Genomic DNA, 114,268 nt, shown 5'->3' on the forward strand with positions numbered 1-114,268 from the left:
TGTGTAATGCGGAGACGTTAACAAGCCAGTGAGCGATCAGTTTGACGCGAAAGCGTTCCTAAAAACCGTAACCAGTCAACCCGGCGTTTATCGTATGTATGATGCCGGTGGTACGGTTATCTATGTGGGTAAAGCGAAAGACCTGAAAAAACGGCTTTCCAGCTATTTCCGCAGCAACCTGGCTTCGCGTAAGACCGAAGCGCTGGTTGCGCTCATTCAGCAAATCGATGTGACGGTGACGCACACCGAAACGGAAGCGTTGCTGCTCGAGCACAACTATATCAAGCTGTATCAGCCGCGTTACAACGTGCTGTTACGTGATGACAAATCCTATCCCTTTATTTTTCTCAGCGCGGATACGCATCCCCGGCTGGCTATGCACCGTGGCGCGAAACATACCCGAGGCGAATACTTTGGCCCGTTTCCCAACGGCTATGCCGTCCGTGAAACGCTGGCGCTGTTACAGAAAATTTTCCCGATCCGTCAGTGTGAAAACAGCGTTTATCGCAATCGCTCGCGCCCTTGTCTGCAATACCAGATCGGCCGTTGCCTGGGGCCCTGCGTCGAAGGCCTGGTGAGTGAAGAAGAGTATGCGCAGCAGGTTGACTATGTTCGGTTGTTTTTATCCGGTAAAGATGACCAGGTCTTAACTCAACTGATCGCGCGGATGGAGAAAGCCAGTCAAAATCTGGCGTTCGAAGAGGCTGCGCGTATACGCGATCAGATCCAGGCCGTGCGCCGGGTGACGGAGAAACAGTTCGTTTCCAACGCGGGGGACGATCTGGACGTGATCGGCGTTGCGTTTGATGCCGGGATGGCCTGTGTCCATGTGCTCTTTATCCGCCAGGGGAAAGTGCTGGGCAGCCGTAGTTATTTCCCGAAAGTGCCGGGAGGGACTGAACTGGGCGAAGTGGTAGAAACCTTCGTCGGGCAATTCTACCTCCAGGGCAGCCAGATGCGCACGTTGCCTGGCGAGATTCTGCTGGATTTCAATCTGCACGACAAAACGCTGCTGGCCGATTCGCTTTCTGAACTGGCAGGGCGTCGTATTAATGTGCAGACCAAACCCCGCGGCGATCGCGCACGTTATTTGAAACTGGCGCGGACCAATGCCGCCACGGCGCTGACCACGAAACTCTCTCAGCAGTCGACCATTACCCAACGGTTGACGGCGCTGGCAACCGTGCTGAAGCTGCCAGCTGTAAAACGGATGGAATGTTTTGACATCAGCCACACGATGGGCGAACAGACGGTGGCATCGTGCGTGGTCTTTGATGCGAACGGGCCTCTGCGTGCGGAATACCGTCGCTACAATATCACCGGTATCACGCCGGGCGATGACTATGCGGCAATGAATCAGGTACTGCGTCGCCGTTATGGTAAAGCCATCGAAGAAAGTAAGATTCCGGATGTGATCCTGATCGACGGCGGAAAAGGGCAACTGGGGCAGGCGAAGGCCGTTTTCGCCGAGCTGGATGTCCCCTGGGATAAAAACCACCCTCTGCTGTTAGGTGTTGCAAAAGGCGCTGACCGTAAAGCCGGTCTGGAAACGCTGTTCTTTGAACCGGAAGGTGAGGGATTTAGCTTGCCGCCGGATTCGCCGGCATTGCATGTGATTCAGCATATCCGCGATGAGTCCCACGATCATGCCATTGGCGGCCACCGTAAAAAACGGGCGAAAGTGAAAAACACCAGTACGCTGGAGACCATCGAAGGCGTTGGACCGAAACGTCGCCAAATGTTGTTGAAATATATGGGTGGTATGCAAGGATTACGTAACGCCAGCGTTGAAGAAATTGCAAAAGTGCCGGGTATTTCGCAAGGACTGGCAGAAAAGATCTTCTGGTCGTTGAAACATTGAGTCCGCTGTAGCAACATAGGGGTAAATTCTCTGACAACAGATAGTTACCCGTCACTATGCAATTTAATATTCCAACGTTGCTTACGCTGTTTCGCGTCATACTTATCCCATTCTTTGTCGTGGTGTTTTATCTGCCATTCACCTGGGCGCCGTTCGTTGCTGCGCTGATCTTCTGTATCGCTGCGGTGACCGACTGGTTTGACGGTTTTCTGGCGCGTCGCTGGAACCAGAGTACGCGTTTTGGTGCGTTTCTCGACCCGGTTGCGGATAAAGTGCTGGTGGCAATTGCGATGGTACTGGTGACCGAGCACTATCACAGTTGGTGGGTGACGCTGCCCGCGGCCACGATGATTGCACGTGAAATCATCATTTCCGCGCTGCGTGAATGGATGGCGGAACTGGGTAAGCGCAGCAGCGTGGCGGTCTCCTGGATCGGCAAAGTCAAAACCACCTCGCAAATGGCAGCGCTGGCCTGGCTGCTGTGGCGTCCGAATATCTGGGTGGAGTACGCGGGGATTGCACTGTTCTTCGTCGCTGCGGTCCTGACGCTGTGGTCAATGTTCCAGTATTTGAACGCCGCGCGTGGGGATTTGCTTGATCAGTGATCGTTTCGCCGTAAATTTCAGCAAACGATCCTAAGTGGCGAAAAATATCGTTGACTCATTGCGTCAGGTAAGTAGAATGCAACGCATCGAACGGCAGCACAGATTGCCAGACGATAGTAAAATCAAGTGATTAACGATTTACTTGATGATGCGGGAATAGCTCAGTTGGTAGAGCACGACCTTGCCAAGGTCGGGGTCGCGAGTTCGAGTCTCGTTTCCCGCTCCAGATTAAGACATCGGCAGTTGCGGGTGTCAGTCGCAAGACAAGATTTAAGGCGCGTTAGCAAAGCGGTTATGTAGCGGATTGCAAATCCGTCTAGTCCGGTTCGACTCCGGAACGCGCCTCCACTTTCTTCCCGAGCCCGGATGGTGGAATCGGTAGACACAAGGGATTTAAAATCCCTCGGCGTTCGCGCTGTGCGGGTTCAAGTCCCGCTCCGGGTACCATGGGAAAAGCAGAATAATCAAAGCAATAAGCAGTGTCGTGAAACCACCTACGGGTGGTTTTTTTGTGTCTGAAATTTGCCTCCAGATTGTCTGGTAACCGTCTGTGGGCGTCATTTCATGGACGAGAGTTCATGGTGTATTGTGCTGAAACCGAACGCGTTTTCTGTATACTGATCTCCAGTCTGGCGATTCGCAGTGAGGCGACATCATGTTAAGCATTGAAGCTAAGCGCAAAAGAGACGCACTTTTCAGGAATTACGCAAGCAATGTAGATTTCGTGCTTAACACGCCTCTTCATGAGCAAAGAAGAGTATGGGAAGAAGGGGCAATGAATGTTCCGTTACCCGAAAATGTCAGCACAGAAGAAATTGATGAAGAGGGTATTTCAGCGGAGTGGGTGCGACATTCGCAGGCCGAAAAGCGGAAAGTTATTCTGTACCTTCATGGCGGAGGTAACAGTCAGGGATCAAGCATCACACACCGGAAACTGGTTGGACATATTGTCCATTGTGCAAACGTGAATGCCCTCACGCTCAACTATTCATTAGCTCCTGAAAATCCCTTTCCCGCCGGTTTGATGGATGCCAAATATGCGTGGCAGTGGCTATTAGCGCAGGGGTATCGGCCTGATGAGATCATTCTTGGCGGTGACTCAAGCGGTGGAGGGCTGGTTTTATCTCTGCTCCTGCTACTCAAAAGTGAAAATTTTCCGTTGCCGCATTCCGGTTTCTTATTATCTCCGATGCTTGATTACACCTTATCGGGCGACAGCATCTCTTCCTGTGCAGATAAGGACCCGCTGATCGTTATTGAGGATTTGCGGCAAACCGTCGCATACTATTGTTCTGATGCCGAAACCTCAAATCCGCTGGTTTCTCCTCTTTTTGGCGATCTGACCGGACTTCCCCCTCTCCTGGTACAGACAGGAAGCGATGAATTACTTCTCGATGACGCGATCCGCCTGACGAAACTAGCCACAGAGGCCGGTGTTAACGTTCAAATTGAAGTGTGGAAAGGTATGTGGCACGTATTCCAGTCATCCGCAGACAAGATACCGGAAGCAAATCGCGCAATACGCCGAATTGCTTCCTTTATTCATTCGCAGCCGCTTGAGGCGTTGTAGAGGGGACTTCAAACAAAGCGCGTCAATATAATACGCAACAGAGATATATTGGGTCTGTAAAAAACCAGGAATAATCCAGTCCCTATTTAACAAGTCAATGATAAAAATAGAATGATATTTTCACAAATAAATAGCTCTATACATTTGGCATTTTTCTGGCTATATTTAATACGGGTGATTTCTATTCTTCATCTTTCAGTAGATGAAATCATCTGATGTTACGAGAGTATTTTATCATTTAACATGAAGGCCATTATTCTGAAACGTACAGTTTTGGTGGCTTTCTGTGCATCTAATTTTAGATTCTACCGGCTTTTATATGACGCCTGAAAAGTAATATTTCTTTTAAAAACAAAGAGAATTCTTATCAGGAGTATTGGTTTTTAATAAATCGGAATAATGGGAATTGGATGCTAATTATCTTAATTAGCAAGGTTATACGCTGTTATTAAGAACCTGGTATTGATGAAATATATCGTAGTGAGGAGATAGTGTTATTGTTTTATTTAAAATCATTAGCCGGGAAATTTTCTTTCTGGGGAAAAACGTTATCGCAGCGACACTGGCAATGAAAATGCTTATCAGGAGGACAGACAAATGATTCAAGGGATATTGAAAAAGATATTATTAGCAGCTTCAGGTTGTACCGTTATAGTTGCTTTTCCTGTCTACACGGAAGAATTAGTCAGCCGGAATTACACCACCGGCATAAACCAGATTGCTTCGGGTGATCATACCGTAACGGCGGGTGATGTGTTGCTGGATGCCAGCGGATATACCGGAATGTTTTATTACCAGCGTTCAATACTTAATACGACTAATGGCAGGATGAATATTGACATTGCTCAGGGCAAGACATTGAGCATTATAGGGTTTAATAATAATCCCGTTGATAACAGTTCTGCGGTTTATGCCTGGAAAAGAGGAACACTTAGCGGAACGATGACCTTTACCGGAGGCAATGTTGTTGTCAGCAATGTTGTTAAAGACAGCTATTCCGATATCTATGGCCTCTTCGCCGGGCCTGGAGGGGTACTAAATTTTGAGAGCGATGGTGAAAATAAAATCAATCTCTCTGTGCTCGTGCCTCTGGCCGATGAGGTTTCTACGCACCGCCATGGTATTGGTCTTTATGGGGGAGAGTTGAATTTTGACGGAGGGCTGTTTTACATCAATGTTGATGGCGATCCGGGGAGTTACTCGATTGACAGACGCATCGGGATATTAATAGCCGGGGGCAGTTCAGTGAACGTCAGGGCGGATAACATTCTGATTGATACAAATGAATCTGCAATCATGGTCGGGAGAGATGCAGGATCGGCTAATTACCCGATGGCCAATAATGTCGTCAACAGCGCGAATCTGGAAGCAAATTTCATCCATCTGAAAAGCAGCCAGGGTATTTTATCCAGAGTGAGTAGCGATTACCTCACCCGCTCGCGTTTCACCTTCACCGGCACTACGCTCATTGAAGCCATTGTCCATGGAGATATAGACAATCTTTTTGGTGACAATGTTGGGGGGGACATTCTTTCTGCTAACTCGACAGATTTTGTCTTTAACAGCGACACGACCCTGATTGGTGAAAACCTGACGCCACTCGGTACGCGTGGTGAATATGAACACGAATATCTTGGATGGTTAGATGGGCACTGGCTTAGAGGCGTCGCGCTGATGGATACCTCATCATTAATCGCCAATGCGGATTTCAAACTCCAGAGCAACGGGGGATATTACAACACGGGACTCTACCTGTGGGAAAGTCAGGCCCTCTTCAAAGGGAGAACGTCTATTTCCGTATTAAACGGCGTGGATACAACTCGGGGTGTCTATCTTTATGGCAGTCCCGAAGAAACGACTTATGCTGAATTTCAGGATGACCTGACGGTTTCCACTTCAGGTTCTCAGGCGGAGTATATTTCCGGGATTGAAGTTCTTGCCGGAGGCAAAGCGGACATTCAGAAAGGGTTATTTATCAATGATAATCCTGCGATAACCTGGTCGCTGTTCTCATCAGGCGATGGAAGCCTGATTGATGTGAACACATCAGAAACCGGAACCGTTCAGATTGACGGCGATATTGGGGCGACAAACGGCGGTACGCTGAATATGACCCTCAATAATGCCAACTCCTGGTTAACCGCGGCCAGTTATACCGCAACAACAACGTCGACCAGCCAGGGTGTCGTAGACATGAATATCACTAACGGCGCGGTATGGAACATGACTGGCAATTCGCATGTCACTAACCTGTCGCTGTCGGGCGGGCGAGTGAATATGCTGGCGCCGGGCAATACTGGCGCGTTTAAGTCTTTGACTGTGGAAGGCGATTATACCGGCGGTGGCACCCTGATGATGAACACGGTACTCGGAGGGGATAACTCCGCAACGGACAAACTCATCGTAGAGGGAAATACCTCCGGCCACACGTTGGTGGCAATCAATAATATTGGTGGCATGGGCGCGCAGACGGTCGAAGGGATTGAAATTGTCAATGTTGCAGGAAACTCCAGTGGGACTTTCGAGAAAGAGAGTCGCATTGTTGCCGGTGCGTATGATTACAATGTGATCCGGCGCGGCAGCAACTGGTATTTAAGCAGCACTGGGGGGCTGAGTGACCCCGTTGACCCGGGCGTGCCAGCTTCGCCAGAAATCCCGCAGGCACCGGTTCACCCTGGTGGTCCTTCACAGATTCGCCCGGAATTTGGCAGTTATCTGGCTAATAACCTGGCTGCCAATACCCTGTTCATTTCGCGGCTTCACGATCGTCTTGGCGAAACGCAGTATACCGATGCGCTAACTGGTGAGAGTAAAACTACCAGCATGTGGATACGCAACGTGGGAAGTCATACGCGCTTTAACGACGATAGCGAACAGTTAAAAACCCAGAGCAATAGTTATGTGCTGCAACTTGGCGGCGATCTGGCGCAGTGGAGTTCAGATGGTCTGGACCGCTGGCATCTTGGGCTAATGGCGGGTTATGCCAACAGCCGTAGCCGCACCACATCAGCGTTAAATAACCATCATTCCCGTGGTTCGGTCGACGGTTACAGTGTGGGTCTGTATGGTACCTGGTATGCCAACGAACCTGATCAATCCGGAAGCTATGTGGACACCTGGATGCTCTATAACTGGTTTGATAACACCGTCAATGGTCAGTATCAGGCAAGTGAAACGTATAAATCCAAAGGCATCACGGCTGCGGTTGAGGCGGGTTACAGCCTGAAGGTTGCAGAAAGTCAGCAATTGACCTACTGGATCCAGCCCAAAGCTCAGATCGTCTGGATGGATGTGCAGGCGGACGATCATCGGGAACGTAATGGCACGCCGGTGAAGGCGGATAGCACTGGTAATCTGATGACCAGTCTGGGTGTCAGAGCATACGTCAATCGTAAACCCACCGTCGAAGAGGACAAGATGGCAGGCATCCAGCCATTTGTTGAAGCGAACTGGATCCACAACTCACACAGCCCGCGAGTGACCATGGGTGAGATGCCAAATGACGTCCAGGGAGTAAAAGATTTGGCAGAACTGAAAATTGGTGTGGAAGGACAACTCTCCTCTCGCTTGACGGTCTGGGGAAATATCTCCGGGCAAGTGGGGAGCGACCACTACAGCAATGCCCAGGGCATGGTGGGTGTGAAATACAACTGGTAAGCATGGGACTGGATATTCCATGAGAAGGGTGAGGGGCAGGGTAAAATCTGCTCCTTTTTTATTCGGGCCTGAGTCGAGTCTGTTCCAGCTAATTACAAAAGATGGGTCGTCTGTCTTCGTTTCAGAGGGTATCTTGAGAGAATCGATGTTTATCTCCCTCCATGACCATGAGAAAACGACCATGAAAAAAGACGTTCATCAGGTGAAGCAGTACCGTCGTGTGATACCTGATGTTGAAATACTGTCGTTATATTCAGCGCGCGCGTTCCCTCGTCACTCTCATGATCAATTCGGCATTGGGGTTTTCATCCAGGGAAGCCATCGCTCATGGAGTAATATCGGCAATGTAAATGCGGTAACAGGGGATATCATCATGGTCAATCCCGGCGAAATTCACGACGGGATCCCCGCTACGGGTCCGCGGGGCTGGCACATGTTGTACATCAATCCTGACGTCTTTATAAAAGAATGGAATACCGACATACCCACAGGTGATTTAACCCTGAAGCCTGTGGCTAGCGATCCTACTCTTGGTCTGATGATTAGGCAGTATCTTCATCAGCTGGCTGCCGATGATCCTGATGCTATGGCGATTGAAGAGATGATCATGCGTTGCCTTATGCAGGCTGGACGGCACCACACCCTTTCTGCCGCACCGCGTATTCTGCCTTCTCCGACAGTACGACGGGTAAAAGAGTTCATTGATGATGCCCCGGAGGAGAACATGACATTGACAAGATTAGCCAGTCTGTGTGACATCTCCCGATTCCAGCTCATTCGCCGTTTTTCCAGGGAGGTGGGGATGACGCCGCATGCTTATCTTTTACAGTCCAGAGTTCGGCTGGCAAAAAAACTCTTGGCACAGGGCAAGAGAACGGTTGATGTTGCATTAATGGCTGGTTTTTCCGATCAAAGCCATCTGACTCATGCATTTCAGAAACAGACAGGCATCACGCCGGGGCAATATCGTTCCGCGATGGTGGATTAACCGTCTGCAATTTTCTACAAGATCTGCAGGGGTATCCTGATAAACACTGCCTCTCCTGTTTTGTGTTTACCAGAGATAACGCCATGCTAATCAGTATCGAATTCTTATTAACCTCTTTGATTGTGATTATTTCGCCGGGAACCGGTGCTATCTACACCATCGCGATGGGGCTGTCGCGGGGGACAGCGATGAGTTTGCTGGCTGCCGTGGGATGTACATTGGGGATTGTTCCGCATATGTTGGCCGCCATCACGGGATTAGCCGCCATTTTCTACTCCAGTGAAATGGCGTTTACCGTCATCAAATATGCCGGGGTCGTGTGGCTGTTATATATGGCGTGGAATATCATAAAAGAGAAATCAACATTACAACCGGATGATTGCGACATTTCTCAGTCAAGGGTAAAAGTGATCCTGCACGCGATATTTATCAATCTGTTAAATCCCAAGTTGTCACTGTTCTTTTTGGCCTTCCTTCCTCAATTCATTCAAACCACATCAACCGCACCGGCAACCGATATGTTAATACTGAGTCTGATCTTCATGTTAATGACGCTGCTCGTGTTCATGTTGTATGGTGTTTTTTCATCCTTTATGCGCACGAAGGTATTAAACCACCCGATGATTTTGTCGGGACTACGGATCCTGTTTTCATGTGGTTTTGTGAGTCTGGCGGTGAATTTATTGTTAACCCAGCGTGGGTAGCGCGAGTCAGGTCTATGGCATACTATGTCTGTGGGAAGGTTATTCCTGAGAATTGCTCTTGCGGTGAGTTTATTCATTACGCCGCAAGAACGCTCTGTAATAGGATGGGATATTATCGGCAAGCAATGGCGTCAAGTTGAAACAACATTCCTGATGTGCCTCCGCGATGAGCAAATTCAGTCTGAATGGATTTTCTGGCCGGAAATTGGCCATCAAAGCGCTGCTTCATGACGTTCTCCATCACCGGAATATCCCACACGTCGCGGAACAGCGCATCAATTTTCACGACTGACTGCAGCGTCAGGCCGATAGTGCTTAGCCTTTCACTCAGATTATCAAACGCGCCATTGATTTGTGCCTCAATGGGTTGTCCGATATTTCCAACACAGTAACTCACAAAGATAAAACCGCCAGCCTCAACCATTCCGGCAAGCGCCCAGTCTTCATTTATTTCATGCCTTGTAATCGTCGTCATAATGTAAGTCATTATCCTTTGGTTTTACATGGGGTCGTTTCTGTCACCATACTAGCCTCAGACATTCTCATGATAAAGGGATATTTCAAAGATGAGAAATAAAAAAGGTCAAATGTCCTTAAAGATTTTTTTATCATTTTTTATAAATACTCCGACGTGGTTAATGCGTTTCTCCAGAGGGGAGGCTTCTCGATCCAGGTAAGAAAATAACATTATTTTTAGTAAGTAACATTCGGTGTAAAGAATGAGTAACGTATTTAAACTTCTTATGGTCAGTGAGAAACTCAGGCTGCTTATCCCGGCGTCATTGCATGAGACGGGTGATCTCAGGACTGCATCACTCATCAATATTCCTTTAATATGATTTTATTGTGTGCTGACAGTTTAATGTTTTTGTTTTATCTTATTGTAAATCATACGGTTACAAACATGATTTTTACTTGAGATGTCTGATGTTCTTCATTTAAGGTCGTTTAAGGCTATTTAAAATGACAGTTTAAGATATTTACAGCAATAATCAATATCATAAAGACGGTAGTTGTCTTTATTGTGGTTTTGTTTGAATTTTTCAATTAATTTTCAGGAATGTATCGCCAGGCGAAAGGAATCGACTCTGTGGAAACGGTAAAAATATAATGTTGTAATAGATGAATTTAGCATGCAATTTCAAATCCTGGAAATATCGCTGTTACAAGTGGAGTTAACGAATAATGCATATATTTTCACATGATCAGTACTTTATTGCTGGTCTGCAGCAAATACTGTTCTTTACTGGTCTTGATAAATCACCTGAGATTGTTGTTTTTGATCCAGGAGGTGGTACTGTTTATATTACAAACAGTATTGAATGTCTGCGTGCGGATACAATGGATACGTTAACGCATTTTACACAACTACGATGCTATTCATTGACCCGAAATGCGCCTTTAACGGAGTACTTTTACGTACTGGATCAGCTAAAGCAGAATAAGCGGATCCCTCTGCATACCCGATCATTGTCGAACAGGGAACGGATAATCATTGAATATTATCTGGCGGGACTCGGAAAGCGTGCCATTGCACGAAACATGCTGCTCAGCGAGGGAGCTATCAGCAATAGTCAGTTAAGAGCGTTGCGGAAAATGAATATGAAGAATATTGCATTGTTTCTTCAGGTTATGCGCAACTGGTGCGTCTTCAGAGCCAAATATTCCTGTGAACGCAGTATCACATTTTTGCCATAGGCTTTAAGAATTATCGATTATTCCATTGGGCAACATGTCCAGGGGACGACACGGTGATGAAGAACCATTTTAGGGGGATAACGGGAATTATCCAAAGGACATCGCGATGATATTGTACTTAATTAATGGAACAGTAGAGTTCAATCCGCAGACCAGAAGCCTGAAAAATCAATCAACTGGAGAGGTTGTTTATTTACAGCAACCCGCCACGGCATGTTTCCTTTATCTTATTTTGAATCAGGGTAGGGTCATCGCGCAAAAAGAACTGGTAAACGAAGGCTGGAAAGCGCGTGATGTTGTGACCCTGCCCAATACGTTTTATCAGACTATTTTAACATTACGTAAGACACTGGAAGAGATAGGATTACCAAGACATATGGTAAAAACTATTTCCCGTCAAGGACTAACATTATCATCAGATATTGTGATTGAACCGTTTCCTCTTCAGAATCTTGCTATTTCAGAAAATTCATCAATCAAAACGCTAACCAGTGAAAAAGAATGCACCGCAAGCATTCTACCGAACAAATCCCGCGGGCTACGCATTGGAATATCCTTTTTCTTTATTGTGACGATAATAAACTGCATGTTTATGTATCAGAATCGATTGAAAATGCCATTTCAGAATTTTGTGGCCCTGCACATGGATAAGAAAAATGATAATCGCTGCCATGTCTATTATGAAGTGACGCAGTCGGTCACTGATAATTACGCTGCGCTGATAAAAAAATATCCGAACTTTTGCCAGGACAACAATTATATCTTTCTCTCTGACTACGCCAACACCGGACGTGCTGTGGCTTTTGTGTGCAACAAAGATGTTCGATCTGACACTGAGGCATTTTGTTCATCTCATTTTTTCTGGAATTTACACCAATGAGTAAAAATACGGTTGTATTACTCCTGATTTGGTTGTTCAGCACATCGGTGATTTCCGGTGTTTACCTGTTATATCTGCTATTCAAACCGTCATACCTGGATTGTATTGGTGATGCTGACTGGAATGTTGGTGATGCCCGTTTCGTTGGCGTGGTTTCCTATCAGATGCACAAGCGAGAAGGGCTGGCCGTCATTACGGGTAAAGTGGATGGCGAGACAAAGATTAATGTCAATCGGCTGGTCTATTTTAACTATACCCAGCAGTTCAGAACGCGGATTTTACATACAGTACGCATTGTCAAAACCTTTTCCGATACCGTGACGGATGAAAAACTCGAAAAGATATTATCTCCATTCTTTTTGAAGAAAGGTGGTGAATTGACCCTGACCGTGGATGAGTATCAATCTGCGTATGTCTTTTCAAACGCCAATGTGCCGTATCTGTTTTGCAGAAAGAAATGATGAGGAGAATGGGTACCCTATGTGAGGTGTCCCACGCGGCAATCAGTATCCGTTTCCTCGTTCGCCATGTAAGATAGCCGCTGGCGAGAGTGTTTACCGAGGACAAGTATGATGAAAACGGGACCGTTGAACGAAAGTGAACTGGAGTGGCTGGATGATGTGCTGACCAAGTACAACACCGAACATGCCATTCTTGACGTGGCAGAACTGGATGGACTGCTGACGGCTGTACTCAGTTCACCACGTGAAATTGAGCCAGAGCAGTGGCTGGTTGCCGTATGGGGTGGGGCGCAATATGTGCCGCGCTGGTCCTCTGAAAAAGAGATGACGCGTTTTATGAATCTCGCTTTCCAGCATATGGCGGACACCGCTGACCGGTTGAATGATTTCCCGGAACAGTTTGAACCGCTGTTTGGTCTGCGCGAAATTGAAGGGCGCGAGATTACCATTGTGGAAGAGTGGTGCTTCGGCTACATGCGCGGCGTTGCGCTTTCCGACTGGTCCGCGCTACCGGATACACTGAAACCCGCTCTTGACGCCATTGCGTTGCACGGTGCAGAAGAGAATTTCGAGGTGGTTGAGAAACTCACCCCGGAAGCGTTTGAAGAAAGCGTTGAGGCGATCCGCCTGGCAGCGTTGGATCTCCATGCATACTGGATGGCGCACCCGCAGGAAACGCCAGTGCAGGTGCCAGTGAAAGTGGAAGTGAAAGTCGGCCGCAACGATCCATGCCCGTGTGGAAGCGGTAAAAAATACAAGCAGTGCTGTCTGCACTGAAAAGAAAGGGGCTGACGCCCCTTTTCTTTATCCCACTTCGGGCAGCAGTCCGGCGGCAATCAGAAATTGTACGCCGATCACCACAATGCCACAGGTAAACACTAGTGCCAGCGCGGGGCGTCCGCCCAGTACGCGATAGCCCGCCTGCGGATTCTGTTTACGACTCTGCCATGCCAGCAGTGAAGGGATGATCAGCGCCAGCACTGCCAGCGCGACGCCGGCGTAGCCCAGCGCCATCACAAAACCACGTGGATAGAAGAGGGCGAAAGCCAGCGGTGGCAGAAAGGTGATTGCACCCGTTTGCAACCGGCCAGCGGCTGTATTGCGGCGCTGAAACAGATCGGCCAGATAATCGAACAGCCCCAGAGCGACGCCGAGGAAAGAGGTTGCCAGCGCTAAGTCAGCAAAAAGGTGCACCGCCAGCTCAACGTGCGGCGAGGCAACGACCTCCCGTAACGCCTGCAACAAACCATTCAACCCGGCATGATTTGCCAGCAGTCCCATAAACGTTGTGGAGTTGATGCTACCGAGCGTCGCCAGTTGCCAGAAAATATAGGCCACTAACGGAATCGCGCTGCCGATAATAAATACCCACCGCAGTTTGCGGATGTTGCCTTCCATGTAACTCACGATGCTGGGGACGCTGCCGTGAAAGCCGAAAGAGGTGAAAATGACCGGGATAGCCGAAAGCGCCAGCCCCTGCTCAAGCGGCAGGGTCAGAAGATTGACTTTATGAATGTGCGGCATCAGCAGCGCCAGCATCACGACCAGGAAAATAATCTTGGCGCTAAAGAGAAAGCGGTTAAACAAATCGACCAGCGAGGTGCCCACGCAGACGACGCCACCGGCAACAAAGGTGAACAGTAATACGCCAGCGGTGGGGGACATTTCGCTTCCGGTCCAGTCGCTGATACTGGAGGCGAGTAACTCACCCGCGCCGCTGATATAGGCAGCGGTCAGCGCATACATCAGGAACATCATACTGAAGCCGGTTATCCACTGACCATAGCGTCCCAGATAGCGCTTAGCCAGCGTCCCTAAACCGGTGTCAGCCGGGACGTGCTGATACACTTCAAGCAGCAACAGCGCGGTGTAGCACATCAATGCCCACAACCCAATCAATAACGCTAAAGTGACACCAAAACCGACCCCGGCGGCCGCCAAAGGCATCGCCAGCATCCCTGCGCCAATCGTAGTGCCTGCCACGATGAAAACACTTCCCAGAGTTCTATTCTTCACGCTTTACACTGTCCCAGAGAAAAACAACGGTTAGATCTGCGGCGCAGGGTAAGGCAAAACGCTATTTTCGTCAAATGACCGTTACATCGACTGTATAAAAATATTTACACCCTAAATGAGCGCAACCTGCGTTGGCGCAAAGCAGCGGATGCCGTTTCGCCGTAGGCTACGCACTTTATTGAGGAGGAATGATGGATTCTGTTCACGGTCACGAAGTGTTGAATATGATGATTGAGTCAGGCGAGAACTATTCTACGGCTAGCCTCGAAGCTGCGATTAAGGCGCGGTTTGGCGAAGCGGCGCGTTTTCATACTTGCTCAGCGTCGGGCATGACGGCGGGAGAACTGGTGGCGTTTCTGGCGGCGAAAGGGAAATTTATCGCTCAGGATGACGGTTTCTCTACGCACGAAAGCAAGATATGCCGTCATTAAGAAAACGGTGAGGAATTTCCTCACCGTTTTATGATTAATTTGCGGTATCGAGCGTCGACAGCTCTTTATCGATAAAATACAAACCTTCGCCGCTTTTTCCTGCCAGCGTTAATTTATCAATCACCGATTTAAACAATTTCTCTTCTTCATGCTGTTCGGCAACATACCATTGCAGGAAATTAAAGGTCGGATAATCCTGACTAGTCATTGCGGCATGCGCCAGTTCGTTAATTTTCTGGGTGATCAACTGTTCGTGTTCGTAAGTCACACGGAATAACTCATCCAGCGATGCATATTCAGCAAAAGGCGATGAGACGGTATTAATGCGCGGCAGGCTGCCGGTATCGGTCAGATAGTCAAACAGACGCTGCATGTGCGTCATCTCTTCCTGCGCGTGGCGACGCAGGAACGCGGCGGCACCTTCAAAGCTGTGGTAGCTACACCAGGCGCTCATCTGCTGATAGAGCAGGGAGGAATATAATTCCAGGTTCATTTGCTCATTCAGTTTGTCGATCATTTCTGTTTTCAGCATGACTTCGCTCCACAAAATTCATAAATATGTTGATGTGGCGTCACTATAATTTGTTATTTAAATATTTGCAAAAGGTAAAATAATAAATTTAATTATTAAAAATACGAATGGGAATAAAACGCATTTGCGCTATAAAATAATTAGCGCGGGATAAATCAGGCCAGTTAATACTGGCCCGTAAATTAATAATAATGAGGTGCTGCTTGCGATATGGCGATGCCCTGACATTGCCAGGAGAGTGTAATTTTCGTGTTCATACACAGGGAGCCTGCATAAACACTGCAGGTGCTGACGGGTTGACCGAATGGCAGGGCGCTGGCATAGCCTAGTTGCTGACACGCGCGTGTGGCGGTGCCCTGGGCGATATAGTCGTCGGTATAGGCGTTTTGCAGCATCGCCTGATCGTAACTCAATCGCACAACGCCGGTTGTCGCGCTGGCATCACTCACCTGTGCCTGTCTGTTGATCGCGCATCCCGTCAGGAGTATCAGTGAGAGGGCAATAAAAAGAGTCTTCATGGTATCGCTCTGAATGTTCGGTGATACGCTATCCTAATTCACACATCAGCGTTTCAATGGCCTGAATAACTTATAGATCAGCAATGACTAATTCACACGACGGCGGTCATTTTGCGGTCACCTTAAGAAAATGTGAAGCTATCCCTCATTTTTAAAACCATCTTTCATAAAATTTGAAAGTATGTTTGCTAAGTAGTACTGTGCGGTATCGTGATGACTCAAGGCGGGACTTCCCGCATCGCATTCAGGAGAAGACAGAATGAAAATTGCACTGATGATGGAAAACAGCCAGGCGGGTAAAAACGCCATCATTCACCGCGAGCTCAAAGCGGTGGCGGATGAAAAGGGTTTTCCGGTATTCAACGTCGGGATGAACGACGAGAATGACCACCACCTGACCTATATCCATCTTGGCATCATGGCGAGCATTCTGCTGAATTCAAAAGCGGTTGATTTTGTGGTGACCGGCTGTGGTACAGGCCAGGGCGCGTTGATGTCACTGAATATTCATCCGGGCGTGGTGTGTGGCTACTGCATTGATCCGGCGGATGCCTTCCTGTTCGCGCAGATTAACAACGGTAATGCGCTGTCTCTGCCGTTTGCGAAAGGGTTTGGCTGGGGGGCAGAACTGAACGTGCGCTTTATCTTCGAGAAAGCCTTTACGGGGCGCAATGGCGAAGGTTACCCGCCAGAGCGTAAAGAACCGCAGGTGCGTAACGCCGGGATCCTTAACCAGGTCAAAGCGGCGGTCGTTAAAGACAACTATCTTGATACGCTGCGTGCAATCGATCCGGAACTGGTGAAGACGGCAGTTTCTGGTCAGCGTTTCCAGCAATGCTTCTTTGAAAATGGCCAGAGCAAAGAGATTGAAGCGTTCGTTCGCGAAATCCTCGGCTAATTTTTGCTGACAAGCCGGAGGGCGTAATGCGCATCCGGCTTTCCACTTTACTTCCTGGCAGACACCGCGCTGCCCGCCTCTTTCACCAGTCGTAACGTCTCCACCATGCCAGTCAGGCAGATAAGCGCGATGACCACAAAAACCAGACGAAAGCTGATGTCGCTAAACTGAATCCCGAGGTACAGCACCAGCAAAATAAGCCAGACAGGCGTGCTGAAGGTGATCTGGGTGGCAGAAGAGATACCTCGTTTGCTTTCTGTGGTTCGAGTTTCTTGCATCGTGCACTTGCCATTCAAAAAAAACGATAAAAATTCACCAGAACTGATATTGATGTAAGTAATTGATTTATTGGTGAAACAGTCGTAAATGCAAAGAATGTGTTAAGTATAAAACGTGATGCAAATCACAAAGTAGTTGATTTTTGTGATGACGGTCATACTATATGCGCATAGACGATAACACCTGCATAACAAAATAGTTGGAGTCATGGCATGAAACTGCGCAAAATCCTGAAAAGCATGTTTGAAAATTATTGCAAAACGTTTAAAGACGTACCGCCGGGCGATATGTTCCGCTGATAAAAAACCTGCTTCGGCAGGTTTTTTTATACCCGTCGTCCGCGGCGTCAGGTGTGGCTATCGTTTCGGCCTCTGAATCGGTACTATGACGGTCTTTCATCACTAACAGGAACGCCTGCTATGTCCCAACCGCTGAATGCCGATCAGGAACTGGTCTCTGACGTTGTCGCCTGCCAGCTCGTCATCAAACAAATTCTCGATGTTCTCGACGTGATTGCTCCCGTTGAAGTTCGCGAAAAAATGACCAGCCAGCTGAAAAACATTGATTTTTCAACGCATCCCGCAGCTGCCGATCCCGTCACGCGGCGCGCTATCCAGAAAGCGATCGCACTGATTGAACTGAAATTCACGCCGCAGGGCGAAGCGCACTAAAATAAGCCATTGTTTTATATTATAGAAATACTTTTTGCAATGCCTCCCAAAGTGGAGGCATCAGGCTGAAAAGGCTTTGCGAATTGGCCTGCCGGGGAGTGAAATGCAGGCCAATAGCGTGGTCAATTAATGCTGTTGATAATTGACGACGTTGAGCACGTGCTGATCGGTCTGCTCAGGGCACAGTCCCGCGCGTTTGGCGCTACGCACTTCCTCAAGAATCGTTTGTAACAACAGCCCATCTTGCTGCTGTTCTTTTTCCAGAGCGTGGAGAAAATTCAGGGTAGGCGCATCGTTCAGGGCTTCCGCTTCGTTGGTGAGCTGCGAAAGCGTGCTGGCGCGCTGCTCATAATCTTCCATTGTTTTCTGAAACAGTTCTTCCAGCGAATGTAAGTCTTCGCCTGGTACATCAATGGCCTTAACGACCGGATTCGCCCCGGCATTTTTCATGAAGTTAAAGACGCGCATCATTTGGGTGACATTACTCTGGGCTTGAGTACGTAAGAAAGTCGCAGTACCCATTAGACGGTGTTCAGAACACCACTCACTCAGATGGAGGTAGAGATTGGAAGCATAAAACTCAAGATTCATTTGATTATTGAGTTTGTTTACCATTCCAACTGCAGCCATATCAATATCCTTATTTCCTGATAGAAGGGATGTGCAGCGCTAATCTGCACAACTTACTGTTAGCAGAATACGTCCATTCTGCCAGTCCATTATGTGATCGAAGAGTCAATTCCATCGCGAATCGAAAATAAGCATACCTGCATCAACGGAATAAGAAAATCCTTAAGTGGCATTGTTTATGATTTTTTACACATTACTGAAGTTAATACGTCAACCCGTATTTGGTAAACATAATGTGAAATTATATATCTGATTGATTTTGTTGAATCTTGAATGGTTTTGTGATTTTGAAATGATGTTTTAAGTCACAAAAGTGGATAGTTTAGCGTGGTAATATCAGAATATTGATAATCTTTACCGTCCCTGCCGCGATAATAATCCTGTGAAACCGTTCTGGCAGAAATAATGCCAGTTTGTCTCTTACTAAAAATCAGGGCAGCGACATCTTGTTCAATTATAACCGAATGATTAATCCGTCATTTTCGGTGTTATCAGCCTGTAATAAATGAGGAAAGGTGAATGAAAAGAGTGGCCGTCTTGCTGGCATCGGGTTTCGAGGAAGCGGAAGCGATCGTTACTATTGATATCTTGCGTCGTCTGAATATTGACGTCGATACCCTGGCCTGCGCGGAATCTCGCGCCGTCGTGAGCTACCACAATGTCCCAATGGTCACCGATTACACGCTGGCGGGGCAACAGGAGCGCCTGTATGACGCGGTGGTGCTGCCGGGCGGCCCACAAGGGAGCGTAAACCTGGCGGCGAATCCACAGGTTATTGAGTTTGTCTCGCGTCATGATGCCGCCGGAAAATTAATTTGTCCCATTTGTTCAGCGGCCGCTCGTGTATTAGGCGGCAACGGCTTACTGAAGGGGCGCCGTTATGTCTGCTCAGGCGATCTCTATAAAACGGTGACTGATGGCGTTTATGTTGATGCGCCGGTTGTGGAGGATGGGCATCTCCTGAGTAGTAAAGGATTAGGCCATATTTTTGATTTTGCCCTGACGCTGTCAGCCCGTTTGTTAGGCGATGACCAACCCGTTCGTGAACATGCTGAACATATCTATTATCCGTGGTAATTCGTTTGTACCCGAATACAGGGGTATTCGGGTACAAGGATTTGTGAGCTGACCTTATGGATTAATGTGCTACGCCATTTTTTATTTGTCTGACAATTACCCCATTTCTTATGTCATTTTCCGCTGAATTTATGTACGCAATTACTGTAATTCTGCGGTGTGATGCCGCTCTCCTATGGAGAATCAATTTCCCGCTACAACTATTCCAGCACTGGCACTTATCTTGAGTTCTTTTGGTAATGCCTTGTTTTTCGTCTGAATTACATAAAGTCGTTGAATATTACCCTACATAAAATGACGCTAAAGCTGGAGTTAACCATGCACAAATTCACTAAAGCGCTGGCAGCCATCGGTCTGGCTGCCGTTATGTCACAATCCGCTATGGCAGAATCGATGAAACTGGGTTTTCTGGTGAAACAACCGGAAGAACCCTGGTTCCAGACGGAGTGGAAATTTGCCGATAAAGCCGGGAAAGATTTGGGCTTTGAAGTGATTAAAATTGCGGTGCCGGACGGCGAGAAGACGCTGAATGCGATCGACAGCCTGGCGGCGAGCGGGGCGAAGGGGTTTGTTATTTGTACCCCGGATCCAAAACTGGGTTCCGCTATTGTCGCGAAGGCGCGCGGCTACGACATGAAAGTGATCGCCGTGGACGATCAGTTCGTCAATGCCAAAGGCAAACCGATGGATACCGTCCCGTTGGTGATGATGGCGGCAACCAAAATCGGCGAGCGTCAGGGCCAGGAACTGTATAAAGAGATGCAGAAACGGGGTTGGGACGTCAAAGACACCGCGGTTATGGCGATTACGGCCAACGAACTGGATACCGCACGTCGTCGTACCGGCGGTTCGATGGAAGCGCTGAAAGCCGCCGGTTTCCCGGAAAAACAGATTTACCAGGTTCCTACCAAATCTAACGATATCCCCGGCGCATTTGATGCTGCCAACTCCATGCTGGTTCAGCACCCTGAAGTTAAACACTGGTTGATTGTCGGCATGAACGATAACACGGTACTCGGCGGCGTGCGCGCCACTGAAGGCCAGGGCTTTAAGGCGGCGGACGTGATCGGCATTGGTATTAATGGCGTTGACGCAGTGAGCGAACTGTCGAAAGGGCAGGCGACCGGCTTCTACGGCTCACTGCTGCCAAGCCCGGACGTTCACGGTTATAAATCCAGCGAAATGCTCTACAACTGGGTGACTAAAGGCGCAGAACCACCGGCATTCACCGAAGTGACTGACGTGGTGCTGATCACCCGTGACAACTTCAAAGAAGAGCTGGCGAAAAAAGGGTTAGGCGGTAAGTAAGAAGACAGCAAGTGAAAAGCCGGATGGCATCGCTCATGTCGCCATCCGGCAACCGGTTAGAACGATACTGACTCACGGAGACGTTATGCAACAGTCTACCCCGTATCTCTCATTTCGCGGCATTGGTAAAACCTTCCCCGGCGTTAAAGCGCTTACGGATATCAGTTTTGACTGTTACGCCGGTCAGGTGCATGCGCTGATGGGTGAAAATGGTGCCGGGAAATCAACGCTTTTAAAAATTCTCAGCGGTAACTATGCGCCAACCACGGGCTCTTTGGCGATTCGCGAGCAGGAAATGCGCTTCGCGGATACTACCGCCGCGCTGAATGCCGGCGTTGCCATTATTTACCAGGAATTACATCTCGTGCCGGAGATGACCGTTGCCGAGAATATCTATCTCGGGCAACTGCCACACAAAGGCGGCATTGTGAACCGCACTCTGCTTAATTATGAAGCGGGTTTACAACTTAAACATCTGGGGATGGATATCGATCCTGCGACCCCTCTGAAATATCTCTCCATCGGCCAGTGGCAGATGGTGGAAATTGCCAAAGCACTGGCGCGCAACGCCAAGATTATTGCCTTCGATGAACCGACCAGTTCGCTCTCTGCAAGGGAGATCGAAAACCTGTTCCGGGTGATCCGCGAACTGCGTAAAGAAGGGCGCGTCATTCTGTATGTTTCGCACCGCATGGAAGAGATTTTCGCGCTCAGTGATGCGATTACCGTGTTTAAAGATGGCCGTTACGTGAAAACCTTTACCGACATGCAGCAGGTCAACCACGATGCGCTGGTGCAGGCGATGGTTGGGCGCGATCTGGGCGATATTTACGGCTGGCAGCCACGTCCCTATGGCGCAGAACGCCTGCGCTTGCATGCCGTAAAAGCGCAGGGCGTACGCACACCCATCAGCCTTACGGTACGCAGCGGCGAAATCGTTGGGCTGTTTGGGCTGGTAGGCGCGGGCCGCAGTGAGTTAATGAAAGGCTTATTTGGCGGCACCCGTATCAGCGAAGGGCAGGTGTACATCGACGAAAAACCGATTGATATCCGCAAGCCGGCGAATGCTATCGCGGCAGGCATGATGCTGTGCCCGGAAGACCGGAAAGCGGAGGGGATCATCCCGGTGCATTCGGTACGTGACAACATCAACATCAGTGCCCGGCGTAAGCATGTGCTGGGGGGATGTGTGATCAACAACGGATGGGAAGAAACCAATGCTGACCAACACATTCGCTCGCTGAATATCAAAACCCCCAGTGCCGAACAGTTAATTATGAATCTCTCCGGTGGTAACCAGCAAAAGGCGATTCTCGGTCGCTGGCTATCGGAAGAGATGAAAGTGATTTTGCTCGACGAACCGACACGCGGCATTGATGTTGGCGCGAAGCACGAAATTTATAACGTTATTTATGCCCTGGCCGCACGCGGCGTTGCCGTGCTGTTCGCCTCCAGTGACCTGCCGGAAGTCCTCGGCGTGGCTGACCGCATTGTGGTGATGCGGGAAGGAGAGATCGCCGGGGAATTACTTCACGAACAGGCGGATGAGCGCCAGGCGCTAAGCCTTGCGATGCCTAAAGTTAGCCAGGCTGTCGCCTGAGAAAGGAGAGAATGATGTCTTCCGTAACAACTTCCGGATCGGGCGCACCAAAGTCGCCATCACCCTTTAGCCTGGGACGTATCTGGGACCAGTATGGCATGCTGGTGGTCTTCGCCGTCCTGTTCCTCGCCTGCGCTATTTTTGTGCCGAACTTCGCAACATTCATCAACATGAAAGGGCTGGGGCTGGCGATCTCCATGTCGGGCATGGTGGCCTGCGGCATGTTGTTCTGCCTGGCATCAGGAGATTTTGACCTGTCCGTGGCGTCGGTGATTGCCTGTGCCGGGGTGACCACGGCGGTGGTCATCAACATGACCGAAAGCCTGTGGATTGGCGTGGGGGCGGGTCTGTTGCTGGGGGTGCTGTGCGGGCTGGTTAACGGCTTCGTGATTGCACAACTCAAGATCAACGCGCTGATCACCACGCTGGCAACGATGCAAATCGTCCGTGGTCTGGCATACATCATTTCCGACGGTAAAGCGGTGGGGATTGAAGACGAGCGCTTCTTTACCCTCGGCTACGCCAACTGGTTCGGCTTACCGGCGCCGATCTGGCTCACGGTAGGCTGCCTGATTATCTTTGGCTTGTTGTTGAACAAAACCACCTTCGGGCGCAACACGCTGGCGATTGGGGGCAACGAAGAGGCGGCGCGTCTGGCCGGGGTGCCGGTGGTGCGTACCAAAATCATTATTTTCGTGCTCTCCGGTCTGGTCTCTGCGGCGGCCGGGATTATCCTCGCCTCGCGTATGACAAGTGGACAGCCGATGACCTCCATTGGCTATGAACTGATCGTCATCTCCGCCTGCGTGTTAGGCGGCGTTTCCCTGAAGGGCGGCATCGGAAAAATCTCATATGTGGTGGCGGGTGTCCTGATCCTGGGGACCGTGGAGAATGCGATGAACCTGCTGAACATTTCGCCCTTCGCCCAGTACGTCGTACGCGGCTTGATCCTGCTGGCAGCAGTGATCTTCGACCGTTACAAACAAAAAGCCAAGCGTACGGTCTGATAAAAAAGTCTAACTTTTTAGTCTAGTTCCTCTCCTTTGCCAGCCGCTACACCCGGCTGGCAATTGTCTTTGCAAATGGCGAGCATCGTCACACTGTCTATACTTACGGTTGCTTATGAGGCGCGATTCGCGCGGCTCAGATATAACAATAAGGAGGAGTACCGGGTGGCAGAACCGTTAACCGTAACCCCTGAACAGTCCGTGCACTATGCTTATTTTTTTGATCTCGATGGAACCCTTGCGGAGTTAAAGCCGCATCCAGACCAGGTGGTGATTCCTCCCACGATCCTTCAGATGCTCCACCACCTTGCAGAACGCAACGCAGGGGCTTTGGCATTGATTTCAGGGCGCTCAATGGTTGAACTTGACGCGTTGGCTCACCCCTGGCGCTTTCCGCTGGCAGGGGTGCATGGGGCTGAACGCCGTGACATCAATGGGAAAATGCATATTGTGCATCTCCCTTCGGCAATAGAACGCGATATTAGCGTGCAGTTACATACGGCGCTGGCGAAACTGCCGGGGACCGAGATGGAAACCAAAGGGATGGCGTTTGCGCTGCACTATCGACAGGCGCCAGAACATGAAGCTGCGCTGCAGGCGCTGGCGCTGCGTATTACGCAAACCTGGCCGCAGCTTGCGCTCCAGCAAGGGAAGTGCGTTGTCGAAATTAAGCCGAAAGGCACCAATAAAGGTGAAGCGATAGCCGCGTTTATGCGTGAAGCGCCGTTTGCCGGGCGGGTCCCTGTTTTTCTGGGTGACGATCTGACCGATGAGACCGGGTTTCGCGTGGTGAACGAGGCGGGTGGCATTTCAGTGAAGGTGGGAGAGGGGGAGACGCAGGCGCAATGGCGATTAGCCGGGGTGCCAGACGTCTGGCGCTGGCTGGAGTCTGTTTACACTGCACAACAAGAAACAACCATGAATGACAGGAGAGATGGCCATGAGTCGTTTAGTCGTAGTATCTAATCGAATTGCGCCCCCCGATAACAAAACCAGTGCAGGCGGCCTGGCCGTTGGTGTGCTGGGCGCGCTGAAAGCGGCGGGGGGACTGTGGTTCGGTTGGAGTGGCGAGCTGGGTAACGAGGATCAGCCATTAAAAAAGGTCACCCGGGGCAATATCACCTGGGCGTCGTTTAACCTGAGCGAAAAAGACCACGAGGAGTATTACAACCAGTTCTCTAATGCCGTGTTGTGGCCCGCCTTTCACTACCGTTTAGATCTGGTGAATTTTCAGCGCACCGCCTGGGAAGGCTATCTGCGGGTGAACGCGCTGCTGGCAGATAAGCTGCTGCCGTTACTGAAAAAAGATGACATCCTCTGGATTCATGATTATCACCTTTTGCCGTTCGCCAGCGAACTGCGTAAACGTGGCGTGAATAATCGTATTGGTTTCTTCTTACACATTCCTTTCCCAACGCCGGAAATCTTTAACGCGTTGCCGTCATCGGAAGAGTTGCTTGAGCAGTTATGCGATTTTGACCTGCTGGGATTCCAGACGGAAAACGACAGGCTGGCCTTCCTTGACTGTCTCTCCAGCCTGACGAGAGTCACGACTCACGATACGCACAGCCACACGGCCTGGGGAAAATCGTTCAGCACCGAGGTGTATCCCATCGGAATCGAGCCGCAGGAGATTGCCCAGCAGGCTTCTGGTCCACTGCCGCCAAAACTGGCGCAGCTGAAAGCGGAGTTGAAGAATCTAAAGAATATCTTTTCCGTTGAGCGACTGGATTACTCAAAAGGGTTGCCAGAGCGTTTTCAGGCCTACGAGGCGTTGCTGGAGAAATACCCTCAGCATCACGGAAAAATCCGTTATACGCAGATTGCGCCCACTTCACGTGGCGATGTGCAGGCGTATCAGGATATCCGTCACCAGCTTGAGACAGAAGCCGGGCGCATTAACGGTAAATACGGGCAACTGGGCTGGACGCCACTGTTCTATCTCAACCAACATTTCGACCGCAAATTACTGATGAAAGTGTTTCGCTATTCAGATGTAGGGCTGGTCACGCCGCTGCGAGATGGTATGAATCTGGTGGCGAAGGAATTCGTTGCTGCCCAGGATCCCGCCAATCCAGGCGTTCTGGTGTTGTCTCAGTTCGCCGGTGCGGCAAATGAGCTGACCTCAGCGCTGATCGTTAATCCTTACGATCGCGATGAAGTCGCGGCGGCGCTGGATCGTGCACTCACGATGCCGCTTTCCGAGCGTATTTCGCGGCATGCTGAGATGCTGGAAGTGATTGTCAAAAACGACATCAACCACTGGCAGGAGCAGTTTATCTGCGATCTAAAGACGATCACCCCGCGCAGCGCTGAAACTCTTCAGCAACGGAAAGTCGCGACGTTTCCAAAGCTTGCCTGAGCGAGGTTTTTAGGGATCAATCTCCTTCAAGCGGGACCAGCAGGACGTCCACCAGGCTTGAACTCACCACACTTTTCGCCGAGCAGGAGGCTCGCGAAAAGAAGCTATGGTTGTGGTTGCCACAGATGACCAGATCCACGTCGTGTTTGCGGCACACGTCCAGAATATGCTCGCTTAACTCGCCGTAGGTAATGAACGTCTGCGCGATCGGATAGCCCGCCTCTTTCCCCAGTTTTTCAAGAAAATCAGTGGTCTCCTCATGCATTACCGCGCGTAAATCCTCCAGCATGGGGGCGGCAAATTGATTGTATAACTCGGGGTCGGAGGCGAGGGTGATGAGGCTGATTCGTGCGTTGACGGGACGGGCAATGGAGACGGCTTTCGCCAGGAGTTGTTGGCTTTCCGGGGTGACTGCCACGGCGACAAGAATGTGGGTGTAGCTCATAACTCGCTCCTTATTGCAAGAATATGAGGTGGTTCTTCAGCATTACTCCGATTTGCTGACAACTGCAATGCCTCTATATGACAATAATGTGAACGCTATCATAATTATTCATTAATATTCCTTATAGGTGGAACTCAGGAATAACTAAAAAAGTTAACCAAATCGATTGACTTAAATTAAATCAGCGAGTCAATCAAAATTTGGTTTAACAAATTCATGTTCGTGATTAATCGCAATCTAATCATAAGCTCTGCGTATTCATAAAAAATAAGTAACAATTAACATATTGTTTCACAAGCATAAAAATAATTTTGCTTGCGCAGGCAGATAAATGCATTTCAATTATTTTACTTACGTGATATTAACGCTGGTTGCGTAAAATCTTTCGCCGCCCCTGACGCTTGATTTAATACCCGTGAGAATAAAATGGTGTTTTGCTGATTAATTTCCCAGCAAAATAAAAGCCCAACTGATGGATTTATGTTAACGATTAAGTTAATTTATGTGACGTGCATCACATATTTTCCAAATTCGCAGCGTGGGTTTGTTGTATGTCTCGGGTGTGACGAGTACAGTTGCGTCGAATTAGGAAAAATCTTAGGCATTTGTAAGAATTCATGTGCTCGCGTTACAACCAGGCAAGATGCCAGCGTGACGCGCGCATTGATGTTTTAAGCGCCTGAGTCGAAGGTATGTGTTTGACCTATTTGCTTTTTTTACCGGGAATTCCCGGCGACATCACGGGGTGCGGTTTTTCCGCATAAAAATAAAAGTTGGTTATTCTGGATGGGAATAATGCATACATCCGAGTTGCTGAAACACATTTATGACATCAATTTGTCATATTTACTCCTTGCACAGCGTCTAATCGTTCAGGACAAAGCGTCCGCCATGTTTCGTCTCGGAATCAATGAGGAAATGGCGACCTCTCTGGGGGCGCTGACCCTTCCGCAAATGGTAAAACTGGCAGAAACGAATCAGCTTGTGTGTCATTTCCGTTTCGACAGTCATCAAACCATTACGCGTCTGACTCAGGATTCCAGAGTAGACGATCTCCAGCAAATTCACACCGGTATCATGCTGTCCACGCGTCTGTTAAGTGATGTCAATCAGGCTGATGAAACCGCGCGTAAGAAAAGGGCCTGATGATGAGTGAAAAAAGCATTGTTCAGGAAGCTCGTGATATCCAGTTAGCGATGGAATTGATCACACTGGGTGCCCGTTTGCAAATGCTGGAAAGCGAAACGCAGTTAAGCCGCGGTCGCCTCATCAAGCTGTACAAAGAACTTCGCGGCAGTCCCCCTCCAAAAGGCATGCTGCCGTTTTCCACTGACTGGTTTATGACCTGGGAGCAAAATATACATGCTTCCATGTTCTGTAATGCCTGGCAGTTCTTACTTAAAACGGGCCTGTGTAGCGGTGTTGATGCCGTCATTAAGGCGTATCGACTGTACCTGGAACAGTGTCCGCAGGGTGAAGATGGGCCGCTGTTGGCGTTGACTCGCGCGTGGACGCTGGTGCGTTTTGTCGAAAGCGGCTTGCTTCAGTTATCAAGCTGTAACTGCTGTGGTGGTAATTTCATTACCCACGCTCACCAACCTGCGGGCAGTTTTGCCTGCAGTTTATGCCAGCCGCCTTCCCGTGCGGTAAAAAGACGTAAACTTTCCCAGGATGCTGCCGATATTATTCCACAACTGCTGGATGAACAGATCGAACAGGCTGTTTAACCGATACGGTGTGGACGAAACACTCCAGCAGCGGTAAGTCATTACCGCTGCTTTTTTTTTGCCTCGCCAACGCGTTAACGCCCCGACTGCGCATCCTGTCATAGTCAACAGCAGAAGGATGATGTCGTGCTTATCTTATTAGGTTACCTGGTGGTTATTGGTACAGTTTTCGGCGGTTACATGATGACTGGTGGAAACCTGGGGGCACTCTATCAACCGGCTGAATTTGTCATCATCGGTGGCGCGGGAATAGGGGCATTTATCGTGGGTAACAACGGTAAAGCCATCAAGGGGACACTGAAAGCGCTGCCGTTACTGTTTCGTCGTTCGAAATACACCAAAGCGATGTATATGGATCTGCTGGCACTGCTCTATCGCCTGATGGCTAAGTCTCGCCAGCAGGGGATGTTCTCGCTTGAACGAGACATTGAGAACCCGAAAGAGAGCGAAATTTTTGCCAGCTATCCCCGTATTCTGGCCGACTCGGTGATGCTGGAATTCATCGTCGATTACCTGCGCCTGATCATCAGCGGCAACATGAATACCTTCGAGATCGAAGCGCTGATGGACGAAGAGATTGAAACGCACGAAAGTGAATCGGAAGTCCCGGCCAACAGCCTGGCACTGATGGGGGATTCACTGCCGGCGTTTGGTATCGTTGCGGCGGTGATGGGGGTTGTACACGCCCTCGCGTCAGCGGATCGACCGGCTGCAGAACTGGGCTCACTGATTGCCCATGCGATGGTCGGTACATTCCTCGGTATTCTGCTGGCCTACGGTTTTATTTCACCGCTTGCCAGCGTCCTGCGTCAGAAGAGTGCGGAAACCAGCAAAATGATGCAGTGCGTGAAAATCACGTTGCTGTCAAATCTGAACGGTTACGCCCCGCCGATCGCCGTCGAGTTTGGGCGTAAAACGTTGTATTCCAGCGAGCGCCCGTCATTCATTGAACTGGAAGAACATGTTCGCGCCGTGAAAAACCCGAACCAACAGCAGCAGACGACGACTGAGGGCGCATGAAGAATCGGTCTCATCCTATCGTCGTGGTTAAGCGGCGCAAACATAAGGGGCATGGCGGCGGCGCACACGGATCGTGGAAGATTGCTTACGCTGACTTTATGACCGCCATGATGGCCTTTTTTCTGGTGATGTGGCTCATTTCCATCTCCAGCCCTAAAGAACTGATTCAGATTGCCGAATACTTCCGTACCCCGCTGGCGACGGCGGTGACGGGAGGGAATCGCATTTCCAATAGCCAGAGCGCGATTCCTGGCGGTGGCGATGACTTTACCCAGCAACAGGGTGAAGTGAATAAGCAGCCGAACCTCGATGAACTGAAAAAACGTATGGAACAAAATCGCCTGAGCAAACTGCGTGGCGACCTCGATCAGCTCATCGAATCGGATCCCAAACTGCGGGCGCTGCGTCCGCATCTGAAGATTGACCTGGTGCAGGAAGGGCTGCGTATTCAGATTATCGACAGCCAGAATCGCCCGATGTTTAAAACCGGTAGCGCTGAGGTTGAGCCTTATATGCGTGACATCCTGCGGGCAATCGCTCCGGTGCTGAACGGTATTCCCAACCGTATCAGCCTGTCCGGGCATACGGATGATTTCCCTTACGCGAACGGTGAGAAAGGCTATAGCAACTGGGAGCTCTCTGCCGATCGCGCCAATGCTTCGCGGCGTGAACTGGTACAGGGCGGTCTGGATGACGGAAAAGTATTACGGGTGGTCGGCATGGCCGCCACGATGCGTATGAGCGATCGCGGTCCGGATGACGCCATCAACCGCCGAATCAGTCTGTTGGTGCTGAACAAACAGTCCGAACAGGCCATTTTGCATGAAAACGCTGAAAGCCAGAACGAGCCGGTAAGTGTATTACAACAGCCTGAGGCCAGTCCGCAGGTAAGCGTTCCCACATCGCCACCAGCCAATCCGAGGTGATAGCGTGAGCATGGATATAAGCGATTTTTATCAGACTTTTTTTGATGAAGCTGACGAGTTGTTGGCTGATATGGAGCAACATCTGCTCGATCTGGCGCCCGAAGCGCCGGATGCCGAGCAACTGAATGCCATATTTCGTGCAGCGCACTCCATCAAAGGGGGCGCCGGCACGTTCGGCTTTACCGTTTTGCAGGAAACCACGCATCTGATGGAGAACCTGCTGGATGATGCGCGTCGCGGTGAGATGCAGCTCAATACCGCCATTATCAACCTGTTTTTGGAAACGAAAGATATTATGCAGGAACAGCTCGATGCCTATAAAAGTTCGCAGGAGCCGGATGCCGCCAGTTTCGAATACATCTGCACGGCATTACGCCAGTTAGCGCTGGAAGCAAAAGGTGAAACCGCGCCAGCGGTGGTGGCGAATGCCCGACTGAGCGTGGTCGACAACACGACACCTGACGACGTGGTCGTGGCAGAAGAAGCGAAATTACGCATCTTTCTCTCGCGCCTGAAGGCCAGTGAAGTGGCCCTGCTGGAAGAAGAGCTGGGCAATCTGTCCACCCTGTCTGATGTCGTCAAGGGCGAAGACAGCCTGGCGGCCACGCTTGATGGCGACATTGCAGAGGATGACGTCATTGCCGTGCTGTGCTTTGTGATTGAAGCCGACCAGATTGCCTTTGAGAAAGTGGTGACAGCGACGGCACCCGCGGTCCAGCCGGAAGTGGCTGAAGTGGTTGCGGTCGAACAGCCTGTCGTCGCCGTCCCAGCGGTGAAAGCGGTTGCCAGAGAAGCGCAAACCGGACGCGTAGAGCGGGAAAAACCGGCACGCGCCAGTGAATCCACCAGCATTCGCGTGGCGGTGGAGAAGGTTGATCAGCTGATCAACCTGGTCGGTGAGCTGGTGATTACCCAGTCAATGCTGGCCCAGCGTTCGAACGAACTCGACCCGGTCAATCATGGCGATCTCATCACCAGCATGGGGCAGTTACAACGTAACGCCCGCGATCTGCAGGAATCGGTGATGTCGATTCGTATGATGCCCATGGAATACGTGTTCAGCCGCTTCCCGCGTCTGGTACGCGACCTGGCGGGCAAGCTTGGTAAACAGGTTGAACTGACGCTGGTCGGCAGCTCGACGGAACTCGACAAGAGCCTGATTGAACGCATTATCGACCCGCTAACGCACCTGGTGCGTAACAGCCTCGACCACGGAATCGAACTGCCGGAAAAACGCATGGAATCCGGTAAGAATGTGGTGGGCAATCTGATTTTGTCGGCGGAACATCAGGGCGGCAACATCTGCATCGAAGTGACCGATGACGGGGCTGGACTGAACCGCGAGCGCATTCTGGCGAAGGCGATCTCCCAGGGGATGGCGGTCAATGAAAACATGACCGATGACGAAGTGGGGATGCTGATTTTTGCCCCAGGCTTCTCGACGGCCGAGCAGGTGACCGACGTTTCCGGACGCGGCGTGGGTATGGATGTGGTGAAACGGAATATCCAGGAGATGGGTGGCCACGTTGAAATCCAGTCGAAGCAAGGGACCGGCACCACCATTCGTATTTTGCTGCCGCTGACGCTGGCGATCCTCGACGGCATGTCCGTGCGCGTCGCCGACGAAGTCTTCATTCTGCCGCTGAATGCGGTGATGGAATCCCTGCAACCACGTGACGATGATCTGCATCCGCTGGCAGGGGGCGAGCGTGTGCTGGAAGTACGCGGCGAATATCTGCCGCTGGTTGAGTTGTGGAAAGTCTTTGAAGTGGAAGGGGCGAAAACCGAAGCCACCCAGGGCATCGTGGTGATCCTGCAAAGCGGCGGTCGCCGTTACGCGCTGTTGGTCGATCAGTTGATCGGTCAGCACCAGGTGGTGGTTAAAAACCTGGAGAGTAATTATCGCAAAGTGCCGGGTATTTCAGCCGCCACTATTCTTGGCGATGGCAGCGTCGCGCTGATTGTGGATGTCTCCGCCCTGCAGGGTTTAAATCGCGAACAACGTATGGCGATCACCGCCGCCTGATTGAGTAAGAAAGGGTAAAATATGACCGGTATGACTAATGTAAGCAAACTGGCCGGCGAGCCGTCAGGTCAGGAATTCCTGGTGTTTACGCTGGGAGATGAAGAGTACGGTATCGACATCCTGAAAGTGCAGGAGATCCGTGGTTACGATCAGGTCACGCGCATTGCCAACACGCCTGCCTTCATCAAAGGGGTGACCAACCTGCGCGGCGTGATTGTGCCGATTGTCGATCTGCGCGTGAAGTTCTGCCAGGGTGATGTTGATTACAACGATAACACCGTGGTGATTGTGCTGAATCTGGGACAGCGTGTGGTGGGGATCGTTGTCGATGGCGTGTCTGATGTGCTGTCGCTGACCGCAGAGCAAATCCGTCCGGCACCGGAATTTGCCGTAACGCTGTCAACGGAATACCTGACCGGACTCGGTGCGCTGGGCGACCGGATGTTGATTCTGGTGAACATTGAGAAACTGCTGAATAGTGACGAAATGGCGCTGTTAGATATGGCCGCCTCTCACGTCGCCTAATCGCATGATCAGCTGACGGCGTAAACGCCTTATCCGGCCTACCACCTCAACGTAGGCCGGATAAGCGAAGCGCTATCTGACAGTCAACCGTTATGCTCCGACCTGTTGTGACACCGCCTCCTCCTCACTCTCTTCCAGTAAACCTTCGTTTTGTGCCAGCATCGCCGTCGCAATACCGTTACCTAACACGTTAATGGCGGAACGGCCCATGTCGAGAAAATGGTCGATACCCATCAGAAGCAAAATGCCGGCGACCGGAATGTTAAAGCTCGGAATCGTTGCCGCCAGCACCACTAACGCGGAACGCGGAACGCCGGCAATACCTTTTGACGCCAGCATCAGCGTGAGCATCAGGACGCTAATCTCAGCAAACGACAGATGAATGTTGTAGGCCTGCGCGATAAACATCGACGCAAAAGAGCAGTAAACCATTGAACCGACCAGGTTGAACGAGTAACCAATGGGCAGCACGAAAGAGACGATGTTGCGCGAGCAGCCAAATGTCGTCAGTTGCTCCAGCGTTTTCGGATAGGCCGCTTCAGAACTGCTGGTGGTAAAGGCCACCAGAACCGGATCCTTGAGCATACCAAGCAGGCGAAACACCTCTTTTTTCAGTACCAGATATCCCACTGCCAGCAACACCAGACAGGTCATCAGAATTGCCACGTAATAACCGCCAATGAACGAGGCGTAGTTGAGCAAAATGCCCAATCCTTCGGTGGCGATCACCGAGGAGATGGCGGCAAAAATGGCCAGCGGGGCGACGTACATCACGTAGCCGGTCACTTTCAACATAATGTGGGAAACCACGTCCAGCGCCGCCACCAGCGGGGTATTGAATTTTTCGCCCAACGACGCGCCGCCGATCCCGAAGAACATTGAGAACACCACAATCTGCAAAATTTCGTTATTGGCCATCGCACCGGCAATGCTGGTAGGAATGGTATGTGACAGGAAACCTTTCAGGCTCATCCCGCCGACGGCGAGACCGGTATCCACGGCTTCTTTCGGGATAGCCAGATTGAGTCCGCTGCCGGGTTGTTCCAGGGTGACAATAAAAAGGCCCACCAGAATGGAAAGAATAGAAGAGCTGATGAACCAGATCATCGCTTTGCCGCCCACACGTCCGATGGTGGACGTCTCGCCAAGACGCATAATGCCCACAGTCAGAGTGCTGAACACCAGGGGGGCGATAACCATCTTAATCAAACGTAAGAAGATGTCGGTGAGGAGGGTGATGTTATCCGACCAGGCGGCAATGACGCTTTCGGATGTATACGAGTGAATAACCGCACCTGACACAATACCTGCCAGCATGAAAATCACGATGAATATCGTGAGTTTATTTGCATTTGCCACTAAAAATCCCTCAGGCTGAATTTAACAATTTTTTATCAGCGATACATATGTTTTATGTATTTAATTACGCCAAATCATTTCCTACCTAACCTGGAGTAATTCGTCGTGGGTTACAACTTTTTTTTATTATTTGCTTATTTTGTTGTATTCATGACCGCGTACTTTTTAGCACGGGATAGCATAAACGTCTGTGACTGCCAGCCACGTGTCTGCCATCTCAGTGACTGGGTGGAGTGGATATCGCCTTCTGACCTGGATTTCCCTTTCGCAAACGTAAAGTTCTTATCAAGGGTGCCGATAACGTTGTTAACTCGTTTTCAGGAAGGTGCCTTATGTTTAACCGTATCCGCGTTGTCACAATGCTGATGATGGTGCTGGGGGTTTTCGCACTGCTACAGCTTGTCTCTGGTGGTTTGCTGTTTTCGTCTTTACAGCAGAATCAAAAAAGTTTTGTTATTTCCAACGATCTACGCCAACAGCAGAGTGAACTGACCTCGACATGGGATCTGATGCTGCAAACACGTATCAACCTCAGCCGTTCCTCTGCACGCATGATGATGGACGCCAACAATCAGCAGAGTAGTGCAAAAAACGATCTGCTGAAGAGCGCGAAAAATTCCCTCGCTCAGGCGGCAGAGCACTACGCCAGATTTAAAGCTATCGATCCGCTGCCAGAGATGGTGGAGGTCAGCAACAATGTGGACGAAAAATACCAGAACTATTTTGCCGGTTTAACCGAACTGGTGCAGTTCCTGGAAAGCGGCAACATGGATGCCTTTTTCGCGCAACCGACGCAGGGAATGCAAAACGGACTCGGCGACGCGAAGAGCAAGTACGCCAGCGTCAGCGAAAAACTCTATCGCCAGGCGTTTGATGAAAGCGCGCGCGACTACCAGTTTGCGCAGTGGCAACTCGCCATTCTGGCGGTGGTGCTGGTGCTGATCCTGGTGGTGGTGTGGTACGGCATTCGTCACACCCTGCTCAACCCGCTTGCCAGCGTCATCGCTCATATTCGTGAAATCGCCGGCGGTAACCTGACCAACACGCTGACCGTTGCCGGACGTAATGAAATTGGCGAACTGGCTGGTAGCGTCGATCACATGCAGCGCTCGCTGGTAGACACCGTCACCCAGGTGCGCGAAGGCTCCGATGCCATTTACGCCGGTACCACGGAAATCGCCACCGGCAACACCGATCTTTCATCGCGGACCGAACAACAGGCGTCGGCGCTGGAAGAGACGGCGGCCAGCATGGAAGAGTTAACCGCGACGGTGAAACAGAACGCCGACAATGCCCGACAAGCGTCGCAACTGGCGCAGAGCGCCTCGGAAACCGCGCAGCACGGCGGCAAAGTGGTGGATAACGTCGTTAAAACGATGCATGAAATTGCCGGTAGCTCGAAGAAGATTGCCGACATTATCAGCGTTATCGACGGTATTGCCTTCCAGACCAATATCCTGGCACTGAACGCCGCGGTGGAAGCCGCGCGAGCAGGTGAGCAGGGGCGTGGCTTTGCGGTGGTCGCCGGTGAGGTACGTAATCTGGCCAGTCGCAGTGCGCAGGCGGCAAAAGAGATCAAAGCGCTGATTGAAGATTCCGTTTCGCGCGTGGATACCGGCTCCGTGCTGGTCGAAAGCGCGGGCGAGACCATGAACGATATCGTCAATGCGGTGACCCGCGTGACCGACATTATGGGCGAAATTGCCTCGGCTTCTGATGAACAAAGCCGTGGCATCGATCAGGTGGCGCTGGCGGTTTCTGAAATGGACCGCGTAACGCAGCAAAACGCCTCGCTGGTCCAGGAATCCGCAGCCGCCGCGGCCGCACTGGAAGAACAGGCCAGCCGACTGACGATGGCGGTCTCCGCATTTCGTCTTGCCGCGCGTCCTTATGCGGTAAAAACCAAAGAAGAACGGACTTCTGCAGACGCGCCCCGCAGCGCGCAGAAGCCCTCGTTAAGCATGGAGCACGATACTAACTGGGAAACATTTTGACCGAAATTTAACACTGCGGCCGTTGCCGCCTGATGGGAGCGTTGATGTTTAATCGTATTCGAATCTCGACCACGCTGTTTTTGATTTTGATCCTCTGCGGTGTATTGCAGATTGGCAGTAATGGCTTGTCTTTCTGGGCATTTCGGGACGGTTTTCAGAGCCTGAATCAGGTCGAGCAGAGTAATCAGCAACGCGCGGCGCTGGCACAAACGCGCGCCGTTTTATTACAGGCGAGTACCGCCCTCAACAAGGCCGGGACATTAACGGCGCTGAGCTATCCGCCCGATGACATCAAAAGCCTGATGGTTATCGCGCGCGAAAGCCTGGCGCAGTCCGCCACGCTGTTCAATGGCTTCAAGGCTATCGAGGCGAATACGGAATCGGGCAAAGCGCTGCAGGACGCAACAGAGAAAAGCTTCACCCAGTGGCGCAGCGATCTGGAGCATCAGGCCACCTGGCTTGAAAACAACCAGTTGTCAGACTTTCTGACCGCGCCAGTGCAGGCGTCACAGGATGCCTTTGATGTGAACTTTAACGCCTGGCAGCAGAACATTAACCATGTGCTGGTGGTGGCTGGGCAACAGAGCAAAAACAACTATCACATGTCGGCAGCGATCTTTATCAGCATGGTCATTATTGCCGCGCTGTTAACCACCGGAGCGCTGTACTGGTCGCGCAAAATGATCGTCCAGCCGCTGGCGATTATCGGCAGTCATTTTGACAGCATTGCCGAGGGCAACCTGGCGCGGCCGATTGCGGTTTACGGGCGTAATGAGATTTCGGCGATCTTTGCCAGCCTGAAGGCGATGCAACAGGCGCTGCGGGAAACCGTCAGCGACGTGCGTCAGGGCAGTCTGGCGATGCACACCGGGATTTCTGAAATCGCGATGGGTAATAACGATCTCTCCTCACGCACCGAGCAGCAGGCGGCGTCATTGGCGCAGACGGCGGCCAGCATGGAGCAGTTAACGGCTACCGTCGGTCAAAACGCCGACAATGCGCGCCAGGCTTCCGGGCTGGCAAAAAGCGCCGCCGAAACGGCGAAAACCGGCGGCGAACAGACCACCAAAGTCGCCAGTACGATGCAGGCGATTGCCGCCAGTTCGCAAAAGATTGGCGACATTATCGGGGTGATCGACGGTATCGCCTTCCAGACCAATATTCTGGCGCTCAACGCGGCGGTCGAAGCGGCGCGTGCTGGTGAGCAGGGGCGTGGATTTGCTGTGGTTGCCGGAGAAGTACGAAACCTGGCGAGCCGCAGCGCCCAGGCAGCAAAAGAGATTAAAGGGTTAATTGAAGAGTCGGTGAACCGCGTCCACCAGGGATCGCAACTCGTCGATACGGCTGCCCGCACCATGACGGAAATCGTCAGCTCGGTCACCCGGGTCAACGACATCATGGGCGAGATTGCCTCGGCGTCAGACGAACAACGCAGAGGAATAGAGCAGGTGGCACAGGCCGTCACCCAGATGGATCAGGTGACACAACAGAACGCCGCGCTGGTGGAAGAAGCCGCCGCCGCGACCGGGCAACTCGCGCATCAGGCCGACACGCTGTCAGCCCGTGTAGCAGTATTCAAACTTGAAGAGCATGTGGTAACACACCAAGAATCGGCACCGCCGCAGGCTGTGCCCGTTGTATCCTGAATGTGATTGAGAAGGCGCTATGACATCATCTCTGCCCAACGGGCAAACGTCATTATTGTTACAGATGACCCAGCGCCTTGCGCTGTCCGACGCGCACTTTCGTCGGATATGTCAATTAATCTACCAGCGTGCGGGGATCGTGCTGGCGGACCACAAGCGGGACATGGTTTACAACCGCCTGGTCCGTCGTCTGCGTACGCTGGGAATGGATGATTTTGGTCACTATCTCAGCGTGCTGGAAGCGAATCAAAGCAGCGCAGAGTGGCAGGCTTTTATCAACTCGTTGACCACTAACCTGACCGCTTTTTTCCGCGAAGGGCACCATTTCCCGGTACTGGCGGAAAGCGCGCGTCGTCACAGCGGCGAATACCGGGTCTGGAGCGCCGCGGCATCGACCGGTGAAGAGCCGTACAGTATCGCCATTACGTTGGCCGATACGCTGGGCATGGCGCCAGGGCGCTGGAAGGTGTTCGCCAGCGATATTGATACCGAAGTGCTGGAAAAGGCCCGTAGCGGGATCTATCGCCTGGACGAACTGAAGACCCTGTCGCCGCAGCAGCTCCAGCGTTATTTCATGCGCGGAACCGGTCCTCATGATGGGCTGGTGCGTGTACGTCAGGAACTGTCAAGCCACGTCGAGTTTTCCGTGATTAACCTGCTCGATAAGCAGTACAACGTGCCGGGACCGTTCGACGCCATTTTCTGCCGCAATGTGATGATCTATTTCGATAAAACGACGCAGCAGGACATTCTGCGCCGTTTTGTCCCTCTTCTTAAGCCTGATGGTCTGCTGTTTGCCGGGCATTCAGAGAACTTTAGTAACCTCGTGCGCGACTTTAGCCTGCGCGGTCAAACGGTTTATGCGCTAAGTAAGGGTAAAGCATGAGTAAAATCAGGGTGTTGTCGGTCGATGATTCTGCATTGATGCGCCAAATCATGACCGAAATTATTAACAGCTATAGCGACATGGAGATGGTGGCAACCGCACCCGATCCGCTCGTCGCCCGGGATTTAATCAAGAAATATAACCCTGACGTGCTGACGCTGGACGTCGAAATGCCGCGGATGGACGGCCTCGATTTTCTTGAAAAGCTGATGCGACTGCGTCCGATGCCGGTAGTGATGGTGTCGTCGCTGACGGGGAAAGGCTCGGAAGTGACACTGCGGGCGCTGGAACTGGGGGCGATCGATTTTGTCACCAAGCCGCAGTTGGGGATCCGCGAAGGGATGCTGGCCTACAGCGAGATGATTGCGGAGAAAGTGCGCACGGCGTCACGCGCACGTCTGACAGCCCATAAACCGCTTGCGGCGCCGGTCACCTTAAAGGCGGGGCCGCTGCTCAGTTCGGAAAAACTGATTGCGATTGGCGCCTCGACGGGGGGCACCGAGGCAATTCGCCATGTGCTGCAACCGCTGCCGCTCTCCAGTCCGGCGGTCATTATTACGCAGCATATGCCGCCCGGTTTTACCCGCTCGTTTGCTGAACGTCTGAACAAGCTGTGTCAGATAACCGTGAAAGAGGCGGAGGACGGCGAGCGTGTTCTGCCGGGTCATGCCTACATTGCGCCGGGCGATAAACACATGGAACTGGCACGCAGCGGGGCAAACTATCAAATCAAAATTCATGACGGTCCACCGGTTAACCGGCACCGGCCGTCGGTGGATGTGCTGTTTCATTCGGTAGCGATTCATGCGGGGCGCAATGCTGTCGGGGTGATCCTGACGGGAATGGGCAACGACGGCGCCGCCGGAATGTTAGCGATGCACCAGGCAGGCGCCTGGACGATTGCGCAAAATGAAGCAAGTTGTGTGGTGTTCGGCATGCCGCGCGAAGCCATCAATATGGGTGGCGTCAGCGAAGTGGTCGATCTTAGTCAGGTTAGCCAGCAGATGCTGGCGAAAATCAGTGCCGGACAGGCAATACGTATTTGAATCAGGAGTAATTTTTTATGGCGGATAAAGAGCTTAAGTTTTTGGTTGTGGATGACTTTTCCACCATGCGTCGCATCGTGCGTAACCTGCTTAAGGAGTTGGGATTTAACAACGTGGAAGAGGCCGAAGATGGCGCGGATGCGTTGAATAAACTGCAGGCAGGTGGGTTTGGTTTTGTCATTTCCGACTGGAACATGCCGAACATCGACGGTCTCGAGTTGCTGAAAACCATTCGCGCGGACAGCGGAATGTCCTCACTGCCGGTGCTGATGGTCACGGCAGAAGCGAAGAAAGAGAACATCATTGCCGCGGCGCAGGCCGGGGCCAGCGGCTACGTAGTGAAACCGTTCACCGCGGCGACGCTGGAAGAAAAACTCAATAAAATCTTTGAGAAACTGGGCATGTAAGGGGCTGACCATGATGCAACCACAGATTAAACCCGTAGATGAACATTCTGCCGGGGATATCATTGCCCGCATTGGTAGCCTGACCCGTATGCTGCGTGACAGTCTGCGCGAACTGGGACTGGACCAGGCGATTGCCGAAGCGGCAGAAGCCATTCCTGATGCCCGTGACCGTCTGGACTATGTAGTACAGATGACCGCGCAGGCGGCTGAGCGCGCCCTGAACAGCGTTGAGGCTTCTCAGCCGCATCAGGACGAGATGGAGAAAGGGGCGAAGGCGCTGAGCAAGCGTTGGGACGAGTGGTTTGAAAACCCGATTGAGCTCTCTGACGCCCGCGAGCTGGTGACAGACACTCGAAAATACCTCGGCGATGTGCCCGGGCATACCAGTTTCACCAACGCACAGTTGCTTGACATCATGATGGCGCAGGACTTCCAGGATCTGACCGGTCAGGTGATTAAACGCATGATGGATGTGATTCAGGAGATTGAACGTCAGCTGCTGATGGTACTACTGGAAAATATTCCAGAGCAGAGTTCTCGACCCAAACGCGAAAGTGAAAGCCTGCTGAATGGTCCGCAGGTCGATGCGACCAAAGCGGGCGTTGTCGCCAGCCAGGACCAGGTGGACGACCTGCTGGATAGTTTAGGCTTTTGAGAACAATGGCCCTCAAGGGCCATTGAGAGTGATGACAAATCTCCTGTTGATACTGGGCGAGCAGATATCGCCCAGTAAAAATAAGGAAAATCAATTTATTGATTTTCATCTGCTTACTACAAAGAAGGAGAAAACACGCTTTTTCCTTCTTTGTCAGCAGTCTGAATGGCCCGTCGGGGCCATTGTTCACTTTGCAGTTAACGGATATCCATTTTTACCGTGACGTTGCCTTCAAAATGGCCAGCATCGGGTTTATTACTGGTTGTGGCAACCGGTGCGGCGGTCATCTGGATATGACCATCGCCGTTGCCATCTAACACAATGGGGAAGTCCGCACTACCATCCAGCGGTATGCCATTATCATTGCTGTCATACATTCTTACGCCAATGTCGTCTCGTCCTATCATTTTGGCAATGAATCCTGTGCCTGTATCGTTAACGCCCTGATCGGCGGATAGGGTCAGCTTTATTTTGTCGCTATTACTGACAGCGGTACTGTCGCAGTGGAATTTGATATCTACATCGCGCAGCGTGAATCCTGAAGGAACGGCTCCAGGCGCAGTAAAATTAGAACTGGCCAGGGTTTCAAAATCGACATTGATCGTACTCCCTGCGTTTATCGTACAACTGAGCGGTGCGTTAATAGCGCCAGAGATGTACATTTCCGACGCGACACTGGCTTTGCTGAAGTTACACGACCCCGAGCCGTAAAAGATGCATACGCTGGTGGACATCAGTAGCTGATTCGGAATGGTTTCTATGCCGAATATCGGGTTAACGATATACAACGAGAGACTTATCTTGTTCCAGTTGAATAAACGCTTAGGATTGCCGGCTACAGGACTGTTTGCGCAAAGTGACTGCGTCGCTTCGCTATTATCGCCTTCGAACAGACTGGTTGTGGGCGACTGATTGGGATAGGTTTCGAGGAGATAAGCGGTACCTCCTCCCGAGACGGTATCGGAGAAGGCTGATATCTGGATATCTAAGTTGTTAGTGAGCTTGCCATATTTAGCCGTTCGGCCGGTAGGCAGTGGCGTGGTACGGTAACTGTAGATCTTCTCGGTGGTTGTACCTGTCACCCCAGGGCACGAACTGCACTGCGCTGCATGCGGATCCGAGGGAAATACAAAGCTTATTGTTGGCTGGATTCTATTCCCGGCGTAGTTATCCTCCGCGCTCAGGTCGTAATTGAGCGGGACATCGACTCTGCCCTTGGTGGGGAAGCAACCACTCAGATAGGTGGTTGCACCGAATGCCTGCAATACGGGAAGTAGCCCGCTCAACAAAATCAGTACGTGCAGACGATGTGGGGTGAAAAGCCAGGCCCATCGAAATTGCTTCATTTAACCTCCTTGCTTGCAAGCCGCCGTCATGCGCTTGATGTCGGCGGCATCCGTATTCTGGGGAATCTCTTCACCGGTTGTAATCGTTGCGATACACCTTTGCCGCTCCTGATTTCCCCATTTTGCCTTGAGCGTGACGGTACCGCTGAGTCCGGCGAGATAGACCACGCCCTGATCATCGGCAATGCCATTGAGCAGACCATCTTCTGAGGTCACCATCGTACCAAAGGGCAGCGGTTGTCCTGATGATTGCACCAGCGTAACCAGCGCGCGATAACCCCGACGAGCACTGAAATGCGCCACGACGGCGGCGTTTCGCGAAGGGACCACTGTTGATGAGGTATTACTGCTGTCGACATCATCTGGCAGCGTAGTGGTATCAATGTTGATGTGATTTTCCTGATAAGCTGAAATGGAAGGAATGATGGCGTTGCCAAACATATCAGTATGGATCCCGCGTTGATTCTGGAAACTGACACCGGGTGCGCCGTCGGCATCGACTATCGCAAACTGGCTACCGAGGGGTTGCGACAGCGTAATGCCACGAGGATGCGCGACCAGTGCGCCATTCGCACCGTAGCTGAGCTGGCGCGAGCCATCTGACGCCGTGTAATAACCGGCATTGAGCCTGCCGTATTGGGCATACCAGGTGCTATATACGCTGCTGCTGTCCTGAGGACTCTGATTACTGCGGCTTTGCTGAAGCGAATAGTTCAGGCGGTTATCGGCCAGTAGCGAACCGTTCAGCCCTACGTTCTGCGTGGTTGCACCGTGCTGATTATTGTTAAGGCTGTAGGTTGCCCAGCTATCAGGTAGCCAGTGGCTTAGGGGAATCGTTAACCCTAAATAAAGTGAACGATCGTCCTCGCTATTGCTGGTTGTGCTCCAGGTGAGAGAGAGATTGTAGCTGATGCCCATCAGGCTGTAACTTGCACCTGCAGAAAGGGAGCTATCACGACGGCTATTATTCCAATAATTTTGCTGATAGCCGTTGATATAAATATTTCCGGCGCCCACCGGTTGGCTGGTATTGAGTTGCAGCCGATTACGTTTATGATCCCGCGTTTCATCTGATGAATCTTTCGTCTGGTGTTGATTGGCTTCCACAAAACTGTAATAACCTTCACTTGAGTATCGGTAGCCTGAAAGGGAAAAGTGCGTATTGGTTGGGTTGAAATCCCCAGTGTACAGGACTCGCCATGACTGCCCGCTGCTGATGTTACCTGAATCCAGAACGCTTCGTGCAGCTGTGACATCCGCGGAGATCGCCCCCCAGTTGCCGAGGCTAATGCCCATTCCCGCGTTGACAGCGTTATAGTCTTGTGCGGTAGTTAAACCACCGATCGCCGTGAATGTATTATTGATTCCATAAATGATACTGCCCTGAGCAAATTCGGGTTCTTTGTCGTTGCTGCCATTGTCTGCCCGATAGTGGCCTGCAGTGGCTTCAAAACGCAGGCGAGAAGGGCGCTGCATTAGCGCAATGCTGGAAAAAGGCTGGATGGTGGTACGCACCGAGCCATCCGCTTCCTGTACGCTAAGTTCCAGATCGCCACTGTTGGTGGAGGCTGCCAGATCGTTGATTTCGAAAGCTCCAGGGGCGACGTTTTGTTGATAAATGGTGTAGCCATTTTGTTTGACGGTCACCACGGCATTGGAATAGGCCGTTCCGCGGAGCGTCGGTGCATAGCCTCTTTCGCTGTTTGGCAGCATCTCGTCATCAGAGGCGATGTTAATACCATTGAACTGCAGGCTATCGAAGACTTCTCCACGCGTGCTGCTCTGACCGGCGATAAACTGCGCTTTTAACGTTTGCACATCGTGTTGTATCCACGTGGCAATATTCTGCCAGCCCTGATTATCCGCGGCATTTGACCAGGTGCCATAGTTGCGCAGACGCCATTCCCCCAGATTCGCGCCGCTGCGAAGATTCAAATATTGATTACTGTGCTGTCCCTGAGTGTGTGCGAGATTATCCTGACCGCTAAACGCGTAATCAGCAAACAGCACCGGAACGCCCGCATCCCAGCGTGAGGGATCGACAGCGTTCGCATTCACTTTCTGAACCGCAATCTGGGGGATGCTGAGATGCAGATTCTGTAATTTAAAATCAAAAACAGCACTTGCAGCAGGAATATAAGTTCCCAGATCGTGTTTCAGGGGCTTATCGGCAGGCTCGGATGCCAGTATGGGGTAGTCGTCCACCTTGATTCCCCATTCGCGCAGCATTTTCGGGGTAAGCAGGGGAACCAGGCTTCCGTCTTCGGCGTTGACATAAGCCAGCGTTTTTTCCTGGATTTTTCTGTCGTTGAGCAGAATGTGTGAAGGATAGCTACCTGCGAGCTGAGCCTTCGGGTTGTCGAAAATCGCCAGGTTGGTCGTCTGTGGTGTGTTTTCGCCACCTTCAAGGGAGTTGGGTTGAAAATAAAAATCGCGGGCATAGAGAACAGAACTACTCAAGAACAATAAACCACTCAGCCCGTGCAATAAGGGGGCAAAAGCGCGGCTGGAGGAATGGCTTAGTGGCTGAGCGCGGTTATTCATGGTTTCAACGACGTGGTAAATTTATCGGTCGTTCCGCCATAGTCGTTGATGCAGCGCCATGAAACACTCTGCGCTGCCGTTTTGGCATCGAATGTCAGTGAGACACTGCTTTTAGGGGCAACCATATCTGCTGTCCTTAGCTGTGTGTTTCCTACCAGTACAGAATCAAAAACGCTGTAAAACGCACTACTATTCTCGATTCGTAGTTGATTGCCTGATTGGCTATACCGAAGGTTTTGACACGCCTCTTCTGGCGTCCCGCTCAGACCCGAAGGACGGTAGAACAACTTAATTTGCGTCCTGTAGATAAGGTGGAGAGCGTTAGACTGTTCATCCTTACGGTCACGGGCAGGAATCATTCTGACAATCAGATAGTAAAGTGATTCTCTGTCTGTTGTGGTAATCATTTCACTGCGCATGACTCGCAGGCTTTGTCCGGACTTCGGGTCTAAACGAAACAGTGGTGGTGTGATAATAAAAGGTGCCCGTGTTTTATTATCTGCATTCATAACCCATGACTGAACAAGCCAGGGCAATTCTTTTTCCGTATTGATAAGTGGGAGGGCTGCCTCTTTTTTATTGGCGTCATATACCACGCGTGTACGGCCCAGTTGAATGCCTTCTGCACTACTTCCCAGGGAAAAGAGGGAACTGGATGTCGTTAATAGAATAAGTAACAACGGTGCCTTCATTTTATTTTCTCAACGCATAGCGAAGATAACCTGCCACGGGGCAGGCTATCATCTGATAATTAAAGAGGCGACTTAGCGATACAAAATATTGACTGTCATATCTGCATACGCATTTCCGGGTGTGATGGGCGTCGCATCATAGGATTCATAGCGGGCGACGAAATTTTGGGATATATCGGCTGATGTTGCTTGCAGTGGAATATACACCTGGCCATCCGCGCCGGTCAGGTTGAGGTTTGTTGTTGGTGCTGCTTCAGTGCTAACAGAGATGCCGACGCCAGTGGCACCGCCGGCCGTAAGTGCCAGAAGGTCATCGTGTCCGACGATGGTGATGCCTTTAAATGTTAACTGAATACGATCTAATCCTGTGGTTGCCACTGGGCAGCCAGCCAACGTAATGGTAAATGCGGCATCGTCGGATTTACCACCGTTACCGGTAAAAAAGCTGGGCGCGAAAGAACCAAGATATACGGTACTGTCTTTTCCGCTATCGCCCGTTATAGTACAACTTGGATCAACAATTTCACCGGTGAAGTGGATAGTACCTGCATTGTTCTCATCTGCCCTACTCCCCATAGAGGCGAGTGATAATAGCGAAGCTGCTATTAATAGTGGTGTTAAACGCATCGCAATCTCCATATGTTAACGTTCATATCCCGTCACTTTGTTATTAAGCAACACAGTGGGCTTGTTTGTTGACTCTGCCATCGTTTAATGGTTTTTAGGTTACTTAAAATAATCCTTTTGATTGCGCGATGAAATGTGTTTTTTATATTTATAATGTCTATATATAAAGTGGGTTAAGTAAGATGGGGTTATAAAATAAAAACACTGAATTTAATGTGTTGATGTATTTTTTATTTGTAGAAATGAATGTGTTAACCTGTGTTTTTTATTTGTTTTGTATTGTTAGTGTCATGTGTTTTTTTGAGTTTTTATTTTTCTCTTTGAGGGTTTGTCAATCATTATGTTGTCCTCAGCGTCAAAAGATAGATTCCAGATTAAGACTAAATAAATTCTGAAAATACTCTGCTGAGAGGGGTAACAGTCAAAAAAGCGGGGAATCACCCCTTTGTTCTCCGCATTGCTTCGCGCGGGGAAGGGCACAATGAGCCCTATTGTAAATCATCACAGATGCAGGCCGTGGCAGACGAAAACGACAACGACGACAAAACAGAAGCCCCCACACCCCACCGACTTGAGAAAGCGCGGGAAGAGGGGCAGATCCCCCGTTCCAGAGAACTGACCTCACTGCTGATTTTGCTGGTGGGCGTCTGCATTATCTGGATTGGCGGTGAGTCGTTGGCCAGACGGTTATCGGGCATGTTGTCGGCAGGACTGCGTTTTGACCACAGCATGGTCAATGATCCTAATCTGATCCTCGGGCAAATTATTCTGCTGATTAAAGAAGCGATGATCGCGCTGCTGCCGCTGATTACCGGCGTGGTGCTGGTGGCGCTGATCTCGCCGGTTCTGCTTGGCGGTCTGGTCTTCAGCGGTAAATCACTGCAACCCAAATTTTCCAAGCTCAATCCGCTGCCAGGCATCAAACGCATGTTTTCAGCGCAGACCGGGGCGGAATTGTTGAAAGCCATTCTGAAATCCACACTGGTGGGCAGCGTGACGGCGATGTATCTGTGGCATAACTGGCCGGAGATGATGCGCCTGATGGCGGAGTCACCGCGCGCGGCGATGGGCAATGCGCTGGATCTCGTTGGGCTGTGTGCGCTGCTGGTGGTGCTGGGGGTGATCCCGATGGTCGGATTCGACGTGATTTTCCAGATCATGAGCCATTTGAAAAAATTACGCATGTCACGCCAGGATATCCGTGACGAATTTAAACAGAATGAAGGCGACCCTCATGTGAAGGGGCGTATCCGGCAGATGCAGCGCCAGGCGGCGAGTCGACGCATGATGAGTGATGTCCCCAATGCCGATGTCATCGTCACCAACCCGACTCACTATTCGGTGGCGCTGCAATACGACGAAAATAAGATGAGCGCGCCGAAAGTCGTGGCGAAAGGGGCCGGACTTGTGGCCCTGCGCATTCGCGAGATCGGTGCCGAGAACAAAATTCCCACCCTTGAAGCGCCGCCGCTGGCGCGTGCGCTTTATCGCCATGCTGAGATTGGTCAGCAGATCCCCGGACAACTGTACGCCGCCGTCGCAGAAGTGCTGGCCTGGGTGTGGCAGCTTAAACGCTGGCGGCTCGCCGGTGGGGAACGTCCACCACAACCTGCAAATCTTCCAGTGCCTGAAGCCCTGGATTTTATGAACGAGAAGACTACCGATGGCTAATCTGGTTGCGATGCTGCGCCTGCCCAACAACATGAAAACCACGCAGTGGCAGATCCTTGCCGGGCCAATCCTCATTCTGCTGATCCTGTCGATGATGGTCCTGCCGTTGCCGGCGTTCATCCTTGACCTGCTGTTTACCTTTAACATCGCACTGTCGATTATGGTGCTGCTGGTGGCGATGTTCACCCAGCGCACGTTGGAGTTTGCCGCGTTTCCGACCATTCTGCTGTTCACTACGCTGCTGCGTCTGGCGCTGAACGTGGCTTCCACGCGTATTATTTTGATGGAAGGGCACACTGGCGCGGCGGCGGCGGGCAAGGTCGTTGAAGCGTTTGGTCACTTCCTGGTCGGCGGTAACTTTGCTATCGGCATCGTGGTGTTTGTTATTCTCGTCATCATCAACTTTATGGTTATCACCAAAGGTGCCGGGCGTATCGCTGAAGTGGGCGCGCGCTTCGTTCTTGACGGTATGCCGGGTAAACAGATGGCGATTGACGCCGACCTTAATGCCGGCCTTATCGGTGAAGATGAGGCGAAAAAGCGTCGTTCTGAAGTGACTCAGGAAGCCGACTTCTATGGCTCAATGGACGGTGCGAGTAAGTTCGTTCGTGGCGACGCCATCGCCGGTATTCTGATTATGGTGATTAACGTTGTGGGCGGTCTGCTGGTGGGGGTGCTGCAACATGGGATGAGCATGGGGCATGCTGCGGAAAGCTATACCCTGTTGACCATCGGTGATGGTCTGGTGGCGCAGATCCCCGCGCTGGTGATTTCAACCGCGGCGGGCGTCATCGTCACCCGCGTCAGTACCGATCAGGACGTCGGCGAGCAGATGGTCGGGCAACTGTTCAGTAATCCGAGCGTGATGTTGCTGAGCGCCGCGGTTCTGGGTCTGCTGGGTCTGGTGCCGGGCATGCCAAACCTGGTGTTCCTGATGTTTACCGCCGCGCTGCTGGGACTGGCCTGGTGGATCCGGGGACGTGAGCAGAAGGCGCCTGTCGAGCCACAACCGACTAAAGTTGCGGAAAACAACTCGGTGGTGGAAGCCACCTGGAACGACGTGCAACTGGAAGACTCACTCGGCATGGAAGTGGGCTATCGCCTGATCCCGATGGTCGATTTTCAGCAGGACGGCGAACTGCTGGGCCGTATCCGCAGTATCCGTAAAAAGTTTGCCCAGGACATGGGCTTTCTGCCGCCGGTGGTGCACATCCGCGACAACATGGATCTGCAACCTGCGCATTACCGCATCCTGATGAAAGGGGTGGAGATTGGCAGCGGCGACGCCTATCCGGGACGCTGGCTGGCGATAAACCCAGGCACAGCGGCGGGGACATTACCCGGCGAACAGACAGTTGATCCGGCCTTTGGTCTGGACGCTATCTGGATTGAAAGTGCCTTAAAAGAGCAGGCCCAGATTCAGGGCTTTACCGTGGTGGAGGCCAGTACCGTCGTCGCCACCCATCTGAACCATCTGATTGGTCAGTATGCGGCTGAACTGTTCGGTCGCCAGGAGGCGCAGCAGTTGCTGGATCGCGTGTCGCAGGAGATGCCGAAGCTGACCGAAGATTTAGTGCCGGGTGTGGTGACCCTGACCACGTTGCATAAAGTGTTGCAGAACCTGCTGGATGAAAAAGTGCCGATTCGCGATATGCGCACCATTCTGGAAACGCTGGCGGAACATGCGCCATTGCAGAGCGATCCGCATGAACTCACGGCGGTGGTTCGCGTGGCGCTGGGGCGCGCGATCACCCAGCAGTGGTTCCCGGGTAATCATGAAGTTAACGTGATTGGTCTCGACACCGCGCTCGAACGCCTGCTATTGCAGGCACTCCAGGGCGGTGGGGGACTGGAACCCGGCCTTGCCGATCGACTATTGGCGCAAACTCAGGAGGCGCTGTCCCGCCAGGAAATGCTGGGTGCGCCGCCGGTGCTGCTGGTTAACCATGCGTTGCGCCCTCTGCTGTCGCGCTTCCTGCGCCGCAGCCTGCCGCAACTGGTGGTGTTGTCGAACATGGAGCTGTCCGATAACCGTAACATCCGCATGACGGCAACCATTGGAGGTAAATAATGCGCAAACTGCTTTGGCTGTTACTTTTCCCGCTGGTGGTACAGGCTGCCGGGGAAGGGGCGTGGCAGGCCAGTAGTATCGGCATAACCCTGAATCATCGCGGCGTGGCGGCCTCGTCGTCGCCGCTTTCATCCAGCCAGCCCGTCTCCGGTCTGATGACGCTGGTCGCCTGGCGATATGAACTGAATGGCCCGACGCCTGCCGGTTTACGCGTGCGCTTATGTTCACAATCACGCTGTGTAGAGATAGAAGGGCAGAGCGGCACCACGCAGGCATTTAACAACGTGCCTGCCGTTGAACCCCTGCGTTTCATCTGGGAAGTCCCCGGCGGTGGTCGCTTAATTCCCGCATTAAAAGTTCAGAGCAATCAGGTGATTGTGAACTATCGTTAACGGTTATTCTCCTCATCAGGCAGTACGCTAAACTGCTGCCTGACTCGCATTTTTGACCTTGCCTTTTGATTGAAAAGAAACGCTGTTTTATAAATCGGTGACACGCGTTGCCGGTCTCTTTGCGTTTTTGCCATTTCACTCTCACCGGTGGCAAAAACGAAAAGGTATCCCACTTTGTAAGCTCTTACTGTAGCCGTGTAAGAACTCCTTTGGCGCAGCCAACCGGCCGGGAGTCCCCCAACCATTTGCAGGGTTAACGGCAATGAAAACACGTAAAATTGGATTGGTGAATTATTTCGCCTATGGTTCAGGCGATTTTCTGGGAGCAGGCACCACGGCGCTCACGGCAGCCTGGCTGCTCTATTTCTATACGACGTTCTGCGGGCTTTCTCCTATCGAAGCGACCTTCATCTTTGCGGCTGCAAGGGTGCTTGATGCTGTCGTCAGTCCGCTGATGGGCTTTTTGACCGATAACTTCGGTTCCACCTGGCTCGGTAAACGCTTTGGTCGGCGTAAGTTCTTTATCTTGCTGGGGATCCCATGTGTATTCAGCTATTCACTGATGTGGGTAGGGGACATGGGTTTCTGGTATTACCTGCTGACCTATCTGCTGTTTGATATCGTCTATACCATGATTCTGGTGCCTTACGAAACGCTGGTGCCGGAGATGACCGATGATTTCAAACAGAAAACCAAGTTTTCCGGCGCGCGTATAGGAATGGCGCAAATGTCCGCCATTCTGGCCTCTTTCCTGCCCGGCATTTTGTTAACCGCCTTCGGCAAGGACAACCCCATCTCCTTCTTTTATGCAAGCCTGGTGTTCTCAGTGCTGTGCGCATTGATGCTGACTTTTGTCTGGTTCTTTACCTGGGAACGCCCGCGTGAAGAGTGGACGGAAGCGGCGCTGCGGGCGGAAGAAGAGAAAAAGAGCCTGACGTTCAGCCAGAGCATGAACCGCCTGTTCGTAGAGTTGAGTTCCACACTGCGGATTAAGATTTTCCGTCAACATCTGGGGATGTATCTCGGCGGTTACATCGCGCAGGACGTGTTCAACGCCGTCTTTACCTACTATGTGGTGTTTGTCCTGATGCAGGAAGCGTCAATGGCGTCGAATTTGCTCGGTACGATGGCGATTTTCCAGTTCATTGCGGTTATTGCCATGATCCCGTTGTGCATCCGTTTTGGGCCCGCGCCGTCCTATCGAATGGTCGTGGTGTTGTTCGGTCTGAGCTCGCTCTCTTACGCGGTGCTTTACTACGCAGGATTGAGCGACATCTACTCTCTGTTGCTGCTGGTTTCTGCGGTGGCGGGGCTGGGTCGTGGCGGTATCAACTACGTTCCGTGGAACACTTACACCTACATTGCGGATGTCGATGAAGTCATTACCGGTCAGCGCCGCGAAGGGATCTTCGCCGGGATCATGACCCTGACGCGTAAAGCGTCGCAGGCAGGGGCGGTGATGCTGGTTGGGATTGTCATGCAAATGTCGGGCTTTGTTTCAGGGCAGAGCACGCAGCCTGAAGCGGTCAGCCATACCATTCTGTTGATTCTCAGTTGCGGTACGCTGCTGGTGCTGGCCTGCGGCTTCCTGGTCTCCCTGCGCTTTAAACTGAATTTGCAGACCCACAACACGCTGCGTGAAGAGACGGTGAAAATGCGCGAATCCGGTCGCACAATGCCGGAAAGTATTACCCCACAGGCACGCGCCACCGTCGAGATGCTTGCCGGGCTGCCGTATGAATCACTTTGGGGTAACAACAATATTGGTTACCTGAATCGTAATAAACCCGCGGCTCCTTCACTGAAGCAGGCTGCGATATGGAATTCGACTTATCACAGAGGGTAAAGATATGAAGGTTTGGCCTGTCAAACATAGCTCGTTACTGCGTCAGCCGGAACGGTTTATCTCACGGGAAGCGCTGAAAGCGTTAATTCAGACGGTGACGACCAATCTGGTGAACATCAAGGACGAGACGGGTCAATTTCTGCTGCGCCTGGACGACGGACGTGTGATAGACACCAAAGGCTGGGCAGGATGGGAATGGACGCACGGCGTCGGGCTGTACGGGATGTATCAGTACTACCAGCAGACCGGCGACGAAACGATACGCGACATCATCGACAACTGGTTTGCTGACCGTTTTGCCGAAGGGACCACCACCAAAAACGTCAACACGATGGCACCATTTTTGACTCTGGCGTATCGCTACGAGGAGACGCGTAATCCCGCTTATCTGCCGTGGCTTGAGGCGTGGGCGGAATGGGCCATGTATGAGATGCCGCGCACCGATCACGGCGGAATGCAGCACATCACGCTGGCGGAAGAGAACCATCAGCAAATGTGGGATGACACCCTGATGATGACGGTGCTGCCACTGGCGAAAATCGGTAAGTTGCTTAAGCGTCCTGAATATGTGGAAGAGGCGACCTATCAGTTTTTGCTGCACGTACAGAATCTGATGGACCGGGAGACTGGCCTGTGGTTCCACGGCTGGAATTACGACGGGCATCATAACTTTGCCAGTGCCCGCTGGGCACGCGGCAATAGCTGGCTGACCATTGTGATCCCGGACTTCCTCGAACTGGTGGATCTGCCAGAAAATAACGCCGTGCGCCGCTTTCTGGTGCAGGTGCTGAATGCGCAGATTGCTGCGCTGGCGAACTGTCAGGATGAAAGCGGGTTGTGGCACACGCTGCTTGACGATCCGCACTCCTACCTGGAAGCCTCCGCAACCGCAGGGTTCGCCTACGGAATTTTAAAAGCGGTGCGCAAGCGTTATGTCAGTGCGGACTATGCCGAGGTGGCGGAAAAAGCGATTCGTGGAATTGTGCGGAACATTTCACCGCAAGGGGAGTTGCTGCAAACGTCTTTCGGTACGGGAATGGGCCACGATCTCGACTTCTATCGGGCGATTCCGCTGACTTCCATGCCATACGGCCAGGCGATGGCGATGCTGTGTCTGACGGAGTATTTGCGGAAGTATTTCTGATAGCCTGAAAAAACAGAACCCGGCATTTGCCGGGTTCTGTTTATCGCTTACATCCGTTCTACGGTTTCGATACCCAGAGTATCCAGACCGAGCTTCAACGTTTTCGCCGTCAGCAGCGCCAGTTTCAGGCGGCTGTTACGAACTTCTTCGTTTTCTGCGCTCAGGATTGGGCAGTGTTCGTAGAAGCCTGAGAACAGACCGGCGACGTCATACAGGTAGGCACACATTACGTGCGGCGTCCCTTCACGCGCAACAACGGTCAGCGTTTCTTCAAACTGCAGCAGACGGGCAGCCAGTTGCGCTTCGCGATCTTCGCTGAGCTGTACCTTCGCGTTCGCCAGATCATTTTCATCCAGACCGGATTTACGGAATACCGACAGCACACGGGTGTAGGCATACTGCATGTAAGGCGCGGTATTGCCTTCGAAGGCCAGCATGTTATCCCAGTCGAAGATGTAGTCGGTGGTGCGGTTTTTGGACAAATCGGCGTATTTCACCGCGCCAATCCCGACGGCGTTGGCCAGTTTTTCCAGTTCGTCTGCCGGCATGTCCGGGTTCTTCTCGCTCACCAGACGACGGGCGCGTTCCAGCGCTTCGTCCAGCAGGTCTGCCAGTTTCACCGTACCGCCTGCGCGCGTTTTGAACGGCTTACCGTCTTTGCCCAGCATCATGCCGAACATGTGATGTTCCAGCGGCACGGCGTCAGGCACGTAACCGGCTTTACGCACGATGGTCCACGCTTGCATCAGGTGCTGGTGCTGACGGGAGTCGATGTAATAGAGCACGCGATCGGCATGCAATGTTTCATAACGGTACTTGGCGCAGGCAATATCGGTGGTAGTGTACAAATAGCCGCCATCTTTCTTCTGAATGATGACCCCCATCGGTTCGCCTTCCTTGTTTTTATACTCATCAAGGAATACGACGGTGGCGCCTTCGCTTTCGACGGCCAGACCCTTGGCTTTCAGATCGGCCACGATCCCCGGCAGCATCGGGTTGTACAGGCTTTCGCCCATCACATCGTCGCGGGTCAGGGTTACATTCAAACGGTCATAGGTGATCTGATTCTGGGACATGGTGATGTCGACCAGTTTGCGCCACATCTGCAGGAAGTATTCGTCGCCACCCTGCAGTTTTACCACGTAGCTACGGGCGCGCTCGGCGAAGGCTTCATCTTCGTCGTAATGTTTTTTGGCTTCACGATAGAAACCTTCGAGATCCGCCAGCGCCATTTCACCGGCGTTTTCCTGCTGCTGTTTTTCCAGATACGCGATCAGCATGCCGAACTGAGTGCCCCAGTCGCCGACGTGGTTGGCGCGAATAACGTGGTGGCCGAGGAACTCAAGGGTACGCACGGCGGCGTCACCGATAATGGTGGAGCGCAGGTGGCCGACGTGCATCTCTTTCGCCACGTTTGGCGCGGAGTAATCGACAACCACCGTCTGCTTCGCCGGTTTAGTCACGCCGAGACGATCGGAGGTCAGCGCCTGTTCCACATGTTCTGCCAGGAATGCCGGGTTGAGGAAGATATTGATAAAGCCAGGGCCCGCGATTTCAACTTTGCTGGCGATACCGTTCAGATCCAGATGAGTCAGCACCTGCTCAGCCAGTTGTCGTGGAGCCATACCCAGTTTTTTAGCAACTGCCATCATGCCATTGGCCTGATAGTCGCCGAACTGTACTTTTGCTGACTGACGAACCTGCGGTTCGCAATCTGCAGGCGCGCCTGCAGCAATCATGGCCTGACTGACTTTTTCTGAGAGAAGAGCCTGAATATTCACCGGAATACCTTACGTTGATGAAGCGGGTTGATGTTTACCGCACCAGTTTAAGAATTAAGGGCGGGAGTATACTGCAAATGCCCCCCTGCGTCAGCACTGCGCAGCCGTAAGCGCGTACAGAAAATAAGCGTTAAAGGAGTGCATAAGCATGCATACCGCAAATCCTGCAATCTACGGTTGGTTGCGGGAGGTCAACGGAGTAAATTAGCGGCTTTGAACACCGATAAGAGCTCTTATTATGGCGAACTGGCAGACCATTGACGAACTGCATGATATTTCCGCAGATTTACCGCGATTCACTCAGGCGTTCACAGAACTTTCCACTCGCCTCGGTCTGGATGTTGCACCGCTTGAGGCCGATCACATTTCTCTGCGTTGTCATCAGAACGCCACTGCTGAACGCTGGCGTCGAGGATTTGAACAATGCGGCGAGCTGCTGTCGGAAAATACCATCAACGGGCGACCAATTTGTCTGTTCAAACTGCATGAGCCGGTGTGCGTCGCGCACTGGCGCTTTAGCATTGTGGAACTGCCGTGGCCCGGGGAAAAGCGGTATCCTCATGAAGGGTGGGAACACATTGAGATTGTCCTGCCTGGCGCTCCTGAAACCCTGAATGCCCGCGCATTAGCGCTGCTTTCGGATGACGGACTGAGCCAGCCGGGCATTTTTGTGAAAACCAGTTCACCGAAAGGGGAACACGAACGTCTGCCGAACCCGACGCTGGCGGTCACTGACGGGAAGGTCACCGTCAAATTCCACCCGTGGTCGATTGAGGCAATCGTCGCCAGCGAACAGCAACAGGAGTGAATATGACATTGCTGGAAATCTGTTGTTACAGCATGGAGTGCGCGCTTACGGCGCAGCAAAACGGTGCGGACCGCATTGAACTGTGCGCCGCGTCAAAAGAAGGGGGCTTAACGCCATCACTGGGCGTGCTGCGCTCGGTTCGTCAGGCGGTGACGATTCCGGTACATCCGATCATCCGGCCGCGCGGTGGAGATTTTTGTTATACCGACGGTGAGTTCGCGGCGATGCTGGACGATGTACGGACCGTGCGTGAACTGGGGTTTCCCGGACTGGTGACAGGCATTCTTGATCCTGACGGTCATGTCGACATGCCACGTATGCGGCAGATTATGGACGCGGCAGGTCCTCTGGCTGTGACCTTTCACCGCGCGTTCGATATGTGTGCTAATCCGTTAAATGCACTACATAATCTTGCGGAACTGGGTGTCGCCAGAGTGCTGACGTCGGGGCAGAAATCAGATGCAGTGCAAGGTTTAGCAAATATTATTGAACTTATTGCTCACCCCGGTGCTCCAATCATTATGGCCGGAGCGGGGGTTCGCGCAGAAAATCTGCCGCGTTTCCTGGATGCCGGAGTACGGGAAGTACACAGCTCCGCCGGAACCTTGCTGGTTTCACCTATGCGCTATCGCAATCAGGGTCTGTCAATGTCGACAGATAAGCAAGCGGATGAATATTCCCGCTATGCGGTAGACGGCAAGTCGGTTGCTGAAATGAAAGGAATCATTGTTCGCCATCAGGCCAAATGATTTTACCGTTGCATCATGTCGCCCAATATGATGCTTGCTCGTACCAGGCCCCTGCCCATTCAACAGGGGCCTTTTTTTACGCTAAATTTCGCTGATGAATGACGTTGTAGGCCGTGCACGCGAAGCGCCCCGGGCAAAATGCCGGATGCGACTACTGCCTTATCCGGCCTACACCCACAACATCACGGCTTACGCGCAATTAATACGGCACGTAATGGAGCGGGGTAGCCTTCAACCGTTTTGCTGTGATCGTTCGGGTCGAGGAAATCGGCCAGCGATTCGGTGACCATCCATTCGGTACGGCGCTGCTCTTCGGTCGTCGTCACGCAGACATCCGCGATGCGAACATCAACGAAGCCACATTTTTCCAGCCAGTTTTTCAGCGCCAGCGCGGAAGGGATGAAATAGACGTTGCGCATCTGCGCGTAGCGATCGCCCGGCACCAGCACAGTATTTTCATCGCCTTCCACCACCAGCGTTTCCAGCACCAGTTCGCCGTCTTTTAGCAGTTGATCTTTCAACTGCCAGAGATGCTCCAGCGGGGAGCGGCGATGGTAAAGCACGCCCATCGAAAAGACGGTATCAAACGCATTCAGCGCCGGAAGTTGTTCTATACCCAGCGGCAGCAGATGCGCACGCTGATCGTTCCCCAGCAGCTTTCGCACCGCTTCAAACTGGCACAGGAACAGTTGCGTCGGGTCAATACCAACAGCCAGATGCGCACCCGCGCCAATCATGCGCCACATATGGTAGCCGCTGCCGCAACCCACATCCAGAATCGTGCGACCGGTCAGATCCGACAGATGCGGCAGTACGCGATCCCATTTCCAGTCAGAACGCCATTCAGTATCAATGTTCACGCCATACAGCGAGTATGGCCCTTTACGCCATGGCATCAGATTTCGCATCAGGGTGTCGATACGCTTGATCTGCCCCGGGCTCAGCGGCGCTTCACTTTCCGCCGTCACGCTGTGTAATAAATCCAGACGGTACGGCGTCAGTTCCGGCAGAAATTCCACCGCGTTTGACCACTGCTTAAACAGACCGTGCTGATCGCGCTGCCAGGCGGCAATCTGCGCGGGCAACGTTTCCAGCCAGTGGGCAAGATGATTTTTGGCAATCAGCTGATAGAAGTTACCAAAGTCGATCATGCGCTCGCCTCAGCTTTCAATGCCACCAGTGAGCCAAAGTTAAAGCACTGAAACCACAGTTCGCTGTGCTCAAAACCGGCCTGACGCAGGCGGGCTTTATGGGTTTCGACTGAATCGGTCAGCATCACGTTTTCCAGCATGCTGCGCTTCTGGCTGATTTCCAGTTCGCTGTAGCCGTTGGCTCGCTTGAAGTCGTGGTGCATGTTGAACAGCAGTTCGCCCACTTTCGCATCTTCGAAGCTGAATTTTTCCGACAGCACCAGCGCGCCGCCCGGATTCAGCCCCTGATAAATCTTATCCAACAACGCCTGGCGCTCCGGCGGCTCAAGGAATTGCAGGGTAAAATTCAGTACCACCATTGAGGCGTTCTCAATGGTGATGGCGCGGATGTCGCCTTCCACAACCTCAACTGGCGTGGGTGCCTTGTAAGCATCGATATGACGGCGGCAGCGTTCGATCATCGCCGGGGAGTTATCAACGGCGATAATTTTGCAGTTTTCATGATGGATATTGCGACGCACCGAGAGCGTCGCCGCACCCAGCGAACAACCCAGATCGTAGACCTGCGTATCCGGCTGCACAAAGCGCTCGGCAAGCATGCCAATCATCGAAATAATATTGGAATAGCCGGGAACAGAACGCTGGATCATATCCGGGAAGACTTCGGCTACCCGTTCATCGAAGGTCCAGTCGCCCAGGCTGGCGATGGGCGCAGAAAAAAGCGTGTCGCGGTGAGACATAACGTAAAAATCCGGGAAAAATAAAGTGGCGTATTGTGCGCTAATGCAGGGAGAAAACCAACTCCCACGGCATATACCAAAGGTTCGCCAGCACCATCAGTAACAATGCACACCAGGTGGCGCTCATGCCGGAGCGACGCCAGCGGAACAGACGGTGATGGAAACCGTAATAATGCATCAGCCGACCCACGAGCAGAATAATGCCGCAAATATGCACCATCCAGGTTTCTGCGCCGTTCATTTCCATAAACAGCAGCAGCACTAACGCGACGGGAATATATTCCACCGCATTACCATGAATGCGGATGGCTGTCTGGAGTTCACTGAAGCCGCCGTCACCATAGGCAACGCGGTATTGCATCCGCAGGCGGACAACGTCAAAAGAAAACTTCATCAACAACAACGCACCCAAAACGGCATACAGCGCGCTTACCATACAAACTCCCTTTAAAATGGCTGATGGCACTGTCTATGATAGGTGGCAATTTCAGAAAAGAGAAGATTGCTGTGGAATGGACGGAGCAGTTCCGATATCCGGTAAAACATCTCGCAAGTCCTGCCACAGGGTATCGACCAGTTCCGGAGCCTGCGCGATATCCGGGGTATGCAAAAAGAGATACGGTGTGGTGGCCTGTTCCCAGAGCGGTAATTTTTTTAGCCAGTCGGCAAAGAACGCCCGGTTTTGTCGCATATCATCGCTGCCGATAAAGCGCACCAGTGGATGGTTCGCGGTCACTACTGCATGTACCGGCAGTTTCGGCTTCTTGCGCTGGGCGTCGCGGATGGCTTCATTATGCGCATGGGCCGCGTGTACTGGACGACTGTCGAGGATAACCCGATTCACTCCGCGCCGATGCAATCCGCTATTGAACTGCTGTTCAGCGTCGCCTTTAGCGAAAAATTCAGGATGACGGACTTCGACGCCGTAGGTAAACATCTGTGGCAGGGCATCGAGAAAATGCCAGAGCGCAGGGAGATCGCGTGGGCCAAAGGTGGCGGGCAATTGCAGCCAGTACTGACCGATGCGGCTTTCCAGCGGCGACATTCGGGTCAGGAATTCGTGCAGCAGATCATCGCAATTGCGCAGAGCTGCCTGATGGGAAATGGTCGCTGGAAATTTAAAACAGAAACGAAACGCATCCGTCGTTTGTGCGTACCAGCGTGCCACAATCTCCGCTTTTGGTAGCGCATACAGCGTGGTGTTGCCTTCCACACAGTTAACATGACGGGTGTCAGTGGTTAACTGACTGATTTTAATGATGCTCCTGTACTGTTCTGCTGGATATGGGGCATCAATGGGGCAAAATCTGCCAGCTTCTTATTCAGCATTGCGATCTGCTCTGCACTGCTGTCAGCCATCCATGCACCGTAAACGTTGAACACCATCTGGGCGCTGGCATGCCCCATTTGACTGGCAATGAAACTCGGGTTTGCACCAGCAGATAATGACCAGCACGCATAGGTATGCCGTGACTGGTACGCCTTTCTGCGTCTGATCCCTGCACGTTTTAGTGCCGCTTCCCATGAGTCGCCTATAGAATCGACCTGGTAAATAAATCCGACCTGCTCACTTCGCCTGACCACGTGCGGGTTAAAGACGAATGTACACTCATGGTTCACCGAACGGCCATACTCACGTAACTGCACATCGATATGGCGCTGCTTGCCCAGCCTTGTCATTTCAGCCTGATTTTTCAGGATATTGATTGCTGGCTGGATAAGATGCACTACTCGATCTGTGCTTGCCTCGGTTTTCGGTAGAGTGAACTCACCAATTTTCGTATAATTACGCCTGACGGTAATTGTTCCAGCCTTCAGATCGATATCTTCCCAGGCCAGGGAGACCAGTTCCCCATGACGCATTCCTGTGTACACTGCTAATGACCACAGGTTTTTCGTCTGCTGATGCCGGCATGCATCTATCAGGCGAATAAATTCGTCTCGAGTCAGCGGATCTGGCTCTGCCCTGGCTTTTTTCAGAGGCTTAATTCCTTCGAATGGGTTCACCTCTAAGTAACCGTGGTCAGCAGCAAACTGGAACATTCCGGCTATCGTCGTCATGTAATAATTTACGGTAACAACGCTTCGCCCCTTTGCTGGTGGTTGGCCTTTCGATGGCGTTTGATACCCGGTAAGCAAATCCTTCCTCAGGTACAGCAACTCTTCTTTGGTTACCGAGGATACCAGGCGATTCCCACCAATCTTCGGCACAACATTCCGCGCCACTGACTCATAGCGATTGAACGCATTGGCGCAGATTTCCATCTTTTTCAGATCCAGCCACTTCGCCTCGAGCTCCTTCACCGTGATTTCCTTTTTACCCAAACCAAAAATTTTCAGGTTCGGAGAATCAGGAAACCTCTCCGCGTAATCAAAATTCCCCATCTTGATAGAGAAACAAACCGATGTGCGCAGCTCGCCGGCGATCTTCCTGTTCTTAGCGGTGTCAGGGACACTGAGGCTTTCCCTGACACGCTTACCTTTAAAATTAAACCAGATGCGTAAAGTTCCACCGTGGTTTTCGACGCCTGTTGGATATATGACTTTATCCATTGATACCTCCAGACGCCCAAGAGCGATATGAGCTTACCGTTTTCATGGCATCAAATCACCCAGGCTGTTTATTTTTCATCGACGACACCCAGGCATCGACCGCTTTACGGTTGTACATGCATTCACTGGATGGCTTCGGGTTCCCGTCTGGTGAAACGTGGATATATTCCCGGCCAACCATCCAGCACTCTTTTCTTGCCCGGAGGATGGTGCCGGGCTTGAGCCCGGTAACCGCGATAAGAACGCTTTCACAAACCCACTCGTTAGGGGATAACTGAATAACATTGTTCATATACCCACCTCACACCACATTCAGGCCACGGCAGTGGCACCACACATCAAACATTCGTTTAACCACTTCCCGGCAGTAGAATCCTTCCTGATCCCTCGAGAGGTCGTAGCGGTTTCCGTACCGCTGGCGCACCCATATTTCAAATGCCTTGTGCATCACTTCACCCTCACTTCAATACTGGCGATAGCGCATGCTCTCTCGATCGCTTCTTTCACCCAGCGCTTATAGGTTTCCGGATGGAATGTTTCTCCCTTTCCGGTACCGCTCCAGAACGCTTTTGAACTGGCGTCGGGAAGGGTGATGGTCAACGGTTTACCGTTGGTGCTGTCGTTGCCAGCTTGAAGCATGGCGGCACGGCTATTAAATCTGTTGAGGCATACGTTACGCAGAGGCTGCAAACATTCCGCCGCTGTCATTGCGTCAAGAGTTTCAGGATCATCAGGCAACAAATCATCGCCGGTATTGATGAAGTCAAAATCGGCGCCGCATTCAGGATTAGTGCACTGGATGTGGTGGCATACGTGTTCATCATCCGGATCCACGCTGTTTTCCCCACACCATTTCACTGGTGAGTTGCAGAACGGACAGGGACGGAAGCCATCCATATCCGGCATTCTCTGCGCTGGTTGCGGCAACATAGCTTTAAATGCTGCGATATTGGCATCATGCTTTGCCCGCTGTTCCGGCGTCATAGAGTCAATTTCAGCGTAATAGTCGGCGCGACGCTGAAGCATGCGTAGCATTAGCCGGGTGTTTACCCCTTTACCGAACCGGAACCCGGGCTCAAGAATGACCGGGCAAGGGAGGGTTTCAGGGTATTCCTGCGATGCTCGGATGCTTGCATGGGGAGAGTCCTTGCTGTCGCAGAAGGCAAGGGCGTCGCGTAACTCACGAACGCAGGCGTAGCTTTCTGCTTCCTCAGCATTACCAGTCCGGTCTATTGCCTCCTGTCGATTCCACCTGATAATTCTTTTGGCGGCAGAATGAAGCCGCTGGCGCTGCCAGTCGTAATCGTCGACAAGGCACTGCAGGTGAAGGTGTTTTGCTTCATACAGCTCCAGTTTTGCACGTAAACTTTCGATCTCCGCCGCCATGTAGTAGCCTGTTTTGCTCCAGGTATCGACATCATCGCCCGTCATGTCTGGTTCCATGGTCGCCATCAGAACGGCATCGTGATAGTCCTGACTGCCATCGGTGATCGCGACAGCGTAGGTATCACTACTTTCTCGCTTATGGATAAGCACAACTGGGTTTTTAATCTTCCCCATCTCGCACCTCAGTAATTCATCAAAAACTTATATTCAATCAGCGCGCCGAAAACGACGGCCACCAGCAGCAGGCCAAACAGCATGGACAGGAGGAACGGTTTCATCGCTTAGCCTCCCGCTGTACGGTTTTGTAGGCCCGCAACATGTCGCGGGATTTGCCGGACAAAACCGACTTCATGAAGAACATGCCGCTGCGAGTTGCAATGATTCCGGTCGAGCAGAGCAGGGTGGCGTCTACCACCCGGTTATGTTTACGGAATTCAAACACAGTGCTGGTGATCACGATGTTCGCCGCGGCGCCGTAGTCCTGATATTGGATCTTCATACAGCACTCTCATCATTCGCGTTTACTGGTGCTTTACGCAGAACGAATCCGCCAAACTCCGTATGCTGCCAGCGCTTGCGCTTACCGCCCGGGGGAGTGGATTCTTCCAGCAGAACCTGGAAGGCGTGCATGAATGATTCACGATGCACGCACAGACCGCGAACGCCTGGTAATTGCCTGGATGGCAGGTTTGCGAACCGAACGAGGCGACGGCAGGAAGGATCGGACAGACCGGTTTCCCACGAAATCTTATGCACCGGAACGAACTCAGCGTCAGTGCTAATGAATTCAGTTGAACTGATGCGTTGCTGTGGCGCTGCGGGGGATACGGTCGCAGTAGTAACTAGGCTAGTACCGCTGACTTCAAAAACCGCTTTCATCGTCGCTGATGCGGTTGCTTCGGCAACCACCCGGGCCAAGGAAAGAATATCGTTATTCATGCTGATCCCCTGCTGGTGTGATTTAGTTACTGGCACTTCTTTGCTGTATGTGCCCGTAGTCATGATGGCAGGGAGTACATCCTCACAAACCCAGTCCTGCACACGTTCAGATGAAGGGAGCTGGCTACGCAGGATCAGTCGGAACAAATCAGCCTGACCGGCAAGTTGAGTGCCACGTGGTTTTTCACCAAAGCCCAATTCTCGCGATTCGCTATAATTAAGTTTAATCAGAGACTTGCAATGTTTTGCCAGCGCGTCGGCTGGATTTGCATACCCAAGCGACTTAGCCAATTCAACTGCGTCAAATGCTGGTTTTCCTTCGTAGAGGATCCCACTCATCGAAAAATTGAGCTCTTCTGAACTAAATGTCATCAGTTGGTTATTCATCATCAGTTCCTTCAGTGCATAACCGGCATTTCTGGCATGCCGCTGGTTTTAATCATTCCGATATAGTCATCGTGAAGCATCTCAAGCCCCTCTCGCCCAAAAGGTGACATCCTGAATCCGTCTCCAGGATCTGCAATCACCATGTCCTGGTACATGCGAAGGGCCATCATTGAACCTTTCTCCACTCCGTATTTCTCAATCGCGATACTTTCTACGTGGTTGGCAAGAGAAAAGCGCAGTGGCCCAGGATAGATACTCAGATCGCCTTTCTTACCAGAATAAATAACTGCGGTGTCGACACCTCCAGACTCATTAGGGATATCAATAGTGCCGTTCCTATCCCTCTCTTCGTTGATGAACACCGTTGCCACAAGCCAGCGCCACAGGATGAGTTCCTTCTTGATGTACAAAGCCACCCAGCCAGAAGCCTCGGCATCCATAATGCAGGCTAACCAACGCAACCCTTCCGATGGTCGGGAGTCAAAACGCGGACCATCGAACTGTTTAACCGCGCCAGACCAGCCAATTACACGGTTCCCGATTTTGATGCCGTTTGGCGTAGCTTCTGGAATGTCGTATTTACTGCTCATCGAACACCCTCCGGCTTGCTGGACTGAAGTTCTTCGCGCTCTTTCACGTAGCGGTCATGCATGGCGTCCCATTTCTCGCACCACTTCTGCATATCGCGCTTACGAGCAAGGATGCGGCGCAACCGGCGAATGCAGCGCTGGTGGGCGAGGTGATACTCTTTCGTGACGCTGCCGCGCTCCCATACTTCACCGTGTACCGGATGAGACACCGTTACGTCAGGATGGCGGCACATAAAGCCCGATGTCTCGAATGCCCATGTGGTCATGAAGAACGCCAGATAGCGGATCGCCGTATCGCGGCTGAAGCAGCGCTTCATACGTCCGTGGCGCATGGCAACGAATAGCGGCCCGACTGGCGTATCGTGTTTCTGTAGTGCCAGGTCAATGACGCTGGCTGTGCGGTTGTCGATCATCGTTTTATTTCCCCTGAATATTTTTCATGACTCATTACTTCCCAGTTCCGGCCATCGTCTTTCGATAACAGCCTCCAGCGCGGATTAACCTTCAGGCTGAGATATCCGGTCCTTCGCATACGTCGCGCATATATTCGCTTTCGCCGGTATCGCAACAGGACCTGCATTGCCTGCAGGTGTACGCGTTCAGGTATTCGAATTGCTGTCAGTACCACCAGTAACCTCTTCAATGCGTAGCTCCATTTCGCGAGCCATTTCGATAAAAGTGTCCAGAGCGCAAATGTGTTCGTCGTCAAGCAGCCGGCGATCGCATGTGACACGACCGTTTTCGATATAAAGAACAACACGCCCGGTGAAGTCCGGAAGAACATGCAGATCCACGTTGAGGACTGGGGGGGGGATCTGAATCCCATGCATAATTGTTTGTTGTGAGGTCATCAGTTAATTCCTCCACATACGTATTTCTCTTTCGCGTGTTTAATTAATTCCGCAAAAATCTCGTCAACAATCATCTTCCCGGTTTCGGTCAGATATTCGGCGTGTCCATTGATATCGACACTTTTTATATATGTCTGGCGAATAAAGGTTTCCGCCTCTGCTGCAAATTCAGTCCGCGCCTGTTTTTCGAAGCGCTGTAAAAGTTGCAACATTGCTTCTTCGTCGATATCGATAAACTGGATATTGTCATCCGGCATTGAAACGGTAAGGCAATAACATCCGGTCTTGCGCTTCATTCTGTTTAATGCCGCAATAGCAATGCGACGGCGATAAATTTCAATAGTGTTATTTTTCACGTCGTTCAAACTCCGCATCCATCCAGATTGAAATCTGAGCCGATAAATTCAGACAAAGGCCGGAAAGTGAGATGATTTGCTCGATATCCATATCAACAATATTGGTGTTAATTAACTCCATTAATTGATACAGACTGTCTGCTGTATTCTTAGCCGTTTCAATCGAACTGTCTTTGCTTAACATAATTACCGCCCATATGCTTTGCGAAGAAACAGGTTGGCAATATGCAGGTAGTTATTGCCATAAGAGGCAAGCAGCCTTGCTGTTGTATGTGCGGCTTTATCTTTCAGAAATGTCATTATTGCCCCCTGGAGGTATTCTCCATTGTCATTTTGGTCATGAAGCAAAGCTCGTTAAGTAACGAAGTGAATCGTCCAGCCACCTTCACATCAGTGCGCGTGATTGCTGGCATCAGTAACTGGATAAACTCTGCACGTAGTTCATGCGCGTATTTATTGGCGCACTCTGCTGTTTTATGCGCATTGTTTATATAAAGGAGGTCATCATCCTGGTTAACGGAATGAGCCTTGCTCTTTACGATTTCACTTCTGACGATAATATCCATCTTCATTTCCTCAGGGTGAGCGATTCCCCACCAGTTAAGGCGTGATTTAAATTACTTGTTAATTAACTTAATTTTGATTCGATACTTTTCAGTAAGTCATGCACCTTAATTGCATTGTCGAAAATAAGTGATGCCATGAGGCAATCGGCGTCATCACTGTCTTTTCCTGAAAAATATGACTCGTTATATACGTGAGCCAGTTCCCTGAGTTTTGCCGCGCCGAGGGTCGCATAAAAAACATCATCAGCAATATCATCGTTATTCCCTCTGGGGGGGAGGCTGTACTGGCTTTGCAGTTTTTGCTAACTCTTTGATGTATGCGTAAGCTGTTTCGCGAGTTTTATCGAAAGAGCGAATAAGGCAGGCTAAGCCGCAATCAGTATCCTCATTCATTTCTTCGGTGTTTTTATAAATCATTTCCAGAAGAGTATTGCCTTCGGAAATCTGAGCGGCAATGTCATTAAGCATTTCTAATGGAGTTTTCATTTATTTATTCTCCGGCCAATCATAACCAAGTTCATGGTTTATAACAGAAAGATTCTCCTTTAACTGATTGATACAAATTTTAATGAGTGCCGCTGGTTTATATGCAACATCTGGATCTGATTCTGCGTACTCAAGCGCATTGATTACACGATCAATATCCATCGCAATTTTGCGTACAGTTCCGTTCTCGGAAAGCATTTGTTCTACATTCATTTCATAGGCTCCGTTGTCTGCTGATGAAGTGAATTTAGCAAAATGGTAAAAGTCATGCAAATGATAAATGCTAAATTATTTACTTTTTCTTTTATGTATTTGATAAACAATATAATTATTTTAATATTATTCTTCGGTGGGCATAAAAAAAACCGACCATCAGGTCGGTTGGAGGGGGATGAAGATGGGTTTTACAGGGTGGGCATTTCATCATTGTCAACATAACGCGTATGCTTAACAATAGCTGAAACAAAATGCATTTTCTCGATGCTATCAGGACTTAAGGTGATGGGCCTGTGATCACTGTTTACACTTGAGAATTGATAATCGCCATCGCGAGTTTTACTCATGATTTTTATCATGTTATGCCCATCTTTTGTTCGCACAAAAACCTCATCACCTGTATGAACTTGGGTGTTTGGCTCTATGACGACATATTCTCCAGACTGTATGCGTGGCCACATGCTGTCTCCCTTCACTTTCAGCCCATAGGCATCCCTATCCGCGCTGTATATTTGTAGCCATCCAGCGTGGATCTCTAGCATATCGATCATTCCGTCAATCCCAAGAATCGCTTCCCCTACAACTGGTACAGCTCCCGGTCTGACTGATCCGACATACTCCAACTCGCTTTTAATACTGTCAGGAGCATTGTGTGGACTATCCAGCCACCCAAACGGACGCTCCAAGGCCTGTTCAATCTTTCTGGCCATTTTGTCGCCTATGTTTCGATGGCTATTGCCCCCAAGCAACTGGCTCAACTGGGCAGGGCTTATCCCGCACAATTCTGCGAAAGCTGCTTTTGTCGTATGTCTGTCGCGCTTCAGGAACTCAACAATGAGCTGCTCAAGGTTTGATTTGCGTATGCTTTTTATGTCCATGTCAAAATAATCTCATTATTTAGCAATGTGGTAAATACACAAACTGCTAAATGATTATTGCATTTAATTTAGCAAAAAGCTAAAGTTGATTCATTGCAACAGGAGACCGTAATGAACAACCAATTACTTGCTTGGCGTAAGTCCTCAACAAAAGAGCAGTGGGCAGATCTTGCTAAAAAATCAGGCACATCTTCGGGATACCTGAATCTCATTGCTTATGGTCATCGCAATGCTTCCCCCAGGCTGGCATTGGCGATCGAGAGCGCATCTAAGTCATTCATGGATAAGCCAGTTATTACAAAAGAACAGTTGGTTTTCAAGAGCGGTTCTGAGGTGTGACATGTCACACGCGAACACCTCACCAGATCCGATTAAGTCACTCGATATAGATTATCGCGATCCGCGAGGTGTTGTTGTGCATGTCACCGGCTGGAACCGGGAGAAGCAGCAGGTGTATTTCACCAGGCAAGGATATCCGCATGAGTGCATGCAACCAGTCTGGAAGTTTCAGAAGTATTTCACGAGGTGCGATGAATAATGGCTAACTCATGGCTGCGATTATGGCACGACATGCCCAATGACCCTAAATGGCGAACGATAGCCAGGAAATCAAACCAGCGCATCAGTGATGTAATTGCGGTTTATTTGCATGTTCTGGTCAACGCATCTGAATCAGGTGAAACGACATGTAACGCAGGTGAAACGCAAGGTAACAAAGAGCAACAGCAGAGTAACAAACCGGAACGTGGAAAAGTCAAAGATTTGTGCGCCGACGACATTGCCAGCGCCTTAGATCTCGAAACTGAACAGGTTGAACAGATACTTTCTGCGATGCAGGGAAAAGTGCTGGACGGTGATTACGTGACTGGATGGGACAAACGTCAACCACTCAGGGAAGACTCTTCAACCGCACGGGTAAAGGCTTTCAGGGAAAGAAAGCGGCAGGAAAAGAAGTTTGCAGAGGTGAATGGAAACGGAGAAGAAACGACATGTAACGCAGGTGAAACGCAAGGTAACGCACCAGATAAAGATTCAGATACAGATCCAGAAGAAGAATTAAAAGATCAAAACACTTTGTCCGATTTCGGATCGAATCGGACTGCTGACGAAAAACCAGCTTCGCCAGAAAAACAACCTGCACACGAAAATCCCGAACAGGAGCAAACCGACGCTCACAGGGGTAGTGACTCTCCTGGTCAGCACCAGCCAACTGAGCATGCAGGCGAATCTCCCCCACCGGGTAACCCCGATGAATCCGACACGATTGATCTGGCTTTCGGAGAAATTTTCTGGAAAGCCGGACTGTGCAAGGTCGGAAAGGTCAAAGCGTGCTCAGCGTTTCGGACGAAATATCGGGAGTGGAAAAAATCAAACCATGGTTCACCGCCAGAGTTCGCTTCGTTGCTGGCGAGTGATATCCAGCAACGTCTGAGTGCCGGGGTGTTTGGCATGGATAAATTACATCCATCAACGTACCTGAATCAGGAGCGATGGAACGACGAAAAACCAGCGCTGGCGGTTGCACAGACGGCATCGCCCAGTACCGAAGGGCAGGGAAGGGAATCATGGGCGACGCCATCCACGGACGGGTCCGCAGAGGTGTTTGTTAACTACGCCGCACTGGAACGGGCTAAGCGCGGGAGTTATCGCCAATGAAACAATTCCTCAAGCGTTTGCTGGTGGCCGGATATAACCACGGCGTTGTGTGCGAGGGAATAGTGACATGGTTTTTTGTTAAATTTGATTTACGGAGTGTGTGAGTATGACGCCCGCTGAGTTGTCAGAAAAATTATGGGATAACGCTGATCGCGTTGCAAAGTACCTGCTGCCAAAGGGACACCTGGAGGGAAAAGAGTGGTGCGCTGGCAATACCAACGGTGATGCAGGGAAGAGCCTCAAAATTAACATCGGAGGGAAAAAAACGTGGGCAGATTTTGCGAGCGGCGATAGCGGTGACCTTCTCGATCTGTGGGTGCTGGTGAGGAACTGCCAGTTACATGACGCCATGCGCGAAGCGAAAGAATTTCTTGGCCTGAAAGACGACGATCACCACTTCGAAGCGAAGAAAAAAACATTCCCCAGGCCAACGAAGAAGGGGGTAAAAAAAGCGAGCAATTGTTACGACTACCTGGCTACGCGTGGCATCACCCGCGAGACAGCGGATCTGTTTCGGGTATCTGATGCGGTGGTCTGGTATCACGACGAAAATCGCGAAGTGCCTGCGGTTGCGTATCCCTACATCCGCAACGGTGAATTGTTGCAGGTGAAGCGCATTGGTACCGAACGCCCGAACGGTAAAAAACTAATCATGGCTGAAGCGGATTGCGAGCCCTGTCTCTTCGGCTGGCAGGCCCTGGACAAATCCACGCGTCTGGTTGTTCTGTGTGAGGGTGAAATTGACTGCATGAGTTATGCCCAGATGGGATTTCCGGCACTGTCCGTTCCGTTCGGCGGGGGCAAGGGGGCCAAACAGCAGTGGATCGAATACGAATACCACAACCTGGACCGCTTTGATGAAATATGGCTGAGCCTGGACAATGATGACGTTGGGCGTGAAGCTGCGAAGGAAATCGCCCGCCGGCTTGGTGAACACCGTTGCCGCCTGGTTGAACTCCCTCACAAAGATATCAACGAGTGCATGACGTCCGGAATGGATGCGGAAGCTGTTCTGGAATGCATTGAGCGCGCCAAATACTTCGATCCTGACGAACTGTGCTCTGCCGGGGATTTGCTCCAGGAAACTATCGAGGCATTCGAACATCGCGACGTCGGCTTGTTCAGTAGCCCCTGGACATCACTGAATAACAATTTCAAGTTTCGCGCTGGGGAACTGACGCTGATAAACGGAGTGAATGGCCACGGTAAAACTGAACTGGTTGGGCATATTGCCGTAGCTGCTATGGAACAGGGGATCCGTACATGCATTGCCTCTCTGGAACTTAAGCCGGGGAAAATGCTTGCCCGACTGACGCGGCAGACCATCTGCACTGCATCGCCTAAACGTGAAGAAATCATCATGACGAATGAGTGGTTCTCCGATCGCTTGTGGGTGTTCAAATTAACTGGCACGGCGAAGGCCGGACGTCTGCTGGAAATATTCGCCTATGCCCGGCGTCGCTACGGAATTGATCTGTTTGTTATCGACAACCTTGCGAAATGCGGACTCGATGAGGAGGACTACGGCGGACAGAAAGATTTTATCGACACTCTGTGTGACTTCAAAAACGAACATAACTGTCACGTCCTGCTGGTGACGCATGCCAGAAAAACGAACGAGTCTGCACCTACCGGGAAAATGGACGTCAAAGGCACTGGCGCGTTAACCGATATGCCTGACAACGTAATGGCTGTCTGGAGAAACATCCCTCGAGAACTGGCCCAACGCAAAGCCGAGCGCATGGGGTATGAAAGCCTGGACAAAGACGAGCAGGCTGCTATCCAGATGCCTGCATCAATGATTCGTCTGCTCAAACAACGCGAAGGGGAAGGGTGGGTTGGTGATATTGGCGCTAATTTTGATGCCCGTTCTCATCAGTTTCTGGAAGGTGAGAAGAAACCATTTAATTACCTGGTCGGTAAACCTCAGAGCGAGGTGGATCTGGAGTGGGAAGCAAGCAACGTAACGAGGTACTGAAAATGGATCGCCTTATTCATGAAATGTCATATCTGTTCACCAAAAAGCGCTTTATGGAACTTCAGGAAGCGGCCAGCCATATTGCAGTAAGTAACAGCGATCTCCATGAGTGCTTTGGGGTTATCGCTGACGGCATTGAAGAATTTTTAGAAGAAACCCCTGATGACGAGTGGCGTGAGCGGGAAAAAATCCTTATGCATTATTTCGCTATGCGCGCACTGACATTGTGGGGTAATGGATCGCAAGTTACTGATGTTCCGTGGGCGCACCCCGGTTGGTTTGGCACTGCAGAGATGGGAGATACCATTCAATGAAACTGGAATCATCCTTGAAACATTTCAGCCCTCAGGGGATGCACATCAGCGATGACGTGAAAGGAACCTCTCCGGATCGGATAACCGGCACTGATGTTATGGCGGCCATCGGCACCACCAGCAGCCGCGCACGGTTTGGCCTGGCGGCGTTCTTTGGTAAGGCGGGGATCAGCAAAACGGATGAACAACTGGCGGTTCAGGCGCTGGCGCGTCACGCGATGGGCGTTGCACCGAAAAATGTGCGCAAAGCCGCTGGTGGTGAATTTGGCTGGTGCATGCTGGTACTAGCGCAATTTGCCTTTGCGGAATACTCCCGCTCTGCTGCCACCAGCGTGACATGTCACACTTGCAACGGGACAGGGCTTATTGAAGGGTGTGAGGACGTGGTTAAGTATCCCGGACTCTATAACATCGATGGCGATGAGATTGTTGCACCAAAAATTGAACGTGAACAGGTTAAGCGTCTCTGTACCGCCTGTAACGGTAAGGGGAAACTGGAAGCCCGCTGCCGTTGTGGTGGAAAAGGCGAAGTGCTCGACCGTATTGCTACAAAAGAACGTGGTGCGCCGGTGTTTAAAACCTGTGAGCGTTGCAGTGGTGAGGGGTATTCAAGGGTGTCTTCTGCCACCGTTCACCGGGCTATCGTTAAACGTCTGCCGGATCTCCACCAATCATCCTGGTCTCGCAACTGGAAGCCATTCTATGAAATGCTGGTGGACGTGTTGCACAAAGGAGAGCGCCACGCAGCATCAGAATTCGAGAAGGCGACCAGTTATTAATACGATCGGAACAGATAGCGACGATTTTTTACACGTTAGCATTGACTTTGCATAAAATTGTCCTGTATGCTTCTAATCATGGATACGTACATCCAAATGAAACTGATTATGAACCCTGCCATTCGGCGGGGTTTTTGCTTTTTTAGTGGTATGTTATAAAACCCATGTACAAAAGAGCGCATGGGGCACACATGAAAATAAGGTTAAGTCACCAAATCTTCATTATTGCAGTCATTGGTACTGTTTTGATGATAATTTACCCTCCATTCCTTGCAATACAGATCTTCCCTAATGGAACCTTTTCTTCGTTTCAGGGGTATTTCTGGCTTTTTACTGGTCCAGAGCAATATGAATTAACACTAAGATCGCGAACCTATCCTTATATAGTAAAGTTGGATTTAGTTCGGCTAGCTTTGCAAATAATAGCGTGGTGGTTGCTTGTGCTTCTACTGTGCGTCAGGAAATAATAATCCAACTTATACTCTGAACACAGTGATGGTTAGCTCACGAACTATGAGCAATTAAAACCATACATTTACCTTTATAAAGCCCGCCTCGCTGCGGGCTTTATCATTTCAGGCTCACGGGATTCAATCACTACGTGCTTTGTTGATAAATCCAGCCCGTGAAGCCTGACCCCTTCAAACACAGCGCCATCCGAACTAATCGGAGGTAAGAGACCATGAGAATGAACGATCATTCAGGGAACATTTTCACGCAGTTTTTCGCGTGGGTTGGAACCCTCGCGGCAGCATTGGGCTTTACCACGCAGGATATGGTTTACATGTTCTTTGGCGCTGTCGGTCTGCTTATTTCTCTGATTTCTTATGTGAATGGAAGAATTGATGCCCGGCGTAAACGAAAAGAAGACGAAAAGCGTACAGCCATGATCCGCGATTACCTGGATGGCATCAGTGATAAACCAATTGCTGAGCGTCCGGCTGCTGTAAGTGTTGTTGCCGACGCGCTTACTAAGGTTGGTGAATGATGAATCCTGCATTAAGAAAATATGTGTGGTCCGCTGTAGGTGGTGGGGCGATTGCAATATCTTCCGCACTGATCACCGGTCCGACGGGCAATGACGGTCTTGAAGGCGTGCGATATAAGCCATATCGGGATGTTGTTGATAAATGGACTGTCTGCTACGGACACACCGGGAACGACATCATTCTCGGCAAGACTTACACAGAAGCTGAGTGCAAGGCGCTGCTGAATAAAGACCTGAGTACGGTCGCCAGGCAGATTAACCCGTATATCAAAGTACCAATCCCCGAAACTACTCGCGGGGCGCTTTACTCGTTCGTCTATAACGTTGGCGCTGGAAACTTCAAGACATCAACGCTCCTGTACAAAATCAACCAGGGCGATATCAAAGGCGCATGCGAGCAGTTAAGGCGCTGGACTTACGCTGGCGGAAAGCAGTGGAAAGGGTTGGTCACCCGCCGCGAGATTGAGCGTGAAGTGTGTCTGTGGGGTGAGAAGCCGCAAAAACTTAGCGATGGGTTTGGGCCACTTAACCCAGGAACGCCTGCAACAACGGCGGGAGTGTTCTGATGAGCCCTAAATACCAGGTTGTTGTCGTGTTGCTGCTGGTGGTCGGTGCGTTTATTACCGGAAATATCTGGAGCGATCGGGGCTGGGAAAAGAAGTGGGCAGAGCGCGACAGCGCGGAGTCGTCACAGACCGTGAACGCGCAGACCACCGCCCGCTGGATTGAACAAGGGCGCATAATTGCCCGTGATGAGGCTGTAAAAGATGCACAAGCGAAAGCTGCTAAATCTGCTGCCACTGCTGCTGGTCTGTCTGCCACTGTTAGCAAGCTGCAGCAACAAGCCAAAAAACTCGCTACCAGCTTGGACGCCGCAAAGCACACCGCAGATCTTGCCGCTACCGTCCGAAGCAAAACAACCAACGCCGACGCCAGAATGCTCGCCGACATGCTCGGAGATATTGCAGCAGAAGCTAAACGTTATGCTGGAATCGCTGACGAACGCTATGCCGCCGGGATGACTTGTGAACGCATATACGATTCGGTGAGAGAGTCAAATAACAATCCTATAGCCTCGCGATAGCGGGGTTTTTTATGCGCATCGCACGCGCACATCAAAGAAAGTCTTTCAGCTGTGAGCCTGGGCAAACCGTAAACTTTCGGCGGCTTTGCCGTGCGACAGGCTCACGCCTAAAAGGAAATAAATTATGGGTCAGAAAATTATTACGTTGTCCGGCGCTGCGACGGATGTTCTTTATGCACTGTTTTTTCGTGGTGCGTTGACTGGCGGAGATCTGCCATCTAAATCTGGTGCAGCTGAGCTTCGAGAACTGGGGTTTGCTGAAAGTCGCCATACCGCTACAAAATATCATGAGAAAAACTTCTTCACGTTCCTGACTGCTGAAGGGCAGGGGTTTGCCATTAAGCATCTGGCAAATACTCGCTTTGGTGTTCCCGCTGGTGGTTATATCGGCTGCCCTCTAGATGAGCCAAGAGACGGCATCAATAGCTACTGCCCAATTGAAGACTTTAAATGGGGCTGGTTTGTCGATAAATCAGGGCAAGCCTACATCCATAAGGCGCTGATCGGTGATGGCGTATTGTCTACGGGTTATAACGTGAAATTGAACGTGAAAGTCACCGACAAGGGTAAGCAGCACGAAGCTGGCATGGCACTCGATGTTGACGATGGTAAAAGCCGCGTGAAGATTTTGGCTGAAAAGTTGGCGGTTGCCGCCAATCACCAAAACGCGTTAGAGACCGCCTTACAGCAGTCCATCAAAAATGTTGTGGACGAAACTATTCAACAAGCTATGCAGCCAGGCGGTGCGATCTGGACTTCCTTACGGCGTGGAATCTGACGGGAGGTTTTATGCAGGTCACTATTGATGGTGTCCCATACGCTCCCGCCAGCGTCGTTTCATCCCGGATCGGCATTGCCATTTCGACACATCAGCGCGCAGACGTATTAAAACGAGCACTCGAACAGCACATGAAGCATCTTCCCGCCGACGCGCTGGTGGTGGTTGTCGATGATGGTTCAAAACCTGCGGTGGTAGTTCCCCACGGCGTGCAGCTGCTTCGCCATGAAACATCACTCGGCATTGTTGCATCGAAGAACGCCAGTTTAACCGCGCTGATGGACGCCGGGTGTGAGCATCTCTTCCTGTGGGACGATGACGCCTGGCCCATCGCTGATAACTGGCACTTGCCTTACATAGAATCACCCGAGCCACACCTGGCTTACCAGTTTCTCGATCTGGCAGGGAGGAATAAGCTGAAGGATATGGCGGTCCTGTACCGGGATGATAAGCACATCGCTTACACCGGGCAGCGCGGCGTGATGCTGTATTACCACCGTAGCGCCATCGAGAAGGTGGGAGGATTCGATCCGATTTATGGTCGCGGCATGTACGAACACAGCGACCTTGCCCTGCGCATCCATAACGCTGGCCTGACGGCGTGGGCTTACGCTGATGTCATCGGTTCAGAAAAGCTGATCCATTCCCTTGATGAGCATGAAGCCATAGACCGTTCGGTGCCAACGGCAGCCAGGAAAGCGCTGGTGGAACGCAACGTGAAGATCCACAACGAGCGGCGCGATACGGGGTATACCGGCTATGTCGAATACCGGCAGCAGCGCGACGTGGTAATCACAACGTTGCTTACCAGTCAGCCAGATCCGCAGCGCAGTAGCCGAATGCATCCTGACCCGGCGGCGCTGACCACCTGGGCTAAATCAATACGGGGTGCCGATGCCGTAGTGCTGGCCGACCAGCTAACCTCCGCTCCCGATGGCGCTCAGCTGGTGACAGTTCCAGATGTCGCAATGAACGTCTACTTCCGTCGCTGGCTGCACATCTGGCAACACCTGCGTGATCATCCTGAATACCGGTTCGTCTGGTGTACCGATGGCACTGATGTCGAAATGCTTTGCGCGCCGTGGGAAGAGATGGAGGCCGGAAAACTCTACGTTGGCTCGGAGCCGAAAACCTACGCAGACGCATGGGCAAAGCAGAATCACCCGGAACGCATATATCAGGAGTTTATCGAACAGCACCGCAACGATGTGATGCTTAACGCCGGGCTGCTGGGCGGGACGCGCGCTGATGTAATGGCGTTCGCGCACGGCATCATCCGGTTGTACTACCGGATTGAGAGCTACCGATTCTGGAAAAAAGAGCAGGCTGGCGCCGCAGTGGGTGACATGTTGGCATTCGGCATAGTGGCGAAGTCTTTCGGTGATCAGATAGTAACCGGCCCACGCATCCACACTGTGTTCAAGTCTGATGGTGTCGGTAAGGAGTACGCATGGTGGAAACACAAGTGAAGTTTGTTGTGGTTGGTCATCATTCCCGCCTTGCCTCAGCCGCAGTACTGGCTGATGAACTTGGCTCACACCTGCTTATCGATGAAGGGAATCACGGTGCTAACTGGAATCATCGTCGTGCTATTGAATGGGCTGCTGAGCAACCTTGCCGGGTAGTGGTGCTGGAAGACGATGCGCTGCTGGTGCAGGGATTCAGCGAAAAGGTAACTGACTGGCTGGTGCGTTTCCCTGACGACATGTTGAGCTTTTATCTGGGCACTGGGCGGCCACCACAATACCAAATGCAGATAGCTGAACGCCTGATTGATGCGGATAAGGTGAGGTCTGACTTCATTATGCTGCAACGCCTAATACATGGCGTGTGCTACAGCATACCGCCTCAAAGCATCAGCCGTGTGCTGTCTCAATGGGACTGCAGTAAGCCTGCCGATTATGCCGTGGGCGATGCTTATGGTGGCGTTGTCGTCTATCCCTGCTGGTCGCTGGTGGACCATGCAGACGGCGAACCGGTTGAGCGGCACCCTGATTCAGCGCCACGCACAGAACGCCGCCGGGCATGGAGGTTAGCCTGATGCCTGCATTAATACCGAGGGCATGCCGCAAGCGTGGCTGTCCTGGCACAACCACAGACCGCTCAGGCTATTGTCCCAAGCATCTTAACGAAGGCTGGCAGCAACATCAGCGAGGACAGAGCAGGCATCAACGAGGTTATGGCAGCAAGTGGGACAGGCTGCGCCCCATCGTTCTCGACAGAGATAAACACCTTTGTCAGGAATGCCTGCGAAATGGAAGGTATACACCCGCTGAGACGGTGGACCACATCAAGCCGAAAGCTCACGGCGGTACTGACGATCTCTCTAATCTGGAATCAATTTGCAGCGGCTGCCATAAAGCCAAGACAGCACGCGAGCGCCTGAACAGAAATTAAGTAACGAGGTGAAGATGACTGAATCGAAAAATGGTTCAGGGCTTTCGCACGCCCATGCAGTCTGCGTAGTGGATGGATGCGGATTATCGGTACGGTCCCATAACAGTCAGTATTGTGAGAAGCACTACATGCGCGTCCGGCGCCATGGCACAACAGAGAAGCTCAGCACAAGAAAGAATGGCAAGCTGGAGCATACGGGCGGATATCTGTTGGTGTACGCGCCCGACCATCCTTTGGCATGTGGAAGTCCACGCGTTTACGAGCACCGGAAAGTTTATTACGACAAACATGGAGCAGGACCGTTCAGTTGTCACTGGTGTGCAAAAACGGTGAGTTGGGAAACTCTTCATATCGATCACCTCGATGACTGTAAGACCAATAACGAACCTGACAATCTTGTGCCAAGTTGTCCTGTGTGTAATCAGAAGCGAGGCGTAGACAAGATGAGAAGGACAATGCGGGAGAACTCCAACCGCAGATATACCGCTCACGGTAAAACGATGTGCCTTAACGAATGGGCTGATTACCTGGGGATTTCGAGAAACTCGATTGAGTACCGACTGAAGGCTGGCTGGGACATTAACAAGGTATTCAGTCCGCGTATTGGTAACAGTGGTCCCCCAAGCCGGAAGTTGACGAGAATCGTACATGAATCGGTTAAATGATATCTGCTCTCATTTGTTCAGTGTGGGGGAGGGCGGGTAAAAACCTCATGGGAATCAGTCTAAAGGACCGCCGCCTAACCTCTTTTCACATCGCCGCAGGTTAGGAAACTTTTTTATGGGGTCCCCCATTCGATGATTAATAGGAGTTTTCGATTATGTCTGGACCCCCGAAAACCCCGACCCATCTACGTTTGGTGAGGGGTAACCCATCAAAACGCCCGATCAATGAGAACGAACCAAAACCCGCTGCAGGGGTACCCCCAACGCCGAAGCATTTCGACAAGCAGGGGAAATACTGGTTCAAGCGGATGGCCGACGAGCTCGATGCTATCGGTGTGATGTCCCAACTGGACGCCAGAGCCCTTGAGCTTCTGGTTGAGGTTTACACCGAGTACCGGCATCACTGCGATACGCTGGAGAGAGAAGGCTACACCTACGCCGTATATAGCGACGAAGAGCCAGACGAAGGCAAAGAGCGAGAGATTCGCATGATCAAGGCTCATCCGGCCGCCATCATGAAAGCTGATGCCTGGAAACGTCTGCGCGCCATGCTCGGTGAGTTCGGCATGACGCCAGCCAGCCGCTCCAAAGTGAATGCAAAAGGTCCTGATGCGGTTGATCCGCTGGCCGAGTTTATGAAAGCGAGGGATTAATGGCTAAGGTTGCAGAAGGCATCCGCTACGCCGAAAGGGTGGTGGCGGGGGAAATTATTGCCTGTGAGTATGTGCGCCTTGCCTGTCAGCGTTTTCTTGACGATCTGGCACACGGCGAAGAGCGCGGTATTTTCTTCAGTGAGCCGCGCGCGCAGCACATTCTGAATTTCTATAATTTTGTGCCTCACGTAAAAGGCGCCCTGGCAGGCCAGCCTATTGAGCTGATGGACTGGCATGTTTTCATCCTGATTAATATTTTTGGTTTTGTTATCCCGCTGGTTAATGAAGAGACGGGGGAAACCGTCCTGCGTAACGACGGCAGCGGTCGGCCGGTGATGGTTCGGCGTTTCCGTACTGCAGATGTTGAGGTGGCCCGTAAAAATGCCAAATCAACGCTTTGCTCCGGCGTGGGGCTTTATATGGCTGGCGCAGACGGCGAGGGCGGGGCGGAGGTTTATTCCGCTGCAACCACTCGTGATCAGGCGCGAATTGTTTTTGAAGACGCGAAAAATATGGTCAAGAAGGCGAAAGCCACTCTTGGGCGGATCTTCGAATTCAACAAGCTCGCTATCTACCAGGAGCAAACGGCCTCCAAATTCGAGCCTTTATCATCAGATGCGAATAACCTCGACGGCCTGAACATCCACTGCGCCATCGTCGACGAGCTGCATGCTCATAAAACCCGTGACGTCTGGGACGTTCTGGAGACGGCCACCGGCTCGCGCCTGCAATCGCTGCTTTTCGGTATCACCACCGCCGGCTTCAACAAAGAAGGTATCTGTTACGAACTACGCGATTACGCAATCAAGGTCCTGCGCGGCCTGGTGAAAGACGATACGTTTTTTGCCATCATCTACACCTTAGATGAAGGTGACGATCCCTTTGATGAAAAAGTCTGGCAGAAGGCGAATCCGGGGCTGGGTATCTGTAAGCGCTGGGATGACCTGCGCCGCCTGGCTAAAAAGGCGAAAGAGCAGGTTTCGGCCAGGATTAACTTTTTCACCAAACACATGAATATCTGGGTTACCGCTGAGTCAGCCTGGATGGACATGATGAAATGGGAGAAATGCGAGTTTATCGCCCCGCAGCACGAACTTAAAACCTATCCCTCCTGGGTGGGCGTTGACCTGTCAAACAAAATTGATATCTGTGCGGCCGCTAAAGTCTGGCGCGCGCCAGGTGGCCACGTCCATGCGGATTTTAAATTCTGGCTTCCGGAGGGACGCCTTGAGAAGTGTTCACGCCAGATGGCAGAGCTCTATCGTAAGTGGGCCGAGATGGACAAGCTGATCCTTACCGACGGGGATGTAATCGACCATGCTCAGATTAAGGAAGAGCTGCAGGTGTGGGTTGCTGGCGAGAGTCTGAAAGAAATTGGCTTCGACCCGTGGAGTGCGACGCAGTTCAGCCTTGCGCTGGCAGAAGAAGGGCTGCCGCTGGTGGAAGTGCCGCAGACGGTTCGCAATTTCTCTGAGGCGATGAAAGAGGTCGAGGCACTGGTATACGGTGGCCGCTTCCATCACAGCGATCACCCGGTGATGAACTGGATGATGTCCAACGTAACCGTCAAACCTGACCGGAACGAGAACATTTTCCCGAATAAGTCCACACCAGAGGCCAAAATTGATGGCCCTGCGGCCTTGTTCACAGCAATGAGCCGCGTTCTGGTTAACGGTGGCAACGACCAGCAGGATCTCTCCGGATTCTTCAATAATCCCATCATGGTAGGTTTCTGATGAAAAAAAACAAACGGCCAGGCAGGGTTAAAAGTGCTCTGCTTAACTGGCTTGGTGTGCCTATCAGCCTGACTACCGGCACGTTCTGGGAGGAATGGTTTGGTACCAGCAGCAGCGGAAAGGTGGTAACGGCCGATAAAGCAATCCAGCTATCGGCTGTGTGGGCATGCGTAAGACTGTTAAGCGAGTCTATTTCAACCCTTCCGCTGAAAATATACGTTCGACAGCCTGACGGTTCGCGTAAAGCGGCATCCGATCATCCGGCCTATTCGATACTGTGCCGCCGACCCAATTCAGAAATGACACCATCACGCTTTATGTTGATGGTGGTCGCCAGTATTTGCCTGCGCGGGAACGCCTTCATTGAGAAGAAATTCATCGCAAACCGCCTGGTTTCGCTGGTGCCTTTGCTGCCGCAGAACATGGTGGTTAAACGTCTCACGACCGGGGCGCTGGAATACAAATACACTGAAAACGGTAACGAGCGCGTCATTCCCGTCAAAAACATCATGCACATTCGCGGGTTCGGTCTTGACGGTGTTTGCGGCATGATGCCGATGAAAACAGGCCGGGATGTGATCGGTTCTGCAATGGCGGTTGAAGAGTCCGCGGCGAAGATATTCGAACAGGGCCTGCAAAGTTCAGGGTTTCTCTCTTCTGATAAAGCCCTGGATGATACTCAACGTGAAAAACTTCGCGGTTATATGGCGGCGTTTACAGGCTCAAAAAACGCCGGGAAAATCATGGTGCTTGAGGGAGGCTTGACGTACCAGGGCGTAACCATGAACCCGGAAGATGCTCAGATGCTCGAAAGCCGCGCCTTTAGCATTGAGGAGATCTGCCGCTGGTTTCGCGTTCCGCCTTTCATGGTCGGTCACACCACGAAGCAAAGTAGCCGGGCATCCAGTCTGGAGGGCATGAACCTCCAGTTCCTGACGCACACCCTGCGCCCCCTGCTGGTGAACATAGAGCAGGAAATAGGACGGTGCCTGCTGGACAGCGATGATGAGGTGTTCGCGGAGTTCTCTGTAGAAGGACTGCTGCGCGCCGACAGTGCGGGCCGTGCTGCGTACTATACCAGCGCGCTCCAGAATGGGTGGATGTCCCGCAATGACGTGCGCCGTCTTGAGAATATGCCACCGATTGAAGGGGGTGATATTTACACCGTTCAGCTCAACCTGACGCAACTGAAAAATCTCGAAATCAGCAATCCTGCTGTTCAGGCTCTGGCTCTGAGAGAACTGCATAACCACATATTCCCTGATATTTCCTTTGAACAATCTCCGCTGAAACAGGCCGCTTAGGAGCACTTTCCTGATGAGCAAAAAACAACTTCCGGCAGCACCGGCGGGTCGCCCCTGTGCGCGAGTCACCTGTGAAACTTTACCCTCAGCCTTGGATCGCTGGGATGGCGGGATCAAAGCCGCGTCCACCGACGACAACAGTATTTCTGTTTTTGATGTGATCGGGCAGGACTACTGGGGTGAAGGCGTAACAGCCAAACGTATCGCCGGTGCGCTACGGGCGATGAATGGCGCCGACGTCACGGTCAATATCAACTCCCCTGGCGGTGACATGTTCGAAGGCCTGGCAATCTACAACCTTTTGCGAGAATACGAAGGCCGTGTGACGGTGAAGGTGCTCGGTATTGCCGCCAGCGCCGCCTCAGTCATTGCGATGGCCGGGGATGATATTCAGATCGGTCGTGGTGCCTTCCTGATGATCCACAACTGCTGGGTCTACGCGATGGGTAACCGCCATGACTTTGCGGAACTGGCACAGTCTCTGGAGCCCTTCGATAACGCTATGGCAGACATCTACGCGGCGCGTTCCGGCCTTGATATGGCAGCTGTTCAGAAACTGATGGATGCCGAGAGTTATATCGGTGGCAGTGACGCTGTGGCGAAGGGACTGGCAGACAGCCTGCTTTCTGCTGATGCGGTCAGTGATGGCGATGAATCACCCGCGGCCGCGCTTCGCAAACTTGATGCGCTGCTGGCTAAAACCAACACCCCGCGCTCTGAGCGCAGAAAACTCATTAAAGCCTTATCCGGTGGCATGCCTGGCGCTGTCACCACCAACGACGGTACGCCGGGCGCTGCCGAAGATATCAAACCTGAAACCCTCAATTTACTTGAAAGCGCTCTTGCGGCGTTAGTCAAATAAGGACCCTTTATGTCTGAAGTAAACGAAATTCTGAAAAAAGTCACTGCCAGCATTGAAGAGGCAACCGGCAAATTCAACGCGAAAGCAGAAGACGCACTCAAAGAGGCGCAGAAGTCAGGCAGGCTGTCAGAAGAAACAAAAGCTGCGGTTGATAAAATGGCTTCTGAGTTCAATGCGCTGCGTGAAGCTGAAAAAACCCTGAAGGCCGCAATGGGCGAACTGGAGCAACATGTTGCCCAGATGCCGCTGGCAAACGCAAAACAGGTTGTCGAGTCCGTTGGCCACCAGGTGATCTCCGCTGAAGCCCTGAAAACCTTTGCTTCCAGCGTGGAAGGCGGTAAGCGCATCAGCATCCCGGTTAAGGCCGCCCTGACTTCGGTGGATGTGCCTGATGGTGTTGTGGAGCCACAGCGCCTGCCGGGTATTGATACGGCACCGAAACAGCGCCTGTTCATCCGCGATCTGATTGCTCCAGGCCGTACGTCCTCCTCAGCTATTTTCTGGGTGCAGCAGACAGGCTTTACCAATAACGCGGAAGTGGTTCCTGAAAATACGCAGAAACCATACAGCGAAATTGAGTTCACGCCGAAAATCACTGGCGTCAGCACCATTGCCCACCTGTTCAAAGCCTCAAAGCAGATCCTGGATGACTTCGCACAGTTGCAGTCCACCGTTGATGCCGAAATGCGCTACGGGCTGAAGTACGCGGAAGAGCAGGAAATTCTCTTTGGTGATGGTACCGGCGTTCATCTGCATGGCATCGTTCCTCAGGCGTCGGCGTTTAATCCAGCGTTCACTGTCGAACAACAGAGCGGGATTGATGATCTGCGTCTGGCAATGTTGCAGGCGCAGCTGGCGCGCTTCCCGGCATCCGGTCATGTTCTTCACTTCATTGACTGGGCGCGGATCGAGCTGACAAAAGACAGCCTGGGCCGTTACATCCTGGCTAACCCGGCGGCACTGACTGGCCCGACTCTGTGGGGGCTGCCGGTTGTTGCAACGGAAGCGGCAGCCTTCCAGGGTAAATTCCTGACCGGTGCATTCAACGCTGGCGCGCAAATCTTCGACCGCGAAGATGCGAACGTGGTGATCTCCACGGAGAACGCCGACGACTTCGAGAAAAACATGATCACCATCCGTTGCGAAGAACGTCTGGCGCTGGCTGTGAAACGCCCTGAGGCGTTCGTGTACGGTTCATTCAGCACCGGCGCGGGTAGCTGATAATTATTGCGGCCTTCGGGCCGCTTTTTTTTCTGGGCAAACAAATGCTTGATCAAAATGTGGTGAAACAGCACTGCCGCATTGATACCGATTTTACCGGCGATGATGCTCTGCTGAAGATATACACGGGAGCGGCGGCGCGATACGTCCAGACATGGACAAGGCGAACGCTGTATGAGAATGAAAGCAGCCCTGGCTATTCAGACGACCCGGACCCGATTCTACTGAATGATGATGTTAAGGCAGCCATGTTACTGCTGATCGGACACTGGTATGCCAACAGAGAATCAGTGGCCGTCGGTCAGACCGTTGCAGAGGTCCCGCTTGCAGTTGAAGCCTTGCTGCAGCCATACCGAATTTACGGGGTATAGGAGGATTTTATGCAGGCCGGAAGACTGAGAGACAGGGTGGTAATTCAGAACATCACAACATCGCGTGATCCTTCAGGTCAGCCTGTTGAAGCGTGGCACGACGGCGCAGAAACCTGGGCAGAAGTAAAAGGTATCAGTGGGCGAGAGCTGGTAGCCGCTGGTGCTGAAACCGCAGTCGCCACCATCAGGGTATGGACACGATTTCGTAGCGATATCTCTGCAGCTTCCAGACTCAGGGTTGAAACCGGACCGTTCAAAGGCGCTATTTTGAATATCATTGGCCCACCGATTCCAGATTCTCGCGGTGTTCAGCTCGAAATTCTTTGCAAGCAGGGTGCCGAAAAATGATTGAAACGAGCCTCGATTTTTCCGGGTTGAATGACATAGCAAAAGACCTGGAGTTACTTAGCCGCGCTGAAAATAACAAGGTTTTGCGTGATGCCACACGCGCCGGGGCTGAGGTGCTTAAGGAAGAAGTGATCGCACGCGCTCCTGAGAGAACCGGGAAACTGAAGAAAAACGTGGTCGTTTTGACTCAGCGCTCACGCCGCCGTGGCGAAATTACTTCCGGCGTACATATCCGTGGCCGCAACATGCGAACCGGTAATAGCGACAACACCATGAAAGCCAGCGATCCGCGAAATGCGTTTTACTGGCGATTCGTCGAAATGGGTACCGTTAACATGCCGCCGCACCCGTTCATTCGTTCCGCGTTCGATGTTCGCCAGGAGCAGGCGACGGAGGTCGCGATCAGACGCATGAACCAGGCCATTGATGAGGCATTAAGCAAATGACGGAAGACGATATCTATCCTCTGCTGGAGTCGCTGGCCGGAGGGCAGGTCTATCCCTACGTTGCCCCACTCGGCAGTGACGGGAAGCCTTCAGTCTCGCCGCCCTGGGTAATTTTCTCGATTATTACCGACGTGGCCGCTGACGTTCTCTGTGGTCAGGCTGAATCTGCCGTTTCTGTGCAGGTTGATGTCTATTCCAGCACCATAACTGAAGCGCGCACGATCAGGAATATGGCGCTTGATGCCCTGCAGGTGCTGAAGCCGGAAAGCATTGTGAAAACGCCAGGCTATGAGCCTGATCTGCGCTATCACCGGGCAACGCTCGAATTTCAGGTAACCGTTTAACCTTACCCACCATAACAGACCGCTCCGGCGGTCTTTTTTTTAACTGGAGAAACCATGACCAGTAAGTATGAAGTCACAAAGGGGATGACCTTTGCCGTCTCCGACGCACCCGTAACCGCCGAGGATTTTAACGACTCAGGTTTCCCGGGGGCTGGTGTTACCTGGCTGGAAGCAGCCTGTGCAACAAAGGAGATCACCTTCACCGGTGGGCAGAAAGGGGATATCGACGTAACCACGCTGTGTTCAACTGAACAGGAGCAAACCAACGGCCTCGCCGCGCCTGCTGAAATGAGCATTACCCGTAACTGGGTAGGCGATGAGGCTGCACAGGAAGCACTCCAGACCGCCTACGAAAATGACGAACTGCGTGCGCTGCGCGTGGTATTCCCCTCAGGTAATGGTTTTTACGTGCTGGTGGAGGTACGCCAGAGCTCATGGTCTGCTGCAACCTCTTCCGTTGTTGGCGCTACCTATTCTCTGCGTGTACGCGGCAAACCTAAACGCATCTACGCGTCTGGTTCCTGAGCGGCTTCGGCCGCTTTTTTTATCCCTCCGATCATGTAACAAGAGAAAAATGAAATGCCGCAAAAAACATCACAGAATTCATTACGCAACGTGGCGCTTACAGCATCGAAAGCCTATCGCACCAAAGAAGGTATCACGGTCCCTGAATGGGATGGCGCAAAGGTAACGCTGCGTGAACCCTCTGGCGATGCCTGGGTGAAATTCCGGGAGATCATTAATCCCCAGATCGCCGAGGGCGAAGAGGCACCGACGCTGACGGAGGCGGAAAAGTTTCTGCGTAACAAAGAGGCTGATGTGGTTCTGTTTATTGACGTTCTGCTGGATGAAAACGGCGAGCGAGTATTCAGCGATGAGGATCAGGAGCAGGTATCTAAAATTTATGGTCCTGTGCACTCCCGCCTGCTGGCTCAGGCTCTCAACCTCGGAATGAGCCAGGAAGAAGCGGGAAAGCCGTAAAGCAGCCGCTGACCTTCTTCCTGATGTCGCTGGCGCTCCGGATGGGGCGCACTCTCCACGAACTGCGCCAGACCATGACCGCCAGCGAGCTCAAAATGTGGATCGAGTTTGACCGCATCAGTCCGATTGGTGACTGGCGCGCCGATGCACAGGCAGCTCAGATCTCCGTTGCAATGCTGAACTCTCAGGGAGGGAAATTTACTATCCCTGACGTGATGCTTAAATGGGGCGAACAGGAAGAAGAAAGGGAGATCAGCGAGCTGGAGGAATGGATGTCTGGATTGTAACTTAATCTGCCATTTTTCATTTTCATGCGCTACCCTATGAGTGATTTTTTAAGCTCATAGGGAATTTAGAAAATGTTTAAGTATCTTTTTGTTATTTGTTTGTCTTTATTTATAACCGCATGCAAACCCAGCGATGAAGAAATGATTAAATTTGGCGAGTCTTTAGTCAAGCAATCTCTAAAAGATCCAGAGAGCGCTAAATTTAATTCATTCTATCGCCAGTTTGGCGATGGTGTTGGATATGTCTGTGGGACTGTTAATGCAAAAAACTCATATGGCGGCTATGTTGGAAATAGAAATTATTACGTTCACCTGACTGTTAAAGACGGAAAAGTTGTTGATAATAGTCCAGTCAAAATAATTGACGAGAAAGATGATAAAGGTGAGGCTAATTTCAATAGCATATGCCAGTAAAATAAATAAAGCCCTTCGGGGCTTTTTTTTATAGGCTTCGTATGGCGACCCTGCGTGAATTAATCATCAAAATTTCGGCGAACTCAACTTCTTTCCAGTCTGAGATCGCCAGAGCGTCCCGCATGGGAACCGATTACTACCGCACTATGGAACAGGGCGGTAAAAAAGCTGCAGCGGCCACGCGTGAAACCCAGCGTTCTTTGGCTGACCTGAACTCTCAGCTTGCTACCGTGCGATCTTCTGCTGCCGGGCTTGCCGGTGCGTGGGCTGGTGCATTTGCCACGCATCAACTGATTCAGTTTGCCGACACGTGGAACCAGTTGAATGGGCGTCTTCGCCTTGCGTCCTCTTCCAGTGAGGATTACGTGGAATCACAGCGCGTGCTGATGGAGATCAGCCAGCGTACCGGAACATCCCTCGAGGCAAACAGCAACCTATACAGCAGAATTGCGCAGTCCCTGCGTGATGCCGGTTACGCTTCTGCTGACGTCGCAAAAGTTACGGAAACCGTTGCAACCTCACTGAAGCTGTCTGGCGCCAGCACCGAAGAAGCGAGCTCCGTTATCACCCAACTTAGCCAGGCGCTTGGCTCAGGCGTTTTGCGAGGTGAAGAATTTAACTCCATCATGGAGAACGGCGGCCGCCTGGCGAAACTGCTGGCTGATGGGCTGGGCACCACTGTTGGTGGTCTGCGAAACATGGCCAACAATGGCGAGCTGACTACAGATAAGATCGTCCCGTTACTGACCAACGTCGAGATCCTCCGTAAAGAGTTCGACACTCTTCCTGCATCCGTCAGCGGATCTGCACAAAAAGTGCAAAACGCCTTTCTCGCTTGGGTAGGCGGGGCAAACGATGCCGTCGGCGCATCATCAACGCTTTCCGGCGTGTTGGATGGCCTGGCGAATAACATCGATGATGTGGCAAACACTGCAGGCATTCTGGTTGGTGTTGGCCTGGCCCGTTATTTTGGGAATATGGTTGGCAGTGTAGGCCAGTCAACCCGAGCAGTGCTCGCTAATACGGCCGCTGAAGTCGCACTGGCGCAGGCGCAGGTTCGAGGTGCACAGGTTAGCGTTGCTTCTGGTCGCCAAGCTGTTTACCGTGCTCAACAGGCACGTGCAGCGGCGACGAGTATTGAGGCTCAGATTGTCGCAGAGCGTAATCTTGCTGCAGCTCAGGCATCACTGAACAAGGCCATTGCTGGCAGGACTTCTGCCGTTAATAACCTAACAAACACGACCTCGGTGATGTCCCGCTTGGGTAGTGGCGTTCTTGGCATTCTCGGTGGTTGGCCTGGAGTTATTATCGGTGCCGGTGCGGCGATGTATGGTTTGTATCAGCACACCCAGCAGGTGCACAAGGAGGCGGTTGGCTTTGCCAATAATCTGGATGAAATAAACGATAAGCTGCAGCAGATGTCGGTGCTGGGGCTGCGCTCTACTGCAGCCGATGCCCGTACATCGTTACAGGCACAAATGCAGGACCTGGCCGCTCTCGATTCACAAATTGCGAAAGTGAAAGACAGCCTGAAGGCGGTTGACCAAATCCAGCAGGACTACAACCGCCATCCGACGCTGACTCAGATCAATACCTTCATGGATCAGGCCGACATCACGGCCAAAAACGTTGAACTTACCGACAAGCTGAACCAACTGGAGTACCAGCGGGAACAGGCAGCATCAAAGGTTGAGCAAACGCAGAAACTGGTTAACGATGCCAGCGATAAGGCAACGCAAAAGGCTATCGAACAGGCTGGCGCCGTCTCAATCCTGAAAGGTGCGTATGACCTACTTAACCGCTCAATGTCAGAGACTGCTGGCGCGAAGCCTCCGCAGTATGCCGGGCCTGTTGTTTCAATGGCGAACGCAACGCCTCAGCAGCAAACCGCACTGGAGCGCTCACGCCGCGATAATGAGCTGGCCAGCTTAAGCGGATTAGAGAAACTCCATCAGCAGCACGTCTATGAAGCTGAAGATTTGAAGCTGACCGGGGCTCTTTACACCCAGTACATCTATAACAAGGATCAGGCAGCCAAAAAGGATGCGGCAGCAGCTGAGGCCAAAAAGACCTCCACGGCTGCTTCGAATGCGCAGAGTAAAGCCGAGCGTGAAGCGTCCAGCACCGCTGAGCAGTATTCCCGTAAGATGGCTGATCTGAGCGTGGCTATTGATGTACAGCGCGTGCGGGCAACGGAGGGAGAAAAGGCCTCAGATCTTTATGCGGCCTCCCACCAGGCAGGCACTAAATGGACGGATGAGCAGCGCAGGGCTATTCAGGCATCGTCTACAGAGCTGGCAAAATGGACGCAAAAAGCCGACGAGAACGTGCGCAAGCAGCGCGAACAAGCCGATGCACTGAAGGATTTAACTGAAGCGGCCAGAAAATTCAGGGATGAGGCGACGCTGACAACCGAAACCAGAGGAATGAGTGATCGCCAGCGCAGCAGGTTTGATGAAACGCAGCAGATTGACCGTGTTTTTGCCAAAACTGACGGCGGTACCGAAGCAATCGCACAGCGTGCGGCGGCTCTCGATGCTCTGGACAAAAAATATAAAGCAATCGCTGCATCTGAAGCTGACTGGACTTCTGGTGCCGAGAAAGGATTTAAAAACTGGTTTGACACCGCTTCTGATTATTCCTCGCAGACTGCAGACCTTGTGAACAACTCAATGACAGGTCTTATCGGAAATATTTCCGATGCTTTATCTGGCAATAAAGTTGACTGGGAGGATTGGTCGAAATCGGTACTGGCTTCCATGCAAAAAATTATCCTCAACGCAATGTTGGTCAATTCGTTGAAGTCTGCAGGAGGCGGGGGACTGTTCGGTTCTCTTGGTGGTCTTTTTGGTGGGGGTGATGCAACCTCTGCAGGAAGTACACCATCAGGCGCATATTCCGGCGCGGCCAGCGGACTGAAATTTGCAAAAGGTGGCGTTTTTGATTCCCCAAATCTTAGCCATTTCAGTAATTCGATCATTTCTAGTCCAACGATGTTCAAATTTGCTAAAGGCGATGGATTGATGGGAGAGGCAGGGCCTGAGGCTGTTATGCCATTAACCAGAACACCAGATGGAACCTTGGGTGTCAGGATGGTCGGGACTACAACTTCTGGTGGTGGAAGTGACATCCATATCACCCAGCACATCAACGTATCCGGTAACGGAGACGCGGCACTGAAACAGGCTATGCAGGAAGCCGCCCGTCAGGGGGCGAATGATGGCGCTAAGCAGGCGCGTCAAGATTTGCTTCAGGACTTTTCCAATCGGGGCCAGGCGCGTCGTTTGTTAGGCGTGTGATGCTTATTACCTCAGATGTAAGTTGGTCATACTTTTCTGAAAATAATTAATAAGGAGTTATTGTGAATAAATTTAACTTAACGGTGAAATCCTTTGACTTAAGCGGGGAAAACGTATCTGTATGGTTGGATGTTCACTCATTACGAGCAGCATCAATGCCGTTGTTCAGTATGCAGGTTCAAGTAGAGCGGAAAGAAAACGACAAGCTTTCCTCTTATGAATTGGAGGCGATAAAAAAAGCCGCCTCACTAATTCATGATATAGCTAACGAATTGGATGGGACGGCTTAAGCAATTATTTCAAGAAAGGTTCTGGCTTGCTATTACCAAACATTGCTCTTACTGGAGGTTGCATCAATTCATTGATAGCATGTTTAGGTATTGATGTCCCACCCATGGTTATTTTACTTAGTTCATTAGTAAGCTGTTCCTTAAGAGCTTCGCTGAATTTCTGTTCACTACTTTGCTGATCGAGAACCTCAACGATGCCGTACAGCAGGAAATTTGCGGCAGCCTTTATCTTTTGATTCTCTTTCTGTAGTTCATTTATTTGACGCATGAGTTCTTGTATGGTTCTTTCCAATTTATTCTCCTTTTCAACATAATTACCCAACTTTTACTTTAAAGGTCAGTGTCCAACCACTGACGGGCTGAACCACACACTTTAACCAGGGTTAATGTCCCTTAACACCCTGACAAATGATCAGTATCGCCGTTGCGCGTATTTCTCCTGGAGTATTTATGGCTGCACTTGAATGGCCGGAAGATGTCTGTCCGGCGTCTTTGACGTGGCGACCTGAAAGCAACACCAAAACTTTTCGATCACCCTTCAACGGCGCATCACAGACTGTCCGTTTCCCCGGTACCCGTTGGGTATGTTCTCTGACCTTTAACAATCTTTCAGATGAGAAATCGCGACGTATTGATGCGCTAATTGCTGAACTCGATGGTGAGTATGGCAGGGTGAAAATCCACGACTGGGGGCGGGGAGGAAGAACTCCGGCAGGTGTACCGGTTGTGAATGGTGCCAGTCAGACAGGGACACAATTGCAGACACGCGGATGGACTCCTGGCGTAATGGTTTTGAAACAAGGCGACTACATCACTGTGAACGATGAACTGAAGATGATCACCGCCGACGTGACGAGCGCTGCGAACGGGACCGCCATGATTACGTTTGCGCCAATGCTTCGTAGTTCCCCGCCTGCTAATGCTGCGATTGAGGTGGCGAAACCTTACGGCATTTTCAAACTGAAGGATAACCAGCAGGGGGCGGGGAACCGGGTGCCGGGTGTGTTCACCAGTTACACGCTGGAGCTTGAGGAGGCATTTTAATGTTGTATTCCCCATTTTCTGACGCAATGGTTGACTGGCTTTCCCGCGACCGGGTGACAGCGGTGATCGCTGCCAGTATTCAGTTTGAATCCGGCACTGTGTATGTGCATTCCGGTACCGGGACGATCGTACTGGGTGGCTACGTCTATTACGGCATGGGACGCATGGGCTCGATTGATGATGCTACTGAGACGAACACGACCAGCCCGACGCAGGTGAAGATGACGCTTTCCGGGCTTGACCTGTCACTGTTCGCCAAAACACTGAATGAACGTTGTGTTGGTCGCAATGCTGAAATCTACCTGGTTGCGATGGATGACAACGGCGTGGTGCAGGTTGCCGATCTTCTGTTTAAAGGGAAAGTATCGGGTACCGGGGCCACAGCCGGGGAAACCAACGCCCTGCAATACACTATCAGTAATATTTTTGAAGACTGGCAACGACCTTTCCCGGATCGCTATACCGACGAATCACAGCAAGCCTCTTATTCTGGCGACCGCATATTCCGCTATGTGGCGCAGATGGCTGAACGTTCCATTTTCTGGGGCAACAAAAAGGATGCGCCTGGGTTTACTTATAAGTGAGGAAGCATGAAGCACCCTGACTGGCAAAACAGATTAAATGCAGTGATGAAGGCCGCCATTGAGCGGCCTTTTTCATGGGGCAAACATGACTGTTGCCTGTTTGCGGCTGACTGCGCACAGGCCATGTGTGGCGATGACTATGCGGCAGACTGGCGTGGAACTTATGACAGTGAACCGGGGGCTAAAAAGGCCATTCTTCGCGGTGGTGGTTCACTTGAAAAGGTAATTGCACGATATCTCGACGAAGTGCCGGTGAAACTGGCGCAGCGTGGGGACATTGCCATTGTCGAGAACGGCGGGGCGAAGTGCGCTGGTGTGGTGTATTCCGGCTCGGTCTGGGTGCCGGGTGAAAATGGTCTGGTGAGCTTACGGGTTAAACCGCTGAGTGTCTGGAGGATTCGTTAATGCCTGCTGCTATTCCTATCATTGCGACCGTTGCAGCAGGTGCTGCTGCTTCATATCAGTATTACGGGATCGCAATGGCGATCACCGTCGCTGCCCAGATCGCTACTCAGGCTCTCACCAAAAAACCATCCATCGATTCATACCGTGACACATCAGAACGTAAACAGGTTCTTCGTGCAGCGGCCAGCGCAAAAACGGTCGTGTATGGACGTACCACCGCTGCCGGTACGTTGTTCTTTTCAGAAGAACAGCCCGGACAGCAGGATGATGGTGAAATGTTGCATCTGGCCGTTGCTCTCGCAGGGCATTCATTATCCAGCATCGGAACAGTCTGGCTCGGCGATGAGCCCATCAGCAGTTATCCCGAGCATGCTTCATTCCAGTTGCACACGAACCGGCAGACCGCAGATCCATTCATGCTGGCGAACTGCCCGTCATGGAAAAATGACATGATCGGTAAGGGGATCACATGGCTTCGTGTATCCCTGAAATTCAGTGCAGAGAAATTCCCTTCCGGTATTCCCAATATCAAGGTCGAGAAGTTTGGGTGGGACATATATGACCCGAGAACAGGCCTGACCGGATACAGTAACAACGCTGCGCTGGTCATCCTGGACTATTACCGCAACTACCTGAAGGTTCCTGATTCAGACATCAACTGGGATCAGTTTCAGGAAGCCGCCAACATCTGCGATGAGGATGTGATCACTGGCGGTAATACTGTCGAAAGACGCTACACGATCAATGGCGAGTTTGACCTCAGCGAAAACAAGGTGAGCATTCTGGAGGGGATGCTTGCGGCCTGTGCAGGTGACGTGACCTATATTGCCGGTAAGCATGGTTTGCTGGTTGGCGCGTACTATGGCCCGGCAACGGAAGTGATCACAGAAAGCCAGCTGGCCGGTGATATCGAAATCATGCCGGAAGTCTCCCAGTCGGAGCGTGTTAACACTATCAAGGGAACATTCGTCGATCCACAACAGGGATTTACTGAAGCTGATTTCCCATCCGTATCGGTAAGCGAGTGGGTGGCGGAGGACGGCGTCGAAATCTCGCAGGATATGAAACTGCGATTTGTGACGAGTGAGTTTCAGGCCCAGCGCCTGGCTGATGTGAAGTTAAAGCGTACCCGTATTGCCAGAACGATGAACGTTACGCTGAATCTCAGCGGCTACCGATATCGCCCCGGAATGTATGTGAAAGTCAATTTCCCGTCTATCGGTATCGTGAACGTTGAGATGCGGGTAACGGACTGGAAATTTGGTGTGCAGAACGGCGTGCAGCTGACACTAAAACAGGAAACGGCTGATGTATGGGGTGATGCTGTTGGCAAGCCTATAGAGCGCCCTCCATTCACTCAGTTACCGTCCGGTGGTGTTGCCCAGCCGCAGAACATGAAGTACACCGTCGAAGAAATCGGTCAGGTGGTCCAGGGGATACTGTCCTGGGAAAATATCGGCCAGGTTGTCTATAACAAAGTCGTCATTCGTCGAAATGGCCAGATGGTGCTTTCTGCTCAGGTGCCGGGGTCTTTCACTCGTCTGACTGGGTTGCCAAGGAATACCTACACGGCGCATGTTTCAGCGGTGAATCAGATGGGGGCTGAATCTCCGGAAGCTTATCTTGAGTTCAGTGTTGAAGCGCCGCCGCCGCCCTCGCATGTTGATATTGAGCAGGGGTTCTTTGCAGTGACGATGATCCCCCGTCTTGCTGCTATCACCAACGTTTCCACCCAGTTCGACTTCTGGACATCAGGTGAGACGCAACTGTCGGGCACCTCAACTGAAATCGTTGAGGGCAACGCCAGCAGAGAGGGGATGGGCACCACGTGGACCAGCAATCAGTTACAGGTCGGGCATACCTATTACTGGTATATCAGGACCATTAACGCATTCGGCGCATCTGCATTTATCGAAGTTCCTGCTCTGTGCTCTATGGATACAGGAAGCCTGATCGACCTTATTGATGATTCTGTTCAGAATTCTGAAGCATTCCAGAACGTTAAAGGCGGGGTTGATACAAACCTTGAAGGCATAATGGAAAATGCCCTCGCCAATCACGGCACGGTCCAGCGTCAGTTTGAGCAGTATGGTGAAGTGAAAGCCGAAGTCATGACGGTGACCACCACGGTTGCAAATCTTGATGGTGCATTCGCTGAACTCGCTGATTATGTACAGGCGCAGATCGGGCCGGATGGGGAACTGATGGCGGCTGTAAATCAGAAATTAACAGCCGAAGTGAACAACGATGGTACTGCGAAAGCGTCGTACACACTGAACCTTGGGATTGTCAGAAACGGTGTGAAATATAACACCGGGTTTGGCATGTCCATTGAGCCATCAGGCAGCACCTATAAATCCACAGTGGTTTTTGCTGCTGATCAGTTCGGTATTTATTCTGGTAGCGATCCGGGAAATTACACCGCCGCCTTCTTTGTCTATAACGGACAGGTATTTATCCGCGATGCGCTTATTCAGGATGCCAGCATCACCAACGCCAAAATTGGCAGCTATATCCGATCCAATAATTTTCTCGCCGGAACACGTGGCTGGAATATTGATAAGAGTGGCGACTGTGAATTCCATGGAAAACTGTATGCGACCAGCGGCCAGTTTGCATTTAACGGTGTGAATAATACGGTCGTTATTAACGGCAATGGAATTACTGTCAATCTGTCTAGCGGTGGGCGTGTCGTCGTCGGGAGGTGGTCATAATGCCAGAAGGAATACTGATTGATTATAACGATGGCAGGCCAGTGATGGCTATTACAGCGGGGCTTCGTGCCCCGTCGTATTGTGGCGCAACATCCGGGCAATATGGAGATGGGGGAGGTTCCAGTTACAGTGTCCCTGTTACCATGACTGCTGGTTCAGAGCTTGTCACCATTGCACGAAGGCCAGTTGTAATTCAGGATTTTACAAATCCTCCAAATATTTATTTTATGTCTTCCGTAACAAGGAATGGAAATTCATCGATAAATATTAACTTTGGTAAAAAAGGGTTCAGGAATGGCGAGAAGGTCGATTTTGACGCAACATTTCTCGAAATTCTCCCTGCCGCTACATATAACGAAGGGATTCTGGTCGCCAGTTCAACGGATTTTACCGCTATTTCGAATCGCTCACTATTGATGACCTGTGCTTATACAGGCCGAATTACTGTAAACGGGAGTGCGGCGCTACCCGTCTCAGGTATTCCATTTGGCAAATGGGATAATCCAAATGTTTCTGTTGCATTTGACGGGACCAATATCATTGTACGGAGTATCTCTTATAGCGGAACGGATGATGTCACAGCATCCGTCACAATTGACCTTGCAATATTTAATCAGACTGCGCCGGTCGGTGGTGATGGCATCACTATGACAAATCCAGCAGGTCAGGTGACGTTTTCAACACAAAAGCGACCAATGGTCTATGACCGTACCATTCAGATAACTGACTCCTTCCAGAGTATTGGTGGTGGGTACTGCCATCTTACCAATACCGGGACGCAAACCAGAATGGTTAACGGGGTCGCCAATGTGCGTACTAAAGGGATCGTCATGTCTGGTGGAAGCATACGTTCAGCATATAACCGTGTTTTCGGTAACTACAACGTTAGCGGCTGGGATGCCACATTTAACCAGAATATCAGCATGCCGCATCTTATCATTCCTAACATGTATTGAGGAAACCCCATGTCTGCAGGAACATTAACCCTGACCAATAATTCTGATGCGGTAACTGGTAGCGGAACAGCCTTTACTACCGAACTGGCAGCAGGTGATTTTATTGTTGTGAAAGTCGGCGGGGTCCCGTACACGCTTCCCATTAAAACGGTTAACAGCAATACATCGTTGACGCTGGTCAGTAATTATACCGGGCCAACTCAATCTGGTGCAGCCTGGTCAGCTGTTCCCCGCGTAGCACTGAATATGGTCACTGCTGCGCTGGTTGCGCAGAGCGCAGAAGCGTTGCGTGGACTGAACTACGACAAGCAAAACTGGCAGGCTGTATTCAGTGCGGACGGAAATATCACGGTCTTTCTGCCTGATGGCGCATCGTTTTCCGGTCCATCCTGGAAGAGCATTGCTGACAAACTGAGTTCGCTTGAGAATGGATATCTCAAAAAATCAAAAAACCTTTCTGACCTGGAAAATCGTGGCCAGGCATGGAAAAACATCCTGCCAACAAATTCAACCATTTCTGATGATGGTCGTGGTGCGAACGCGTTGTGGTCGGTTATCAACAGCAGCAACGTAACCCCGGGAACGGGGGTTTATGTATACGGGGGGACTATCCGGTCTGAGTACTATATCAACGGCGTGCGGGCTAACGCGTTTGCGGTTCGAACCAGTATGGTAAATAGCAACGTAACCGGTGTTATTTCGTTAGTAAACGATCTGACGGGCAAAACATCAGATTTGTATTTTGATGAGAGTGGGGGGCTTCGTTCCAGTACCGGGTATGTAGGTTTCCCAAGCGAGGGAATTGGTATTGATACCAACGGGAACAACTCCCGAATTTATTTTATGGATGCCTCAAAAACACGTCGCGCCGGTTTTTCATATGAACTAAGTGATTCGTCATTTGTTCTATATAAATTTACTGCATCTGGCACGCTAGGATATTCGGTAGCATTCCCCACAACCGGCGGCACCTTAGCGCTACAGGGTACGTCAGGGGTTGAGTTCAAGCGCAACGTTAAAGACGCGGACCTTAACGAAGCCGTTGATCGCATCGACGCTTTGCGCATGGTTAATTTCGTTTATAAAGACGATGAGCAAGAGCGCCAACGCTTTGGCATCATCGCGGATGAAGCCGAGCTGGTAGCACCGCAATATATCAAACATAACAAGGAAATAATCGACATCGAAAGCGGTGAAACTCGCGACCGTCCGTCGATAGACAACAACCCGATCGTGATGGACTTGTTGGGGTATGTGAAGTACCTGAAGGCGGAGATCGAAACGTTGAAAACGGCATTGAAGGGTTAATGAACTGAAGGGGCCATTAGGCCCCCCTTTCCCACGCGAACTCTATCTCCAGTTTTGCTTTCCCTGCCTGACTGCTTCCATAATGGCCGCTCCAGTATGTTCGTATTCAGGAAGCGAGAGAACATGCCAATTTTTGCGCAGATATGCCAGGAGGCAGCAACGCTCGCCTACCGTACCTTTGACGGCAAAATTACGCATATTGTCCGGTGGAACAGGGAGGCGCTCACCAGGTTTAGGGAAATAGATTCTGATCCCCGATATGATCAAGCTGTCCATAGTTCACTCGCTCACCAGCCACATGTCAGATTCTTCAAACATTTCCTCAAGCATACGGTTCAGCCTTTCTTTCTCAGTTTTTGTGCAGTCGCTGTTTAAGGCGTTAGCCTGCATTGGCTTCACCCTCACCTCAGCATCGGGAAAAATCCGGTGCACCCGCTTCGTCAATTCGGCCAGAATGATGTTACTTGCACCTGGCAACCCGGCAACGTTTCTCTTGTCATAAACCAACTCAACAAACATTTTTACCTTCTCCCTTTACTGGTTGGATATACAGTTATTATTGACTGGTTATCCATACAGCGTCAAGCGAGCTACAAGCCAGTTTTGAATGATTTTTTGGGGCAAGTGTGGGGCAAAAAATACCCCTTTGGGGCATATTGGGACATGGTTGGGACATTATAGCGCATATGAACTTTGCCGAATTTCATATGATGTTAATTTTTAATACATTGAATATGCTAAAGAAAACACATGCTCTTGGGCGTTCTTTAGTGATTTTTAAAATGCCTGCGTCACGCAGTTAAAGTGGCGGGCGTACTCTTCAAGACCGGTGATGCCAAGACGCACCCATTTTGGGTGCGACCATTGCGGCAGGCCAATGTAGATCATAAGGCGTTGACGATCTCTTCTGTGCTGCGCACTCGCGCAATACGAGGGAAAATGTGCGTCAGGCTGTTCTTATGCTGGTCGGCGCTGGCGGCACTACAGGCGTCTTCGGCAATCACCAGGCTAAAACCCAGCTCCCAGGCGTTACGTGCGGTGGACTCGACGCCGATATTGGTCGAAATCCCGCACAGTACGATGGTGTCGATACCGCGGCGGCGTAACTGAAGCTCAAGATCCGTGCCATAGAATGCGCCCCACTGGCGCTTGGTCACTTCCAGATCGCTGTCGTCTTTGCCCAGCGCAAGCGGATAGGTCCACCAGTTTTCCGGCAGCGCGTTGGCTGGTGCCTGTGCATCTACGGGTTGTTTGAGCGCTTCGGCGTAATCATCAGACCAGCCCACGCGGACCATTACCACTGGGGAGCCGTTAGCACGAAACGTCTGTGCCAGTCGGGCAGCGCGCGCCACCACGTCATTGGCAGAATGAGGGCCGCCGGCGAAGGGCAGGATCCCTTCCTGCAGGTCGATAATGACCAGGGCGGTCGTTTTTGCGTTCAGTTGTAACATGATAACTCCCGTCAAGAATCGAAATTCCGTTACACCTTAATCGCGATTGGGTGTGTAACGAGCGACAATTTTTGTTATTTTTTGTGAGAATACGCAATGCCCGTCCAGGAAACAGGCGTACAGTCAGTACCGGGCTTATCGTGCGGCGGAATTTCCAGTATAATAGCCGCCTTTTTTCATTCAGTTGTGACATACAGTTAAAGCTGCGACATCGTGGCCTGCAAGACAGGCGACAATCCGCCTGCGGCTAATTAAGGGATATCTCATGCGTACAGAATATTGCGGACAGTTGCGTCTGTCCCACGTGGGGCAGCAGGTGACTCTGTGTGGTTGGGTCAACCGTCGTCGTGATCTTGGTAGTCTGATCTTCATCGACATGCGCGATCGCGAAGGTATCGTGCAGGTGTTTTTCGATCCGGATCGTGCTGACGCGTTAAAGCTGGCCTCTGAACTGCGTAATGAGTTCTGCATCCAGGTGACGGGCACCGTGCGTGCGCGTGACGAGAAAAACGTCAACGGTGAGATGGCAACCGGCGAAATTGAAGTGCTGGCCTCTTCGCTGACGATCATCAACCGTGCAGAATCACTGCCGCTTGACTCTAACCACGTGAACACCGAAGAAGCGCGTCTGAAATACCGTTATCTGGATCTGCGTCGCCCGGAAATGGCGCAACGCCTGAAAACCCGCGCGAAGATCACAAGCCTGGTACGTCGCTTTATGGACGACCACGGTTTCCTCGATATCGAAACCCCGATGCTGACCAAAGCCACGCCGGAAGGCGCGCGTGACTATCTGGTTCCTTCGCGTGTACACAAAGGCAAATTTTACGCCCTGCCGCAGTCACCGCAGCTGTTTAAACAACTGCTGATGATGTCCGGCTTTGACCGTTACTACCAGATCGTCAAATGCTTCCGCGACGAAGACCTGCGTGCTGACCGTCAGCCTGAATTTACCCAGATCGATGTGGAAACCTCCTTCATGACCGCCGAACAGGTACGTGAAGTGATGGAAGCGCTGGTGCGTAACCTGTGGAATGAGGTGAAAGGTGTGGAACTGGGTGACTTCCCGGTCATGACTTTTGCTGAAGCCGAGCGTCGTTACGGTTCTGACAAACCGGACCTGCGTAACCCGATGGAACTGGTGGACGTTGCCGACCTGCTGAAGGCCGTTGAGTTTGCCGTGTTCTCTGGTCCGGCGAACGATCCGAAAGGTCGCGTTGCTGCGCTGCGTGTACCAGGCGGAGCGAGCTTAAGTCGTAAGCAGATCGACGACTACGGTAACTTCATTAAGATCTACGGCGCGAAAGGTCTGGCTTATATCAAAGTCACCGAGCGAGCGAAAGGTCTGGAAGGTATCAACAGCCCGGTGGCGAAATTCCTCAATGCGGAAATCGTGGAAGCCATCCTTGAGCGCACTGGCGCGCAGGACGGCGATATGATTTTCTTCGGTGCGGACAACAAGAAAGTGGTGGCTGACGCGCTGGGCGCGCTGCGTCTGAAACTGGGTAAAGACCTGGGTCTGACTGACGAAACGAAATGGGCGCCGCTGTGGGTCATCGACTTCCCGATGTTTGAAGACGACGGCGAAGGCGGCCTGACCGCGATGCACCACCCGTTCACCTCACCGAAAGACATGACGGCTGCAGAACTGAAAGCGGCGCCGGAAGACGCGGTGGCGAATGCCTACGATATGGTGATCAACGGCTACGAAGTCGGTGGTGGTTCCGTGCGTATTCACAGCGGTGAAATGCAGCAGACCGTGTTTGGCATTCTGGGTATCAATGAACAGGAACAGCGTGAGAAGTTTGGCTTCCTGCTCGACGCACTGAAATACGGTACGCCGCCGCACGCGGGTCTGGCATTCGGTCTTGACCGTTTGACCATGCTGCTGACCGGCACCGATAATATTCGTGACGTAATCGCCTTCCCGAAAACCACCGCTGCGGCGTGTCTGATGACCGAAGCGCCGAGCATCGCGAACCCGGCAGCACTGGCTGAACTGGGTATCGACGTGGTGAAGAAGGAAGAGAAAAACTGATATGGCTGATATGCACGAAATCATTCGCGCTACCTCGCGGCGGCAACGGAGTGAGTTCCCATGATCATAGCTAACACTATGAATGGGATGAGCGAAGGCAGCCAACAACGAGATAGCGTGAAGGATAAAGTGTATAAGCGTCCCGTTTCGGTTCTGGTCGTTATCTACGCGCAGGACTCGAAACGGGTGTTGATGTTACAGCGACGCGACGATCCTGAATTCTGGCAGTCGGTTACCGGCAGTGTGGAAGAGGGAGAGACCGCGTCGCAGGCCGCCATGCGCGAAGTAAAGGAAGAGGTCGCCATTGACGTTGCGGTTGAGCAACTGACCTTAATTGACTGTCAGCGCACGGTGGAGTTTGAGATTTTTTCTCATTTACGTCATCGCTATGCACCGGGTGTGTTGCGCAATACAGAATCCTGGTTCTGCCTTGCGCTGCCGCACGAGCGTCAGATCGTTTTTAGCGAACATCTGGCCTACCAGTGGCTTGATGCGCCAGCTGCGGCGGCGCTCACTAAGTCATGGAGCAACCGGCAGGCGATTGAAGAATTTGTGATTAACATCGCCTGAGAGGGCGTGCTTTTTTGAGGAAATATTTATGGCAGGTCATAGTAAATGGGCCAACACCAGACACCGTAAAGCGGCGCAGGATGCGAAGCGCGGCAAAATCTTCACCAAGATTATTCGTGAGCTGGTGACAGCAGCCAAACTGGGCGGCGGCGATCCGGATGCGAACCCGCGTCTGCGTGCGGCTATCGACAAAGCGCTGGCTAACAACATGACCCGTGACACGCTGAACCGTGCAATCGCCCGCGGCGTGGGTGGTGATGATGATGCGAACATGGAAACCATCATCTATGAAGGTTATGGTCCTGGCGGCACTGCCGTGATGATTGAATGTCTGTCTGACAACCGTAACCGTACCGTTGCCGAAGTGCGTCACGCCTTCAGCAAAACCGGGGGTAACCTGGGCACGGATGGTTCTGTTTCCTACCTGTTCAGCAAAAAAGGCGTCATCTCTTTCGAGAAAGGGGATGAAGACGCCATTATGGAAGCGGCACTGGAAGCGGGTGCGGAAGACGTGGTGACCTTCGATGATGGCGCGATTGATGTCTACACGGCATGGGAAGAGATGGGTAAAGTGCGTGACGCACTGGAAGCCGCCGGTCTGAAAGCCGACAGTTCTGAAGTCTCTATGATCCCGTCGACCAAAGCGGAAATGGATGCGGAAACCGCACCGAAACTGATGCGTCTGATCGACATGCTGGAAGATTGTGACGACGTGCAGGAAGTTTATCACAACGGTGAAATCTCTGATGAGGTTGCCGCTACATTAGAATGATGGGGCTTAATCCCGTTACAACCGGAGGCGCGTGATGTCCATCATTCTCGGTATTGATCCGGGCTCCCGCATCACCGGTTACGGCGTGATACGTCAGGTCGGTAGACAACTGACGTATCTCGGCAGCGGCTGCATTCGTACCAAAGTCGACGATCTTCCGTCACGCCTGAAGCTGATTTATGCCGGCGTGACGGAAATCATCACCCAGTTTCAGCCCGACTACTTTGCCATCGAGCAGGTGTTTATGGCGAAGAACGCCGATTCTGCGCTCAAACTGGGGCAGGCGCGCGGGGTAGCGATTGTGGCGGCGGTCAACCAGGAACTGCCGGTATTTGAGTACGCGGCACGTCAGGTCAAGCAGACGGTGGTTGGCATTGGTAGCGCAGAGAAAAGTCAGGTGCAGCACATGGTGCGAACCTTGCTGAAACTGCCCGCGAATCCGCAGGCGGATGCGGCAGATGCGCTGGCCATCGCCATTACGCACTGCCATGTTAGTCAGAATGCGATGCAAATGAGCGAATCACGCCTCAATCTTGCCCGAGGTCGCTTGCGATAATGACAAATGAGGCTGGATATCTATCCAGCCTTTTTTTATGATACAGCTTTACTTTCGGCCCAACGCAGGAGCGTAACGTGATAGGCAGACTCAGAGGCATCATTCTGGAAAAACAACCCCCGCTGGTGTTACTCGAAGTGGGCGGCGTCGGCTATGAAGTGCATATGCCCATGACCTGTTTTTATGAGCTCCCGGAATCCGGAAGAGAAGCCGTTGTCTTTACCCACTTCGTGGTTCGCGAAGACGCGCAGCTGCTGTACGGTTTTAACAATAAGCAAGAGCGCACGTTGTTTAAAGAACTCATTAAAACCAACGGCGTCGGGCCTAAACTGGCGCTGGCGATCCTCTCCGGGATGTCCGCACAGCAGTTCGTCAATGCTGTCGAACGCGAAGAACTGGGCGCGTTGGTCAAGCTGCCTGGTATTGGCAAAAAAACGGCTGAACGACTGATTGTCGAAATGAAGGACCGTTTCAAGGGGCTGCATGGCGATCTCTTTACGCCAGCCGCCGATCTGGTGCTGACCTCGCCAGCGAGCCCGGCGACGGACGATGCCGAACAGGAAGCGGTTGCGGCGCTGGTGGCGCTGGGCTATAAACCACAGGAAGCCAGCCGCATGGTGAGCAAAATCGCTCGCCCGGATGCCAGCAGTGAAACACTGATCCGCGAAGCCCTGCGCGCCGCGTTATGAGGTAAAGGATGATAGAAGCAGATCGCCTGATTTCGGCAGGTGCCGCACTCACAGAAGATGTCGCCGATCGCGCCATTCGCCCGAAATTACTCGAAGAGTATATCGGTCAACCTCAGGTGCGTTCGCAGATGGAGATTTTCATCCAGGCGGCAAAACTGCGGGGTGATGCGCTCGACCACCTGCTGATTTTTGGTCCTCCCGGACTGGGGAAAACCACGCTTGCCAATATCGTTGCCAATGAAATGGGCGTCAATCTGCGTACCACTTCCGGTCCGGTGCTGGAAAAAGCGGGCGATCTGGCTGCGATGCTGACCAACCTTGAGCCGCACGACGTACTGTTTATCGATGAGATCCATCGACTGTCGCCGGTGGTGGAAGAGGTGCTCTATCCAGCGATGGAAGATTATCAGCTGGATATTATGATCGGCGAAGGGCCGGCGGCGCGTTCAATTAAAATCGATTTACCGCCGTTTACCCTGATTGGCGCAACGACTCGCGCGGGTTCACTGACCTCTCCTCTGCGCGATCGCTTTGGCATTGTGCAGCGTCTGGAGTTTTATCAGGTGCCGGATCTCCAGCATATCGTTGGGCGCAGCGCGCGCTTTATGGGGCTGGAGATGAGCGAGGAAGGGGCGCTGGAAGTGGCGCGTCGCGCACGCGGTACGCCGCGTATCGCCAACCGGCTACTGCGGCGCGTACGGGATTTTGCCGAAGTGAAGCATGATGGCACCATTTCCGCCGATATAGCTGCTAAGGCGCTGGATATGTTGAACGTGGATGCGGAAGGGTTTGATTACATGGACCGCAAGCTGCTGCTGGCGGTGATCGACAAATTCTTTGGTGGGCCGGTCGGGCTGGATAACCTGGCGGCAGCCATCGGTGAAGAGCGTGAAACCATTGAAGATGTGCTGGAGCCGTATCTGATTCAGCAAGGTTTTTTGCAGCGCACGCCGCGCGGAAGAATGGCGACAGTACGCGCCTGGAACCACTTTGGCATTACGCCACCGGAAATGCCTTAATGCCTGATGGTGCTGCGCTTATCCGGCCTACAAAATCACGTAGGCCGGATAAGACGCGTTAGCGTTGCCATCCGGCAACATACCCGTCAGCTTGCCTGCTTCTTCATCATGCTGAAGATAAACAGCAGTGCGGCGCACAGCACCACTGATGGGCCCGCAGGGGTATCGTAGAAGGCCGAGAAGGTCAGCCCACCTGTAACCGCTATCATTCCAGTTCCTACTGCAACGCCAGCCATCTGTTCCGGCGTCCGCGCAAAACGACGCGCCGTAGCTGCCGGGATAATCAGCAACGAGGTGATGATCAGCGCCCCGACGAACTTCATCGCCACGCCAATGGTTAATGCTGTCACCAGCATCAGTAAAAGCTTCACGCGCTGCAGTTTCACCCCGTCAACAAATGCCAGATCGGGGCTGATGGTCATTGACAGCAGATTGCGCCATTGCCAGAAGAGGATCGCCAGCACGATCACCACGCCCATGGCGATAGAGATCAAATCGTCCGGCGTAACCGCCAGCAGATCGCCAAACAGGTAAGCCATCAGATCCACGCGAATATTCGACATCAGGCTGACCACGACCAGGCCCAGCGACAGCGCACTGTGCGCCATAATGCCAAGCAGCGTATCGATGGCAAGGTGAGGGCGCTTCTCCAGCCAGACCAGGCCTGTCGCCAGCATTAGCGTCACAGCAATGACCGCATAGAAAGGGTTCACATCCAACAACAGGCCAAAAGCGACGCCGAGCAGCGACGCATGTGCCAGCGTATCACCAAAATAAGACATCCGACGCCAGACGACGAATGAACCCAGTGGACCCGCCGCACAGGCCAGCATGATCCCGGCTAACCAGCCAGGCAGTAATAATTCAATCATGATTGACCATTTCCCCGGCGCAACACAATACGACCCTGCAGGTCGTGGCGGTGATTATGATGATGACGGTAAATTCCCAGTTGCTCCGCGCCGCGAGGGCCGAACATCGAGATAAATTCCGGGTGCATGGAAACGATTTCAGGAGTACCTGAACAGCAAATGTGATGATTCAGACACAACACTTCGTCGGTTTTTGCCATCACCAGATGCAGGTCATGGGACACCATCAGCACGGCGCAATCCAGCTCACGACGTAACTGATCGATAAGGTCGTACAGCGCGACCTGGCCGTTGACATCTACGCCCTGAGTGGGTTCGTCAAGCACCAGAAGCTGTGGCTGATTGAGGAGCGCGCGCGCTAACAGGACGCGCTGCGTCTCGCCGCCGGAGAGCTTTTGCATCGGCGCGTCAATCAGATGCCCGGCCTGTACACGTTTCAGGGCCGGCAGGATGTCATCTTTCTTCGTACCGGGGCGCAGGCGTAAGAAACGACTGACGGTAAGCGGCAGGGTGGTATCGAGATACAATTTCTGCGGAACGTAGCCAATTCGCAGCTTACCATTATGCGTGATCACCCCTTCATCCGGGGCGACCAGTCCGAGAACGACGCGAACCAGCGTTGACTTCCCGGCGCCATTTGGGCCGAGTAGCGTTAAAATTTTTCCGGGTCTCAGTTCAAGCGAAACGTCAGAAAGGACGCGGCGCTGGCCGAAAGAGACCGAGACATTTTCCAGTGAAACCAAAGTCGTCATGTCAATTTTAGTCTTGCAGAAGTTATAGAATGTTATAATATCACATTTCTCACATTCATTACGATGATTGGTCGCATTATGTTACATAAAAATACGCTTCTTTTCGCTGCATTATCCGCCGCTCTTTGGGGCAGTGCAACACAGGCGGCAAATGCCGCCGTTGTCGCTTCTCTCAAGCCATTAGGGTTCATTGCTTCTGCCATTGCTGATGGCGTCACGGAGACCCAAGTCTTACTTCCGGATGGGGCATCCGAACATGATTATTCACTACGTCCATCTGACGTAAAACGCTTACAGGGCGCGGACTTAGTTGTCTGGATTGGGCCGGAAATGGAAGCGTTCATGGAAAAGTCCGTCAGCAACATTCCCGCCGCTAAACAGGTAACGATTGCGCAACTCAAAGACGTGAAACCGTTGCTCATGAAAGGGGCTGACGATGATGATGATGAGCACGACCACGATCATGACCACGGCGAAAAAGGTGACGCACATCACCATCATGGTGATTACAACATGCATCTTTGGCTCTCCCCAGAGATAGCGCGGGCCTCAGCGGTTGCAATCCATGAAAAATTAGTGGAACTTATGCCGCAAAGTCGAGCCAAACTTGACGCCAACCTGAAGGATTTTGAGGCACAATTAGCCGCAACCGATAAGCAGGTCGGTAACGAGCTCGCACCGCTCAAGGGCAAAGGGTATTTCGTTTTTCATGACGCCTATGGCTATTACGAAAAACACTACGGACTCACTCCATTGGGTCACTTCACCGTCAACCCTGAGATACAACCTGGTGCGCAGCGTTTACATGAAATAAGAACACAGTTGGTTGAGCAAAAAGCAACCTGCGTTTTTGCTGAGCCACAGTTCAGGCCAGCGGTCGTTGAAGCCGTTGCGAGAGGGACATCCGTTCGAATGGGAACGTTGGATCCCCTCGGGACAAACATCAAACTGGGTAAAACGAGCTATTCAGCGTTCTTGAACCAACTAGCGAACCAGTATGCGAGCTGCCTGAAAGGAGATTAATGAGGAAGTGAATACGTGCAACAGATAGCCCGCTCTGTCGCCCTGGCATTTAATAATCTGCCCAGACCCCATCGCGTTATGCTGGGGTCGCTTACTGTTCTGACACTGGCCGTTGCTGTCTGGCGGCCTTACGTTTATCACCCGGAATCTGCCCCCATTGTTAAAACGATCGAACTGGAGAAGAGCGAAATTCGTTCACTGCTCCCGGAGGCCAGCGAGCCTATCGATCAGGCGGCACAGGAAGATGAAGCCATTCCTCAGGATGAGCTGGACGACAAAACCTCGGGAGAAGCGGGCGTTCATGAATATGTCGTTTCGACGGGCGATACCCTCAGCAGCATTCTGAATCAGTACGGCATTGATATGGGTGATATCACCCAGCTTGCCGCGTCCGATAAAGAGCTGCGTAATCTGAAGATTGGTCAACAGCTCTCCTGGACGCTGACCGCGGACGGCGATTTACAGCGTCTGACGTGGGAAATGTCGCGTCGCGAAACCCGTACCTATGACCGTACTGCGGCGAACGGCTTTAAAATGAGCGCGGAAACGCAGCAGGGCGATTGGGTAAACAGCCTGATGAAAGGCACCGTTGGCAACAGCTTTGTCGCCAGTGCGAAAGCTGCCGGGCTGACCAGCGCTGAAATTAGCGCGGTGATCAAAGCGATGCAGTGGCAGATGGACTTCCGCAAACTGAAAAAAGGCGATGAGTTCTCTGTGCTGATGTCTCGTGAAATGCTGGACGGCAAGCGTGAGCAGAGCCAGTTGTTGGGCGTGCGTTTGCGTTCAGAAGGTAAAGATTATTACGCTATCCGTGCCGAAGACGGAAAGTTCTACGACCGCAATGGTACCGGGCTGGCGAAAGGCTTCCTGCGTTTCCCGACGGCGAAACAGTTCCGCATTTCGTCTAACTTCAACCCGCGTCGAACCAACCCGGTTACCGGACGTGTCGCGCCACACAGAGGCGTGGACTTCGCGATGCCGCAGGGGACGCCGGTGCTGTCCGTTGGTGACGGTGAAGTCGTCGTGGCGAAACGCAGCGGTGCGGCTGGCTATTATGTGGCGGTGCGTCACGGTCGTACCTATACCACGCGCTATATGCACCTGCGTAAACTGCTGGTGAAACCGGGACAAAAGGTTAAACGTGGCGATCGTATCGCACTCTCCGGTAACACCGGACGTTCTACTGGCCCGCATCTTCACTATGAAGTCTGGATTAACCAGCAGGCGGTTAACCCGCTGACGGCGAAACTGCCGCGTACCGAAGGGCTGACCGGTAAAGATCGTACCGATTACCTGGCGCAGGTCAAAGAGGTTCTGCCGCAGTTACGCTTCGATTAATCACTCATGACTTCAAAGCCGGTACGCAGCGCGTGTGCCGGCTTTTTTATTTTGTGCGCGGCAGGGTGCGCCGCTACACTATCATCAGATTTACTTTTCGCGTCATCAGGCACTGGATAAGCATGGAAACAAAAAAAAATAATAGTGAGTACATCCCTGAGTTTGAGAAATCTTTTCGCCATCCGCGTTACTGGGGCGCATGGCTGGGCGTCGCGGCGATGGCGGGTATCGCCTTAACGCCTGCATCCTTTCGCGACCCGCTGCTGGCAAAACTGGGTCGTTTCGCCGGGCGTCTGGGTAAAAGCTCGCGTCGCCGGGCGTTGATTAACCTGTCATTGTGCTTTCCGGAACGTAGCGAAGCTGAGCGCGAGGCTATCGTCGATGAGATGTTTTCAACTGCGCCGCAGGCCATGGCGATGATGGCGGAACTGGCGATTCGCGGTCCGGAAAAAATTCAGTCGCGCGTTGACTGGGAAGGGCTTGAAATCATCGAGGAGATGCACCGCAACAACGAAAAGGTGATCTTCCTGGTGCCGCATGGCTGGGGTGTGGATATTCCGGCAATGTTAATGGCGTCTCAGGGCCAGAAGATGGCGGCAATGTTCCATAATCAGGGAAACCCGGTGTTTGATTACGTCTGGAACACGGTGCGCCGCCGCTTTGGTGGTCGCCTGCATGCGCGTAATGACGGCATCAAGCCGTTCATTCAGTCTGTTCGTCAGGGGTACTGGGGATATTATCTGCCCGATCAGGATCATGGTCCTGAACACAGTGAGTTTGTCGATTTCTTTGCCACCTATAAAGCGACGTTGCCGGCCATTGGTCGACTGATGAAAGTGTGTCGGGCGCGCGTCATTCCGCTGTTCCCGGTATACAACGGCGATACCCACCGGTTGACGATTCAGGTGCGCCCGCCCATGGACGATCTTCTGACCGCAGATGACAACACTATTGCCCGTCGAATGAATGAAGAGGTGGAAATTTTTGTTGGCCCGCATCCCGAGCAATATACCTGGATCCTGAAACTGCTGAAGACCCGCAAACCGGGCGAGATCCAGCCGTATAAGCGCAAAGATCTCTACCCCCTCAAATAAAGAAAGGCCTCTCACATGAGAGGCCTCTTTGTATCAGCCGTCGATTACTCGACGGTCAGAATACGCGTGGTATTGGTTGAGCCAATGGTGCTCATCACGTCGCCCTGCGTCACGATCACCAGATCGCCGGACACCAGGTAGCCTTTGTCACGCAGCAGATTCACCGCTTCGCTTGCTGCGACAACGCCTTCCGCCGCACTGTCGAAATGCACCGGCGTGACGCCACGGTACAGCGACGTCAGGTTCAGCGTACGCTCATGACGTGACATGGCGAAAATCGGCAGGCCGGAGCTGATGCGAGAAGTCATCAGCGCAGTACGACCGGATTCCGTCATGGTAATGATCGCGGTCACCCCTTTCAGGTGGTTTGCCGCGTACATGGCGGACATCGCAATCGCTTCTTCAACATTGTCGAACTGTACGTCCAGACGATGTTTGGAGACATTGATGCTAGGGATTTTTTCTGCACCCAGGCAGACGCGCGCCATCGCCGCGACGGTTTCCGCCGGGTACTGGCCTGCCGCCGTTTCGGCTGACAGCATGACCGCATCGGTACCATCCAGCACAGCGTTCGCGACGTCCATCACTTCCGCACGGGTTGGCATTGGGTTGGTGATCATCGACTCCATCATCTGGGTCGCGGTAATCACCGCGCGGTTCAACTTACGTGCGCGACGAATCAACGTCTTCTGGATGCCGACCAGTTCCGGATCGCCAATCTCAACGCCGAGGTCGCCACGAGCGACCATCACCACGTCAGAAGCCAGAATGATGTCATCCATCGCATTCTGGTCGCAGACCGCTTCCGCACGCTCAACTTTGGCCACAATCTTGGCATCGCAGCCCGCATCACGCGCCAGGCGGCGAGCGTAGTTCAGATCTTCGCCGCAACGCGGGAAGGAAACAGCCAGATAGTCAACGCCAATCTGAGCGGCGGTCACGATATCGGCTTTGTCTTTTTCGGTCAGGGCTTCTGCGGAGAGACCGCCGCCCAGCTTGTTGATGCCTTTGTTGTTGGAGAGCGGGCCACCCACGGTCACTTCCGTGAACACTTTCATACCCTGAACTTCCAGCACTTTTAACTGCACGCGGCCATCGTCGAGCAGCAGAATGTCGCCAGGTACCACGTCTGCTGGCAGACCTTTGTAGTCAATGCCGACTTTTTCCTTGTCGCCTTCACCTTTACCCAGGTTGGCATCCAGGAGAAATTTGTCACCGATGTTGAGGAATACTTTGCCTTCTTTAAAGGTAGAGACGCGAATTTTTGGCCCCTGGAGATCACCCAGAATGCCTACGTGGCGTCCCAATCTGGCAGCGATCTCACGAACTTTATCCGCGCGCATTTTATGATCTTCTGGCGAACCGTGAGAGAAATTCATCCGCACGACGTTAGCACCAGCAGCGATAATCTTTTCAAGATTGTTATCGCGGTCGGTAGCCGGGCCTAATGTCGTAACGATTTTGGTTCTGCGAAGCCTTCTGGACATGTAATACTCCGTTGACTGAAACAACTAGGTGTTGCGTGAAAATTGATCCGGCAGTTCTGAAAACCTTACCCCCGTCATACTTCTGGTTGCCTGTGCGTTGGCCTCCTTGCTCACCCCAGTCACTTACTTCAGTAAGCTCCTGAAGATTCGCTGCGTTGCCGCCTTTCCACAACTCGAATTACGTAGGGTCTACATAGCATAGCGAACAAAACCGGATGACGAATTTAAGTCGTACTTATTATTGCTATTAGCGGTCATTACTCTTGATGAGCAGTTCTTTATCAAAACGCGATTCCTTGAGCGCTTCTTTGACACGCTTCAAGTTATCTCTGAATTTTGCCCCACGGCGCAAAGTAAATCCCGTAGCCAGCACATCTATCACGGTCAACTGCGCAAGTCGAGAGACCATGGGCATATAAATGTCAGTATCTTCCGGCACATCGAGCGTAATTGCCAGCGTGGCTTCACGCGCCAGCGGCGTATCAGCGGAGGTTAACGCGATCACCATGGCATCGTTATCACGTGCAAGCTGCGCCAGTTCGACCAGACTCTTGGTGCGACCGGTATGCGAAATCAGCACGACCACGTCATCGTCACTACAATTCATACAGCTCATCCGTTGCAAAACGACGTCGTCGGAGTAGATAACCGGAACGTTGAAACGGAAAAACTTGTTCATGGCATCATGGGCGACGGCGGCGGACGACCCCAGGCCAAAGAAAGCGATTTTCTTGGCCTGCGTCAGTAAATCCACCGCGCGGTTGATCGCCGATTTGTCCAGCGACTGGCGAACGTGGTCAAGACTGGCCATCGCGGATTCGAAAATCTTGCCCGTATAGGATTCGACACTGTCATCTTCATCCACATTACGATTAACATAAGGGGTACCATTTGCCAGACTTTGTGCCAGATGCAGTTTAAAATCGGGGAAGCCCCGGGTTTCCATGCTGCGACAAAAACGGTTCACCGTCGGTTCACTGACGTTGGCTTCCTGCGCAAGCGTGGCAATACTGCAATGGATGGTCCGCTCGGGTGAGGCGATGATGACATCGGCGACTTTGCGTTCAGATTTGCTCAAATGTTCCAGTTGAGACTGGATCTTTTCCAGCATATTCATGATGTAGACCCACGGAAATAACGATTTCAGTGATACAAGAAATCGAGAGGCAATTTTGGTAGATAGTACCCCTGCTAATCAGAGAAGGGGGCAAAATGGTCAGCAGAGTTGTTGTTTTTTTTCATAACATGATCAACATCGTGTTTTGACTCACCGTTATGCGTCGCAAACCAACGACAATTTTGACCAATTTGCGCCGTTAAGCGCCAACCGCACAGTGGGTTAAGCGTTTACGGTTTCCGGAATCACGTAAAAGCAGTACAGTGCACTGTAATAAAATTACAAGTAATGCCTGGCAAAGTACCAGGATAGCTAACTAAGGAGAATGACATGGCGGTAACGCAAACAGCCCAGGCATGTGACCTGGTCATTTTCGGCGCGAAAGGCGACCTTGCGCGTCGTAAATTGCTGCCTTCCCTGTATCAACTTGAAAAAGCCGGTCAGCTCAACCCTGAAACCCGCATTATCGGGGTAGGCCGTGCCGACTGGGATAAAGATGCCTACATGAAGGTGGTGCGCGAAGCGCTCGAAACCTTCATGAAAGAAAAGATAGATGAAGGATTGTGGGACACCCTGAGCGCTCGCCTGGATTTCTGCAATCTGGATGTGAATGATACCGCGGCGTTTACTCGTCTTGGGGCGATGCTCGATCAGAAAAACCGCACCACGATCAACTACTTTGCCATGCCGCCAAGCACGTTTGGCGCAATCTGTAAGGGACTGGGCGAAGCGAAACTGAATGCCAAACCGGCACGCGTGGTGATGGAAAAACCGTTGGGTACCTCACTGGCGACATCTCGCGAGATCAACGATCAGGTTGGCGAATATTTTGAAGAGTGCCAGGTTTACCGCATCGACCACTATCTGGGAAAAGAGACCGTTCTGAACTTGCTGGCGCTGCGTTTTGCCAACTCCCTGTTTGTGAATAACTGGGATAACCGCACGATCGATCATGTGGAAATCACCGTGGCAGAAGAGGTGGGCATTGAAGGGCGTTGGGGTTATTTCGACCAGGCCGGGCAGATGCGCGACATGATCCAGAACCACCTGCTGCAAATTCTGTGCATGATTGCGATGTCGCCGCCGTCGGATCTGAGCGCTGACGCCATTCGTGATGAAAAAGTGAAGGTGCTGAAGTCGCTGCGTCGTATCGATCGCTCAAATGTGCGTGAAAAAACCGTTCGCGGCCAGTACACCACCGGCTTTGCTCAGGGCAAAAAAGTCCCGGGCTATCTGGAAGAAGAGGGTGCGAACAAGAGCAGTAACACCGAAACGTTTGTGGCGATCCGCGTCGACATTGATAACTGGCGCTGGGCGGGCGTGCCGTTCTACCTGCGTACCGGTAAACGTCTGCCGACGAAATGTTCTGAAGTTGTGGTTTACTTCAAAACGCCTGAATTGAACCTGTTTAAAGAGTCCTGGCAGGATCTGCCGCAGAACAAGCTAACCATTCGTCTGCAGCCGGATGAAGGCGTGGATATCCAGGTTCTGAACAAAGTTCCGGGTCTTGACCACAAGCATAACCTGCAAATCACCAAGCTGGATCTGAGCTACTCCGAAACTTTCAATCAAACGCATCTGGCTGATGCTTACGAGCGTCTGCTGCTGGAAACTATGCGCGGCATTCAGGCGCTGTTTGTGCGTCGTGATGAAGTCGAAGAGGCGTGGAAGTGGGTCGACTCCATTACCGAAGCGTGGGCGATGGACAACGATGCGCCGAAACCGTACCAGGCCGGGACCTGGGGGCCGGTTGCTTCGGTGGCGATGATCACCCGTGACGGTCGTTCCTGGAATGAATTCGAGTAAAAAGTGTCTACCACTCTTGTGTTATTTTACCGGTAACATGATCTAACACAGATTGTTGAACAATTTTTGCACTTTTAAGCCTCGTGTGGATTCACCCGCGAGGCTTTTTTTATTACACTGCCTGAAACGATTTTGCCCCTGAGCTCCGGTGAACAAGCGTTTCCTGTATTTATACACGCAGTAAATGAACTTGCCAAACCTGTAGCTCTGACAGATAAATTTCAGGAGCCTCTATGAATCCGAATTTGTTACGCGTAACACAGCGTATTGTTGAACGTTCCCGTGAGACCCGT

The 114,268-nt window shown here is 51.8% G+C and carries 122 protein-coding genes, 3 tRNA genes and 3 pseudogenes (2 of these 128 cut by a window edge); 88 read left to right on the forward strand and 40 right to left on the reverse strand.

All coding sequences use genetic code 11. The features are described 5' to 3' along the window. The 10 genes from uvrY to OGW13_RS13185 all read left to right on the forward strand — a co-directional run. Positions 1-32: the 3' portion of a UvrY/SirA/GacA family response regulator transcription factor gene (gene uvrY / locus OGW13_RS13140; RefSeq protein WP_043000305.1), read on the forward strand. It extends 625 nt beyond the left edge of the window; 32 of the gene's 657 nt are visible here — the last part of the coding sequence; its start codon lies off the left edge, out of view; the stop codon is at positions 30-32. Next, complete coding sequence (gene uvrC / locus OGW13_RS13145) at positions 29-1,861, forward strand: excinuclease ABC subunit UvrC (RefSeq protein WP_287116200.1); 1,833 nt, start codon at positions 29-31, stop codon at positions 1,859-1,861. The genes uvrY and uvrC overlap by 4 nt, the downstream gene beginning before the upstream one ends. 56 nt (positions 1,862-1,917) lie before the next feature. After that, positions 1,918-2,466: a CDP-diacylglycerol--glycerol-3-phosphate 3-phosphatidyltransferase gene (pgsA, locus tag OGW13_RS13150; protein ID WP_042318323.1), complete on the forward strand. Its 549-nt coding sequence runs from the start codon at positions 1,918-1,920 to the stop codon at positions 2,464-2,466. A 150-nt stretch (positions 2,467-2,616) separates the two neighbouring features. After that, a tRNA-Gly gene (locus OGW13_RS13155) sits at positions 2,617-2,692 on the forward strand. Positions 2,693-2,740: 48 nt separating this feature from the next. Beyond that, positions 2,741-2,814, forward strand: a tRNA-Cys gene (locus tag OGW13_RS13160). A gap of 12 nt (positions 2,815-2,826) precedes the next feature. Beyond that, positions 2,827-2,913: transfer RNA gene (locus OGW13_RS13165), tRNA-Leu, on the forward strand. A 208-nt stretch (positions 2,914-3,121) separates the two neighbouring features. Continuing rightward, a complete protein-coding gene (locus OGW13_RS13170; RefSeq protein ID WP_130097202.1) occupies positions 3,122-4,036 on the forward strand; it encodes an alpha/beta hydrolase fold domain-containing protein in 915 nt (304 codons plus the stop codon). 597 nt (positions 4,037-4,633) lie between these two features. Beyond that, positions 4,634-7,693 (forward strand): autotransporter outer membrane beta-barrel domain-containing protein, encoded by a 3,060-nt coding sequence (locus OGW13_RS13175; RefSeq protein WP_052443913.1) that lies wholly within the window; start codon positions 4,634-4,636, stop codon positions 7,691-7,693. A gap of 181 nt (positions 7,694-7,874) precedes the next feature. Continuing rightward, positions 7,875-8,681 (forward strand): AraC family transcriptional regulator, encoded by an 807-nt coding sequence (locus OGW13_RS13180; RefSeq protein WP_287116201.1) that lies wholly within the window; start codon positions 7,875-7,877, stop codon positions 8,679-8,681. Between the two features lie 83 nt (positions 8,682-8,764). Then, entirely contained in the window at positions 8,765-9,385 is a 621-nt protein-coding gene (locus OGW13_RS13185) for a LysE family translocator (protein ID WP_080343234.1), read from the forward strand. 112 nt (positions 9,386-9,497) lie between these two features. On the opposite strand, the gene OGW13_RS13190 is transcribed toward OGW13_RS13185, so the two are convergent. After that, entirely contained in the window at positions 9,498-9,860 is a 363-nt protein-coding gene (locus OGW13_RS13190) for a RidA family protein (protein ID WP_043001899.1), read from the reverse strand. A gap of 710 nt (positions 9,861-10,570) precedes the next feature. On the opposite strand from OGW13_RS13190, the gene OGW13_RS13195 reads away from it, so the two are divergent. From OGW13_RS13195 to OGW13_RS13210, 4 genes are all read left to right on the forward strand, one after another. Further along, positions 10,571-11,083 (forward strand): LuxR C-terminal-related transcriptional regulator, encoded by a 513-nt coding sequence (locus OGW13_RS13195; RefSeq protein ID WP_043000311.1) that lies wholly within the window; start codon positions 10,571-10,573, stop codon positions 11,081-11,083. A gap of 106 nt (positions 11,084-11,189) precedes the next feature. Then, positions 11,190-11,963 carry a winged helix-turn-helix domain-containing protein gene (locus tag OGW13_RS13200; RefSeq protein WP_052443914.1) on the forward strand — a complete coding sequence of 258 codons (774 nt, stop codon included), beginning with the start codon at positions 11,190-11,192 and terminating at the stop codon, positions 11,961-11,963. Continuing rightward, a complete protein-coding gene (locus OGW13_RS13205) occupies positions 11,960-12,424 on the forward strand; it encodes a YqeJ family protein (RefSeq protein ID WP_061069997.1) in 465 nt (154 codons plus the stop codon). The genes OGW13_RS13200 and OGW13_RS13205 overlap by 4 nt, the downstream gene beginning before the upstream one ends. A 111-nt stretch (positions 12,425-12,535) precedes the next feature. Continuing rightward, the gene (locus OGW13_RS13210) at positions 12,536-13,201 is read left to right on the forward strand and encodes a YecA/YgfB family protein (RefSeq protein ID WP_044266969.1); all 666 of its coding nucleotides are present in this window, start codon (positions 12,536-12,538) and stop codon (positions 13,199-13,201) included. Positions 13,202-13,228: 27 nt separating this feature from the next. On the opposite strand, the gene tyrP is transcribed toward OGW13_RS13210, so the two are convergent. Next, positions 13,229-14,440, reverse strand: a complete 1,212-nt coding sequence (tyrP, locus tag OGW13_RS13215; protein WP_043000314.1) for a tyrosine transporter TyrP — start codon at positions 14,438-14,440, stop codon at positions 13,229-13,231. Between the two features lie 191 nt (positions 14,441-14,631). Here tyrP and OGW13_RS13220 point away from each other — a divergent pair, with 191 nt between their 5' ends. Then, positions 14,632-14,871: a YecH family metal-binding protein gene (locus tag OGW13_RS13220; RefSeq protein ID WP_043000315.1), complete on the forward strand. Its 240-nt coding sequence runs from the start codon at positions 14,632-14,634 to the stop codon at positions 14,869-14,871. Positions 14,872-14,905: 34 nt separating this feature from the next. On the opposite strand, the gene ftnA is transcribed toward OGW13_RS13220, so the two are convergent. Next, on the reverse strand, positions 14,906-15,403 hold the full coding sequence (ftnA, locus tag OGW13_RS13225; protein ID WP_042318344.1) for a non-heme ferritin: 498 nt from the start codon (positions 15,401-15,403) through the stop codon (positions 14,906-14,908). A gap of 182 nt (positions 15,404-15,585) precedes the next feature. Then, complete coding sequence (locus tag OGW13_RS13230) at positions 15,586-15,921, reverse strand: YecR-like family lipoprotein (protein ID WP_043000316.1); 336 nt, start codon at positions 15,919-15,921, stop codon at positions 15,586-15,588. Positions 15,922-16,180: 259 nt separating this feature from the next. On the opposite strand from OGW13_RS13230, the gene OGW13_RS13235 reads away from it, so the two are divergent. Next, a complete protein-coding gene (locus OGW13_RS13235; protein ID WP_044264808.1) occupies positions 16,181-16,819 on the forward strand; it encodes an RpiB/LacA/LacB family sugar-phosphate isomerase in 639 nt (212 codons plus the stop codon). Positions 16,820-16,866: 47 nt separating this feature from the next. Here OGW13_RS13235 and OGW13_RS25880 read toward each other — a convergent pair. Continuing rightward, a pseudogene (locus OGW13_RS25880) lies at positions 16,867-17,043 on the reverse strand (hypothetical protein); the annotation flags it as partial. Positions 17,044-17,310: 267 nt separating this feature from the next. Here OGW13_RS25880 and azuC point away from each other — a divergent pair. Together azuC and OGW13_RS13250 are read left to right on the forward strand one after the other, a co-directional pair. Further along, positions 17,311-17,397, forward strand: a complete 87-nt coding sequence (gene azuC / locus OGW13_RS13245; RefSeq protein ID WP_086513008.1) for a stress response protein AzuC — start codon at positions 17,311-17,313, stop codon at positions 17,395-17,397. A 120-nt stretch (positions 17,398-17,517) separates the two neighbouring features. Then, positions 17,518-17,769 carry a DUF2766 family protein gene (locus OGW13_RS13250; protein WP_043000319.1) on the forward strand — a complete coding sequence of 84 codons (252 nt, stop codon included), beginning with the start codon at positions 17,518-17,520 and terminating at the stop codon, positions 17,767-17,769. A 126-nt stretch (positions 17,770-17,895) separates the two neighbouring features. Here the strand turns inward: OGW13_RS13250 and OGW13_RS13255 are convergent, their stop codons facing one another. Then, positions 17,896-18,399: a non-heme ferritin-like protein gene (locus OGW13_RS13255; RefSeq protein ID WP_043000320.1), complete on the reverse strand. Its 504-nt coding sequence runs from the start codon at positions 18,397-18,399 to the stop codon at positions 17,896-17,898. 519 nt (positions 18,400-18,918) lie between these two features. On the opposite strand from OGW13_RS13255, the gene OGW13_RS13260 reads away from it, so the two are divergent. From OGW13_RS13260 to otsA, 6 genes are all read left to right on the forward strand, one after another. Then, positions 18,919-19,476 carry a DJ-1/PfpI family protein gene (locus OGW13_RS13260; RefSeq protein ID WP_044264803.1) on the forward strand — a complete coding sequence of 186 codons (558 nt, stop codon included), beginning with the start codon at positions 18,919-18,921 and terminating at the stop codon, positions 19,474-19,476. A gap of 318 nt (positions 19,477-19,794) precedes the next feature. Continuing rightward, on the forward strand, positions 19,795-20,784 hold the full coding sequence (gene araF, locus OGW13_RS13265) for an arabinose ABC transporter substrate-binding protein AraF (RefSeq protein ID WP_043000322.1): 990 nt from the start codon (positions 19,795-19,797) through the stop codon (positions 20,782-20,784). 85 nt (positions 20,785-20,869) lie between these two features. Continuing rightward, on the forward strand, positions 20,870-22,384 hold the full coding sequence (araG, locus tag OGW13_RS13270) for an arabinose ABC transporter ATP-binding protein AraG (protein ID WP_044328750.1): 1,515 nt from the start codon (positions 20,870-20,872) through the stop codon (positions 22,382-22,384). A gap of 14 nt (positions 22,385-22,398) precedes the next feature. Next, positions 22,399-23,391, forward strand: coding sequence for an arabinose ABC transporter permease AraH (gene araH / locus OGW13_RS13275; RefSeq protein WP_043000324.1), 993 nt, complete (start codon positions 22,399-22,401; stop codon positions 23,389-23,391). A 165-nt stretch (positions 23,392-23,556) separates the two neighbouring features. After that, on the forward strand, positions 23,557-24,357 hold the full coding sequence (gene otsB, locus OGW13_RS13280) for a trehalose-phosphatase (protein ID WP_043000325.1): 801 nt from the start codon (positions 23,557-23,559) through the stop codon (positions 24,355-24,357). Beyond that, the gene (gene otsA, locus OGW13_RS13285; protein ID WP_044264801.1) at positions 24,332-25,753 is read left to right on the forward strand and encodes an alpha,alpha-trehalose-phosphate synthase; all 1,422 of its coding nucleotides are present in this window, start codon (positions 24,332-24,334) and stop codon (positions 25,751-25,753) included. The genes otsB and otsA overlap by 26 nt, the downstream gene beginning before the upstream one ends. A 16-nt stretch (positions 25,754-25,769) precedes the next feature. Here the strand turns inward: otsA and uspC are convergent, their stop codons facing one another. Beyond that, the gene (gene uspC, locus OGW13_RS13290; RefSeq protein WP_043000327.1) at positions 25,770-26,198 is read right to left on the reverse strand and encodes a universal stress protein UspC; all 429 of its coding nucleotides are present in this window, start codon (positions 26,196-26,198) and stop codon (positions 25,770-25,772) included. Between the two features lie 795 nt (positions 26,199-26,993). Between uspC and flhD the strand changes: the two genes are divergently transcribed. From flhD to cheW, 6 genes are all read left to right on the forward strand, one after another. Continuing rightward, positions 26,994-27,344 carry a flagellar transcriptional regulator FlhD gene (gene flhD, locus OGW13_RS13295; RefSeq protein WP_043000328.1) on the forward strand — a complete coding sequence of 117 codons (351 nt, stop codon included), beginning with the start codon at positions 26,994-26,996 and terminating at the stop codon, positions 27,342-27,344. A gap of 2 nt (positions 27,345-27,346) precedes the next feature. Further along, positions 27,347-27,925 (forward strand): flagellar transcriptional regulator FlhC, encoded by a 579-nt coding sequence (flhC, locus tag OGW13_RS13300; protein WP_042318680.1) that lies wholly within the window; start codon positions 27,347-27,349, stop codon positions 27,923-27,925. A gap of 126 nt (positions 27,926-28,051) precedes the next feature. Beyond that, positions 28,052-28,945, forward strand: a complete 894-nt coding sequence (gene motA, locus OGW13_RS13305; protein ID WP_043000329.1) for a flagellar motor stator protein MotA — start codon at positions 28,052-28,054, stop codon at positions 28,943-28,945. Continuing rightward, positions 28,942-29,871, forward strand: a complete 930-nt coding sequence (gene motB / locus OGW13_RS13310; protein WP_043000330.1) for a flagellar motor protein MotB — start codon at positions 28,942-28,944, stop codon at positions 29,869-29,871. Before motA ends, motB begins: the two co-directional genes overlap by 4 nt. Before the next feature lie 4 nt (positions 29,872-29,875). Continuing rightward, positions 29,876-31,897, forward strand: coding sequence for a chemotaxis protein CheA (gene cheA, locus OGW13_RS13315; RefSeq protein WP_125339872.1), 2,022 nt, complete (start codon positions 29,876-29,878; stop codon positions 31,895-31,897). Between the two features lie 21 nt (positions 31,898-31,918). Then, positions 31,919-32,422, forward strand: a complete 504-nt coding sequence (gene cheW / locus OGW13_RS13320; RefSeq protein WP_043000332.1) for a chemotaxis protein CheW — start codon at positions 31,919-31,921, stop codon at positions 32,420-32,422. A 90-nt stretch (positions 32,423-32,512) separates the two neighbouring features. On the opposite strand, the gene OGW13_RS13325 is transcribed toward cheW, so the two are convergent. Then, complete coding sequence (locus OGW13_RS13325; RefSeq protein ID WP_044327049.1) at positions 32,513-33,781, reverse strand: dicarboxylate/amino acid:cation symporter; 1,269 nt, start codon at positions 33,779-33,781, stop codon at positions 32,513-32,515. Positions 33,782-34,113: 332 nt separating this feature from the next. On the opposite strand from OGW13_RS13325, the gene tar reads away from it, so the two are divergent. Genes tar through cheZ form a run of 6 tightly spaced genes read left to right on the forward strand, consistent with a single transcriptional unit; the run spans position 34,114 to position 40,415 of the window. Further along, complete coding sequence (gene tar / locus OGW13_RS13330; protein WP_044264796.1) at positions 34,114-35,775, forward strand: methyl-accepting chemotaxis protein II; 1,662 nt, start codon at positions 34,114-34,116, stop codon at positions 35,773-35,775. Positions 35,776-35,819: 44 nt separating this feature from the next. Further along, positions 35,820-37,421: a methyl-accepting chemotaxis protein IV gene (gene tap, locus OGW13_RS13335; protein WP_181627576.1), complete on the forward strand. Its 1,602-nt coding sequence runs from the start codon at positions 35,820-35,822 to the stop codon at positions 37,419-37,421. Positions 37,422-37,440: 19 nt separating this feature from the next. Then, positions 37,441-38,307 carry a protein-glutamate O-methyltransferase CheR gene (cheR, locus tag OGW13_RS13340; protein ID WP_287116202.1) on the forward strand — a complete coding sequence of 289 codons (867 nt, stop codon included), beginning with the start codon at positions 37,441-37,443 and terminating at the stop codon, positions 38,305-38,307. Further along, positions 38,304-39,353, forward strand: coding sequence for a protein-glutamate methylesterase/protein-glutamine glutaminase (locus tag OGW13_RS13345; protein ID WP_043000337.1), 1,050 nt, complete (start codon positions 38,304-38,306; stop codon positions 39,351-39,353). The genes cheR and OGW13_RS13345 overlap by 4 nt, the downstream gene beginning before the upstream one ends. Positions 39,354-39,370: 17 nt before the next feature. Next, the gene (cheY, locus tag OGW13_RS13350) at positions 39,371-39,760 is read left to right on the forward strand and encodes a chemotaxis response regulator CheY (protein WP_043000338.1); all 390 of its coding nucleotides are present in this window, start codon (positions 39,371-39,373) and stop codon (positions 39,758-39,760) included. Between the two features lie 10 nt (positions 39,761-39,770). Beyond that, positions 39,771-40,415 carry a protein phosphatase CheZ gene (gene cheZ / locus OGW13_RS13355; RefSeq protein ID WP_043000339.1) on the forward strand — a complete coding sequence of 215 codons (645 nt, stop codon included), beginning with the start codon at positions 39,771-39,773 and terminating at the stop codon, positions 40,413-40,415. 197 nt (positions 40,416-40,612) lie between these two features. Here cheZ and OGW13_RS13360 read toward each other — a convergent pair whose 3' ends face one another. From OGW13_RS13360 to OGW13_RS13375, 4 genes are all read right to left on the reverse strand, one after another. Further along, the gene (locus tag OGW13_RS13360; RefSeq protein WP_061069999.1) at positions 40,613-41,761 is read right to left on the reverse strand and encodes a fimbrial protein; all 1,149 of its coding nucleotides are present in this window, start codon (positions 41,759-41,761) and stop codon (positions 40,613-40,615) included. Further along, positions 41,762-44,221, reverse strand: coding sequence for a fimbria/pilus outer membrane usher protein (locus OGW13_RS13365; RefSeq protein WP_287116203.1), 2,460 nt, complete (start codon positions 44,219-44,221; stop codon positions 41,762-41,764). Positions 44,222-44,301: 80 nt separating this feature from the next. Continuing rightward, entirely contained in the window at positions 44,302-44,997 is a 696-nt protein-coding gene (locus OGW13_RS13370; protein WP_052517379.1) for a fimbrial biogenesis chaperone, read from the reverse strand. A 72-nt stretch (positions 44,998-45,069) separates the two neighbouring features. After that, positions 45,070-45,624 (reverse strand): fimbrial protein, encoded by a 555-nt coding sequence (locus tag OGW13_RS13375; protein WP_044264788.1) that lies wholly within the window; start codon positions 45,622-45,624, stop codon positions 45,070-45,072. Positions 45,625-46,131: 507 nt separating this feature from the next. Between OGW13_RS13375 and flhB the strand changes: the two genes are divergently transcribed. The 5 genes from flhB to bglB all read left to right on the forward strand — a co-directional run bounded on the left by flhB (position 46,132) and on the right by bglB (position 52,748). Then, positions 46,132-47,295 carry a flagellar biosynthesis protein FlhB gene (flhB, locus tag OGW13_RS13380; protein WP_396028978.1) on the forward strand — a complete coding sequence of 388 codons (1,164 nt, stop codon included), beginning with the start codon at positions 46,132-46,134 and terminating at the stop codon, positions 47,293-47,295. Continuing rightward, complete coding sequence (gene flhA, locus OGW13_RS13385; RefSeq protein ID WP_043000345.1) at positions 47,288-49,366, forward strand: flagellar biosynthesis protein FlhA; 2,079 nt, start codon at positions 47,288-47,290, stop codon at positions 49,364-49,366. Before flhB ends, flhA begins: the two co-directional genes overlap by 8 nt. Further along, entirely contained in the window at positions 49,366-49,758 is a 393-nt protein-coding gene (gene flhE, locus OGW13_RS13390) for a flagellar protein FlhE (protein ID WP_043000346.1), read from the forward strand. The genes flhA and flhE overlap by 1 nt, the downstream gene beginning before the upstream one ends. Positions 49,759-50,020: 262 nt before the next feature. Beyond that, on the forward strand, positions 50,021-51,604 hold the full coding sequence (locus OGW13_RS13395) for an MFS transporter (protein WP_287116204.1): 1,584 nt from the start codon (positions 50,021-50,023) through the stop codon (positions 51,602-51,604). Between the two features lie 4 nt (positions 51,605-51,608). After that, on the forward strand, positions 51,609-52,748 hold the full coding sequence (gene bglB, locus OGW13_RS13400; RefSeq protein WP_287116205.1) for a beta-galactosidase BglB: 1,140 nt from the start codon (positions 51,609-51,611) through the stop codon (positions 52,746-52,748). Positions 52,749-52,795: 47 nt separating this feature from the next. Here the strand turns inward: bglB and argS are convergent, their stop codons facing one another. Next, positions 52,796-54,529 carry an arginine--tRNA ligase gene (gene argS, locus OGW13_RS13405; RefSeq protein WP_216081372.1) on the reverse strand — a complete coding sequence of 578 codons (1,734 nt, stop codon included), beginning with the start codon at positions 54,527-54,529 and terminating at the stop codon, positions 52,796-52,798. A 238-nt stretch (positions 54,530-54,767) separates the two neighbouring features. On the opposite strand from argS, the gene OGW13_RS13410 reads away from it, so the two are divergent. Both OGW13_RS13410 and cutC read left to right on the forward strand, forming a co-directional pair. Beyond that, complete coding sequence (locus tag OGW13_RS13410; RefSeq protein ID WP_044328618.1) at positions 54,768-55,337, forward strand: VOC family protein; 570 nt, start codon at positions 54,768-54,770, stop codon at positions 55,335-55,337. A 2-nt stretch (positions 55,338-55,339) separates the two neighbouring features. Next, complete coding sequence (gene cutC, locus OGW13_RS13415) at positions 55,340-56,086, forward strand: copper homeostasis protein CutC (RefSeq protein ID WP_287116206.1); 747 nt, start codon at positions 55,340-55,342, stop codon at positions 56,084-56,086. Positions 56,087-56,268: 182 nt separating this feature from the next. Here the strand turns inward: cutC and cmoB are convergent, their stop codons facing one another. From cmoB to OGW13_RS13510, 19 genes and pseudogenes are all read right to left on the reverse strand, one after another. Beyond that, complete coding sequence (cmoB, locus tag OGW13_RS13420) at positions 56,269-57,237, reverse strand: tRNA 5-methoxyuridine(34)/uridine 5-oxyacetic acid(34) synthase CmoB (protein WP_044257625.1); 969 nt, start codon at positions 57,235-57,237, stop codon at positions 56,269-56,271. After that, complete coding sequence (cmoA, locus tag OGW13_RS13425) at positions 57,234-57,977, reverse strand: carboxy-S-adenosyl-L-methionine synthase CmoA (protein WP_043000353.1); 744 nt, start codon at positions 57,975-57,977, stop codon at positions 57,234-57,236. Before cmoA ends, cmoB begins: the two co-directional genes overlap by 4 nt. A gap of 40 nt (positions 57,978-58,017) precedes the next feature. Then, complete coding sequence (locus OGW13_RS13430; protein WP_042318401.1) at positions 58,018-58,413, reverse strand: MAPEG family protein; 396 nt, start codon at positions 58,411-58,413, stop codon at positions 58,018-58,020. A gap of 51 nt (positions 58,414-58,464) precedes the next feature. Continuing rightward, the gene (locus tag OGW13_RS13435; protein ID WP_287116238.1) at positions 58,465-59,238 is read right to left on the reverse strand and encodes a DUF72 domain-containing protein; all 774 of its coding nucleotides are present in this window, start codon (positions 59,236-59,238) and stop codon (positions 58,465-58,467) included. Then, positions 59,217-60,530, reverse strand: a complete 1,314-nt coding sequence (locus OGW13_RS13440) for a tyrosine-type recombinase/integrase (protein WP_216525371.1) — start codon at positions 60,528-60,530, stop codon at positions 59,217-59,219. Before OGW13_RS13440 ends, OGW13_RS13435 begins: the two co-directional genes overlap by 22 nt. Before the next feature lie 55 nt (positions 60,531-60,585). After that, complete coding sequence (locus tag OGW13_RS13445) at positions 60,586-60,822, reverse strand: excisionase family protein (protein WP_216525372.1); 237 nt, start codon at positions 60,820-60,822, stop codon at positions 60,586-60,588. Between the two features lie 155 nt (positions 60,823-60,977). Beyond that, a pseudogene (locus OGW13_RS25885) lies at positions 60,978-61,175 on the reverse strand (hypothetical protein); the annotation flags it as partial. Positions 61,176-62,190: 1,015 nt separating this feature from the next. Beyond that, positions 62,191-62,415: a hypothetical protein gene (locus tag OGW13_RS13455; protein WP_196015206.1), complete on the reverse strand. Its 225-nt coding sequence runs from the start codon at positions 62,413-62,415 to the stop codon at positions 62,191-62,193. Next, entirely contained in the window at positions 62,412-63,242 is an 831-nt protein-coding gene (locus OGW13_RS13460; protein WP_216525397.1) for a BRO-N domain-containing protein, read from the reverse strand. Before OGW13_RS13460 ends, OGW13_RS13455 begins: the two co-directional genes overlap by 4 nt. A gap of 11 nt (positions 63,243-63,253) precedes the next feature. After that, positions 63,254-63,832, reverse strand: coding sequence for a hypothetical protein (locus OGW13_RS13465; RefSeq protein ID WP_196015112.1), 579 nt, complete (start codon positions 63,830-63,832; stop codon positions 63,254-63,256). Further along, the gene (locus OGW13_RS13470; protein ID WP_216525373.1) at positions 63,829-64,245 is read right to left on the reverse strand and encodes a hypothetical protein; all 417 of its coding nucleotides are present in this window, start codon (positions 64,243-64,245) and stop codon (positions 63,829-63,831) included. Before OGW13_RS13470 ends, OGW13_RS13465 begins: the two co-directional genes overlap by 4 nt. After that, entirely contained in the window at positions 64,242-64,460 is a 219-nt protein-coding gene (locus tag OGW13_RS13475; RefSeq protein ID WP_287116207.1) for a ParE family toxin-like protein, read from the reverse strand. Before OGW13_RS13475 ends, OGW13_RS13470 begins: the two co-directional genes overlap by 4 nt. Further along, positions 64,432-64,683: a hypothetical protein gene (locus OGW13_RS13480; protein ID WP_046481463.1), complete on the reverse strand. Its 252-nt coding sequence runs from the start codon at positions 64,681-64,683 to the stop codon at positions 64,432-64,434. The genes OGW13_RS13475 and OGW13_RS13480 overlap by 29 nt, the downstream gene beginning before the upstream one ends. Beyond that, positions 64,683-65,039 carry a hypothetical protein gene (locus tag OGW13_RS13485; RefSeq protein WP_216525398.1) on the reverse strand — a complete coding sequence of 119 codons (357 nt, stop codon included), beginning with the start codon at positions 65,037-65,039 and terminating at the stop codon, positions 64,683-64,685. Before OGW13_RS13485 ends, OGW13_RS13480 begins: the two co-directional genes overlap by 1 nt. Next, positions 65,029-65,223: a hypothetical protein gene (locus tag OGW13_RS13490; protein ID WP_216525374.1), complete on the reverse strand. Its 195-nt coding sequence runs from the start codon at positions 65,221-65,223 to the stop codon at positions 65,029-65,031. Before OGW13_RS13490 ends, OGW13_RS13485 begins: the two co-directional genes overlap by 11 nt. Positions 65,224-65,338: 115 nt before the next feature. After that, entirely contained in the window at positions 65,339-65,605 is a 267-nt protein-coding gene (locus tag OGW13_RS13495) for a hypothetical protein (protein ID WP_216525375.1), read from the reverse strand. Positions 65,606-65,863: 258 nt separating this feature from the next. Further along, on the reverse strand, positions 65,864-66,091 hold the full coding sequence (locus tag OGW13_RS13500; protein WP_216525376.1) for a hypothetical protein: 228 nt from the start codon (positions 66,089-66,091) through the stop codon (positions 65,864-65,866). Further along, positions 66,092-66,304 carry a hypothetical protein gene (locus tag OGW13_RS13505; RefSeq protein ID WP_058588198.1) on the reverse strand — a complete coding sequence of 71 codons (213 nt, stop codon included), beginning with the start codon at positions 66,302-66,304 and terminating at the stop codon, positions 66,092-66,094. 191 nt (positions 66,305-66,495) lie between these two features. After that, positions 66,496-67,185: a S24 family peptidase gene (locus tag OGW13_RS13510; protein ID WP_058588197.1), complete on the reverse strand. Its 690-nt coding sequence runs from the start codon at positions 67,183-67,185 to the stop codon at positions 66,496-66,498. Between the two features lie 111 nt (positions 67,186-67,296). Between OGW13_RS13510 and OGW13_RS13515 the strand changes: the two genes are divergently transcribed. The 28 genes from OGW13_RS13515 (at position 67,297) to OGW13_RS13650 (ending at position 90,380) form a co-directional block, all read left to right on the forward strand. Next, positions 67,297-67,524: a hypothetical protein gene (locus tag OGW13_RS13515; protein ID WP_058588196.1), complete on the forward strand. Its 228-nt coding sequence runs from the start codon at positions 67,297-67,299 to the stop codon at positions 67,522-67,524. A gap of 1 nt (position 67,525) precedes the next feature. Further along, positions 67,526-67,723: a DUF4222 domain-containing protein gene (locus OGW13_RS13520; protein ID WP_194693944.1), complete on the forward strand. Its 198-nt coding sequence runs from the start codon at positions 67,526-67,528 to the stop codon at positions 67,721-67,723. Continuing rightward, positions 67,723-68,841, forward strand: coding sequence for a hypothetical protein (locus tag OGW13_RS13525; protein ID WP_196015104.1), 1,119 nt, complete (start codon positions 67,723-67,725; stop codon positions 68,839-68,841). The genes OGW13_RS13520 and OGW13_RS13525 overlap by 1 nt, the downstream gene beginning before the upstream one ends. A 106-nt stretch (positions 68,842-68,947) precedes the next feature. After that, the gene (locus tag OGW13_RS13530) at positions 68,948-70,819 is read left to right on the forward strand and encodes a toprim domain-containing protein (protein ID WP_216525377.1); all 1,872 of its coding nucleotides are present in this window, start codon (positions 68,948-68,950) and stop codon (positions 70,817-70,819) included. A 2-nt stretch (positions 70,820-70,821) separates the two neighbouring features. Then, entirely contained in the window at positions 70,822-71,133 is a 312-nt protein-coding gene (locus OGW13_RS13535; RefSeq protein WP_216525378.1) for a hypothetical protein, read from the forward strand. Next, positions 71,130-71,912, forward strand: coding sequence for an antitermination protein Q (locus OGW13_RS13540; RefSeq protein ID WP_287116208.1), 783 nt, complete (start codon positions 71,130-71,132; stop codon positions 71,910-71,912). The genes OGW13_RS13535 and OGW13_RS13540 overlap by 4 nt, the downstream gene beginning before the upstream one ends. Before the next feature lie 682 nt (positions 71,913-72,594). Next, positions 72,595-72,900, forward strand: coding sequence for a hypothetical protein (locus OGW13_RS13545; RefSeq protein WP_216525380.1), 306 nt, complete (start codon positions 72,595-72,597; stop codon positions 72,898-72,900). Next, on the forward strand, positions 72,900-73,466 hold the full coding sequence (locus OGW13_RS13550) for a lysozyme (RefSeq protein WP_216525399.1): 567 nt from the start codon (positions 72,900-72,902) through the stop codon (positions 73,464-73,466). The genes OGW13_RS13545 and OGW13_RS13550 overlap by 1 nt, the downstream gene beginning before the upstream one ends. Next, the gene (locus OGW13_RS13555; RefSeq protein ID WP_216525381.1) at positions 73,466-73,984 is read left to right on the forward strand and encodes a DUF2514 domain-containing protein; all 519 of its coding nucleotides are present in this window, start codon (positions 73,466-73,468) and stop codon (positions 73,982-73,984) included. Before OGW13_RS13550 ends, OGW13_RS13555 begins: the two co-directional genes overlap by 1 nt. 124 nt (positions 73,985-74,108) lie before the next feature. Next, positions 74,109-74,762 (forward strand): DUF1983 domain-containing protein, encoded by a 654-nt coding sequence (locus tag OGW13_RS13560; protein ID WP_216525382.1) that lies wholly within the window; start codon positions 74,109-74,111, stop codon positions 74,760-74,762. Between the two features lie 11 nt (positions 74,763-74,773). Next, positions 74,774-76,231 carry a glycosyltransferase family 2 protein gene (locus OGW13_RS13565; RefSeq protein WP_216525383.1) on the forward strand — a complete coding sequence of 486 codons (1,458 nt, stop codon included), beginning with the start codon at positions 74,774-74,776 and terminating at the stop codon, positions 76,229-76,231. Then, on the forward strand, positions 76,213-76,803 hold the full coding sequence (locus OGW13_RS13570) for a hypothetical protein (protein ID WP_216525384.1): 591 nt from the start codon (positions 76,213-76,215) through the stop codon (positions 76,801-76,803). The genes OGW13_RS13565 and OGW13_RS13570 overlap by 19 nt, the downstream gene beginning before the upstream one ends. Continuing rightward, on the forward strand, positions 76,803-77,159 hold the full coding sequence (locus OGW13_RS13575) for an HNH endonuclease (protein ID WP_104446600.1): 357 nt from the start codon (positions 76,803-76,805) through the stop codon (positions 77,157-77,159). Before OGW13_RS13570 ends, OGW13_RS13575 begins: the two co-directional genes overlap by 1 nt. 820 nt (positions 77,160-77,979) lie before the next feature. Further along, positions 77,980-78,477: a phage terminase small subunit P27 family gene (locus OGW13_RS13580; protein ID WP_113975614.1), complete on the forward strand. Its 498-nt coding sequence runs from the start codon at positions 77,980-77,982 to the stop codon at positions 78,475-78,477. After that, entirely contained in the window at positions 78,477-80,213 is a 1,737-nt protein-coding gene (locus OGW13_RS13585; RefSeq protein ID WP_129995334.1) for a terminase large subunit, read from the forward strand. The genes OGW13_RS13580 and OGW13_RS13585 overlap by 1 nt, the downstream gene beginning before the upstream one ends. Continuing rightward, a complete protein-coding gene (locus tag OGW13_RS13590) occupies positions 80,213-81,517 on the forward strand; it encodes a phage portal protein (protein ID WP_287116209.1) in 1,305 nt (434 codons plus the stop codon). The genes OGW13_RS13585 and OGW13_RS13590 overlap by 1 nt, the downstream gene beginning before the upstream one ends. A gap of 13 nt (positions 81,518-81,530) precedes the next feature. Then, positions 81,531-82,379 carry a head maturation protease, ClpP-related gene (locus OGW13_RS13595; protein WP_216525386.1) on the forward strand — a complete coding sequence of 283 codons (849 nt, stop codon included), beginning with the start codon at positions 81,531-81,533 and terminating at the stop codon, positions 82,377-82,379. 9 nt (positions 82,380-82,388) lie between these two features. Beyond that, positions 82,389-83,600 carry a phage major capsid protein gene (locus tag OGW13_RS13600; protein ID WP_216525387.1) on the forward strand — a complete coding sequence of 404 codons (1,212 nt, stop codon included), beginning with the start codon at positions 82,389-82,391 and terminating at the stop codon, positions 83,598-83,600. 44 nt (positions 83,601-83,644) lie between these two features. Beyond that, positions 83,645-83,971, forward strand: coding sequence for a head-tail connector protein (locus OGW13_RS13605; protein ID WP_126851016.1), 327 nt, complete (start codon positions 83,645-83,647; stop codon positions 83,969-83,971). 9 nt (positions 83,972-83,980) lie between these two features. After that, the gene (locus OGW13_RS13610) at positions 83,981-84,319 is read left to right on the forward strand and encodes a phage head closure protein (protein ID WP_045261729.1); all 339 of its coding nucleotides are present in this window, start codon (positions 83,981-83,983) and stop codon (positions 84,317-84,319) included. Beyond that, positions 84,316-84,765 carry an HK97-gp10 family putative phage morphogenesis protein gene (locus tag OGW13_RS13615; RefSeq protein ID WP_216525388.1) on the forward strand — a complete coding sequence of 150 codons (450 nt, stop codon included), beginning with the start codon at positions 84,316-84,318 and terminating at the stop codon, positions 84,763-84,765. Before OGW13_RS13610 ends, OGW13_RS13615 begins: the two co-directional genes overlap by 4 nt. Beyond that, a complete protein-coding gene (gene gp17, locus OGW13_RS13620; RefSeq protein WP_216525389.1) occupies positions 84,762-85,109 on the forward strand; it encodes a tail completion protein gp17 in 348 nt (115 codons plus the stop codon). Before OGW13_RS13615 ends, gp17 begins: the two co-directional genes overlap by 4 nt. 54 nt (positions 85,110-85,163) lie before the next feature. Further along, positions 85,164-85,634, forward strand: a complete 471-nt coding sequence (locus OGW13_RS13625; protein WP_109740766.1) for a phage tail tube protein — start codon at positions 85,164-85,166, stop codon at positions 85,632-85,634. A gap of 54 nt (positions 85,635-85,688) precedes the next feature. Beyond that, positions 85,689-86,090, forward strand: a complete 402-nt coding sequence (locus tag OGW13_RS13630) for a phage tail assembly chaperone (protein WP_109740767.1) — start codon at positions 85,689-85,691, stop codon at positions 86,088-86,090. A 23-nt stretch (positions 86,091-86,113) separates the two neighbouring features. Beyond that, positions 86,114-86,377, forward strand: a complete 264-nt coding sequence (locus OGW13_RS13635; RefSeq protein WP_109740768.1) for a phage tail assembly protein T — start codon at positions 86,114-86,116, stop codon at positions 86,375-86,377. A gap of 72 nt (positions 86,378-86,449) precedes the next feature. Then, positions 86,450-86,791 (forward strand): hypothetical protein, encoded by a 342-nt coding sequence (locus tag OGW13_RS13640; protein WP_058681844.1) that lies wholly within the window; start codon positions 86,450-86,452, stop codon positions 86,789-86,791. Between the two features lie 41 nt (positions 86,792-86,832). Beyond that, positions 86,833-90,090, forward strand: a complete 3,258-nt coding sequence (locus OGW13_RS13645) for a phage tail tape measure protein (protein ID WP_216525390.1) — start codon at positions 86,833-86,835, stop codon at positions 90,088-90,090. Between the two features lie 62 nt (positions 90,091-90,152). Further along, positions 90,153-90,380, forward strand: a complete 228-nt coding sequence (locus tag OGW13_RS13650) for a hypothetical protein (RefSeq protein ID WP_225934950.1) — start codon at positions 90,153-90,155, stop codon at positions 90,378-90,380. Positions 90,381-90,384: 4 nt separating this feature from the next. On the opposite strand, the gene OGW13_RS13655 is transcribed toward OGW13_RS13650, so the two are convergent. Beyond that, a complete protein-coding gene (locus OGW13_RS13655) occupies positions 90,385-90,672 on the reverse strand; it encodes a hypothetical protein (protein ID WP_166444245.1) in 288 nt (95 codons plus the stop codon). A 158-nt stretch (positions 90,673-90,830) separates the two neighbouring features. Between OGW13_RS13655 and OGW13_RS13660 the strand changes: the two genes are divergently transcribed. From OGW13_RS13660 to OGW13_RS13685, 6 genes are read left to right on the forward strand one after another with little or no spacing between them, the layout of a single operon-like run. Continuing rightward, positions 90,831-91,424 carry a hypothetical protein gene (locus tag OGW13_RS13660; protein ID WP_216525391.1) on the forward strand — a complete coding sequence of 198 codons (594 nt, stop codon included), beginning with the start codon at positions 90,831-90,833 and terminating at the stop codon, positions 91,422-91,424. Next, a complete protein-coding gene (locus OGW13_RS13665) occupies positions 91,424-92,008 on the forward strand; it encodes a hypothetical protein (protein ID WP_044257086.1) in 585 nt (194 codons plus the stop codon). The genes OGW13_RS13660 and OGW13_RS13665 overlap by 1 nt, the downstream gene beginning before the upstream one ends. A 6-nt stretch (positions 92,009-92,014) precedes the next feature. Continuing rightward, positions 92,015-92,413 carry a DUF6950 family protein gene (locus tag OGW13_RS13670; RefSeq protein WP_216525393.1) on the forward strand — a complete coding sequence of 133 codons (399 nt, stop codon included), beginning with the start codon at positions 92,015-92,017 and terminating at the stop codon, positions 92,411-92,413. After that, a complete protein-coding gene (locus OGW13_RS13675; RefSeq protein ID WP_287116211.1) occupies positions 92,413-95,127 on the forward strand; it encodes a phage tail tip fiber protein in 2,715 nt (904 codons plus the stop codon). The genes OGW13_RS13670 and OGW13_RS13675 overlap by 1 nt, the downstream gene beginning before the upstream one ends. Further along, entirely contained in the window at positions 95,127-96,083 is a 957-nt protein-coding gene (locus tag OGW13_RS13680; RefSeq protein WP_287116212.1) for a DUF6453 family protein, read from the forward strand. Before OGW13_RS13675 ends, OGW13_RS13680 begins: the two co-directional genes overlap by 1 nt. A gap of 9 nt (positions 96,084-96,092) precedes the next feature. Next, positions 96,093-97,391 carry a tail fiber domain-containing protein gene (locus OGW13_RS13685; RefSeq protein ID WP_287116213.1) on the forward strand — a complete coding sequence of 433 codons (1,299 nt, stop codon included), beginning with the start codon at positions 96,093-96,095 and terminating at the stop codon, positions 97,389-97,391. A gap of 279 nt (positions 97,392-97,670) precedes the next feature. Here the strand turns inward: OGW13_RS13685 and OGW13_RS13690 are convergent, their stop codons facing one another. The 3 genes and pseudogenes from OGW13_RS13690 to OGW13_RS13700 form a co-directional block, all read right to left on the reverse strand. Beyond that, entirely contained in the window at positions 97,671-97,910 is a 240-nt protein-coding gene (locus tag OGW13_RS13690; protein WP_104446768.1) for a DinI family protein, read from the reverse strand. A 273-nt stretch (positions 97,911-98,183) separates the two neighbouring features. Next, positions 98,184-98,279: pseudogene (locus tag OGW13_RS13695) on the reverse strand (hypothetical protein); the annotation flags it as partial. Next, on the reverse strand, positions 98,276-98,842 hold the full coding sequence (locus OGW13_RS13700) for a hydrolase (RefSeq protein WP_287116214.1): 567 nt from the start codon (positions 98,840-98,842) through the stop codon (positions 98,276-98,278). The pseudogene OGW13_RS13695 and the gene OGW13_RS13700, both read right to left, overlap by 4 nt. Before the next feature lie 265 nt (positions 98,843-99,107). Here OGW13_RS13700 and aspS point away from each other — a divergent pair, with 265 nt between their 5' ends. The 6 genes from aspS (at position 99,108) to ruvB (ending at position 104,486) form a co-directional block, all read left to right on the forward strand. Beyond that, entirely contained in the window at positions 99,108-100,880 is a 1,773-nt protein-coding gene (gene aspS, locus OGW13_RS13705) for an aspartate--tRNA ligase (RefSeq protein ID WP_043000356.1), read from the forward strand. 117 nt (positions 100,881-100,997) lie between these two features. Continuing rightward, positions 100,998-101,450, forward strand: a complete 453-nt coding sequence (gene nudB, locus OGW13_RS13710) for a dihydroneopterin triphosphate diphosphatase (RefSeq protein ID WP_043001901.1) — start codon at positions 100,998-101,000, stop codon at positions 101,448-101,450. 28 nt (positions 101,451-101,478) lie between these two features. After that, positions 101,479-102,222, forward strand: a complete 744-nt coding sequence (locus OGW13_RS13715; protein ID WP_043000357.1) for a YebC/PmpR family DNA-binding transcriptional regulator — start codon at positions 101,479-101,481, stop codon at positions 102,220-102,222. A gap of 34 nt (positions 102,223-102,256) precedes the next feature. Then, positions 102,257-102,778 carry a crossover junction endodeoxyribonuclease RuvC gene (gene ruvC, locus OGW13_RS13720; RefSeq protein ID WP_000022509.1) on the forward strand — a complete coding sequence of 174 codons (522 nt, stop codon included), beginning with the start codon at positions 102,257-102,259 and terminating at the stop codon, positions 102,776-102,778. A 77-nt stretch (positions 102,779-102,855) separates the two neighbouring features. Continuing rightward, the gene (gene ruvA, locus OGW13_RS13725; protein WP_287116215.1) at positions 102,856-103,467 is read left to right on the forward strand and encodes a Holliday junction branch migration protein RuvA; all 612 of its coding nucleotides are present in this window, start codon (positions 102,856-102,858) and stop codon (positions 103,465-103,467) included. 8 nt (positions 103,468-103,475) lie between these two features. Further along, a complete protein-coding gene (ruvB, locus tag OGW13_RS13730) occupies positions 103,476-104,486 on the forward strand; it encodes a Holliday junction branch migration DNA helicase RuvB (RefSeq protein ID WP_043000359.1) in 1,011 nt (336 codons plus the stop codon). Between the two features lie 86 nt (positions 104,487-104,572). Here ruvB and znuB read toward each other — a convergent pair whose 3' ends face one another. Together znuB and znuC are read right to left on the reverse strand one after the other, a co-directional pair. Continuing rightward, entirely contained in the window at positions 104,573-105,358 is a 786-nt protein-coding gene (gene znuB, locus OGW13_RS13735) for a zinc ABC transporter permease subunit ZnuB (protein WP_044257629.1), read from the reverse strand. Then, positions 105,355-106,110 (reverse strand): zinc ABC transporter ATP-binding protein ZnuC, encoded by a 756-nt coding sequence (znuC, locus tag OGW13_RS13740; RefSeq protein ID WP_287116216.1) that lies wholly within the window; start codon positions 106,108-106,110, stop codon positions 105,355-105,357. The genes znuB and znuC overlap by 4 nt, the downstream gene beginning before the upstream one ends. 78 nt (positions 106,111-106,188) lie before the next feature. Between znuC and znuA the strand changes: the two genes are divergently transcribed. From znuA to lpxM, 3 genes are all read left to right on the forward strand, one after another. Next, positions 106,189-107,133, forward strand: coding sequence for a zinc ABC transporter substrate-binding protein ZnuA (gene znuA, locus OGW13_RS13745; protein WP_043000362.1), 945 nt, complete (start codon positions 106,189-106,191; stop codon positions 107,131-107,133). A gap of 15 nt (positions 107,134-107,148) precedes the next feature. Continuing rightward, on the forward strand, positions 107,149-108,471 hold the full coding sequence (gene mepM / locus OGW13_RS13750; protein ID WP_043000363.1) for a murein DD-endopeptidase MepM: 1,323 nt from the start codon (positions 107,149-107,151) through the stop codon (positions 108,469-108,471). Positions 108,472-108,593: 122 nt separating this feature from the next. Beyond that, positions 108,594-109,565, forward strand: a complete 972-nt coding sequence (lpxM, locus tag OGW13_RS13755) for a lauroyl-Kdo(2)-lipid IV(A) myristoyltransferase (RefSeq protein ID WP_043000364.1) — start codon at positions 108,594-108,596, stop codon at positions 109,563-109,565. Between the two features lie 44 nt (positions 109,566-109,609). Here the strand turns inward: lpxM and pyk are convergent, their stop codons facing one another. Both pyk and OGW13_RS13765 read right to left on the reverse strand, forming a co-directional pair. Continuing rightward, positions 109,610-111,052, reverse strand: coding sequence for a pyruvate kinase (pyk, locus tag OGW13_RS13760; RefSeq protein WP_043000365.1), 1,443 nt, complete (start codon positions 111,050-111,052; stop codon positions 109,610-109,612). 247 nt (positions 111,053-111,299) lie between these two features. Beyond that, the gene (locus tag OGW13_RS13765) at positions 111,300-112,169 is read right to left on the reverse strand and encodes a MurR/RpiR family transcriptional regulator (protein WP_044257634.1); all 870 of its coding nucleotides are present in this window, start codon (positions 112,167-112,169) and stop codon (positions 111,300-111,302) included. A gap of 330 nt (positions 112,170-112,499) precedes the next feature. Between OGW13_RS13765 and zwf the strand changes: the two genes are divergently transcribed. Beyond that, positions 112,500-113,975: a glucose-6-phosphate dehydrogenase gene (zwf, locus tag OGW13_RS13770; RefSeq protein WP_287116217.1), complete on the forward strand. Its 1,476-nt coding sequence runs from the start codon at positions 112,500-112,502 to the stop codon at positions 113,973-113,975. A gap of 233 nt (positions 113,976-114,208) precedes the next feature. Continuing rightward, positions 114,209-114,268 carry the 5' end (the start) of a phosphogluconate dehydratase gene (gene edd, locus OGW13_RS13775; RefSeq protein ID WP_044257635.1) on the forward strand. Its footprint extends 1,752 nt past the window's final position, so the window shows 60 of its 1,812 coding nt (coding positions 1-60); it begins with the start codon at positions 114,209-114,211; its stop codon lies beyond the right edge, outside the window.

It is taken from the genome of Citrobacter sp. Ca225, from assembly GCF_030337175.1.
Classification (GTDB): domain Bacteria; phylum Pseudomonadota; class Gammaproteobacteria; order Enterobacterales; family Enterobacteriaceae; genus Citrobacter_A; species Citrobacter_A amalonaticus.

Bases quoted from the DNA above. Each gene is read 5' to 3' on its own strand.
- pgsA (WP_042318323.1), top strand. From the start codon at position 1,918: ATGCAATTTAATATTCCAACGTTGCTTACGCTGTTTCGCGTCATACTT.
- OGW13_RS13170 (WP_130097202.1), top strand. From the start codon at position 3,122: ATGTTAAGCATTGAAGCTAAGCGCAAAAGAGACGCACTTTTCAGGAAT.
- OGW13_RS13175 (WP_052443913.1), top strand. From the start codon at position 4,634: ATGATTCAAGGGATATTGAAAAAGATATTATTAGCAGCTTCAGGTTGT.
- OGW13_RS13180 (WP_287116201.1), top strand. From the start codon at position 7,875: ATGAAAAAAGACGTTCATCAGGTGAAGCAGTACCGTCGTGTGATACCT.
- OGW13_RS13185 (WP_080343234.1), top strand. From the start codon at position 8,765: ATGCTAATCAGTATCGAATTCTTATTAACCTCTTTGATTGTGATTATT.
- OGW13_RS13190 (WP_043001899.1), bottom strand. From the start codon at position 9,860: ATGACGACGATTACAAGGCATGAAATAAATGAAGACTGGGCGCTTGCC.
- OGW13_RS13195 (WP_043000311.1), top strand. From the start codon at position 10,571: ATGCATATATTTTCACATGATCAGTACTTTATTGCTGGTCTGCAGCAA.
- OGW13_RS13200 (WP_052443914.1), top strand. From the start codon at position 11,190: ATGATATTGTACTTAATTAATGGAACAGTAGAGTTCAATCCGCAGACC.
- OGW13_RS13205 (WP_061069997.1), top strand. From the start codon at position 11,960: ATGAGTAAAAATACGGTTGTATTACTCCTGATTTGGTTGTTCAGCACA.
- OGW13_RS13210 (WP_044266969.1), top strand. From the start codon at position 12,536: ATGAAAACGGGACCGTTGAACGAAAGTGAACTGGAGTGGCTGGATGAT.
- OGW13_RS13220 (WP_043000315.1), top strand. From the start codon at position 14,632: ATGGATTCTGTTCACGGTCACGAAGTGTTGAATATGATGATTGAGTCA.
- ftnA (WP_042318344.1), bottom strand. From the start codon at position 15,403: ATGCTGAAAACAGAAATGATCGACAAACTGAATGAGCAAATGAACCTG.
- OGW13_RS13230 (WP_043000316.1), bottom strand. From the start codon at position 15,921: ATGAAGACTCTTTTTATTGCCCTCTCACTGATACTCCTGACGGGATGC.
- OGW13_RS13235 (WP_044264808.1), top strand. From the start codon at position 16,181: ATGAAAATTGCACTGATGATGGAAAACAGCCAGGCGGGTAAAAACGCC.
- azuC (WP_086513008.1), top strand. From the start codon at position 17,311: ATGAAACTGCGCAAAATCCTGAAAAGCATGTTTGAAAATTATTGCAAA.
- OGW13_RS13250 (WP_043000319.1), top strand. From the start codon at position 17,518: ATGTCCCAACCGCTGAATGCCGATCAGGAACTGGTCTCTGACGTTGTC.
- OGW13_RS13255 (WP_043000320.1), bottom strand. From the start codon at position 18,399: ATGGCTGCAGTTGGAATGGTAAACAAACTCAATAATCAAATGAATCTT.
- OGW13_RS13260 (WP_044264803.1), top strand. From the start codon at position 18,919: ATGAAAAGAGTGGCCGTCTTGCTGGCATCGGGTTTCGAGGAAGCGGAA.
- araF (WP_043000322.1), top strand. From the start codon at position 19,795: ATGCACAAATTCACTAAAGCGCTGGCAGCCATCGGTCTGGCTGCCGTT.
- araG (WP_044328750.1), top strand. From the start codon at position 20,870: ATGCAACAGTCTACCCCGTATCTCTCATTTCGCGGCATTGGTAAAACC.
- araH (WP_043000324.1), top strand. From the start codon at position 22,399: ATGTCTTCCGTAACAACTTCCGGATCGGGCGCACCAAAGTCGCCATCA.
- otsA (WP_044264801.1), top strand. From the start codon at position 24,332: ATGAGTCGTTTAGTCGTAGTATCTAATCGAATTGCGCCCCCCGATAAC.
- uspC (WP_043000327.1), bottom strand. From the start codon at position 26,198: ATGAGCTACACCCACATTCTTGTCGCCGTGGCAGTCACCCCGGAAAGC.
- flhD (WP_043000328.1), top strand. From the start codon at position 26,994: ATGCATACATCCGAGTTGCTGAAACACATTTATGACATCAATTTGTCA.
- flhC (WP_042318680.1), top strand. From the start codon at position 27,347: ATGAGTGAAAAAAGCATTGTTCAGGAAGCTCGTGATATCCAGTTAGCG.
- motB (WP_043000330.1), top strand. From the start codon at position 28,942: ATGAAGAATCGGTCTCATCCTATCGTCGTGGTTAAGCGGCGCAAACAT.
- cheW (WP_043000332.1), top strand. From the start codon at position 31,919: ATGACCGGTATGACTAATGTAAGCAAACTGGCCGGCGAGCCGTCAGGT.
- tar (WP_044264796.1), top strand. From the start codon at position 34,114: ATGTTTAACCGTATCCGCGTTGTCACAATGCTGATGATGGTGCTGGGG.
- tap (WP_181627576.1), top strand. From the start codon at position 35,820: ATGTTTAATCGTATTCGAATCTCGACCACGCTGTTTTTGATTTTGATC.
- cheR (WP_287116202.1), top strand. From the start codon at position 37,441: ATGACATCATCTCTGCCCAACGGGCAAACGTCATTATTGTTACAGATG.
- OGW13_RS13345 (WP_043000337.1), top strand. From the start codon at position 38,304: ATGAGTAAAATCAGGGTGTTGTCGGTCGATGATTCTGCATTGATGCGC.
- cheY (WP_043000338.1), top strand. From the start codon at position 39,371: ATGGCGGATAAAGAGCTTAAGTTTTTGGTTGTGGATGACTTTTCCACC.
- cheZ (WP_043000339.1), top strand. From the start codon at position 39,771: ATGATGCAACCACAGATTAAACCCGTAGATGAACATTCTGCCGGGGAT.
- OGW13_RS13360 (WP_061069999.1), bottom strand. From the start codon at position 41,761: ATGAAGCAATTTCGATGGGCCTGGCTTTTCACCCCACATCGTCTGCAC.
- OGW13_RS13370 (WP_052517379.1), bottom strand. From the start codon at position 44,997: ATGAAGGCACCGTTGTTACTTATTCTATTAACGACATCCAGTTCCCTC.
- OGW13_RS13375 (WP_044264788.1), bottom strand. From the start codon at position 45,624: ATGCGTTTAACACCACTATTAATAGCAGCTTCGCTATTATCACTCGCC.
- flhB (WP_396028978.1), top strand. From the start codon at position 46,132: ATGCAGGCCGTGGCAGACGAAAACGACAACGACGACAAAACAGAAGCC.
- flhA (WP_043000345.1), top strand. From the start codon at position 47,288: ATGGCTAATCTGGTTGCGATGCTGCGCCTGCCCAACAACATGAAAACC.
- flhE (WP_043000346.1), top strand. From the start codon at position 49,366: ATGCGCAAACTGCTTTGGCTGTTACTTTTCCCGCTGGTGGTACAGGCT.
- OGW13_RS13395 (WP_287116204.1), top strand. From the start codon at position 50,021: ATGAAAACACGTAAAATTGGATTGGTGAATTATTTCGCCTATGGTTCA.
- bglB (WP_287116205.1), top strand. From the start codon at position 51,609: ATGAAGGTTTGGCCTGTCAAACATAGCTCGTTACTGCGTCAGCCGGAA.
- OGW13_RS13410 (WP_044328618.1), top strand. From the start codon at position 54,768: ATGGCGAACTGGCAGACCATTGACGAACTGCATGATATTTCCGCAGAT.
- cutC (WP_287116206.1), top strand. From the start codon at position 55,340: ATGACATTGCTGGAAATCTGTTGTTACAGCATGGAGTGCGCGCTTACG.
- cmoB (WP_044257625.1), bottom strand. From the start codon at position 57,237: ATGATCGACTTTGGTAACTTCTATCAGCTGATTGCCAAAAATCATCTT.
- cmoA (WP_043000353.1), bottom strand. From the start codon at position 57,977: ATGTCTCACCGCGACACGCTTTTTTCTGCGCCCATCGCCAGCCTGGGC.
- OGW13_RS13430 (WP_042318401.1), bottom strand. From the start codon at position 58,413: ATGGTAAGCGCGCTGTATGCCGTTTTGGGTGCGTTGTTGTTGATGAAG.
- OGW13_RS13440 (WP_216525371.1), bottom strand. From the start codon at position 60,530: ATGGATAAAGTCATATATCCAACAGGCGTCGAAAACCACGGTGGAACT.
- OGW13_RS13445 (WP_216525372.1), bottom strand. From the start codon at position 60,822: ATGAACAATGTTATTCAGTTATCCCCTAACGAGTGGGTTTGTGAAAGC.
- OGW13_RS13455 (WP_196015206.1), bottom strand. From the start codon at position 62,415: ATGAAGATCCAATATCAGGACTACGGCGCCGCGGCGAACATCGTGATC.
- OGW13_RS13460 (WP_216525397.1), bottom strand. From the start codon at position 63,242: ATGAATAACCAACTGATGACATTTAGTTCAGAAGAGCTCAATTTTTCG.
- OGW13_RS13465 (WP_196015112.1), bottom strand. From the start codon at position 63,832: ATGAGCAGTAAATACGACATTCCAGAAGCTACGCCAAACGGCATCAAA.
- OGW13_RS13470 (WP_216525373.1), bottom strand. From the start codon at position 64,245: ATGATCGACAACCGCACAGCCAGCGTCATTGACCTGGCACTACAGAAA.
- OGW13_RS13480 (WP_046481463.1), bottom strand. From the start codon at position 64,683: ATGACCTCACAACAAACAATTATGCATGGGATTCAGATCCCCCCCCCA.
- OGW13_RS13490 (WP_216525374.1), bottom strand. From the start codon at position 65,223: ATGTTAAGCAAAGACAGTTCGATTGAAACGGCTAAGAATACAGCAGAC.
- OGW13_RS13495 (WP_216525375.1), bottom strand. From the start codon at position 65,605: ATGGATATTATCGTCAGAAGTGAAATCGTAAAGAGCAAGGCTCATTCC.
- OGW13_RS13500 (WP_216525376.1), bottom strand. From the start codon at position 66,091: ATGAAAACTCCATTAGAAATGCTTAATGACATTGCCGCTCAGATTTCC.
- OGW13_RS13505 (WP_058588198.1), bottom strand. From the start codon at position 66,304: ATGAATGTAGAACAAATGCTTTCCGAGAACGGAACTGTACGCAAAATT.
- OGW13_RS13510 (WP_058588197.1), bottom strand. From the start codon at position 67,185: ATGGACATAAAAAGCATACGCAAATCAAACCTTGAGCAGCTCATTGTT.
- OGW13_RS13515 (WP_058588196.1), top strand. From the start codon at position 67,297: ATGAACAACCAATTACTTGCTTGGCGTAAGTCCTCAACAAAAGAGCAG.
- OGW13_RS13520 (WP_194693944.1), top strand. From the start codon at position 67,526: ATGTCACACGCGAACACCTCACCAGATCCGATTAAGTCACTCGATATA.
- OGW13_RS13525 (WP_196015104.1), top strand. From the start codon at position 67,723: ATGGCTAACTCATGGCTGCGATTATGGCACGACATGCCCAATGACCCT.
- OGW13_RS13530 (WP_216525377.1), top strand. From the start codon at position 68,948: ATGACGCCCGCTGAGTTGTCAGAAAAATTATGGGATAACGCTGATCGC.
- OGW13_RS13535 (WP_216525378.1), top strand. From the start codon at position 70,822: ATGGATCGCCTTATTCATGAAATGTCATATCTGTTCACCAAAAAGCGC.
- OGW13_RS13540 (WP_287116208.1), top strand. From the start codon at position 71,130: ATGAAACTGGAATCATCCTTGAAACATTTCAGCCCTCAGGGGATGCAC.
- OGW13_RS13545 (WP_216525380.1), top strand. From the start codon at position 72,595: ATGAGAATGAACGATCATTCAGGGAACATTTTCACGCAGTTTTTCGCG.
- OGW13_RS13550 (WP_216525399.1), top strand. From the start codon at position 72,900: ATGAATCCTGCATTAAGAAAATATGTGTGGTCCGCTGTAGGTGGTGGG.
- OGW13_RS13555 (WP_216525381.1), top strand. From the start codon at position 73,466: ATGAGCCCTAAATACCAGGTTGTTGTCGTGTTGCTGCTGGTGGTCGGT.
- OGW13_RS13560 (WP_216525382.1), top strand. From the start codon at position 74,109: ATGGGTCAGAAAATTATTACGTTGTCCGGCGCTGCGACGGATGTTCTT.
- OGW13_RS13565 (WP_216525383.1), top strand. From the start codon at position 74,774: ATGCAGGTCACTATTGATGGTGTCCCATACGCTCCCGCCAGCGTCGTT.
- OGW13_RS13570 (WP_216525384.1), top strand. From the start codon at position 76,213: ATGGTGGAAACACAAGTGAAGTTTGTTGTGGTTGGTCATCATTCCCGC.
- OGW13_RS13575 (WP_104446600.1), top strand. From the start codon at position 76,803: ATGCCTGCATTAATACCGAGGGCATGCCGCAAGCGTGGCTGTCCTGGC.
- OGW13_RS13580 (WP_113975614.1), top strand. From the start codon at position 77,980: ATGTCTGGACCCCCGAAAACCCCGACCCATCTACGTTTGGTGAGGGGT.
- OGW13_RS13585 (WP_129995334.1), top strand. From the start codon at position 78,477: ATGGCTAAGGTTGCAGAAGGCATCCGCTACGCCGAAAGGGTGGTGGCG.
- OGW13_RS13590 (WP_287116209.1), top strand. From the start codon at position 80,213: ATGAAAAAAAACAAACGGCCAGGCAGGGTTAAAAGTGCTCTGCTTAAC.
- OGW13_RS13595 (WP_216525386.1), top strand. From the start codon at position 81,531: ATGAGCAAAAAACAACTTCCGGCAGCACCGGCGGGTCGCCCCTGTGCG.
- OGW13_RS13600 (WP_216525387.1), top strand. From the start codon at position 82,389: ATGTCTGAAGTAAACGAAATTCTGAAAAAAGTCACTGCCAGCATTGAA.
- OGW13_RS13605 (WP_126851016.1), top strand. From the start codon at position 83,645: ATGCTTGATCAAAATGTGGTGAAACAGCACTGCCGCATTGATACCGAT.
- OGW13_RS13610 (WP_045261729.1), top strand. From the start codon at position 83,981: ATGCAGGCCGGAAGACTGAGAGACAGGGTGGTAATTCAGAACATCACA.
- OGW13_RS13615 (WP_216525388.1), top strand. From the start codon at position 84,316: ATGATTGAAACGAGCCTCGATTTTTCCGGGTTGAATGACATAGCAAAA.
- gp17 (WP_216525389.1), top strand. From the start codon at position 84,762: ATGACGGAAGACGATATCTATCCTCTGCTGGAGTCGCTGGCCGGAGGG.
- OGW13_RS13625 (WP_109740766.1), top strand. From the start codon at position 85,164: ATGACCAGTAAGTATGAAGTCACAAAGGGGATGACCTTTGCCGTCTCC.
- OGW13_RS13630 (WP_109740767.1), top strand. From the start codon at position 85,689: ATGCCGCAAAAAACATCACAGAATTCATTACGCAACGTGGCGCTTACA.
- OGW13_RS13635 (WP_109740768.1), top strand. From the start codon at position 86,114: ATGTCGCTGGCGCTCCGGATGGGGCGCACTCTCCACGAACTGCGCCAG.
- OGW13_RS13640 (WP_058681844.1), top strand. From the start codon at position 86,450: ATGTTTAAGTATCTTTTTGTTATTTGTTTGTCTTTATTTATAACCGCA.
- OGW13_RS13645 (WP_216525390.1), top strand. From the start codon at position 86,833: ATGGCGACCCTGCGTGAATTAATCATCAAAATTTCGGCGAACTCAACT.
- OGW13_RS13660 (WP_216525391.1), top strand. From the start codon at position 90,831: ATGGCTGCACTTGAATGGCCGGAAGATGTCTGTCCGGCGTCTTTGACG.
- OGW13_RS13665 (WP_044257086.1), top strand. From the start codon at position 91,424: ATGTTGTATTCCCCATTTTCTGACGCAATGGTTGACTGGCTTTCCCGC.
- OGW13_RS13670 (WP_216525393.1), top strand. From the start codon at position 92,015: ATGAAGCACCCTGACTGGCAAAACAGATTAAATGCAGTGATGAAGGCC.
- OGW13_RS13675 (WP_287116211.1), top strand. From the start codon at position 92,413: ATGCCTGCTGCTATTCCTATCATTGCGACCGTTGCAGCAGGTGCTGCT.
- OGW13_RS13680 (WP_287116212.1), top strand. From the start codon at position 95,127: ATGCCAGAAGGAATACTGATTGATTATAACGATGGCAGGCCAGTGATG.
- OGW13_RS13685 (WP_287116213.1), top strand. From the start codon at position 96,093: ATGTCTGCAGGAACATTAACCCTGACCAATAATTCTGATGCGGTAACT.
- OGW13_RS13690 (WP_104446768.1), bottom strand. From the start codon at position 97,910: ATGTTTGTTGAGTTGGTTTATGACAAGAGAAACGTTGCCGGGTTGCCA.
- OGW13_RS13700 (WP_287116214.1), bottom strand. From the start codon at position 98,842: ATGTTACAACTGAACGCAAAAACGACCGCCCTGGTCATTATCGACCTG.
- aspS (WP_043000356.1), top strand. From the start codon at position 99,108: ATGCGTACAGAATATTGCGGACAGTTGCGTCTGTCCCACGTGGGGCAG.
- OGW13_RS13715 (WP_043000357.1), top strand. From the start codon at position 101,479: ATGGCAGGTCATAGTAAATGGGCCAACACCAGACACCGTAAAGCGGCG.
- ruvC (WP_000022509.1), top strand. From the start codon at position 102,257: ATGTCCATCATTCTCGGTATTGATCCGGGCTCCCGCATCACCGGTTAC.
- ruvB (WP_043000359.1), top strand. From the start codon at position 103,476: ATGATAGAAGCAGATCGCCTGATTTCGGCAGGTGCCGCACTCACAGAA.
- znuB (WP_044257629.1), bottom strand. From the start codon at position 105,358: ATGATTGAATTATTACTGCCTGGCTGGTTAGCCGGGATCATGCTGGCC.
- znuC (WP_287116216.1), bottom strand. From the start codon at position 106,110: ATGACGACTTTGGTTTCACTGGAAAATGTCTCGGTCTCTTTCGGCCAG.
- znuA (WP_043000362.1), top strand. From the start codon at position 106,189: ATGTTACATAAAAATACGCTTCTTTTCGCTGCATTATCCGCCGCTCTT.
- lpxM (WP_043000364.1), top strand. From the start codon at position 108,594: ATGGAAACAAAAAAAAATAATAGTGAGTACATCCCTGAGTTTGAGAAA.
- pyk (WP_043000365.1), bottom strand. From the start codon at position 111,052: ATGTCCAGAAGGCTTCGCAGAACCAAAATCGTTACGACATTAGGCCCG.
- OGW13_RS13765 (WP_044257634.1), bottom strand. From the start codon at position 112,169: ATGAATATGCTGGAAAAGATCCAGTCTCAACTGGAACATTTGAGCAAA.
- zwf (WP_287116217.1), top strand. From the start codon at position 112,500: ATGGCGGTAACGCAAACAGCCCAGGCATGTGACCTGGTCATTTTCGGC.